Genomic DNA, 109,525 nt, shown 5'->3' on the forward strand with positions numbered 1-109,525 from the left:
CGCCAATAATCGTAGCGTTTTCGGCAAACCAGCAATTTTCGCCGAACTGAGGATGAATACCGCGAACAGATTTTAGTAAAGCCATAGCGCAAAGTTAACGTAAAGAATGAGTTGAAATAAGTCGATTGGGGCTTGTTAAGCGGATCGACGTATAGACACAAAAAAAGGTCTGGTTCAATGAACCAGACCCACTTAGTACGTTGATGGACGTACCACTTATTTCTTGTCGACCTTTTCCTTCAATTTATCCATGGCGTCTTCAATATCGTCGACCAGGCGATTGGTTTCCCGCTTCACTTTTTTGAAGTCGTCTTCACTAGACCGCTGCACTTTGTAGTACGAATCAGCGAGTTGCCGACGCTTGTCCTCCAAGTCTTTCACGCGGTCCTCGCGGGCTCTTTTGTCCTTACGACTTTCGTTTTTTACCTCTTGTTTTGCGTCGTCGATCTGTTCGTCGAGTTTGTCCATTTGCTCACCAATACGGTCGGTTAATTCCCGACGGTCGCGGTTGGCAGCCCGATCATTGTCCCGGTCGTTGTCTCTACGGCTGGTGCGGTCAGATCTGTCGCGATCGTTTCGGTCGCGGTCATCATCCCGACGACTATCTCGGTCGTCATACCGGTCCCGGCTATCCCGGTCCCGATCATCCCGACGATTGAACAGATTGCCTATGCCTCGTTGATCATCGCGATCCCGGTAACTATCGCGGTCGTCCCGGCGATTGTCACGGTCTCGATCATTGTAGCGATCCCGACTATCCCGATCGTCCCGATCCCGGTCGTCGTCCCGACGGTTATCACGGTCATCGTAGCGGCTACGGCGATCATCGTCCCGATCATCCCGTCGATACGAATACCGGTCGTTGTTGTAATCCGATCGATCGTCCCGGTTATTATACCGACGACTGTCGCGATCCCGATCGTCGTACCGATCATTGGAGGAGTATCGATCCTCGCTCATGCGGTCACGGTCGTACGAGTCCCGGTCCCTATAGCTGTTATACTCTGAGCGTCCGCTGTACGAATCCCGATCGTCGTAATCCTGGCGATTCCGATCGTTATATGAGTACCGATCCTCATAAGAATCTCCACCCGATAGGCGACTGGGCCGATTGTCCCGGTCGTCGTACCGATCACTGGAAGTTCCGTATGGATTCCGGTATGAATTAGAATTCCGGGAGTCGCTTCGAGACCGATCATTCTGGCTCATCCGATCATTGCCCCGACGACTGAACAAACCCCGTTCTTCCTGATCGTCATTGTCCCGACGATCCCGGCGGCTGTAGCGCTCGTCGCGGTCATTGTCGTTATTGGCTGTCCGGCTGCGCGAGTCCCGATCGCGTGATGTCCGGTCATACTGTACCATTTCCTGACGACTATTCCGGGAGTCGCCATAAAGCCATCCTTCAACAGTTGCGCAGGATGATAGTCCAATTGTAGCGGCCAGCATTGAAGCGACTACCCATGTGTTCCTTTTCATAACGTTGGATCATTTGTTGATAATGCCGAAAAACAAGGGTCAAATAACGTACCAAGGCATTTTAGCTAGTCAACACTAGAATCAAGGCAAATGTTGGGACTTCATTCTACAGGAATTGTGGAGTAAACGCCCATCGGAAATTTACTCCACAATTCTCCAACGATACTAAGGAAGGCATCAACGGATTACTACGGTTCCCGCTCCATTGTAGCTTCGATACTCCCCATTGTACATGGCGTCCGCGGAAACCGGTCCAACGACGAAGCGTCCTTTCGAAACGGCTCGGGCCAGGTAATAAAACGTTTGTTCAGTGCCCGTAGCGGTGGTGTAGAAATTGATCCGGTCGTCTCGTAGATCGAAGTGGTCGGGTGTGCTCGGCTTTTGCATCCAGGACATATCCCGTTGCTCAGTCAGGCGCGGATTCTCGACCTCTAAACCAGCCGGAAGTAAATCCGTAACCACGACGTTGTTGACGTTTAAACCGTTTGTGCTGGCCAACGTTAACTTCACCACTACCAAATCATTCTGTTTGATCTCGGTAACAACCTGACCGTCGCGCGTCAAATACTCCCGGCGTACGCGCAATCCATTATCTTCCTCGGTAACAGGCCCCGTTGCTGGAATCCCTTCACTTTGCACGAAGTAATAGACCGTACCCGAACCTTTGGTATTGAGCAGTAACGGCTGATTGGTCGGTACACGCTTGATATTCAGGAAAGGCGCGTTTAACGTACCGAGCGATTTACCGCCTGCTGTAAGCGTAGCTGTTGCGGTATTATTGGCATTCTGACGAGCCAGTTTACCCAGCGCCAGGAAAGCAAAAGCGGCTTCCTGCGTATTGAGGTACGATGACTGACGTAACGCGCTGGCTAGCTGCCGGGCCAGCGTTGGAACTTGCAGGTTGTCGCGATCCGTTTCGATAAGGGCATCAAGCGTTAAGGCCAGATTCCGGAGGGGAGATGCGTAACTGCCGCCGGTTTCCCGACCAGTGGTGTTGTCCGTAAATCGTTTGGGTAACAAAGCGGTATAACTTCTTGTATCACCCACCCGGAAGAACGCGGCCGCCAGCAGATACCGGCTATCGGGAGTGAGCAGACTACCATTCTGTTTGTAGTAGTTCATGGCCGACCGATTGGGCTTACCCGCTACCGCCAGCGTATACAGCGCATAGATTGCGGTTCGACTGGCGACGGGTCGTACGTTACGTCCACCGGCTTCGTCGTACGTAACCGAGTTTTCCGTTGCCGGATTATTGGTGAACGTCGTCAGATTGTCAATAGCGCCACTGACTACCGACGAGCGAACAGCAAATCCTGCTTCCTGAGCCTCCGTCAGGAAATGCACGGTATACGCGGTTACCCAGGGGTCAGTTTTGGCGCTTTCCATACCCGGCCACATCATAAACCCACCATTCGCTGCCTGCAAGCCTTCAACAGTTTGGACCGCCTGCCGAACGTTTGTGCTGGGGTTGAGGTCGCTATCAGCGGACCGAACGAAATACGTATTTGACCCCACTTGTTTGGCTAAATCGGCAAAGTAGAGTTGCGGAAACGCTTTGGAAATCGTTTGCTCGATACAGCCGTGCGGATAGCCCAATAAGTAAGACAGTTCCCGCCCGTATTGCGTTACCGGCGATCGACTCAGCATTACGCTGGCCCGAGCCGTGCCGGGTAAAAAATTACTGGCTAACCGTAAGGTCTGATTTTGACCGCTGGCCACCGCACCGGAGAGTGTAGTTTTCTGCAACGAAGCCGCCGGGCGTACCGTTACGTCTGTTTTTTCGGTAAATGTCTCGCCCAGACCTTTTACCGTTATGGTTACCGCTCCCAGGCCAATCGCCTGGCGAGCTGTCAAATGAAACATCGCCCGACTCTCACGACCCGGTTGAATCGTTACGTTCTGCGTGGTTACGCTGTCGGTGGCTAACGGACCCGATAAACTTAGCTTGGCCGTTACCATGGCTGGTTTCCTGGTCGTGTTACTCAGGTTAACCGGTAAGTCGAGCTGGTCGCCGGGGGTTAGAAAACGCGGCAGGCCGGTGCTGATCACGATCGGATCGGCCACCTTCATGTTGGTGTTAGCTGATCCAAACGCATTGTCTTTGTAAGCCACCGCCATAACCCGCAAGTCGCCCGAAAACTGGGGTATATCAATGGTGAACTCGGTCTCACCATCTAGTCCCGTATCCAGCAGGCCACTCCATAAAGCCACTAAGTGCACCCGCCCGTTGCTAAGCGGGTTAACACGTCGTTCCAGATCATAACCGTCTCCGCCAACGCTCGACGAACGTAACGACAACTCCGGATAAAGCAAGGCATACAGATCATGGCTGCCTACTTCAAGCGCTCGTTTTTGATAAAAGAATCCGTGCGGATCAGGCGTTTTAAAATTCTTGAGCTGAAGAATGCCTTCGTCCACAACAGCCACCGTAACCTGAGCGTTGCGGGCCGTTTTGATACGTATCGTTTGCTTCGTTTTTGATCGGGATTGGGTAACGGCCGAAATCGTGATCGGCAGTTTGGTGTCGGCGTTCTGAGCGGAGATTGGCGCAAAACCATGCGCTACTGTCAAGGGTAGGTTGGACGGTACGCCGTTGCCGCTGTCCATAGCTCGGATGAGTGTAGCCGTTACGTACACATTGGGCAGGTGTTCATCGCCAACGGCAAATGTCAATTCTGCCGATTTGTTGTCAGTCATCAGCCAGTGATGTTCCAGCACCTGATTGCGCTCAACCGTGACGAGCAGTTTGCCATCGAACGGTGCTTTGAAAAGTACTTTCGCTTTATCACCGGTTTCGTACACTGACTTATCGGCCGTAATCAGCACCTGCCCTTCCTGACTCACATCGAAGGATGAGGCCGACGTACTGCCGTAGCCATAGGCGTAGAAGCCGGTCGCTGCGTAATTGACCGCCGGGCCATCAGACCGATTCGGCCGATGAACCCGGATCTCGTACTCGCCCGAAACCGTCGGTACGTAGCGAAACGAAGACTTGCCCGCTTTAAACACCAGCGTGTTGGTATATACCGATTTTTCGCGCCGTTTGGTGGTGTATTTTATCTGCTCATTTTCCTTCTTTTCAATAACGGTTTGGTAATCATAGCGTACAACTTCCACCTGCGCCGAAGCCGAAGCGCGATGAATGCCAGTAGGGTCCAGCGCTACCAATTCAGTAGCGATAGGTGTGTTGGTGCTGACGTAACGATCGGGCAGGCGAATTCCGAAAAATGTATCCTGCGTAAGCACATCGAACCGCCGAAGTCGGTTAACGGGTCGGCCATTTTCGTCAAAAACGGTAATGAACAGCTTGGCTTCGAGCAAACCGATGTCTTGATACTGCGCTGGAATGGCAAAGCGCTCCGTAGCCTGACCATTCGCGTTCGTACGGCCCTGACGTAATTCCTTGGGAAAAGCTACCGAAGCGCCAGCCTGTTCTGCGGATATGCTAAAATCGTATTCCTCGAAGCCTTTGGGCGCAAACGCCTTTCGCTTTAGTTGCATCTCCATCTCATACGCCCGGTCCGACGCGGGTGGTCCAAACAAATTGAGTGCTGTCGCCGAAAGCGTAATCGTCTGGCCGGATTTATAACTGGTTCGGTCGGTTAATACGTCGACTTTGATGCGATCCGGAATAAACTCTTCCACACTGACCGCCTGGGACGTGAGCAGCACATTATTCGCGTTCAGAACCTCAATCGTGTAGCTGCCGGTTACAGCGGCTGGGTCAAGTGGGATATCCGTGACTACGGCACCCTGCGCATTGGTCGTTTTGCGGAAGGCGCGATACTCTCGCCCGTTTGGCATCAGTAACCGGATCAATACCGGAATCTCACCCACACTTTGCCAGGCCTGCGAGCGAATCACAGTATTGAAATGAATAGTTTCGCCGGGTCGGTAAATATCCCGGTCGCCGTACACGAAGGCGTCAAACCCTGATTCGTTGTCCCGTTTGCCATCGACCTCAAAGCGTGAGGTTTCTACCTGCGTATCGGGTAAAAACAAAAAGTTGAAGTCATCCCCCGGAGCCGCGGCTTTTGTGCCCAATCGGGCGGTAATCAGGGCGATTGTGAAACCGGGCGCTTTCTCGCTGATTTTTCCGAATTTGGCGAATCCAGCCCCATCGGTCTGTAGCGTATATACCGATTGATTATTACTACTGATCAGGCTTATCTCAACACCCTGGAGTGGTTCGGCCGTCTGAATCGAGTTGGCCCATACCAGTACTTCGTCTTTAGTTTGTCGCGCCACCAAGCCAATATCTGACACGGACACTAGTTGACTAGCCTGCAAATACGCTTCGTCTTTGGAGCCGACGGATACCAGATAAACACCCCGGAACGTATTGTTCTGATCGGGCAAGGCTATGTTAAGGGTCGAAACGCCCCGAACTTTAGGTAAATCAGTCGTTTCAACCGTTTTGTCAACCAGTAGGCTGCTAAGGTCGTTCGATTCATCGGCATCGTACGAGTAAACACCCGTAGGCTTCCAGTTGCCACTGGCATCTTCGCCATACTGTTCGTATCGATTGGAGCGCAGATACCCCAGCAGATTATTTTCATAGAGCTTGGCAATTTTCACCTGTACCTTAGGAATGTTTACGATCGATAAGCCAACGTTTCGGGCACCTTTCGAGGACAAGTACATCGCTTTCTGGTTTGCAAACCGAATACTGGCGGGCATCTTCCCGAAGAACAGATCGCGCGTGGCTGACTCGGCCAACGTAGCGCCCAGTACACCCTTAATCTGATCGGTAAGCGTTAATACGTAGGTGTCTGTTTCATTAAAGTTACCCCGGATCATGAAGCCGTTCTCCGTTAGCTCAGCCGTCGTTTCGACCTGCGGTTGTATGGTGTAATACGTGCTCAGATTACCCGCCTGAACTTCCTGAGTTGTAATGACGCGCACAACACCCTCGGGCTGACCAGTGCGGTTGCTTTCGAAGCTCGTCTGAACCTCCGTAATATCAATCTTGTATCGCGACGGAAGTGTACCCGTTTCTTCGATGGTTTCTTTACTGGTAAACGCCGTGTTTGGCACCTTAAGGCCTTTGTTCAATTTTACGGCAAGCGGCTGTTCATTCTTTTCGGCGGGGGCATTCACTAAGGCAACGGATACACTGCTTTGTGCTTCTTGCTGGCTAACCTGCGTGGTGAGAGGTTTGTCATTGCTGGTAATGGCCAGTTTGTTCGCTACGTCGGACGAATTGATCGGGTAGTTGAAATTCAGCCGGACTTTAGCCACGGGCTGACCTGTTTCGCGGGAGCGCGACCACCAGCTTTCTGAATTGGTTAGTTGCAGATAGGGCGTGTGGAAACTGATCACATCGCCAGATACCGTCAGTTCCTTCTGGTCCGTACGGGCCAGTAAGTCGTTCGTTAGCTCGGCGCGGTAATCAGTAGCCGGATCGAAGGCTACCGCCGGAGAGAAAATCAGTTCGTTCGGAGCCGTCCACTTGAATTTACCTCGTACGGCGGGCTTGAAGCGGACGTATTGCGTTGAATCCCATTGGTCGATCTGACTCGTTTGACCGATGTTTTTGTTAAACGTAAAGGTCAAATTCTGGGTTTGCTGCACTTCATCCTCGAAGTTGCGGCCCACCACCGAAAGCTCATTGAACGGGAGCCGGGAGCAATGAATAAGTAGTATGGATACTAAAGCACATACAAGCCCTATTGAAAAACGCGATTTCATGAGTGAAGCGGTGAGAATGGTCAGGGAAATGAAAAACCCACTCAAAGTAGATGAGTGGGCTGGCTTTTTAAAAACAGACTTAGCAAGCGGTCGTTAGCGAGTGGGCGTAAACTGAACATTCACAATTTTCCACGCATTGCCTTGTTTGGCACTGATTACTGAGAACGTTACGTTGGTATCAAAGGCTTGCCCCTGCACGTTGCCTTTGGCTTTCCAGTTGCCGGTCATTACGGCTGAATCGTTGTTGTATTGGCGGGTGCGGGCGTTCGATACGGTGGCGCTTTCGACCACTACGTATCCGCCATTCATGCCCTGCGCCAGCATATCACCTTCCACCGACTGTCCGTCGAAACTGATGATGCTGAAATCACTGGCCAGGAGCTTACCCATTGTGGTGCCATCTTCGTCGAGCATCGCTTTGAAAAAGGCATTGCCAAGAGCGGTTGGGTCCTGGGTTGGGTCGGTGGCTTGCTGGGCGTACGTCGCCGTTGTCAGCAGTACGGCGGTGAGTAAGGATAAACAGAATTTCATGGGAATAGGAAGTTTTTAGAGCGGAAAACTGTTCATAAAACTTGACAAAGCAAAACCAGTTCATTCCGCTTTAATGACGACCTGTATGTCACTGTGGCGACCCTTGTCGTCAGCGCAGGAAATTTTAAGCACACCCGGACGCGGCTTAAAGAAGACGGCCTCAGCCGCTTTCGCTTTTACATAAAGTTTGTCGTTCAGATACCAGTATACCATCTTGACGTCGTTGTCGGCCTGGCAACCTAACTGAAGATCAGCCGGATGTTTGGTGTTGATGAAGTATTCGCTGCCGTCGTTCAGGCTGGTGATCAGTGGTCCTTCGTCGCCGAAAACGCGTTCGCAGGCCGGGTTATGCGGAGGAGGTAGTTCGATGGGAATGTGATTTGCCTGGTAAAACGTTAAGACGTTAGGCGAAAGGTTGGGATAAGCTCGACGTACCACGGCCGAGTCAGGCCGACAGTGTGCGCAGTACGACAGAGTACCCGCACTGTTCGTGAAAACTGCCTTCCGGTGCTGGCAGCGATGGTTACGGGACACGCCGAGTATGCAGTAGTCTGTTACAGGATTCTGGCAAAATTCACCTGGAATATCGCCCGTTTCGGGGCAGATGAGCCGCATTGCCAGCCGAGAGGCCGCTCCATCGCGTGGGGCTTTGAACCAACCAACGGACGAATTGTAATCCACCGCATTGAAGAGCTGGAACAGCAGAGGTGTAGCCGTATTCGCCCCGCTTAACTCCGCTACACCCGTTCCTGAAAAGTTGCCCACCCATACACCGATGGTGTAGCGTCGGTTGTACCCGATACTCCAGGCGTCGCGTCGGCCGTAAGAGGTTCCCGTTTTCCAGGCGATTTTAGGTAGGTGATAACTGTTGTCGAAGTTATTCGGAAGGTCGGGGCGGGTAATCTGGGTAAGGGTATGGGTAACGAGGTAAGCGGCTTCCGGGCTCAAAACCTGATTTGTCCCAGAGGATGTAGTACGCGCTGATGAATTTCCGGAAAAATTACTGACGAAATGCAGAGGCTTGAGAACACCTTCGTTGGCCAGGCTGGTGTAAAGCCGGGTCATTTCTTCGAGCGTTACGCCACAGCCACCCAGAATCATCGATAGCCCCAAGTCGTTCGCCTGTTTTTTGATCGTGGAAAACCCCGCTTTCCGTAGCGTAGACACCAGAGCAGGCGTACCGAGTTCTTTCAACAAAGCTACTGCCGGAATATTCAGCGAGTTGGCCAAGGCAAACTCCGCCGTGACCAGACCGTTGAACCGGCGGTCGTAGTTATCGGGCTCATAGCCGCTAAAATTGGTTGGAACGTCAGCCAGTTTGGTTTTGGGCGTAATAAAACCAGCGTCGAAGGCCAGTCCGTACAGCAAGGGCTTCAGCGCGCTGCCCGGAGACCGGATTGCTCGTACCCCGTCGACTTGCCCCCCATCGGCCGGATTCGTAAAATCAGCCGAGCCGACATACGTCACTACGTCCTGCGTCTTGTTATCCACAATTAGCACAGCCGCATTCTGAATACCGGCAGCGCGCAGGCGGTTCGCGTAATTTTGCACGATACGTTCGGCGGTTTTCTGCATATCCGGTCGTAAGGCTGACCGAACAATCGGGAGATCTGGATACGTAGTGCGAAGGCGTTGGGCCAAATGTGGGGCGAGTTGCGGGGCTTGGTGGCGGTACGCATTAAGGGGTTCGTGCAGGGCATCCGTTATGGCGGCCGCATCGAAGAGTTGGGCTGTTTTAAAGCGGTTTAGCCAGCGGTTCCGCTCCTGAACAATAAACGGGTTCGCCTTGCCTAACCGCAGACTCGATGGACGGTTCGGGATGATGGTTAAGGTGGTCAATTCGGCCAGACTCAGCAGCGTCGGTAGCTTACCGAAGTACAGGAGCGAAGCCGATTTCAACCCTTCAATATTGCTGCCGTATGGAATCAGATTCAGATATAGCTGTAAAATCTCATCTTTTGAGTAGTGTAGCTCCAACTGCATGGCCCGAAACAACTCAACGAGCTTATTTTGGTACGTTCGCTCGCGCGGTTCGAGCAGCCGTACGGTTTGCATCGTGATTGTGGATGCGCCAGACGTTCGTTGACCGGTCAGAGTGTTTCGAACAGCGGCCCGGATCATGGCTACGGGGTTGAATCCGGGGTGGTAATAAAAATACTTGTCTTCCTTGAACAGTATGGCCTCCCGGAGTCGGGGCGTTATTTCGGAAAGCTCTGTATATAGTCGCCATTTGTCATCGCGGCTCAGAAACGCGTGAAGCACCGAACCATCCTGAGCCGTGATGAGCGTAGCGTAGGGGATCCGGGTATTGACGGGAAACAGGAAATCAAGGCTGAGGAAAAGAAGAACAACGAGTATAAACACCCGAACAACGCGTCGTTTGCCAAGCTGGATCAGGTGTCTTTTCGCGAACGCAACCATTTGATTTGATAACTCGGTGAATCTCTGTGTTTCTTTGTATAGCACTTGGCTTCTGTTGCTACGGTAGAAAAAGCAAAGAAGAAAGGCAAATTAATGCGTCGGGGTTGTTCCTATACTATTTTTGTCCATGACCATTCAATTTTTCGGGGCGGCCCGTACCGTTACGGGTAGCAAACACTTGCTCACGACGGCTTCGGGCACGCAAATTCTGCTGGACTGCGGTCTGTTTCAGGGAATCAATACCGACGAACTCAACCAGGAGTTTGGATTTGATCCGGCGGCAGTCGATTATATGGTTTTGTCGCATGCGCACATCGATCATACCGGTTTGATTCCTAGGCTCGTCCGGCAGGGCTTCCGCGGCCCAATCTACACGACCGCATCTACCGCCGATCTGTGCGAAGTCATGCTGATGGATAGCGCCCGGATTCAGGAGCGTGATCTCGACCGTGTCAATCAGCGCCGGAGTCGTCGCGGCCAGCCGGAACTGGAAGCACTGTACGACGAGGCCGATGTGGAGCAGGCGCTGAGTCTGATGCAGCCGGTTGCGTACAACAGCCCCTTTGTGATCTGCGACGAGGTAACCGGTTTATTGACCGATGCCGCGCACCTGCTGGGTAGCGCGTCCGTTAGCCTAACCATTCGCGAAAAAGGTAGAACCGGTGAATTGGAAGAAAAGCACTTGTTTTTTAGTGGTGACATCGGTCGTCCTGACGATAAAATACTACGTAAACCCGATCCTTTCCCGCAGGCCGATTACATCATTTGTGAATCGACCTACGGCAATCAGCTTCATGAAGCCGAACCTGATATGAAAGCCCACCTGCTACGTATTGTGAAACAGACATGCGTTGATGAGGGTGGTAAACTGATCATACCCGCCTTCGCCGTTGACCGGACGCAGGAATTGATTTATGCGTTGGATCAACTGTCCAGCGAAGGGCGCCTACCCAGACTTCCGGTTTACATTGACAGCCCTATGTCGGTAAAGGCTACTGAAGTCATGCGTCGGCACCAGGAAGATTACAATCCTGATATTTTGGCGTACATAAAAAAAGACGGCGATGCGTTTGATTTCCCCAATTTACACTACGTAGCCGACGTTAACGAATCGAAAGCCATCAATGACCGACCAGGGCCGTGTATTATCATTGCTCCGTCGGGTATGGCCGAAGCAGGACGTATTAAGCATCATATCAAAAATAACATCGAAGATAACCGAACCACGATTTTACTGGTCGGTTACGCATCACCCAACAGTTTGGGTGGTGCCTTGAAGCGGGGCGACAGAGAGGTGACGATTTTTGGCGAGCGCTATACCGTGAAAGCCAACGTTGAGGTCATGGATTCGTTCTCGGCCCACGGCGATTACCGGGAGATGCTTCAATTTCTGGCCTGTCAGGACCCGGCGCGGGTTAAAACCGTATTTCTGGTACACGGCGAATACGACGAACAGCTGGTCTGGAAAGAAAAATTACAGGCAGCCGGTTTCCGACGGGTAGTCATTCCCGATATGCGCGACAAAGCGGAGTTGTAGCCAACAAAAAGCCCCCAGCGTTTGAACTGGGGGCCGAGCAAACAATGAATAAATACGTAGTCAGGCAAATCTAGTCCGCGAGAAGCAACGGTTCAGTACAACACGATAGACCTTGCCGAACTGGGCGTAACACCAGCGTTTGAGTTGCTTTACTTCGTCTGGAATTAGCATTTGGATTGCTTTCGCCAGTTCTTTTTCGAATAGCCCTTTATCAAAACTCACCTTCTGAAGGATAGTCTTGATATACTCAAGCATGGAAAGCATGGTATCTTGTTTTTTGGTTAAAGAAGTTGATAAAAATGAAAGAAGTTGACATGTTGTTTAATGGTGTGTCACTCAGAAACGTAACGACTTGTTCGAGGAATTGTTGCCGCAAACTAAATAGAAATTTAGGATTATTATTAAATTTTTTTGCATTATTTTATTTAAGTTTTTCATTAAGTATTGCACAAAGCGTTGATAATGTTGTAACTATCGAATTAAGCCAGTCTGTTTTTCCGATTGAACGGCCCTTCACGATTTCGGTGATCATAGCTAATAGCGATTCGCGTCCGGCGATTGTCTTTCCCGATATTCCCGGTTTTTCAAAAAAAGGTACGTCAGCGAGCGTAACGACAAGTGAGGTTGGTGGGAAAACCATTACCAATCAGATCATTACTCAGAATTACCAGGCACGGGCCGCTGGACGGTTCAGGCTGGCTCCGTTCACCATTACTGCTAACGGCGAAGTAGCCACCTCCGATGGGGCTATCCTGACCGTACAGCCATCGGCCGCTACCGTAGCCGCTGCGCCCATTCTGCCGCCCTCCAACGATGCGGCTTTCCTGGCATTGAAGCCGTCAACGGAGTCTATCTATACGGGGGAGGCCGTGGCACTTACCTTATCTTTCTACGTGGCCGATAACTACCCGTACGTGCTCGACTTTAAGGCGTTGGATCAGCAGTTGCAAACGATAGCGCGTCAGATTCGGCCAACGAACGCTTGGGAAGAAAGCCTGAACATAACCGACCTGAAGCCGATCCAATTGATGATTCGGGGTAAAAAGTACCGCGAGTACCGGCTTTTTCAATCCATATTTTTTCCGCTTTCCAGCCAGCCGCTACGTATACCGTCGGTGTCGTTGTGGTTAACGCAGACCCGACCCGTTATTGGACCACCCGCACCCGAGACCAGCAAGGTTGTTTTCACCAGCCGACCTACCGTGGTGCAGGTTCGGGCGCTGCCTCCGCATCCCTTGCGGGGCCGGGTACCCGTTGGCAAGTTTCAACTCACGGAAGGGCTCGAACGGCAGCGGATCAGCATCGGTAAAAGCGTTAGATATACCTTTACCGTAAGCGGTGAAGGAAATATCGCTACGTTGCCCGCGCCTGCACTACGTAATGAGGGAGGAGACCTGGATATTTTTCCGCCGGAGGAGCGGCAGGTTGTTAACCGGTCAGCCAGTCAGGTGACCGGGCGAAAAACGTTTTCATATTTCATCGTGCCGCACGAAAACAAAACGATTTCATTGGCCGACCGACTTCAGTGGGTTTACTTCGATCCGCAACTCGCCCGGTACGACACCCTGCGACCGAATATGCGGCTGATTGTCGGCGGTAGTGGTTTGCAGGCAACGGGGAACGTAGCGGCCGTGGCGCAGGTTGCGAATGGAGACGAAAACGCGGCCCCGATCAACTCGTCGACAACTTCGCTGTTTGCCGGTATCGAGTCGATGGATAGCCGCCATCAGCCCGTTAGCGTGTCGGTATTGATCCGGTCAGTCGCCAATGTGCTGATAATCCTGATGCTGTTGGGAATGATCTTTGTATTTTTTAAAAATTAATACCTCGTCATATAAGCGGGGTGTAACTAAATCGCATGAGCAGTACGTACGGTACCTTATTTAAAATTTCTACGTTTGGTGAGTCGCATGGCCCAGGGATTGGCGTCGTTATTGACGGTTGCCCCGCTGGATTGTCTTTTGACGCTGATTTTATTCAACACGAACTGGACCGCCGAAAACCGGGGCAGTCGCGGATAACGACCCAACGGCGCGAGGCCGACGAATTCGAAGTCTTATCGGGCGTATTCGACGGAAAAACCCAGGGAACGCCCATTGCGCTGCTCATCCGGAATACGGACCAACGTAGTAAAGATTATGGCCATATCGCCGAACAGTTCAGGCCCTCTCATGCCGATTATACGTATCAGACCAAGTATGGTTCGCGCGACTACCGGGGCGGGGGCCGCTCGTCGGCGCGGGAGACGGCCGCGCGGGTCGCTGCGGGCGCAATTGCCAAGCTTCTGCTGGCGCAACAAGGCGTGCAGATTCAGGCGTACGTATCGCAGGTAGGAACGCTTAAGCTCGAAAAACCCTATCAGGCGCTAAACCTGGCCCTTGCCGAAGAAAATGCCGTTCGCTGCCCAGATCCCGATACGGCCGAACAGATGTTTCAGTACATCGACGAAACCCGCAAACGGGGCGACTCAATCGGCGGTGTTGTTGATTGTGTGATTACAGGAGTTCCGGTGGGTTGGGGTGAACCCGTCTTCGATAAACTCCATGCGGAGTTGGGGAAAGCTATGCTCAGCATTAACGCCGTAAAAGGCTTTGAATACGGCAGCGGTTTTGCCGGGGCCGAATTGTACGGTTCGGCACACAACGACGAATTCTATACCGACGAATCCGGACGCGTGCGTACCAAATCAAATCATTCGGGCGGCATTCAGGGCGGTATCAGCAACGGAGAAGACATTTTCTTCCGTACGGCGTTCAAACCGGTAGCTACCATCATGCAGGATCAGGACAGCGTAGATGTACACGGGCAGCCGGTAACGGTCTCGGGAAAAGGACGCCATGATCCCTGCGTGGTGCCACGGGCCGTACCCATTATTGAAGCGATGGCCGCACTGGTACTGGTTGATATGATGCTGCGGAACAAAGCGGCCCGGATCTAAGGCTTTTTTCTGAAAACGGCCTGCATGATCGCAAACCCCAGAAAGCCGAAACCCACAGCCTGGCTGGTTATGCCAATGCTTAATAATACGCCCGTGCCTTCCCACTGGTGGTTGTTACCGTAAGCGCCAAGCAGGGTTAGCACAATCCCGGTTAGCCAGAAACCAGCCGCCAGCAGGATGAATTTATTTTTTATCGTGACCATACTTACGTTATTCTGAAGTTGCCGTTTCGTTTGTTCCTATACCTGTTGACGTTGCTTTGCTGGCTGATGCCCTGCCCTAGTTCGGCTCAACCGCTTCAACGGTACAGTTTTCACCGTGGTCTGATGGGTACACAGTTCAATGTGATTCTGTACGCGCCCGACAGCCTGACCGCCCAACACGCCTATACGGCTGTTTCGGCCCGGATGGATACGCTGAATCAGATCATGAGCGATTATCTGGACGGCTCCGAAATCAATCGTCTGTCCGAAACAGCGGGTTCGGGCCGTTGGGTTCCGGTTTCGGCCGAGCTATTCGAGGTACTCCGGAAAGCAGACCAGATCGCTTCAGTGTCTAATGGACGTTTCGATCCGACCGTTGGGCCATTGTCGTTGCTTTGGCGCAGGGCAGTCAGACGGCATGAGTTCCCGAATGCCAAAAAACGTCGCGAGGCTCGACGGGCAGTTGGGTATAAAGGAATGGAGCTAGATTCTGTGACTCGTTCGGTGAAGCTTCGCCGGGCAGGTATGCGGTTAGACGTTGGCGGGATTGGACAAGGCTTTGCGGTAGATGAAGCGTTGCAGGTGCTGCACAGGTTTGGCTTACGATCCGTGCTGATTGATATAGGCGGTGATGTGCTGATCGGCGAAGCGCCCCCCAACCGCGAAGGCTGGCGGGTTACTATTAGCTCCCTCAAAAACGGTAAAATTGATACGTCGACGGTCGTGATTAAGCATGCAGCCATTACGACTTCGGGGGATACGTACCGGTACCTTGAACATTGGGGAAAACGCTACTCACACATTATGAATCCGAGGTCAGGGCTGGGGCTTTCCCATTTTGTGCAAACGACCGTGATGGCTCCGCAGGGCTACCGGGCTGATGCGCTGACGAAGGTGTTCAGCGTAGCGGGACTGCGAAAAAGCCGTCGGCTGGTAAAGCGGTTTCCGGGTGTGCAGGTGTATATGCTCGAAAACAAAAACGGCCGACTACGTAGCTGGCAATCTGCTACTTTTAATCGGTAAGGTTGTCCCCAAGCTTTCTCACTTATTTTTTGGCTGTGTTCTGGTAATAGCGCTGCACAAAACCAATCCAGTCGGTTTCGGTTGACGGAATGTTAACATCAGGAGCGAAGCCTACGTTGTCAATGCGAAATTGACGAACCCAGCCATTACGTCCCCAGGGCACAGCCAAATTAAATCTACCATCGCACAAATCGAAGTTCTGATCGCTTCCGTAGTCCATTACTCCATGTGTATTGGTGCCGAATAAGGTTACTTTCTTACTCTGCTTACCTTCAAACACAAAAAATTCGGTCGAGCTGGCGCAGCCTTTGTCGATTAGAAACGCAATACGCTGAGGTGCTGCTGTTGGGGAGACTTCTACCGTACGCGTCAGGTCCTCGCCTTCGCGTACCATACCCCCAGGTTTTGCTTTTAAATCACGTAATAGCTGCTTTGCCCGCTGGTAGAAAAAAGCGTTGGCAACGGTATCTTTCTGATAGCTTTCCAATTCTTTGGTTGCTGCCTTTATGCGCTCATCGCTCGAACGGTAGTCCCACGCTGGATAAACAATCGGATTTGTGTAAATCAGCTTGATCATCTCGTCGGAAGTGCTGGCATTACCCCCGCCGTTTCCGCGCAGATCAAAAATCAGGTTGGGCGTGTTGGCCAATAAACTAACATTGGCACGTAGCAGACTGTCTAATTTATCGACTTCACGCTGATTAAATACGGCCAACTTCACGTAGACGTATTCCTTGTTTAAGGGCTTCAACTCGACCAGGTCTGTCCGATCTTTGTATGCTTCTGCTGACGTAATGGGCTTAGCAGCCGATTCATTCCAGAGGATGAAAACATGGCTGTCTCTGAAGAAGGAAGTGTAACGTTTCAACACATCCCGGCATTCGCGCTGCGTTTTGGCTTGCTTCGCTTTTAGTCTGGCGGTTCGTAGTAGCTGTTCGTAAGAAGACCGTGTGGCAGTCGTTACCTTATCATCAAAACCTGCATAAATACGGCTGACCTTGTCAACCGTTTCTTCAAGGATAACCGGACACGAGCAAGTTGGAGCTAATGCTTGGTGCTGCGCTGTCGTGTTTTGAGCAACTAGTAAGATAGGGATGGCGTAAGAGAGAGCCGCAAATAGAACGAGTACGATACGTCTCATAATCAAGCTTGCATCGCAATGAAATCAACCGCTCTTAACAGATCAAGAGCGGTTGATTATCAAGCACATTATACCGTTACTGTTTTGCCTGGTACGGCAATCTGATACAGGCCGTTGGCATCGGGCTGACTTTTGGGCATGGCGTCCCAGGCCAGTTTGTCGGGGAAAAGATCAATTTGTGAGTTAAGCGCTTCTTCCCATTTCACCGTCTTGCCTGAATACGTCGCCATGCGGCCCATAATAGCGGTCATCGTGCTTTTAGCACCGTTCTCGGCATCCGCAAACTTATACTCGCCTTTGGCAACAGCGTCGAACAGTTCATCGTGCTCAATCTGGTAGGGACTAGCGTCACCTTTGCTCGTATACGTAAACAGGGGCTGACCGTTGTAGCCTAGCAGACTGGAGCTTTTTTTCTCCATCCCTTCAATCTTGCCTTTCGTGCCCAGGAACAGTTCATCTACCCGGCTGTACGTACCTTCGTAGTGGCGGCACTGGCTATTGATGGTGGTGCCATCGGCGTAGGTAAAGTCGACGATGTGGTGATCGAAAATCTCGCCGTCGTCCTTGCCATTGCGAACCTGGCGCCCACCGGTTCCCTGGCAGGAGACCGGATAGCCTTTCTTCACCCAGTTCGCTACGTCGATATTGTGAATATGCTGCTCGTTGATGTGATCGCCACAGAGCCAGTTGAAGTAATACCAGTTGCGCATCTGGTAATCCATTTCCGACTGATTCGGTTTGCGGGGTTTGTGCCATACACCACCGCTAACCCAGTACACCTGCCCGCCGACAATATCACCAATGGCTCCGTCGTGAATGCGCTTAACCATTTCGCGGTAGCTGGGCTGGTAATGGCGCTGTAAGCCGACAACCACGTTCAATTTTTTCTTTTTAGCTTCTTCGGCTGCGGCCAGCACTTTCCGAACTCCCGGCGCATCCGTCGCTACGGGCTTCTCCATGAATATCTGCTTGCTTTGCCGAACGGCTTCTTCAAAATGAGAAGGCCGGAAACCTGGAGGAGTGGCCAGAATGACAACATCGGCCAGCGCAATCGCCTGCTTGTAGGCATCAAAGCCAACAAACTTGTGGTCTTCCGGAACGTCGAGTTTCGAGGATCCGTCGGGTGCTTTCAGGTTTTTAGCCTTCAGAAAGTTGGTAATGTTCTGATACGAATCGTCCAGACGGTCGCGGAACGCGTCGGCCATGGCTACAACTTTTACATTCTGTTTGGTGCTTAGTGCCTGCTGAGCGGCACCCGTACCCCGTCCGCCACAACCTATGAGGGCTACCTTGATCGTATCGTTGGCCGAAAAATGGTATCCCACAGATTTGGCAACGCCAGCCTGGGCGGCAAAAGGCAAACTGCTTAGAATAGCTCCGCCGGTTAGCAGACCCGAAGTTTTCAAAAACTCACGACGGTCCTGGTTCGATTCGTTTGTCATGTACGTAAAAGTATCGGTTGAAAAGTAAGATGCTGACTACGTAAAGACCAGACATTCGCGGATTTACTTGAATCAAGCAGTTGGCGCAATGCCGTTCTCAAAACTCTTGGCAAGAGGGTCGGTGTAATTCACAACTAGGTAAAATGTCACCGTTGGTTGACTTGTTAATGACAAATTATCAAATTATAGCTTTGGAAAGCCTGTAATGGCCAAAAAAAATTAATTAATAGCAAGATTATTTTGTACAGAAGTCAGAGTTATCCGTAAGTTTAGCACCAGAGAGATAAACTCATTACCTACCACTTCTTACCAGATTAATTATGCGTAAACTATTTACGAATTCTCTACCCTACCTGTGGCTGTTCTGTCTTGTAAGTTTAAGTGCTTTCGCTCAGACACGCATTGAAGGGAAAGTGACCGATGATACTCAGAATCCTCTGGCCGGTATCAGCATTGCGGTGAAAGGAAAGGTTGTTGGTACCATAACCGATTCGAAGGGTAACTTTTCATTAACGACAAATACCGAAACGCCGTTTACGATTGCGGTATCGGGAGTTGGCTTCCAAACGCAGGAGTTTACAATCACGAGTAGCAACCGCAGCTTAAATGTTGCCCTGAAAGAGCAGGTTCTGGTTGGTCAGGAAGTGGTTGTGTCGGCCTCGCGCGTCGAAGAAAGCGTATTGAAATCGCCCGTTTCGGTTGAGAAGCTGGATCTACGGGCTATTCAGAACACGCCCGCGGCCAGCTTTTACGATGGACTGGCGAACGTCAAGGGTATCGACGTAGCTACGCAGGGGCTTCTGTTCAAATCCATCAATATGCGCGGCTTTGGCGCTACGGGTAACCCACGCACGGTACAGCTCATCGATGGGATGGACAACTCAGCGCCGGGCTTAAACTTCCCGATTGACAACATCGTGGGTATTCCTGAACAGGATGTAGAAAGCGTGGAAATTCTACCGGGGGCCGCTTCGGCGCTTTACGGCCCTAATGCCATTCAGGGGCTGATTCTGATGAATAGCAAAAGCCCATTCTTGTACCAAGGGTTAAGTGCAAATGTGAAAACAGGAGCTATGCACGCGGATAACCGTACGACGGCAACGACCGGCTTCTACGATGCGTCGGTCCGGTATGCGAAAGCGTTTAACAATAAGTTTGCCTTCAAGGTGAATTTGTCGTACATCAAAGCCCAGGACTGGCAGGCAACCAACTATACGGACTTAAACCATCCTGGTATTACTGCATCGAGACCGGTTTCTACTGATCCCAGCCGTGGTCCCGGAACGCCAATCAATTACGACGGGATGAACGTGTATGGCGACGAAAATCAGCAGAATATGCGTACCATCGGCCAGGCGCTCGTTGGTGCGGGCGCACTACCTGCTTCAGCACTCGGCATCCTGCCAAATGTAAACGTGAGCCGGACGGGCTTCCGCGAAGTGGATCTGGTTGATTACAACACCAAAAGCCTGAAACTGAACGGCGCTCTCCACTACCGACTGTCCGAAAAAGTGGAAGCGATCGCTCAGGTAAATTATGGTTTCGGTACAACGGTCTATACGGCCAGCGGCCGTTATTCCCTACGGGATTTCAGCCTTACGCAGGCGAAGCTCGAACTGCGGGGTGACAACTTTACGTTGCGTGCCTATACCACGCAGGAGCGGTCGGGTAAGTCCTACACATCCGGCTTAGTCGGTGTAGCTATGAACGAAGCCTGGAAGCCGAGCGCTACGTGGTTTGGTCAGTATGTAGGGGCCTATGCGCAGGCGCGGGGTGCCGGACAGGATGATAATGCCGCTCAGTTGACGGCGCGGGGTGTTGCCGATCAGGGTCGGCCTGTACCCGGAAGCGACGCGTACAATACGCTTTACGAACGCGTTCGTAACCTGCCAATTAATCAGGGCGGGGGCGCTTTCCAGGACAAGTCGAATCTGTACCACGTTGAAGGCGTTTATAACTTAAAAAACCAAATCAAGTTTGCCGACGTATTGGTTGGGGCGAACCTGCGCCAGTATCAATTGGGCTCAGAGGGGACTTTGTTTGCCGATCAGGTAGAGGGACGTAACGGCCGTATCGGCATCACCGAATACGGTGCGTTTGCGCAGATCAGCAAAACCCTGCTGAACAATCACCTGAAACTAACAGCGTCCACCCGTTACGACAAAAACCAGAACTTCGATGGGCAGTTTACCCCACGGGTATCGGCTGTTGCTACGTTCGGCGACCACAACTTCCGGGTTTCCTACCAGACCGGTTTCCGGATTCCAACGACGCAGAACCAGTACATCGATCTTCAAACACCGCTGGCCCGGCTCATTGGCGGCTTGCCCGAGTTCTATGATCGCTATCAGCTAGCAAATTCGTATTCACGGACGAACGTAACGGAAGTGGGTAACGCCATTCTGGCTACGGCGGCAAATCCGGCTACCCAACAGCAGGCTGTCGCGTTGATTACCCAACAGGTAACCGCTCAGGTAACTGCTCAGGTGCAGGCGGCTGTAGCGGCCGGTCAGATTCCTGCCGCGGCTGCGGCCACGGTCATTCAGCAGCAGGTAGCGGCCAATGCTCCAGCGGCAATTCAGGCAAATGCAGCGACTGTGGTTCAGGGATTAGCCATACTGGGCAACATTGGTAATCTAAAGCCATACCAACGTAAAGAATTTAAGCCGGAGCGCGTGGCGAACTACGAGATCGGCTACCGGGGGATTTTCGGTAAGAAGCTGTTTGTTGATGCCTACTATTATTACAGTGTCTACAATAATTTTATTGGAAGCGTTGTGCTGATTCAACCTACGGCACCCGCTGCCGCTGGATTGCCTGCTGCGTCGGGCGTACTGACGGGAAGCACCCGTCGGGTATTCTCGGTGCCGGTTAACAGCAGTGAGCAGATCACCGCTTCGGGTTGGGCGATTGGACTGAACTACGCCTTGCCGAAAGGATACGGGCTGTCGGGTAACATCGCGAACAATACGCTGAACAACTTCAAACCTTCGGATGAGTTGCAGACCTCCGGCTTTAATACGCCGAAGTATCGCTGGAATGTAGGCTTTAACAAACGGGCAATCGGCAACTCCAACATTGGGTTCGCGGTTACCTTCCGCCATCAGGATGAGTTTGTTTGGGAAGGGTTTGGGCAGCCAACTGAAGTAGGCGTACCGCTTTACGGGAACTCGATTGTACCCGCCATCAGTAACCTCGACGCGCAGGTGAATTACAAAGTGTCCAGCATCAAATCGATAGTGAAAATAGGTGGAACAAACCTATTCGGAAAACCTTACTTCCAGGCGTTTGGCAACCCGTACATCGGCTCTACGTATTACATCAGCCTGACGTTCGATCAATTGCTAAACTAAGCGGCTCTTGCTGCTGATGACAAAAAAGGCTTTCCCTGCGGAAAGCCTTTTTTGCTCAGGGAGCATTACGTCTACTGATTGCCGTTGCTGCCGCCCTGCGGGTAGCTGTTACCACCGGCCTTTTTACCCGATGCACTGCCCGAGGGCGTGCCTGCCTTGCCAGCTCCGGTTGGCTGAGGATATCCGGTACTTACATTTTTATCGCTTGTATTGGCTTCCTTCCGGGTAGCGGCCGTTGACGTGGGACGCTTGGAACCACCCGTTGAACCAGAGGTGGAGTTCTGATCTACTTTGGCTCCGTATTTAGGAGTGCCGTTGCTCGTCAAACCACCGTCACTAGCCGTACCGTTCTTGGTGCTTTTCGGCGCGTTGACCTGAGCGGCCTGCTTTGTGCGAGTTTCTTTGGCACCACCTGCCGATGGTACGCTCGCTGAACCCTGCGAAGTGCTGCCCTGCGTGTTGGTTGGCGACGTTGGCGACAGGTTGCTGTTACCGTTGCGGCTTACACCGGAGGCCATTTTGCCGCTGCCTTTCCGCTGCATTCCTTCTACCGAACTAGTATTGGCATCTGTGGTTTTACCTTGCTGCGAAACCACGCCATTGGTGCTGTTTTTAGCGGATTTACTCTGAGCACTGGCGCCCGTAATTAATCCGGTCACAAGCACTACACTGAGAAATACGGACTTTTTCATAACGTTATCGTGTAAGTTTATCGAATTACTAGTCTATCAACCCCTGGCCATAGCATTTGTTTGGAAATAACCGGCAAACGGCTCCGCGGCTCAGCAGACTGTAAAAAACGGGTGTATCGTCTGATTAAACGAACTTTTCGGCTGCGCTAAACCGTTGGCCAATAGTCCTGTCACTCATTTCTCCGGACTGCAATCTGGCACGCTTTTGATTGATTCTACCTCCTCCGAACAACTTCCTGATGCCTCGTCGGACCCTTCGGCTCTGCCCCGACGGCTGAATCTGCTGCAAGGCACCGCGCTGAACATGATCGACATGGTCGGTATTGGCCCGTTTGTCGTGATGCCGCTGGTGATCAAAACAATGGGTGGCCAGCAGTTTCTGTGGGCGTGGGTACTCGGAGCGTTTGTGTCGCTGATCGATGCGTTCGTCTGGGCTGAACTGGGCGCGGCCTTTCCGCAGGCGGGTGGAAGCTACAACTTTCTGAAAATTTCGTACGGCCCTCAGCGCTGGGGACGTCTGCTTTCGTTTCTGTACGTCTGGCAAACGCTCATACAAGCGCCGTTGGTGGTTGCATCGGGAGCCATTGGGTTTGCGCAATACGCGTCGTATCTGATGCCGCTCGACGAATGGCAGCGTAAGGCGGTATCGGGCGGGGCGGTGCTGATCATTATCATCCTGCTTTACCGAAAAATCGACTCGATTGGCAAGATTGGCCTGGTGATGTGGGGCGCTGTCCTGCTGACTTTAGGCTGGATCATCATCGGCGGACTAACTGGCGGCCATATTCCCCTGAGCGAAACCTTGTCTTCGGCCGGGTCGATCAGTGGCGGTTTGCTGGCCGCCGGAGTAGGGCAGGCTTCAGTAAAAACCATTTACTGTTACCTGGGCTATTATAACGTTTGCCACCTGGGCGGTGAAATTCAGCGGCCGGCGCGTAACATTCCGGCCAGTATGTTTATCTCAATCGTGGGTATTGCCGCACTTTATTTGTTGATGAACCTGAGTGTAGTTAGTGTCGTGCCCTGGCAACAGGCTCAGAACAGCGAGTTCATTGTCAGTACGTTTATCGAAACGCTGTATGGCCCCAGTGCGGCCCGGCTGGCAACCATTCTGGTGCTAATCGTTGCGTTCTCTTCGTTGTTTGCGGTGTTGCTGGGCTACTCCCGAGTGCCCTATGCGGCCGCGGTTGATGGACAGTTTTTCAAGATTTTTGCCCGGCTGCATCCCACCCGGCAGTTCCCCTACGTATCGCTGCTGTTTCTGGGGAGTCTGGGTTTTGTATTCAGTCTGTTGTTTCGGCTCGGCGACGTAATAACGGCTATTCTGGCCATGCGGATTGTCGTGCAGTTCATTGGTCAGGCCATTGGGTTGTTGTTGCTTCATAAACGCGCTGCGATCAATAAACAGGAAAACGAAGCGTCGAAATCAATACCGTTTCCGTTCCGAATGCCTCTGTATCCGCTACCGGTTCTGCTGGTGATCGGCGTATGGACATTTGTCTTTATCTCAACCGGGCTCACTTTTGCGCTTTCCGGACTAGCCGTCATTGGCTTGGGGACAATCGCGTTTCTGCTGGTAGCCACGCTACGTAAGCAATGGCCGTTTAGCCAATAAGCTCGTGATGAGTTCTCCTTATAGCGGCACGCGTAAATCGACCCAGGCAACATCGTCTTCACCATTCAGATTATTCGCCGTTGGGGTAGTAGCGCCCGGCACCGAGTCGGGATCAGACGCGCTTGCTGACCATATCTGAGCTGCGTTCCGGATAACGCCGGTCGTGGCTGGACTTGCCGTGAATACCAACTGCGCCGACTGCCCCGTGGCCAACGGAGCAATCGGACCTTCGAGGACGCTGTACCCGGCCGCCGTGCTTACGATGCTCATACCCGACGGTGTTGCTTGCAGCGTCATGCCTCGTAACGTATCACGTACGACTGCCGAAGCGCTTAAACCGCCTGTGTTGGTAACGATGAGGGTAAACGAAACCAGCTCATGCAGCGTAGCGACTCGTTTGCTGGCGACCATACTAAGTGAGAGGTCGGCTTTAGCGGGATCAGGTGGGGGCTGATTCGACGCAGCTAGCGGCAACGGAACCTGGTTAGGATTAGGTGATACAAGCAACGGTCCGCCACCGGTCTGCGTGCGGATATCAACTAAGGCGCTGTCATCCTCGCCATCGCCGGTACCAGAGTCAGGCCGAGAATCGGGGTCAGGCTGGTCGGTTGCTATAATCTGAGCTGCGTTGAGGTATGTACCCGGTTGCGTAGGCCGAAGCTGATACGAAAAGGTTATGGATTGACCCTTTGCCAGCGATAAACTGGAAGCCCCGGTTACGGCTGTAGCAGAGCTCATAATACCAGGGCCACCACCAACGAAGCTGAGGCCCGTTGGGAGCCGGTTCTGCCAGCGTATTCCCGTGGCCGTATTGGGGCCTTCGTTATAAACCGTTAGCGAATAACTGACGGGTTCGTGCAACGCCGGAAGCCGGTCACTGGTTCGCATGTACAGGCTTAGATCAGCCACAGACTTACTCACTACGTTCAGGACGTAATCTTCAGTTTCTCCGTATGAATACAACCCGCAGGGATCAGTTGGAATCTGGTTATAAGCCACGATGATGCGTATGGTCAGCGGACCCGCTGTCAGGTTAGCAGGCAGGGTTAGCTGACCCGAAACACTGCCCTTGACCGTCGCGGGCGTCTGGAACAACAGCTCATTCCGATCCGTCTCAAACAGCCCGTTGCGGTTTAAATCAACCCAGATGCTCATGCCTTCCTCATAAACTGAGCTGAGTAACGTAGCAGTAAACGAATACGGCTGACCTGCCGCAACGGTTGCCGACGTAGGGGTTGAATTGTATCCCTCAGGCGAGCAGCCTGACCGCTGACTGACAACCGTATTGTTGATTGCAAATCCATTCAGGCCATCGCTGTCCGTGCAGGCAATACTGCTGTAGTTTGGACGGCAGGGGGGCGTTTGGATCGTTACGACCGAACTGATGCCGCCTGTGGTGGCATTCGACGGTTTGACCCGGTAATAATAGACCGTGTAACTAGCTGCTTTAGAATCAATAAAAGACGTCGTGTTCGGTCCAACACCGCCGATCGGCACGAAACCTGACGTAGCGTTAAGCGATCGTTCAATAAAGTAACCCATTTCGTTGGTACCGTTGTCTCGCCAGGTCAGCGTAACGCGCCCGCTTACTATAGTGGCCGCCAGATTATCGGGTGCAGTAACGGCCGTTGGCGGACAGTCCAGTGTGTAGGATGTGTGGGTTTGACGTAGGGCCAGACCCGCCTGCATCCGACTGTATTGCCCCGGCGTAAACTCATGCGTACACGGAAAATAATACGACATGATGTTGCTCATGGACGGCATATACGGATTTCCCTGCGCGTCGACCGCGGTGCCGTTGTAGACCTCACAACCGTTTGAAATGGTGGTTGTCGCATTCGGCAGTCCATACGGGTCTGCGGGCGTATCACAAAGTTCATCGCCTTCGGTTGTGCAGTTCGCCCCGGCTCCTCGGGTAACCAGTTCTTTGTTGTTACTCGTGCTGGCGAACGTATGCAGTAAACCAAAGTTGTGGCCTAGTTCATGGGGTATGAGTCGGTTCCCTAAATCGGCTTCATCGCCGTTTAGAATAAACGAACGGGTTGATTGTCGGGTATCCGCACTCGGAAAATAACCGTAGCCGCCCAACGTATTGGTATCAAAGGCATTGACGTAATACTGATTCAGCGCGTTAGCGGCATCCCGACCGTTGATGCTGGCTTCGTTGAATGCTGGAAAGCCATTAAACAGTGCATCGTCATTGATATAATCGGGCGTCGTGCCGCAAAAGTAAAACTGGATTCCACTGCCATTTTGCTGGTAATAACTGTTCGCAATCGCGATGATTGTGTTTAGCTTATCCAGGGTCATGCCATCAGTCCCGTTACTTCGGCGAATGATATGCGGTCGAATGGGAACGTAGACAATCGCGGACTGCGCGCTAGTGGCTCGTTTGGCACGTAACGCAAAAGCCGCCTGACTGCTCATGCCACTACGTTCTGACTCGGGTAGGTCGGGGGTAGCGCAGACAAGCGGTTTGAAGCGCTGTGCAACGAGCGGCACCTGAATCAATACGCCAAGAAGTACAAACAGTAAACGTGATATGCGCATAACGTTGCCAGCAAGCTTTTATGTTACTTATATTTAAATAAAATAACTATTTGATAAACAATTTACTGAATTTGCTAACAAGAAGATTGAGTGATATACTTTATTTAGCCTGTAACCTTTAGCCTTGTCAAAAGCAGACGATTGATGGCGTGGGGCTTATACGTAAAATGTTGTAATTTTGACTATCTTCAAGACCATTGAAGGTCAATTCACTACGTAAGTAAAGTTGGTACAGGGCGACAGTTGTCCGCTCAGCACACATGAAACAGGTAATCGCGCTACTATTGACAGTGCTGGTATTTACCGGGAACTTGCTTCCGCGGATGAGTACTGAGCAGGTAGCACAACTGCCTGAGTTGATGGCGCATTATCACGAACATCAACGTGAAGAAGGTTGCGATCTGGCGTTTTGGGCGTTTCTGATCGAACATTACGTACTGGATTCGCACCACGACAAAGCGCCCAATCATAGCCACAGCCGCTTGCCCGCTACTGATAACCAATCGTCTACCTACGACTTCACACAGTTATTTCGGCTGGTTTATAAACCGTTTGTGACCGAGTTGCTGGCTGCTGCCGTTTTTCACATCCGCCCTATGACGGGCCAGCAGGTGTTCACGCCCTTATTTCAACCGCCCCGTCTGTAAATCTGCCTCCTTTCCTGTTGTCTTACGAATACAGCTTCTCAATGCGCTGTAACTTACTCATTGCGCTCGCCTGACTTAAGCGTCCGCCTTTGATCAGGCTCCCATAGTTGGTCATTTCAGCCGCTGGAGCGGCCTCTGTTTTTCTATATTCATGTTTGATGCCATTATTCGATTTAGCATTCGAAATAAATTAATCATTGGCGCTTTTGTGGTTGCCCTGATTGGTTGGGGCGGCTACTCGGCGTATAACCTGCCGGTAGATGCCGTACCCGACATAACCAACAATCAGGTCGTTATTCTCACCCAAACGCCTGCCCTGGCGGCCCAGGAAGCCGAACGCTTCATAACAACTCCGCTCGAACTGGCGATGGCCAACCTACAGAACGTCGAAGAGATACGTTCGGTCTCCAGGCTGGGTATATCGGTGATAACCGTCGTCTTTACCGAAGACACCGACATGCTGAAAGCGCGTCAACTGGTTTCGGAACAGCTGCAAACGGCCGTTCAGGACATTCCGACCGATTATGGTCGTCCTTTTTTAGCGCCCATTACGACGGGGTTAGGCGAGATCTATCAGTATACCCTGGTTCCGCAGCCTGGCTACGAAGACCGGTACTCATTAACGGAGTTGCGATCCATACAGGACTGGATTGTAAAACGTCAGCTGGCGGGTATTCCGGGCGTAATTGAAATCAGCAGCTTCGGGGGGTATCTGAAAGAGTACGAAGTGGCTGTTGACCCAGATCGGCTGCGATCGGCCGGGGTGACCCTGACCGAGCTGACCGATGCCATGGCCCGCAACAATGCCAATACGGGTGGTTCCTACATCGAACGGAACAACCAGGCCTATTTTATCCGGGGCGAGGGAGCGGTGGCGAACCTGAACGATATTGAAAATATAATCATTAAAGCCGACCACGGCCTGCCCATTCGCATCGGTAACGTAGCCACAGCCCGTTTTGGTCATGCAGTACGTTTCGGTGCTCTAACCCGTAATGGCGAACGTGAAGCCGTGGGCGGCATCGTTCTTATGCTGAAAGGTGCCGATTCCGAAACGACCATCGAAGGCGTTAAAGAACGGATCAGGCGCATTCAGTCGTCGCTGCCCGAGGGAATCCGGATTGAACCGTTCATCGACCGAACCAAGCTGATCGACCAGACCATCAGCACCGTCAAACGTAACCTGCTGGAGGGAGGGTTGATCGTTGTCACCGTCCTGCTGATCCTAATCGGCAGTTGGCGGGCAGGCCTGATTGTTGCGTCGGTGATACCGCTTGCCATGCTGTTTACGCTGGGCATGATGAAAACGCTGGGTTTATCAGCAAATCTGATGAGTTTGGGCGCCATCGACTTTGGTTTGATTGTCGATGGATCGATCATTATTGTCGAGGCTGTGCTGCATCACTTCGGTTCGAACAAACGTTACGTTGGCCGGACCCTCAGCGCGGCCGAAATGGATGATGCGGTATTCGATTCGGCTTCGTCGATCCGGAAGTCGGCGGCTTTTGGTGAGATCATCATTCTGATCGTTTACTTGCCTATTCTCTCCCTGACGGGCATTGAAGGAAAAATGTTTCGGCCGATGGCGCAAACGGTCGGGTTCGCGATTCTGGCCGCGCTGGTCTTGTCGTTGACATACGTACCCATGATGTCGGCGCTGCTACTGCCAAAAACCATTACCGACAAGCGAACCTTCTCCGACCGGCTGATGGACTGGCTGTACAGACAGTACGAGCCGTTGGTGAAGGTGGCGTTACGTTGGCGCAAAACAACGGTGCTGGTTGCGGTAGGTATGCTGGCTGGGGTCGCGCTGCTCTTCGGTCGGCTGGGCGGTGAGTTTATCCCGCAGCTCGACGAAGGGGATATGGCGATCGACTTCCGAATGCCGTCGGGTACGTCGCTGTCAGCCACAATTGATGCTACACTCAAAGCCCAAAAAGCGCTGCGTACGCACTTCCACGAGGTAAAGCAGATTGTAGGTCGCGTGGGCGCGTCCGAAATTCCGACCGATCCGATGCCCGTTGAAATGTGCGATCTGATGATCAACATGAAAGAGCGATCGGCCTGGACAAACGCCACCGATCGCGAAGACATGGGCGAAAAGATGGCGGCTGTGCTGGAGCGGGAAGTTCCCGGTGCGTCGGCAGAGTTGACACAGCCCATCCAGATGCGTTTCAACGAAATGATGACTGGGGTAAAATCCGATATTGTGGTGAAAATTTTTGGCGATGATCTTCAACTGCTGTTCGACCGGGCGAACGCCTGTGCCCAGCTGATTGAGAAGGTGCCGGGCGTAGCCGGGCTGCGCGTTGAACAAACGGTGGGGCTACCCCAGATTAACATACAATATAAGCGGGATAAACTGGCGCAGTATGGAATTGCCATTGCCGACGTAAACCGGCTCATTAAAGCAGGCTTTGCCGGTGAAGCTACGGGTCTGGTGTATGAAGGAGAGCGTCGGTACGATATGGTTATCCGGCTCGACAGCGCCCGTCGACGGGATATAAACGACTTAAACGGGCTATACGTGTCCCTGCCCGGTGGTGGTAGTATTCCTCTGAATGAGGTGGCAACGATCAACTACACGCAGGCACCGGCTCAGATAGCTCACGACGGCACCAAACGGCGGATCACCGTTGGCATCAGTATTCGGGGGCGCGACGTGGAAAGCGTGGTAGGCGATATTCGGCAACGGATCGAATCAAAAGTCAAGCTGCCCACTGGCTACTATTTTACGTACGGGGGGGCCTTCGAAAACCTTCAGCGGGCTAAAGACCGGCTTAGTATTGCTGTTCCGGTGGCGCTGTTTCTCATTTTTATGCTCTTGTTTGCCACCTTCGGCTCGCTTAAATACGCCGTGTTGATTTTTAGCTCAATCCCGCTGGCGGCCGTTGGGGGTATACTGGCGTTGTGGATACGTGATATGCCATTTAGTATCTCGGCGGGCGTAGGTTTTATTGCCTTATTTGGGGTGGCTGTGCTGAACGGCATCGTGTTAATCGGCTACCTCAATGAGCTGGAACGCGATGGCGAACAGGACATTTACGAACGCATCCTGCACGGCCTGCGGGTTCGCTTTCGACCCGTCATCATGACGGCGGCTGTGGCATCGCTAGGGTTTTTGCCGATGGCTTTGTCAAAATCGGCCGGAGCGGAGGTTCAGAAGCCATTGGCGACAGTCGTTATTGGCGGCTTGATTACGGCCACCCTTCTTACTCTTATTGTGCTGCCCGTTCTATACAGTATGGTAGCCGGGAAAACGAAACGCGATACGTCCAGGCCTTCCACGGCTGTACCGACAGCGTTAACAATCTTGCTGATTATTGGACTCCGCAGCAGCGGGTTTGGCCAAACGTCGTTACCGCAGGTGCTTGAACTCGCGAATCGGCAAAGTCTTTTGTTACGGAGTAGTGCATTGGAAGTAGAGAGCCAGCGGGCCCTGATTCGTTCGTCGTTCGATCCGGCAAAAACCGGAGTGGAAGTGCAGGTTGGTCAGACGCAGGCTCAACCCACCGACTACATTGTGGGGGTGACCCAGACTTTTGCGCTGCCTTCGTTTTACAGAGCCCAAAAGCAGTTGTACCAAAGTGCGGCTACCTCAGCCGAGCGTCGGTTGGCGCTTCGGCGTTTAGAATTGAACACGAACATCAAGCAGGCGTATTATCAGCTTTTGTTTGATTATCGGTTAGATAACTTGCTGCGTCGGCAGGATAGTTTATTCCAGAATGCGGCCAGGGCTGCGGCTGTTCGTTACAAAACCGGCGAAACAAACCGACTGGAGCAGGTATCGGCCGACACCCGGCTGCAAGGTGTTCGCCTGCGGCAGTTAACGTTACGGGCCGACATCGAAGCGCATACGCGCGGCCTGCAGCTACTGGTAAATGCGCCCGCTCCCGTTGTCATAGATACTACTGTAGCTCTCCGTCGCGATCTGCCGCTGACCGAGCGGGTGATTTCGGACAGTAATCCGGTGCTGGCGGCTATCCAGCAGGAACGTACCGTCAGCCGGAATCAAACGGATCTGGAGCGCCAGCGATTAAAGCCAGACGTATTGATTGGTTATTACAACCAGTCGATCCTGCGTGAACTTGGGTACAATGTCGTACAGGCGGGTGTATCACTGCCGCTGTTCAATCAGGCTACGAAGGCCCGTATTGCCGCAGCTCGTATCAATGAACAGATTGTCGATAACAATCTTGCCTATACGCAAACGCAATTGACCGGGCGGCTGGCTATGCTGCAACGCAATGCCGAAACGCTACGTGCTTCGCTTACGTATTTTGAGCAGTCGGCCTTACCACAAGCCCGTTTAATTCAGTCAACGGCGTTACGTAGCTACCGGGCGGGCGAAATCGATTACGTAGAATTTTTTCAGAATGCCCAGCAGGCATTCGTCATCGAAGAGCAGTATCTCGAAGCTGCCTTCAACTATACCAATGTTACCATTCAACTTGAGCAGCTGCTGGGTATCGACTAGTGTTGGTAACCACTGCTCATTCACGATCCGAATCATTTTTAGTATGCGATACGTACTAGCATTTTTTAGTCTGATTACCCTTCTGGCCTGTTCCGGAAAAAGCGAACCCACCGAAGAGGACACATCGGCTTCAGGCGAACAAGCGGCCGTTGAAGCCCCCCAGGCCGACCAGGTTACGGTAACCCCTGAGCAGGCGAAGACAATCGGCCTGGCGATTGGCTCGGCCACGCAAACGAGCGTCAGCGATGAGATCAAAACAACCGGCACCGTCGATGTACCTCCTCAGTACATGGCTTCGGTGAGTCCGCTGATCAACGGCGTCATCAAAAGTGTAGGCGTGTTGCCCGGCCAGCGCGTTGCCAAAGGGGGCACGCTCGCTACCCTGCAAAGCCTAGATTACATTCAGATGCAGCAGGATTATTTGCAGGCGGTTAGTCAACTCACGTATCAGGAGGAAGAACTTCAGCGGCAGAAAACGTTAAATGCCGAAGATGTTGGGGCTAAAAAACGGCTTCAGCAGGCCCAGGCCGACTACAGCAGCAACCAGGCGTTGGTGAGTTCGCTGGTGCTTAAGCTCCGCACGCTGGGAACCCCCATGGAAGCGCTCCGAAAAGGCGTCTTGTCACCGGTTATGCGGATCGTTTCGCCGGTGGCGGGCTATGTAACGGCCTCTAACGTGCACCTGGGGCAGCAGGTAGCTACGACGGATGTGTTATTTCAAATAATGGATCAGACGCACAAACACCTGGAACTGAATGTCTACGAAAACGACGCCTTTAAGGTGAAAAACGGCCAGACAATCCTGCTCAATGATGTCAAGCTTGGGTCGGAAACCGTTCGGGGTAAGGTTTATCTGATTGGCAAAGCGTTTGAAGGCGAGGCACGTACCATCACCATCCACGGGCACATCGACAACGAAGCGCAGGAAGCCCGACTCATTCCGGGTATGTTCTTGAACGCGCGTATTCTGACGGGTACCCGTCAGGCCACTACCTTACCAGAGGAAGCCGTTGTACGCAAAGGTCAGAATGGATTCGTCTACGTACCGACCGGTCAGGGGCAAACGTTTCGCCGAATACCGGTCAAGATCGGGCAAAGCGAACAGGGCCGAATCGAAGTTGTCCCACTCACAGCAACCAATTTATCGAAGGTAGTCGTCAAAGGCGCTTATACTTTAGAAGCGCAGTTCACTAAAGGAGAGGGTGAGGAAGAAGAGTAGGAGAATGGCAGTTATAAATAAGGTACTTAACAACGTGCTAAAAACCAGAATGCAAATCTTTTACTTTTTGTCATTCCGAGGAACGACAAAAAGTATTTATATCGAAATGTGTGTCATACGTAGCTTACGCCAATGCTTCAAATAGAATCTCAGCGGGGTGCTTGGCGTGACGAGCCGTACCATCTTTAATCTGATGACGGCAGGAAGTTCCGGGGGCAGCAATAATCACATCGTCGGGTTGCTGGCGAACGGTCGGGAACAGCACCAGCTCCCCAATTTTCATCGATACGTCATAATGCTCCGCTTCGTAGCCAAACGAACCCGCCATGCCACAGCAGCCGGACGGAATCAACTGCACCGTGTAATTTTTGGGCAGCGACAGCGATTTCTTACCGGGTACCAGCGACGAGACCGCCTTTTGCTGGCAGTGTCCGTGCAGTTTTATCAGCCGCTTCTCATCAGTAAACTGCTCCGGACGAATGCGGTTGGCATCAAGCTCGCGAGCAACAAATTCTTCAAATGTCAGGGCGTGCTCGGCAATACGTTTCGCATCGGCCACTAACGACTCATCGACCAGGTCCGGGTATTCATCGCGGAACGTAAGAATGGCCGATGGTTCTAAGCCGACCAAAGGCGTATCGGCCGTAATCACGTCTTTAAGAGTACGCACGTTATACTCAGCTAACTGTTTCGCGTATTTGAGCATACCTTTCGACAAGGCCGCCCGACCACTTTCGCCGTGTTTCGGAATACGAACCTGGTAGCCAAGCCGCTCGAACAGCTCAATGGCTTTCTGCCCGACCTCTACGTCGTTGTAGTTGGTGAATTCATCGCAGAAAAGGTAAATTAAAGGACCATCGGCCTGTTTTGACCGTCGGCCATCGGCCCACCGCTTAAGCGTCGTTTTCCCCATCAGAGGCATGGTGCGCTCGGGGTGGAAACCTACTACACGATTGGCAATACGCCGAAGGGCCGGTGTACCCAATACGCCATTCCAGGCCCAGGGAACCAGCGAAGCCAGTCCGGACAACCGGGCGAAATTGGCAATGAGCCGCGACCGGATCGGTACGCCATTCACGTCGTAATAATGCTGTAAGAACTCCGCCTTCAGTTTGGCAACGTCTACGTTTGACGGGCACTCGTTTTTGCAGCCTTTACACGACAGACAGAGGTCATATACGTCTTTTATTTCTTCGTGGTCGAACCGGTTTTCTTTGGGCGAGCGCGTCAGCATCTCCCGCAAAATGTTGGCTCGCCCCCGCGTCGTGTCTTTTTCGTTCCGGGTCGCCATGTAACTGGGGCACATGGTACCGCCCGAAAGCTGGGTTTTGCGGCAGTCGCCGGAGCCGTTGCACTGCTCGGCATGTTGCAGAACCGTCTGGTCGTGGTACCGGAAGTACGTCTGAAACTCCGGAGTCTGCTGGCCAGCTTCGTACCGCAGGAACGTATCCATTGGGGGCGTTTCAACAATCTTGCCCGGATTGAAAATGCCGTCGGGGTCCCAGGTGTGCTTGAGCTGCCGCATTAGCTCATAATTGTGCGGACCAACCATCTGCGGAATAAATTCACCCCGTAGCCGCCCGTCGCCGTGTTCACCGGATAACGAACCGTCGTACTTCTTGACCAGCGTAGCAATCTCCTCGGCAATCATCCGGTATTGCCGGTGCCCTTCTTCGGTTTTGAGATTAATGATTGGTCGCAGGTGTAACTCACCCGAACCCGCGTGGGCGTAGTGGACCGACGCCATGTTGTGTTTGCGCAGAATCTCGTTGAAATCGCGGATGTAATCGGGCAGATCCTGTACATCAACGGCGGTATCTTCAATCACCGCCACCGCTTTTTCATCACCCGGCAGGTTGCCTAACAGACCTAAGCCGGCTTTGCGGAGTGTCCAGATTTTCTTGGTGTCATCGCCAAACAACAATGGGAAGTGATAGCCCAAGCCTGCCGCGCGCAGTTCAGCTTCCAGCTCAGCCGCCAACTGCTCAATTTCAGCCCGCGTATCGCGCGACAAATCGACCACCAGGATAATCGGAAAATGGCCGGTAGGCGTTTTCTGAACAAAGAAGCTGTTTTTTCGCTGTTCGGGATTTGTGTCAGCCCGCTCCAGGATAATATCGTCGATCAGTTCAACAGCGTAGGGCTTGTATGGAAGAGCGACCAACGTAGCTCGCAGCGATTCGTCGATGGAATGGCAGTGAATGCAAACCAGGCCGTTCTCTTTGGGAGGCAGCGGAACCAGATTCAGCTTGATCTCGGTCAGAAAACAAAGCGTACCTTCCGATCCGGCAATCAGCTTTGTTAGGTTAAAGGGCTCCCCGCCCTGCGTAAACGGCTCCATGTCGAGCAGCACATCCAAGGCATAACCCGTATTCCGCCGTTCGATGGTTTTCTTTGGGAAGTTGCGCCGAATTTCTTCCTGATTCACGGGATCAGCCAGCAGGGCATTCGTTTTGAGCAGAATCTTATCGGCCAATGTTGCCGATCCGTTTCGGCGGCTGGCTTCGCTAACCTGTTTGGTGAATTCCCAGTTGGTAACCGGACCAAACTCTACTTCCGAGCCGTCGGCCAACAATGCTTTCACGGACAAGGTATGCTCGCGCGTAGCCCGGTACACGACGGAGTTCGAGCCGCAGGAGTTATTGCCAACCATACCACCAATCATCGCCCGGTTCGCCGTGGAGGTTTCGGGGCCAAAGTACAAGCCGTACGGTTTCAGAAACTGATTCAACTCATCGCGGACAACACCGGGCTGCACGCGTACCCAGCGCTCGTCAGGATTTACCTCTAGAATTTTGGTAAAATGCTTGGATACATCCACCACAATGCCATTCCCGACCACCTGCCCTGCCAGCGATGTACCCGCCGTCCGCGGAATTAACGACACAGGTTCACCCGCCTGTTTTTGCTGCCGGGCGAAGGCGATTAACGCCTTCAGATCGTCTGCTGTTTTTGGAATGGCAACGGCGGCTGGCATCTCCCGGTAAGCCGATGCATCCGTTGCATATAAAGTGCGGTACGTAGTGTCAGTGAAAAGGTCGCCGGTCAACTGATCGGCTAATGTCTGGAAGGCGTAAGCGTTCATTACAGGCGGTCTGTCAGGCTTATAAGTGAATCAAGCCATTTGATCAGCAAAAATAGCTGTAAATACTACAAAAATTTTGCCTTTAGCGTTCTTACGCCGTTCGTACACATAAACATGGTAAAATTTTATTTATTGATAGAGGTTATTAAGTTAACTAGTTGATAGATAAATTATAATAATAATTGCAAAAGAAAATAGTGCAATTATGCTGGCATTTGTTAACAAATTTTATGATACGATTTTAGCCTTGGTTAACCCCATTTTAACTTTGTGACATTTGTATTTTCGTAATGACATTTTGTAATTTGCTGACTGGTTCGGGTTAATATTCTACTTTTTCTAAACAAGTTCCAATGGCAGTAGGACGGACAAGTGCGTAATAAGCCTGTTAGTCTGATAGTTAAGGACTCTAGAACGGGGATTAACGGGTTAATCTAGGCCAGAAATAATACTCATTTATTTAAAATCTTTATTGTATACCTATGATGGACAATTCCTACCTTATTTACCGTTCTGGTGGTTACGTAGGCCAGGTTAGGACAACCCAACCCCAGTCATTTGGGCGGAAAGCACTGATGAGCTTTGCTACCATGTTGGCTTTGGTGCTACTGGGTAGTTTTACCGCTTGGGCGCAGGAACGTACTGTAACCGGCCGGGTTACTGACGGAGCTGGCTCGGCGTTGCCGGGCGTTAGTGTGCAGTTGAAAGGCACCCAGCGCGGAACAAATACCGATGCTGAGGGGAAATTCAGCTTAAGTAACGTACCCGACAATGCGACGCTGGTGATGAGCTTTATCGGCTACACATCGCAGGAAGTGGCGGTTGGTAACCGGTCATCGATCGATGTCAAACTCGTCGACGATACAAAGGCACTGGAAGAAGTGGTGGTCGTAGGCTATGGTACTTCCAAGCGGAAAGACCTAACCGGATCAGTAGCTCAGGTTACGTCGAAAGATTTTAACGCTGGGGTAAACCCAAACCCATTGCAGGCTATCCAGGGTAAAGTTGCCGGTCTGGTTATTACCGCTCCGTCGGGTGATCCTAACCAGCAGCCAACCGTTCGTTTGCGTGGTTACACCTCGCTAGCCGGTGGTTCGGATCCTCTTTACGTTGTAGATGGTATGATTGGTGTTCCTATCAACACCATCGCTCCTTCCGACATCGAGTCAATGGATGTATTGAAAGACGCTTCTGCAGCCGCCATTTATGGTTCGCGAGCGGCCAATGGCGTTATACTCATTACAACCAAGCGCGGTAAGTCGGGTAGAACAACGGTTTCTTTTAATAACTATGTAGGTGTATCTACCATTTCAAAGCGGTATGAAATGCTGGACGCACAAGGGTATCGGGATGCCGTTTCTCAGATCAAGGGAGCTGCTTCCTTAAACGATAAACAGCGTTTCCCGGATGGAAACTATAATACCGACTGGACGAAGGAAGTTACACAGAACGGAGCTGTCAACAACCATGATCTCGCTATTGCAGGTGGTTCACAAGCGTTCAGTTATCGGGGTTCGCTCAACTACATCAATCAGAACGGTATTATCAAAAATACGGGACTGGATCGTATAACGGGTCGTATTAACCTCGATCAGAAGTCGTTCGATAACCGGCTAAATATTCAGTATAACCTGTCATATTCGGAAACGAACAAAAAATACGATAGTGGCATCATCGGCCGTGCCGTTACGTTTCTACCGACATTGCCGGTACGCAACGCTGACGGCTCGTATTATGAGGTAGGGGGAAGCTTCGACCTCTTCAATCCGGTTGCCATGCTCGAAAACGTTATCAACAACGGCGTACAGCGATATTTGCAGGGAGGAATGAACCTGCGCTATGAGGTGTTAGACGGTTTGACACTTGGCGTTAATGGTCAGATACAGCGGGATAACACCGTTGATAACTTCTATACCAATCCAGCTATTAAAGCATTTGCCGCTAACAATGGTCGGGCAAGCCGTAATTTTAGAGAATCAAATACGAAATTGCTGGAGCTGACGGCTAACTACGCCAAAGGATTTGGCACTCAAAACAGCAACTACTCATTATTAGCGGGTTATTCGTACCAGAATTTTGATAACGACGGCTTTCAGGCAGCTAACTCGGGTTTCGTAACCAGCGATATCAATTACAGCAACCTTGGTTTGGGCTCAGGTACACTGGTGAACCCCGGTAACAACTACGCCACTTCTTACCGCAACAACTCGAAGCTGATCTCCTTCTTTGGGCGGGCTACGTTGAATTTGAACGATAAGTACAACGTCACTGCTACGGTGCGTCGGGATGGTAGTTCTAAATTCGGTGCCAACAACAAATGGGGCGTGTTCCCGTCGGTAGGTGCAGGCTGGACTCTTTCCAACGAGCCCTTCTTCCCCAAAGGAAACACACTTAACTTCCTGAAACTGCGTGCTGGATGGGGCCAAACGGGTAACTCGGAAGGTATTGCAGCTTACAACTCGATTCAGTTGTACGGCCAGAAAGGTACGTACTACGATGGTACGCTGGGAGACTTCCTGCCAGGGTATGGTATCTCGCAAAACGCGAATCCGAACCTGAAATGGGAGGTACTGACAACCTCGAACGTTGGTCTGGACTTCCAGTTGCTGGGTGGCCGTTTCTCGGGTACGCTTGAATATTATAACAAGCTGACCAAAGACATGCTCTATCCGTACTCGGTGCCTGCCGATGGTATTACGTACTTTACCAACACGATTCTGGCCAACGTAGGCTCGATGCGTAACAGCGGGTTTGAACTATCCTTCGGTGGCGATGTGATTCAGAAAGGGGACTTCTCCTGGAATTCACGGGTTGTAGGTGCCTACAACAAGAACACCATTGTTTCGCTGTCAAACGAGGAGTTTAGTAATGGTCAGGTTCGTTTTAACCCGTTCAACGGTCGTGGTCTGTCAGACGTATTTGCTTCCTATTTAACACCAGGTCAGCCGCTGGGCGAGTTCAACAACGTTCCTACGTTTACAGGAGTTTACGCTGCTGATGGCCAGCCCTTGCTAAAACCAGGTTCAGGGGATACACCGGTAACGGATGTATCGAAAGCGGATGCAGCGGCTGCTGTTGCAGCCGGTAACCCGCTCAGACAGGGTAATCCGCAGCCGTTCCTGAACGCTTCGTTTATCAACACATTCCGCTATAAAGGATTCGATTTGTACTTCCAGTTGCGCGGTACGTTTGGAAATACGATCCTGAATGCCATCCGGTCCAACCTGCTGATTCCGGGTTCTATTCTGGAAACGAACATGCTGAAAGGCGTAACGGACTACCCTAGCAATTACGGGGTGAACGTATTGTCGACAAACTGGCTGGAGAGCGGTTCATTTGTGCGTTTCGATAACTGGCAAATTGGCTATAATATCCCACTACCAGCCAGCAAATACATCTCGAACGCCCGGATTTATGCTGGTGGTAACAACTTGTTCATCATCACTAAATATAAAGGCGTTGATCCCGAGCTACAAGTAAAAGCTGATCTGCAGAATAATGGTCAACTTCAGCAGGCACCTAATGCCGTTGGTTTAGATGGAGGTGGCTACGGAAACGTCGTTTATCCCAAAACTCGTACGTTCCAGCTAGGCTTAAATCTGACGTTCTAATTAGTAATCTGTTCTTGACCAATCTATGATGAAATAAACAGATTGGTCAAGAACAACGGATTAAACACATTGTTAGTCCGTACAAATTGATTAAGAACTGTAACTAACTAAATTTCAAAAACTTACTATGAAATATTTCACGGTAAAAGTGCTTCTGGGTTGTTCGGCGCTGATGCTGGCAGGTCAGGCCTGTACAGATCTTACCGAAACCACGTACGACGTTATCCCAACCAGCGGTACGTTTGGTAGCACTCCTGCACAGGCCGCTGCCCTGATTGGCCCCCTCTATAACGGGTTAGGCGAATACTGGGGTAACAAAGTCAACATGAACGCCACGACGGACGAAATGATTGTTCCGACTCGCGGAGGTGACTGGAAAGACGGCGATAACTGGCTTCGTTTGTATACGCACACCTGGAACCCGGTCACTGACAATGGCCAGTTTAATGGGCCCTGGAACTGGTGCTATAATAATATTACGTCAATCAACCAGCAGCTTGGTACAATTAAAGATGAGGCTACTAAAGCGGAGTTGCGGGCTTTACGGGCGTTCTTCCATTATGAGGCCATGGATATGTTCGGTAACGTAATCATTGCCGACCAGGTCAGCAGCGGAACGCCTAAGCAAAGTACCCGCACCGAAGTGTTTAATTTCGTCGAGAAAGAGCTACTGGCCATTCGTCCGAACTTAAGCAGTACGGTTGGTGGAGCGTATTATGGGCGGATGAACAAGTACGTAGTCGATATGATTCTGGCTAAAATGTACTTGAATGCGCAGGTATATACCGGAACCCCTCGCTGGCAGGATGCGATTACTCGTTGCGATACGATTATCAATTCGGGTAAATTCAGATTGGCCAGTGATTTCTTCAGCAATTTCAGCATCCAGAACCAGGGCTCGCCTGAAATTATTCTGGCTACGCCTTTTGACAAGTCGAAGCGGGGCGGTTTCCACCCCCAGATGCAGACGCTTCACTACCTGAACCAATTGACGTACAACATCGGTACGGCTCCCTGGAATGGCTTTGCTGCAGTAACCGAATTCTACAACTCTTTCGACGACAAGGACGTCCGCAAGAAAATGTGGCTCGTCGGTCAGCAGTATAAAGCCGATGGCACACCGTTGCAAGATGATAACATACCGCTGGCTTACACACCAGAAGTTAAGTCATTTGTCTTGGCTGCGGGGGCTGAAGGACGGGTGCAAGGCGCACGTTACCAGAAATACGAAATTCAGAAGAACAACAGCTTCACCGAGCAGGATAATGACTTCGTTGTTTTCCGCTTAGGCGACGTGTATCTGATGCGGGGTGAAGCCAAGTTCCGCCTAGGGAACACGGCGGGAGCTTTGACCGACATGAACGTCATTCGGGCGCGGGCGGGTATGCCAGACTTTACGGCGCTGACGCTGCCAAATATTCTGGCCGAGCGGGGCCGCGAGCTGGCAGGCGAGTTGCACCGCCGTCAGGACCAAATTCGGTTCGATACGTATGCAGATGCAAAACGGTTCAAGGCCGTCGATCCGGATAAGCACTTCTACCTGTATCCGATTCCGAACGATCAGCTTTCGCTGAATCCAAACTTAAAGCAGAATCCGGGCTATTAACCCATTCCTGATTCAGTCAACAAAAAAGCAAGCTCAATCGGGCTTGCTTTTTTGGTATTCATCCCTGATTAAAAGCCAATTAATTATCGGAAACGGATAAATAGAACACTATTTTTAATAGATTTGTCTTCTATTCCAGAACTGTTCCTAGACCCTTCCTGCTCTTAGTCCGTAACTGATACATTTCTTATTAGGTGTTTGTGCTGATGCGCATTTGTTTCTTTTTCTTCAGTGTAGTCATACTGGCTGGTTGTCGGTCAGGTCAGCAGAGCCCTTCAGACCCGCTATTTCAAAAACTTTCTGCCGACGAAACACGGATCAATTTCGTCAATACGGTTACTGACGATAAAGATTTCAATATTTTCAACTACCGAAATTTCTACAACGGTGGTGGCGTCGCTATCGGGGACGTAAACGGCGATGGTTTGTCGGACTTGTTCCTGATTGCCAACATGGGCGACAGCAAACTGTATCTCAATCGCGGTAAGATGCAGTTCGACGACGTAACGCCTAAAGCCGGAGTAGCTGGTAAACGGGCCTGGAGTACGGGCGCTACGTTTGCGGATGTTAATGGAGACGGGCGACTGGACTTGTACGTATGTAATGCTGGCATCCGGAAAGGAGACGATCGGGCCAACGAATTATACATAAACACCGGAAACGATAAAAACGGCATCCCTACGTTTCAGGAGCAGGCGGCTGAATACGGGTTGAACGACCGGGGGTATTCGACCCACGCGGCTTTTTTTGACTACGACCGCGACGGTGACCTGGACATGTATCTGCTCAACAACAGTTTTATGCCGGTTGGGCGGTTAATGTACGCCAACATACGGGCCCAGCGGGATTCGCTCGGGGGGCATAAGCTGTTCAGGAACGATCAGGAAAAAGGCAAACACTTCGTTGACGTCAGCGAACAGGCGGGCATCTATGGCAGCCTGATTGGCTTTGGGCTGGGGATTACCATCGGCGACGTAAACGATGACAACTGGCCAGACATCTATATTTCTAACGACTTCTACGAGCGCGATTACCTGTACATCAACAAGCAGGATGGTACGTTCCGCGAAACCATTAAAGAGTCGATGCCGCATACCAGTCTATCGTCTATGGGCGCAGATGTGGCAGATATTAACAACGACGGCAAACTGGATATTTTCATTACCGACATGTTGCCCGGTGATGATCGGCGGCTGAAAAAGAATTCTACTTTCGAGAGCCACGAACTGGAGCAGATTAAGCTCAACCGCGATTTTCACTATCAGGTCATGCAGAATATGCTGCACGTGAACCAGGGCAATCAGCCAGGTAACGAAGGGCTGCCGACGTTCAGTGAAGTGGCCCGATTTGCCGGGGTTCACGCCACTGACTGGAGCTGGGGTGCCTTGATCTTCGACATGGATAACGATGGTCGTAAGGATCTATTTGTAGCGAATGGGATCGCCAAGGACGTAACGGATCAGGACTTCGTTAACTTCCTTGCCGATCGAGAAAATATTGCCCAGATTGCCCGCCAGCGTGCTTTTAATTTCAAAGAATTTCTCGACAAAGCCCCTTCAGAAGCTGTACCGAACTACGCGTTTCGGAACGAAGGGAATCTCCAGTTTACAAACAAGGCGTTTGAGTGGGGATTATCCGAACCGGACTTTTCGAATGGGGCCGCGTATGGAGACCTCGACAACGATGGGGACCTGGAACTGGTTGTCAACAACGTCAACTCGCCCGTAGCTATTTATCAGAATCTGTCCCAGGAGAAGTTGAAAACCAACTATCTAAAAGTAAAACTGGTAGGTGAAGGCAAAAACCTAAACGCGATTGGAGCACGAGTATTTGTTTACCAGGCGGGGCAGACGCAGGTGTTGCAGCAAATGCCAAACCGTGGCTTTCAATCCTCAGTCGATTTGAACATGGTGTTCGGTCTGGGAAACCAGCCGCAAATTGATTCCGTACAGGTGATCTGGCCTGATAATCGGATGCAGACGCTACGTCAACCCAAAGCGAACCAACTGCTGACGCTTCGCATAAAGGAGGCTAATCAGCTATGGAGGCCCGCTGCCAGTCGTACAGAAGGGGCTTTCGTTGATAATTCAGCCGCGTCGGGGTTAAACTACGTTCATGCCGAAAGCAACTTTGTTGATTATAATCGCGACGCTTTGCTCAAGCAGCAACTGTCTACCCAAGGGCCGGCGATGGCTACTGGGGATGTTAATGGCGACGGTTTAGAGGACATCTTCTTTGGGGGCGCCGACGGGCAAGGTCACCGGCTCTTTATCCAGCAACCGGGTGGTCGTTTCGTGGAGAAGACGTCGATTTCTCTACGTCAGGATACGGCCTGCGAAGCTGCGGACGCTGTTCTGTTTGATGCAGATGGAGACACTGACCTGGATCTTTACGTGGTTACGGGTAGTAACGAATACGATGCCAACGCCGAGGAGTTGCTGGATCGGTTTTACTTCAACGATGGGAAAGGTGTATTCACGCGTTCTGAAACGGCATTGCCCAATCTGAAAGCGAGTGGTTCCTGTGTAGCCGCTGCCGATTTCGATCAGGATGGCGACGTGGATGTGTTCGTCGGCTCTCGCTTGGTTCCGGGTCAGTATGGACACAATCCTCCGAGTTATCTACTAACCAACGACGGTACCGGTAATTTCAAGAACTACACCAAGCGGTCGTTACCAGACGCCGATCAACTAGGTATGGTAACCAGCGCCAGTTGGGCCGATCTCAACGGGGACAAGTTTCCCGAACTGATCATTGTGGGGGATTGGATGCCCATACGGGTGATGGAAAACAAACGGGGTAAGCTGAGTCAGAATCCAGCCATGACTATAACGGATGCAAAAGGGGAAGCGCTGAAAACCAATGGCTGGTGGAACTGCGTGAAAGCCGGTGATGCCGATGGCGACGGAGATCTTGATCTGGTAATCGGAAATCTGGGCCTGAACTCCCGAATCCGAGCTACGCAAACCACACCCGCCGAGCTTTACATCGGCGATTTTGACCAGAACGGAACAACGGAACAGATCATTAACTGCGCCGACGAAACCGGTGAATTATTCCCGATGGTGTTGAAGCAGGACTTGCAGAAACAGATGCCCAGCATCAAGAAAAAGTACATAAAATACACGGATTACGCCGGTAAGAAAATCACCGATATTTTAGACGAAAAGCAGCTCAGCGAAGCCATTGTGCAACGAGCCTATATGGGTGCCTCAGTGCTGCTCCTGAACGACGGCAAAGGAAAACTAACGGTACAGCCGCTTCCGGCCGAAGCGCAGTTTTCGCCAGTCTGTGGGATTCAGTTTCTCGATTACGACCACGATAACCGAACCGATCTGGTATTAGCCGGTAACTTCTTCGACGTATTACCCGAAGTAGGGCGTTACGATGCCAGTTATGGAGTCGTGCTACGTAATGCAGGTAAAGCCAAAGACGGGATGATACGTTATCAGGCTGTCAATCCCGCTCAGTCTGGCTTTTTTGTGCGGGGGCAGGTTCGGCGTATGGCCCGGCTGGCACAGGGACAGCTCGTGCTAGCTAAAAACAACGATCGGGCACAGCTCTTTGTGCTGAAAAAATAACAGACAACGAACGCTCCTTTACGCGTTGTCTTTATCATTCACTATTCGACAAATGAAACGGATTGCTTTCTTCTTCTTCGCCAGCGTAACCGCATTGGTGGGCTGTAACTCGTTTAATACCGAAAAACAACTTTTTCAGTCGCTCGACTCTACTCAGACGGGTGTGGGCTTCATTAACCACGTGGTACCGTCCCAAAAACTGAATATCCTGGACTATCTGTATTTCTATAACGGCGGGGGGGTATCGGCGGGTGACATTAACAATGATGGCCTGACGGATTTGTACTTTGTGTCGAACCAGGGCAAAAACAAGCTGTACCTGAACAAAGGAAACTTCAAATTCGAGGACATCACGGAAAAAGCCGGAGTGGAAGGCTTCTCCGACTGGCAGACCGGCTCAACGATGGCTGACATAAATGGCGACGGATTGCTCGACATCTACGTGTGTGCCGTGGGTAACTTTCGGGGGCTGGAAGGAGCTAACGAGTTATACATCAACAACGGTGACAATACGTTCACCGAGAAAGCTGCCGATTACGGACTCGACTTTACGGGTTTTTCAACGCAGGCTGCTTTCTTCGATTATGACCATGATGGAGATCTGGATTGCTACCTGTTAAATCACGCTGTGCACACCTCCCGCAGTTACGACCGTGTAACCGCCCGCAATCTTCGGAATAATGAGTCGGGCGATTACCTGTACCAGAACATGAGTGTTGAGCAGGGGCCCACAGGTCAAAAGACTCAGGGCGCAGAGGCCGCACCGAAGGGTCGTATAATCAAGTTCGTCAACGTGAGTGAAAAAGCCGGTATATACGGCGCAGCTATGGGCTACGGACTGGGTATATCGGTGGCGGATCTGAACAATGATGGTTGGGAGGATCTATATATCTCGAACGACTTTCACGAGGACGACTACTACTACATCAATAACCAGAATGGTACGTTTACAGAAAGCGTAAAGAAAGCGTTCCAGCATACGAGTCGCTTTTCGATGGGTAACGATGTGGCGGATGTGAACAACGACGGGTTCGCGGATGTCGTTACGCTCGATATGTATCCCGAAGACGAGACGGTCGAAAAGGCATCGTTAGGCGAAGACCCTCTGGATATCTATCTGTACAAACTGGCTTACGGATATATGAACCAGTATAGTCGAAATTGCCTGCAACTGAACCTGTCGGGTAAAAAGTTTATGGACATAGGCGTAATGGCCGGTGTAGCCGCTACTGACTGGAGCTGGTCGCCTTTGCTGGCGGATTACGATAACGACGGCATTAAGGATTTGTTCGTCTCGAATGGCATTGTTCGCCGTCCGAATAACCTGGAGTACGTAAAGTTTGCTTCCGACGACTCACTGCGGTATGCTATGGAAACCTCAAAATCGCTCGATGAGCGGGCGACCAAGCTCATGCCTGAGGGCAAAGTTCACAACTACCTGTACCGGGGAACGTCCAGCCTGCGATTTGATGATAAGTCGACAGCTTGGGGATTTAGTACGCCCACATTCTCAAACGGATCGGCTTATGCGGATCTGGATAACGATGGCGATCTGGACCTGATCACGAATAACATCGATGATCCGGCCGGGTTGTATCGCAATGATGCGAACACAATTTATCCGGACAACAAATACCTGACAGTTAAACTAAAAGGGCAGGGGCCCAACGTATTTGGGGTAGGGGCCAAAGTTATTCTAAAGTATAAAGATACCACCGCTGGCAATCAGGTGCAGGTACAGCAGTTAATGCCTACTCGTGGGTTTATGTCGTCAGTAGCGCCCGAACTGTTGTTTGGGCTAGGAAAGCGATCTGTAATTGACTCGGTGATTGTGATCTGGCCAAGTCAGCGGATGGAAGTCCGAACGAACGTCCAGACGAATCAGGTACTAACGGTCAGACAGGCCGACGCTACGCTAGATGCCACTACGTATCGCTACACTAGAGCAACCGGTCAGCCCCTGTTTACGGATGTTTCGGCAACGGACTCAATCCCTTATCGCCATCAAGAAAATAAAGAATACTTCGATTACGTACGTGAGCCGCTCATGCCGTTTCAGGTTTCTACTGAAGGACCTCACTTGGCGGTTGGGGATGTAAACGGTGATGGCCTGGAGGATATGTATGCCGGTGGGGCCAAATGGCGGGCTGGTAGCTTACTGATCCAACAGCCTACTGGCCAGTTTAAAGCTATGCCGCAGTCCGCCTTTGCCAAAGACTCGGTGTACGAAGACGTAGACGCGGTTTTTTTCGACGCCGATGGCGATAAAGACCTGGATTTATACGTAGTGTCGGGCGGCAATGAGTTCTACGACAAAATGCCGGAACAGTTCGACCGCCTTTACCTCAATGACGGAAAAGGTAACTTCAGCCGGTCAGCCAATGCATTACCAGCCATGTATGACAACAAAAGCTGCGTTCGGCCCTTCGACATTGACCACGACGGCGACCTGGATCTGTTCGTTGGTGGGCGTGTCGTCGGCTTTGGATACGGAAAGTCGCCTAACTCGTATCTGCTCATCAATGACGGGAAAGGCCGGTTTTCGGACCAGACGGATAAGCTGTCGACTGGCCTGCGCAAAGCGGGTATGATTACCGACGCGGTTTGGGCGGATTACGACGGCGATAAAGACGTAGACCTGATTCTGGCCGGTGACTGGATGCCGGTTCGTGTCTTCGCGAATAACAAGGGCAAGTTCACCGAGGTCAAAACCATTACAGCTGATAAAACGCCACTGAACGGATTCTTTCAACGTATCATCGCGGCTGATTTTGACCGGGATGGCGATCTGGACCTTATAGCCGGTAACCTAGGCACCAACACCAAACTACGTAAGGGTGATGACCCTCAGTTGCGGATGTGGGTTAAAGATGTTGACAATAACCAAAGCCTTGAGCAGATCATTGCCTATAAACGGGGCGATGACTGGTACCCGTTGGCATTCAAAGATGAACTGGGTAAGCAAATGCCGAGTGTAATCAATAAGAGATTCACGGATTACGTATCGTTTGCGGGTAAGCCCTTACAGGACGTATTGAACAAGGACGAACTGAAAGGCGCCGATGAGTACATGGTCAATCAATTTGCATCGGTGTACCTGGAGAATCAGGGCGGTACGTTCGTTGTCCATGAGTTGCCCATGCTCGCGCAAGTATCAAAGCTATTTGCGCTACATCCGATTGATATAGATCAGGATGGCGATCTGGATGTAGTAGGAGGAGGTAACTTCTACGGAGTCAGTACGTATCAGGGGCGCTACGATGCCAGTTATGGGTTGGTGTTACGTAACGACGGTACGGGGAAGTTCACCGCTCTATCACCGGTAGATACCGGCTTCTTACTGAATGGCGAAATACGGGACATTCGCCCTGTTAAGACCCCAGCAGGCACGCTGATTACCATCGCTAGAAATGGACAAGCTATGCAAGCTTTTAGATTGAAAACCAGCGCTTTAAATCGATAGAAAGTCTGTAAATATTACTAATGTTCTGGAATTTCTCGGGTATTAGTATTGTTAATTAGTAGAGTAGGCGAAAGCTACTCAAATCAGTTGACTAACCCACTAATTAACAAATAGATGAAACGAACACTTGCCCTGGTCACCGCCCTAATACTAGGTTGGTTTGGCCAACTTGCGATTGCACAAGTAAGTACTGATTACGATCGTTCGGTCGATTTCACCCGCTATCATTCGTACGCGTTTGCGAAGCCTAGTGTGAAAACGGGCAACAATCCGATCTATAATAGCCCGCTGTTGCTGGAAAACATTCAGGGAAATCTGGCGCGTGAATTGAAAGACCGAGGTTTGACTTATCAGAAATCAACTCCGGATCTGCTGGTAAAGGTACATACCTATACCGAGAACAAAACTCGCAACGTCCTGAACAGCTCGTACCCATACGCTGGAGGTTTTTTCCCGTATCGTTTTGGTTTTTGGCCGTATTGGGGTGGCTATTATGGTGGCCAAACCTATTGTCAGGAGAACTACACGCAGGGTACGCTGCTGGTTGATATGATTGATGCGCGCACGAACAAGCTCTTATGGCGGGGTGCCGTTCAGGGTGTGGTGGATAATCCCAAACGCCTGGAGCGCCAGGTCGCCCGTGGGGTCCGTAAAATTATGAAAGATTACCCCGTGAAAGCGTCTTAATTGAGTTATAAAGTTGATAGAGCCCCAACTACATCATGTAGCTGGGGCTTCGTTTTATATAATCAGGCAAATGATATTACTCATACCCAGCTTTTTAGTATGCCAATTAATTCCGTTATTTTTGTAGGTACTAGTCATTATACACGTATTGTTGGCTGGCTAACTTGTCTTTTCCTATGCGTTCCTTACTTCAATTCAGCTATCTGCTCGTCGTTGCACTGGTAGGGCTGGCTGGTTGTCAGAAATCGGCGACACCGGCCGAGTACAATGGTACTACGGCTAACCCTGAGTACTACAACAAAGCCTTAAACAAGCTAACGGAGGTCGTTATTCACGATATTTTTTCTCCGCCTGTAGCCAGTCGTATCTATGCCTACGCTAACCTGGCGGGTTACGAAGCTCTCGTACCGTTCGATCCGAATTATGAATCCCTGGGTGGTAAACTGAAGCGCTTTCAGTCGGGGCCTGCACCGGAAGCGGGTAAAGAGTATTGCTTTCCACTCGCGAGCAGCCGGGCCTTTTTAACAGTAGCTCGTGCGCTAACCTTTTCGGGTGAGTTCTACGATGAGTTCGAAAAAACATTCTACGAGCAATACAAAAAGGACGGCGTGCCTGATGAGGTCTATGAGCGCTCAATGGCTTATGGCGAAGCCGTCGCCAAGCACATTCTGGATTATGCGGCTAAGGATAGCTACAAACAGACCCGGGGTTTCAAACATACTGTTACGAATGTAGAAGGTACGTGGGTACCAACGCCCCCGGCCTACATGGATGCCGCCGAACCGCAATGGAACAAACTGCGCTGCTGGGCAATGGATACCTGTAACCAGTTTATGCCACCTCGTCCGTTCAAATATAGCCTCCAGAAGGGAAGCCCCTATGAGAAAGAGCTGATGGAGGTTTATGAAACTGGCAAAAACATGGATAAAGAGAAGCAGGATATTGCCTATTTCTGGGATGACAACGCCTTTGTGATGAATGTAGCAGGCCACGTCATGTACGCTTCGAAAAAAATGACGCCGGGCGGACACTGGCTGGGTATTGCTCAAACGGTTGCCCGCCAAAGAAAACTAAACCTCATACGGACGGTCGAAGCCTATACGTTGACCTCGTTTGCGGTAACAGACGGTTTCATTGCCTGCTGGGATGAGAAATACCGTAGTAACACGGTTCGGCCCGAGACGGTGATCAATAAGAACATCGACCCAAAGTGGACGCCTTTTCTGCAAACACCTCCCTTCCCAGAATACCCAAGCGGCCACAGCACCATTACGGCCGCAGCGGCTACAGTATTGACTAGTTTGATCGGCGACAATGTTGCGTTCGTCGATTCCACGGAATATCAGTATGGACACGGTGTTCGGTCGTTTGCTTCGTTTAAGGCAGCCGCTCGTGAAGCGTCGATCAGTCGGTTGTACGGTGGAATTCACTACCGATCTGCTTTGAATAACGGATCGGTCATAGGCGAACAGGTAGGGCAATTAGTATTGCAAAAGATTCGTACCCGTAAATCTGCCGTTGCTCAGCGGTAAACGGACATACCTCAAAACCAGAAAAGCCTGAACCGAGATCTTGGTTCAGGCTTTTCTGGTTTCAGAACGTATACTTAATGCTGTTAACCATTCCAGTGCTGTTGCGTTATGGAGTTGTTCTCGCCATTTACGTTATGAAACCGTTTATCATCACCCTGGCGCTACTGGCTTTGCTCAGTACGCTAACGCCATCCAGGACAAGCGCACAACAAACGTATTTTAATGTTCCTTCGTCCGACATCGTTGGTAAGCACGAGGTATCAGTGCAGCAGCAGGTTAATTTTGCCGAAACCTACCGGTCGAGTACTACTTTTAATTTTGGGCTTGGGAAAGAATGGGAGATTGGAGCGAACTTGTATAATGTTACGTATGAACCTTCAGAACGACGCTTCTCCCGCAACGATTCAACGACTCAGCAGCCATTTGGTCCTTTGTTACTGCTCAACACCCAGAAGGCGTTTGACCTGAATGAGCATCTGGAGGTGGCTATTGGAGCACAGGGAGGCATAAACCTAACGCCCACTCACAAATCCCAATTAGTGGGCTATTTGTACACGCATGTTGCGGGTTCGTTGTACGATGAGCATTACAACTGGTCATTTGGCGCTTACACCGCTAATCCTCGTTACTTGGGCGAAGGTCCTAAGGCCGGATTTCAGGCCGGTTTCGACGCCGGTATTTTTTACCAAAAATTTCACGTACTGGGCGACTGGATCTCGGGTTCGCACGAACAGGGTCAGCTGGTGTTAGGAGCAGAAGTGTATTTGGGAAAGCATTTCCCGCTGGCTGTTGGCTGGCAGCGGTCCAATAAAAACGGTGCTCAGGCTTTAGTTGTACAACTAACTTATAATCCGGAATGACAAAATGACTTCATTAACCTGAACATTGCTAATGAAGGTTAAACTACCAAAGTTGTTGCAGAGGCTAGCTACGTATCGTAGCGGGACAATAAAAAAGCAGGCGTTTAGTAAGAGCGAAACCCGCTACTCTGGGATCGTCTTTTCATAAACTGCCTGCTGCTTATTACCATTGAGCCATCGGCAAATTAGCCGACTGCAGCTCTAATTGCACGTCTTTAGACGTAATCGCCATCTTATTCAAAGCAATATAGATTGCCTTTACAGCATCTTCGATGCGTTTCCAGCCTTCTTCGCTACGTAGGTCGATACTGATCATAGTGCGATCGTTCTGAGCCATAATCGTCAGATACGTCATAGCACCCAAAACGACGGCGGATATAGCCTGCGTATCGGCACCTTTCACAAACGAAAGCTGACTAACAAGACGCGTCATTTCTTCGTCTTGCGCCTTAGCAGTTGTTTCGGCAATGGAGTCGTTCTCAATTACGCTTGCTTTCAAAATTTCACGAGCCGCTTTGAACGTACGGAAGTAGCGGTACGTCTGGATCACCTGACGATACCAGATTCGAGCTACGTCTGATTCATGGAGTGGACGGATTTGGTCCAGCACAGCAGGGTTAAAGACCGGAAATAACTTACCCATCTTTACATAATATTCAAGAAGCCCTTCCATACCGCCAAAGTATCGGTAAATCAATACTTTACTGACGTTTGCCTTTTCGGCCACCCGATTGACGCCAACCCCCTCAAGCCCACGTTCAGCAATGACTTCCTCCAACGCTTCGACGATCCGCTGTGTGGTTTTTGCACGGTTCCGCCTTACTTTCTCGTCTTTCTCCATATTGAATGCATTCGTTATTATTCATGTAGTTACCTTATTTGACTACAAATAGCGTTGAGAGTCACTTCAGTAAACCTTAATCTATCAATAGATTTTATCAGGCCCGGTATGTCATCGTAAACCAAATATCAAATTGTGTTAACCAAACGAAGGGAATAACGATGGTTGTGTAATCAAAGATCGTTTCTGATACAAAAAAAGGCCTTATGTCACCTTATGTAGCTATCTGGCAAAGGAACTGTTTTTTTAGATGGAGGCAAAAAAAATTGTAATTTTCTGATAGAAAGTACCTGTTAAAAACTATATAACGCTAGAATTGGAAGAAAAACATAAAAGCCGCCTGATAAAATCAAGCGGCTTCCTGTGTTGCCCGAGAAGGATTCGAACCTCCACAAACAGAACCAAAATCTGTCGTCCTACCCTTAGACGATCGGGCAATTGCGAGTGCAAAGATAACGGGCGCTGAACGTTAAAAGCAAGTATAGACTCAAAAAATAATCGATTTAACGCAGTCCTAAGCCCATAAGCCCTGATTTACAAGCACAAAAAATTTTACACACTCGCAATTATCGACCCTGAACTAATCTTTTTTACTAATCCCTGAAGGACTTTTCCGGGGCCGCATTCGTAAAATTCTGTAGCGCCGTCTGCCACCATCCGCTCAACAGACTGTGTCCAGCGAACGGGGGAAGTTAACTGAGCGATCAAATTAGCCTTAATCTGAACAGGGTCGGTGGTTGGCTGCGCATCAACATTCTGGTACACGGGACAGCGGGGAGCGTTGAAGGGCATCAGGTTAACCGCGTCGGCAAACTCGTCGCGAGCAGGCTCCATAAATGGGGAATGGAACGCGCCACCTACCGCCAACTGCACCACACGCTTGGCTCCCGCTGCCTTCAGACGTTCTTCGGCTAACTGAATGCCCGCTAGGCTACCAGATATAACGACCTGACCGGGGCAGTTGTAATTAGCCGGAACAACAATCTCTTCGGTTATCTCAGAACAGACCCGCTCAATCACCTCATCTGCCAGCCCAAGCACAGCCGCCATGGTGGATGAAACCAGTTCGCACGCCCGTTGCATAGCCGTGGCTCGGACCGAGGCCAGTCGTAATCCGTCTTCGAAGGAGAGTACGCCAGCAGCGGTCAACGCCGACAGTTCACCGAGCGAATGACCGGCAACCATATCCGGCGAAAACGATTCGCTTGTCAAGGCCAGCACTACCCCATGCAGAAAAACGGCGGGTTGGGTGTAAATTGTTTGTTTAAGGTCTTCGTCGCTTCCCTCAAACATGATAGCCGTCAAATTATAACCGAGTATGTCGTTAGCCTGATCGAACAATTGCCGGGCTGAGATACCCTGCGAGCGATTATCGTTCTGATAAAGGTCGAGCCCCATGCCTCTAAACTGAGAGCCCTGGCCGGGAAAAACGTATGCTTTCATACTATAAGTGTTGGCAGTTTAACCAATAGAGATGCAAAGTAAGCCGCATAAATGAGTTCTGTCAAAACAGATTTACAGTCCTTTATGGAAAACTATTGACTAACAGTATATTAAGCGGTATAGGCTGTGCTTTAGCTGAAATAAATAGTCAACAGTTACGCGCATGAAAACGGCCGGGAGTAATACAAATACAGAAAAACAAAAGCTCGGTACATACTGTTACGAAATCAGGGGATTTGTCTAATTTTTAGAGTCTATAAATTAGACGTTCACCGCCCTAAAAACAGGGCTAACCTTGTTTCCGTCGGGTTTGTGCTTTAGTTTTGGTGCGCCGTTTGAAACGGCTTTTTTTCAATAGTTTACCACTAAAAATTTCGTGTCGTTCACCATATGGCTTGGGTAACACAAACATTGTCCAGCTCCCTCGGCCGCAAGGTCATTATGTCGCTGACGGGACTGTTTTTGAGTTCGTTTTTGATCGTTCACATGGCTGGTAATTTACAGCTTTTTAAGGGCGACAACGGACGGGCGTTCAACGAGTATACGTACTTCATGACGCATAATCCGCTTATCATTACTATTTCGTACCTGCTCTACACATCTATTCTGGTTCACGCGCTTATGGCATGGGTTTTAACCCGCCACAACCAAGAGTCACGGCCTGTGAAGTATGCATTTGCCCGCCCGGATGCGAATAGCCCCTGGTCATCGCGAAACATGGGGATTTTAGGGACTGTAATCCTAGTCTTTATCGTTATCCACATGCGGACGTTCTGGTACGAAATGCACTTCGGAGCTGTGCCTATGGCCGAGTACGATGGCAAGCAGTACAAAGACCTGTATGCGGTTGTAAAGGAGGCTTTCTCGCAGTGGTGGTACGTGCTGCTGTACGTCCTGTCGATGGTGGCACTAGGGTATCACCTGGCGCACGGGTTTCAAAGCGGTTTTCAATCGTTAGGTATCCGGCATCCTAAATACACCCCCCTGATTGAGAATCTGGGCCGCTATTTCTTTGCCTTTCTGATTCCGGTTGCTTTTGCGGCTATGCCGATTTATGTGTTTTTGAAAGTTCACGGGATTATATAAATGAATGAGCAATTAGTGAATGAGCAGCTAACAAACGGCTTAAACATTTACTAATACAATCATTCACTAATTCGCAATTAAGAATTATGAAACTGGATTCAAAGACTCCCGAGGGGCCGTTAGCCGAGAAATGGTCACGGCATAAGTTCGGCTTGAAGCTGGTCAACCCGGCGAACAAGCGTAAGTATGATATAATTGTTGTTGGAACGGGCCTGGCGGGTGCTTCTGCGGCTGCCTCACTGGCTGAGCTGGGCTACAATGTAAAAGCCTTTACGTTCCATGATAGCCCCCGGCGCGCGCACTCCATTGCAGCGCAGGGTGGTATAAATGCGGCTAAAAACTACCAGAACGACGGCGACAGTATTTTCCGTCTATTCTACGATACCATCAAAGGGGGTGACTACCGCGCCCGTGAAGGTAATGTGTACCGCCTGGCTGAAGTTAGCGTAAACATCATTGACCAGTGCGTGGCGCAGGGTGTTCCGTTTGCCCGTGAGTACGGCGGCTTATTGGCAAACCGTTCATTCGGTGGCGCTCAGGTATCGCGTACGTTCTACGCACGGGGGCAGACAGGCCAGCAGTTGCTGCTGGGGGCTTATCATGCTTTAAGTCGTCAGGTGACGAATGGCAAGGTGAAGCTCATCACGCGTACCGAAATGCTCGACCTGGTCGTCGTTGATGGAAAGTGCCGGGGTATCATTACCCGAAATTTGATCACTGGTAAAATTGAATCGCATTCCGCCCACGCTGTACTGCTGTGCACGGGTGGTTACGGAAACGTCTTCTATCTGTCGACAAATGCGATGAACTCGAATGCTACGGCGGCCTGGCGGGCTCATAAGCGTGGCGCGTTGTTCAGTAATCCCTGTTACACGCAAATTCACCCTACCTGTATTCCGGTTAAGGGCGATTACCAGTCGAAGCTGACGCTGATGTCGGAGTCGCTACGTAACGACGGACGGGTATGGGTTCCGAAAACGAAAGAAGACGCTGAACTGATTCGTCAGGGCAAGAAACGGGCAAATGACATTGCCGAAGAAGATCGTGATTACTTCCTGGAGCGCCGGTACCCATCATTCGGGAACCTCGTACCTCGGGACGTGGCATCCCGTAACGCCAAGTACGTTTGTGACGAAGGTCGTGGCGTAGCGCCAACGGGTCTGGCTGTCTATCTCGACTTTGCGGATGCAATCAAGCGCGACGGCCGTAAAACGATTGAGGCTAAGTATGGTAACCTGTTCGAGATGTACGAAAAAATCGTCGACGATAACCCATACGAAACCCCAATGATGATCTACCCTGCGGTGCACTATACCATGGGCGGTCTCTGGGTTGACTACAACCTGATGACAACGGTCCCCGGTTTGTATGCAATGGGTGAAGCGAACTTCTCAGACCATGGTGCAAACCGCTTAGGTGCGTCGGCGCTGATGCAGGGACTGGCCGATGGCTATTTCGTGATTCCGTACACGGTAGGTGATTATCTGGCAACGATTGGTCCAGCCGATAAACTGCCCGTTGACCACCCTGCATTTAAGGAAGCCGAGAAGCATATTCAAGATATGAACAGCCGCTTCCTGTCGATCAAAGGCACCAAAACGGTGGATGAATTCCACAAGGAGTTGGGCCACATCATGTGGGATTACTGTGGTATGTCACGTAACGCCGAGGGCCTGAAGAAAGCCAAGAAAATGATTCAGGAGCTGCGGGCTGAGTTCTGGCAAAACGTCCGGGTGATGGGCGACGCTGAAGAAATGAACCAGTCGCTCGAACATGCCGGTCGCGTAGCCGACTTCCTTGAATTGGGTGAACTTATGGTGGATGATGCTCTGCACCGCGAGGAATCGTGTGGCGGTCACTTCCGTGAGGAGTATCAGACTGAAGAAGGGGAAGCCTTACGTAACGATGCCGACTTTGCCTACGTAGCGGCCTGGGAGTACACGGGCGATAATCAGCCTGAAGTGCTTCATAAAGAAGTGCTTGAGTTCGAGAATGTGAAGCTTACCCAGCGGAGTTATAAATAGGAGTTATAGAGTCATACGTAGTACCGTTTTAACGAACCATACTGCGTATGACGATACGACTTGACAACTTCTTGATACAATGAAAGTTACACTGAAAGTCTGGAGACAGAAAAATAATAGTACGCCGGGTAAACTGGTGGAATACCAACTGGATAATATCTCGCCGGACATGTCTTTTCTAGAAATGTTCGACGTATTGAATGGCGAATTGACCAAAAAAGGCGAAGAAATCATTGCGTTTGATCACGACTGCCGCGAAGGTATTTGTGGTTCCTGCGCTATGTTTATCAACGGCCGGGCGCACGGTCCACAAACGGGAGCTACTACGTGTCAGTTGCACATGCGCTCATTCAACGATGGTGATACCATTGTCGTTGAGCCTTGGCGCGCGCGGGCGTTCCCGGTCATTAAAGATTTGATGGTGGACCGTTCGGCATTCGACCGCGTAGCACAGGCGGGTGGTTATATTTCGGTGAACACCGGTTCGGCACCCGATGCCAACGAGATTCCGGTGCCACGTTACGTAGCCGACGAAGCCATGGATGCCGCTCAGTGCATTGCCTGTGGCGCTTGTGTAGCCGCTTGCAAAAACGCATCGGCTATGCTCTACGTAGCGGCTAAAGTGTCGCACTTTGCCGTGCTTCCTCAAGGGCAGGCTGAGCGGCAGCAGCGGGCAGAACGGATGGTGGCACAGATGGATGCCGAAGGCTTTGGTGCCTGTTCCTTTACGGGCGCTTGTTCCGTTGAGTGTCCAAAGTCGATTTCACTCGATCACATCGCCCGTATGAATCGTGAATACCTTGGAGCGAAATTAACCTCAGACAACGTTCAGGGTTAACGTAATACATCAAAAGAAAAAGCCTGTTACGTTCTCATGCAAGCCACGAGAACGTAACAGGCTTTTTCTTGCTTTAAAGCAGAGTGATCAGCAGGAAGTACTATATAATGCTAATATTCTGTTCAGAAAATAAAGAGCTAAGCAAGAGAAGATAGAGAAAGCTTAGCACTCAAGAGGGTTTAAAATTTGAATTAATATGCAGTAGTTATACCCAACATTGAGGTTATGTATAAATCTTCTCTTGTTTGACCGCTATATGAGTTGGTTTTAAAGTAATTAATTACATAAGTCATACTTAAGAACCGTGCGGCAAGTCTCATCTTATAAAACATCATATACTATGCGTTTATGGGTCTTGCTATTGGTTTCGGTAGCTTTACTAGGCGGACCAATAGCTTGTGTAGATTCCGAAGATTTGACGCTGAGGAGCAAATTAGATATACTTATAGTAGAAGGTACCGTTACTAATCTGGTGGAACCGATGAAAATTCGTCTTAACCGGTCCCGACCCGATCAAACGTTAGGACGATCCATCATATTTCCTGTTACTAAAGCAAAAATGTCCGTGGTGGTCGATTCGACAGAAACCATTACGTGTCACGAAACTGTAGATGGTACTTATCAGCTTCCGTCCGATTTTAAAGGACAAGTCGGCCACGCCTACCAACTTCAGTTTACGCTGAGCGACGGAACCCGATATGCTTCTACACAACAGATTATGCAGCCCGTGCCTCCTGTAGCAAGGGTAACGTCAGAGTTCAATACGGCTAGTGTTTTACCGGTAATTGATGAAAATTACACTGGCGGACATGATGTTTATGCTGATATACTTGACCCTGTCGATGTACGTAATTACTACCGTTGGGACTGGACGTTGTATGAACAGCAGGAGTGGTGCCGGTCGTGCGCTGGAGGTATATATGCTGTAAATGCAGTTGAGCTGCTAAGCAGTTCACTTTATCAATCTACCGATCGGCCATACGAGGATTGTTTCTACCCACCAGTTGGTTCACAGGCTCAAAATCAGCTCAGAAACTCTATTATTGATTACCCCTGCCGGACTAAATGTTGGGAAATTATACAGAGTCACGACGATATAAATATATTTAATGATCAGTACAGCAATGGCGGTTTAATCGTTCGTCGGCCAGTAGCCCATATTCCCTACTATCAAAATAAACCGTGTATAGTGCATATACGGCAGGGATCACTTACGAAGGACGCTTATCAGTACTTCAATCTCTTAGCGCAGCAAACCCAAAAAACGGGTGGATTGGCCGATACGCCCCCAGCTATACCAGCGGGAAACATACACAACGTAGCTAATAGTAACGAAGCTGTCGTTGGCTATTTTACGGCCTCGGCGGTATTTATTAAACCACACTATATCGATCGTAGAGATACTCAGGGTGTACCACCTGGCTTATTCTATGCCTTATATGGACGGCTGCCCAAAGCCGAAATGCCACCCCCGTTAGGTCCAGATTTTATTCGGAATGGACCTCCCCGTCCTCCAACCGCCATCTGTGCGCCCGCTGAACAAAGGACATCTTTCAAACCAGCGGGCTGGCCTGATTAATTTTGAATGTGCACGTTGGCAGATAAAAGATAAATGCCTGTTTGTCTGTATTTAATCTTGATTGTACAGAGCTACAGTCAACGCTTTCCATAGTTAATTTTAAAACACAAAAAATCCTAACACGCGCCATACGTATTAGGATTTGTCTATCTGCCAGCAAAAGTACCTAAGCCGTTGCGCCTTCTTTTAGGCGTTCGGCGTTTTCGGCGATGCGGAGTTGTTCGATAAATTCGCCGATGTCGCCGTCCATCACGGCGGGTAGGTTGTATACTGTCAGGCCGATGCGATGATCGGTTACGCGGCTTTGCGGATAGTTATACGTCCGGATCTTGTCGGAGCGGTCGCCACTTCCTACCATCGTCTTCCGTTGCGAGGCAATCGCGTCGTTGTGCTTCTGCAACTCGATTTCGTACAAACGCGAACGTAACACGGTCAGCGCTTTATCAAAGTTTTTCAACTGCGATCGCTCATCCTGACATTGCACCACCAAACCAGTTGGGATGTGCGTCAACCGAACTGCCGAATACGTCGTGTTAACAGACTGGCCACCCGCCCCAGATGAACAGAACGTATCTTTGCGGATGTCGTTCATATTCAGTTCAACGTCCACCTCTTCGGCTTCGGGCAGCACGGCTACGCTGGCGGCCGAGGTGTGAATACGGCCCTGCGTTTCGGTAGCTGGTACGCGTTGTACGCGGTGTACGCCCGATTCAAACTTCAATTTGCCGTATACATCTTCGCCTTCGATCTCGGTGATAATTTCTTTGTACCCGCCCGACGTACCTTCTGTGTAATCGACGAGCGTCATGCGCCAGCCCATTTTCTCGCAGAACCGCTGGTACATCCGGAAAATATCACCCGCAAAAATGGCTGCTTCGTCGCCACCCGTACCACCACGAATTTCAAGAATAACGTTTTTACTATCGTTGGGGTCTTTCGGAATCAGCATCTCCTTGAGCGTTTCTTCCAGCGATTCCCGGCGCGGCAGCAGTTCGTCTAACTCGCCTTTTGCCATCTCCCGAAAGTCTTCATCTTTCTCAGTGGCAATGATTTGCTTGGCATTGTCGATCTCCAGCAGCAGTTGCTGATAGGCGAGGTATTGATCAACAATCTTTTCCAGATCTTTATATTCTTTGCTCAGCTTCATGAACCGCTTCTGGTCGGAAACCACCTCTGGCTGCACAATCTGCTGGGCGACTTCGTTAAAGCGTTCCCGAATGGCTTCTAATTGTTCGAGCATAACTGTTTCTCTAGTATCGTACTACAAAAATACAACATTTCGGCCGGACAACCGCCCATCCGCTACCTTTGCAACCCGCAGCTTGTGCGCAACGTTACATACGTACTGGCCACTATGATTCTCCGGTTCAATGAAAACGCATTCTCTTATCCTTACGTTTGCTCTGCTCACGCTGGCGCTTAGTTCCTGTGATCCCGAACGGGTAAAATATACCAACGAGTTAAAGCAGCAGATGGCTGATATGAAGATCAAACGCATTACCAACGCCGATATGGTTGAAACGGTGAATACGTTTGGTGACCGCATTAGCCGTACGGTTCAAAATGAACTGGCCGAAAAACTCCAGGCTGCCACCGATCCGGCCGAACAGGCAAAACTTTGCCAATTGCAGACACTGCCCCGCACGAAGGCCATCGGCGAGAAATATGGCGTGGATATTCGTTTACTGGGCGCAGCCGATGTGCAGAATAAGACCTTGAACCAAAAAGAGCGCGAGATACTCGACGCATACCTGTACAATGCCGAGCAGAAGAAATCGCAGATCTCGAACATCCAGAAGATAAATGATACGCTGTTTATCTACAACGCGGTCGTACCAACCGAAAACAGAATCTGTGAGGTCTGTTTCGGTAAGCAGAAAACACCGCTGGCTGTCTGGAGGATCGCCTTTCCCAAGCGTGAAGTGATTCGGCGAACAAAACCATCCGCCAAATAGCGGTACGTATTACGCCCTATTCTAGGAAGTGGTATCTCCGGCCACCGACAGTCACTGTAGCTCTCGCAGATACATCTGAATGGTGTTTTCCAGGCCGAAATAAAGGGCGTCGGAAATTAGCGCGTGGCCGATCGATACTTCCAGCAGGCTGGGAATGTGCTGGGCAAAATACCGAATGTTCTCCAGGCTTAGATCATGCCCCGCGTTGAGACCTAGCCCAAGCTCATTGGCCACCGTTGCCGCCCGGTAGAACGGAGCGATCGCGGCTTCAGGGCTCGTAGGGAAATGGGTTGCGTAGGGTTCGGTATACAGTTCGATCCGGTCGGTGCCGGTGGCTTTAGCGCCTTCGACCATGCGCTCGTCGGCATCCACAAAAATTGATACCCGGATACCATCCTGTTTAAACGTATCGACTAGTCGGCGTAGCTTATCCCGATGTGTAAGGGTATCCCAGCCTGCGTTCGACGTGATGGCATCCGGCGCGTCGGGCACCAGTGTTACCTGAGCGGGTTTGACACGCTTAACCAACTCAATGAATCGCTCGTCGGGGTTGCCTTCAATATTGAACTCGGTCGTAACAACGTCCGCCAGATCAAGTACGTCCTGATACCGAATGTGCCGTTCGTCAGGGCGAGGGTGCACCGTAATGCCTTCGGCTCCGAAGCGTTCAGCGTCCAGAGCGACCCGAACCACATTAGGATTGCTGCCTCCCCGCGAGTTTCGGAGCGTGGCAATTTTATTGATGTTAACGCTTAAACGAGTCATAGTGTAACGTGTAAAAGTCGGCAAAGACTGCAGAACCAGGCAGCCTTTTATTGCAAAGCAACTTCAATGGTTTTGTTTTGGTTCTGCCTGTCCGCGCTAACGAGCGTGTCTTTGTTACGTATTGAAGTTGGGCTAATCGTTGCTGCCTGGTTTGAAGGCAGCTAGAAAGGCCGGTGCTGAACAGAGCAACGTAACAGCGATAGGCAGTTATGCTATTGTGAGTTATTTGTAAAGATATGGCTGAGGCACAGCTATTTATTCATAATCTGGCCGAAGCCTGTACGCATCTGAACCCAGTCTTTTGCCGGTTCGATCAGCAAAATAGGCAGTTCATTCGCTCATCGATTGGTTCAGGGACATCGATCGGCCAACTTTGTAACATCAAGAACAGGACGACACAGTAGACGACAACATACAACACAAAATGAACACAACCCGTAAGGAGCCGCTGCCTAAGGGAGCCTTAAGGATATCAGAAAATTAGGGTGTCTGGTAGCGTAGGTCGAAACCGCAGCAGTGAACCCGTACCGCTACCATATAAAGTCATTAGGGAATTCATCATAGAAGTTAGGTTAGGGAAGCAGACTGCCCGGCGATGGTATTGCCGGGCAGTTTTATGTACAGTTCATCCCGGCTTTTTGTCAATTCAACCGACGTATTGTGCACTTGATGCGATTGTGGTACGGTACTTGGTGAGCATCCCGTTATTTTCGGATATTCGCCGATATGACGCTGCCCCTAAAATGGCCTGAGGTTATCCGTCCTCGTTTTTTCTCGAAGATAGAGTGGATATATCACCTGCTGATGATGCCTGTACTATTCCCGTTGGGGAATTACTACTTCATCGGCCCGCGCTATTTTCAGGATCTGATAACGTTCCTGATGGGAACCGCCGTTGTGTTCGGTTTATACTGGCTGTCGATTATTGCGTTAACCTTTGCCGTTCGCTGGGTAACCAGCCGATTTCCCGATCAGCGTCAGGCCGTAACGCGCACGCTGGTAATGCTGGTTCTGGTCGGTGGGCTGACGGTGTTGCTGGCTAGTTTTGACGTGTGGATTTACAGCGTAACGCCTTTTTTGCAGGTACAATTCAGTTGGGACGCGGTTCGGCCGATCTGGATATTAGGGTTCATTTTTGATATTTTCTTATGCATTGCACTCAACTTGTTCTACGCCTATTCGCAGTGGCAGGAAAATCAGACCGAGAATGAACAATTGAAACGGGCCGCGCTGCAACACCAGTTCGACGCGCTGAAAGGACAGCTCAATCCGCATTTTTTGTTCAACAGTCTAAATTCGCTTTCCTCGCTCATCAGCGAAGATCCCGATCGGGCCGAACGATTTGTGGATGAATTGTCGAAAGTGTATCGGTACTTATTGCAGGCTGGCAACCGCGATCTGGTGTCCCTGCAGGAAGAGATTACGTTTATCCGCGTTTACATAAACTTACTTCAAACCCGCTACGGCTCCAGCCTGCGGGTTGAGCTTGACATCGTCCGTGATTACCTGAACCGCATGTTGCCACCACTGAGCTTGCAGACCCTGATTGATAATGCGGTAAAGCATAACGTAATGCTGCATGACAAACCGCTGACGATAACCATCAGAACAACCCCACTGGGTTTGCAGGTGAACAACAACTTACAACGGAAGAAAATCACCGTAGAAACCCAGCGGTCCGGGCTGGCTAATCTGGCCGCTAAGTATCGACTGTTCGGTGAAGAGCCGGTACAAATTCGCGAAACAGAATCCGATTTTCGCGTTACGTTGCCTTTGTTGCAGATTCCAACCAGCTATACGCCATGACGCCCTGTTGCGAAACCCGCCTGCGTATGGTCGGCCCCTTTGTGCTGTATCTGTTCGGCACCTTGTTTTTCCGGCTAAGCGCCGTGGTCAATGCCGCTGATCTGGACGAGGCACTTCGGTATGAGTGGATCGCCATACTGGCAGGCTACCTGTGCTGGAATCTGACCCGGTGGGTCGTCATAACCATCCAGCGGCATTGCCCGGGTCTGGGTCAAACCAAAAAACGATTAATCTGGCTGGCTATCGGGTTTCCGTTGCTGGTCAGTTTCGGTGTAATCGTGCGGGTGGAAAGCCATTCGCTGGTGCTGGGCAACTGGTTCGATACGTCCGTTCAGTTCGACTACGCCACTACGACGGGTGTACAACTGTTCTATCATTCGGTGTACATCGCTCTATACGAAGGTATCTACCTGTATCGCCAATGGCAGCAGACCAACGCTGAGAAAGAAGTGTTGCTGAAGGCGCAATGGCAGGGCCAGTTCGAGAGCCTGAAAAATCAGGTCAATCCGCACTTTCTGTTCAATAGCTTAAACTCTCTCTCCTCGCTCATTGCTGACGAACCCGTTAAGGCCGAGCGCTTTGTGGATGAAATGGCTAAGGTGTATCGGTATCTGCTGCGTACGAACGAAGGCGAATTAACGACCCTGGAAACTGAGTTGGGCTTTATCAATTCATACGCTCATTTACTCAAAACACGCTATGGGAAAGGCATCTCAGTAACGGTTGATGTTGATATTGAACAGAATACGTGTTACTTGCCCCCGCTGACGCTGCAAATGCTGGTCGAGAACGCCGTGAAACACAATACCATCCTAAGCCATAAACCGTTGACAATCGAGATCAAGGCTACCGCCAACGGACCCGAGCGGGCAGGGCGGCTGATGGTACGTAATAATTTGCAGAAACGGACCGTCCGGATTCCGTCTAATCAGGTTGGCTTATCGAACATTGCGGCTAAATACCGGATGCTGAGCAGACAGGATATTTTCGTGCGCGACGATGGCCAGTATTTTACGGTAGTGCTTCCGTTGTTAGCTGATTTGCAACCGGTCAACGCTTCATGACGACCTCTGTGCATCATCTGCTCTACCGGCTGCCTGCTGTTCGCCCGCAAACGAAATGGCAGTTGCTGCTGCTATTGCCGTGGTTTATTCCCCTGCTGACGTACTGGTTGTTGGGTGATCGATACGTATCGGACGTATCCACTTTCATTCTGGCCACAATGCTCAATTTAAGTATTGGCGTTACGTGTCTGTTTACGCTCGATCAACTGATACAACAGGTCGTTCGGCGGTACCCAAACATTGGGCAGACGTGGTCACGAATCTGGCGCTTGCTAACTGTTTTTATGATCGTAACGCCCTTGTTCATACTGGGTGGCATGTATTGTTACGATCACTTTCACTGGTTCGGCTATAGTCATGATTCGGAAATAACCGGGCGAATCCTGTTTATGAACATAGGCGCTAACATCTTATCGGTAGGTATCGATGAAACGGCTTATTCGCTGACAAAATGGCGAGAAAACGCGCTTGAGAAAGAGCAGTTGAAAAAAATAAACCTGCAAAGTCAGTTTGAGAGCCTTAAGAACCAGGTTAATCCACACTTTCTGTTCAACAGCCTAAACTCACTATCCTCGCTTATTGCTGAGGAGCCTCAGCAGGCTGAACAGTTCGTCGACGAGATGTCAAAAGTGTACCGATATCTGCTACAAACCAATGAAGGAGAGCTAACCACTCTGGCGAATGAATTGAAGTTTATCGACTCGTATTACCACTTACTGAAAACCAGGTATCAGGCCGGCATTTGTCTGAATGTCGATGTACCCAATCAGTACTTATCTTATCTACTGCCGCCATTGACGTTGCAGATGCTGGTCGAAAATGCTGTAAAGCATAACATTATTCAGGCTAATAAACCCTTACTGCTCGAACTGACCATTTCGGAGGGCCAGTTAATCGTGCGCAACAACTTACAACGCAAAACCCTTCGGGTTGTCTCCAGCCAGGTTGGGCTGACCAATATTGCGGCCAAGTATCGCCTGTTGGCGCAAACTGAGCCGATTGTCAGCGACAGTAATGGTTATTTCACTGTAGTTTTACCCCTCTTATCACCTTTGATCGTATGAATGTATTGATTGTTGAAGACGAAGACCTGGCTGTTCGAAAACTCCAGAAGTTAGTGCAGGAGGTAGACCCTTCCCTGTCGATAACTGGTGTTACGGCCAGCATTGAAGATACCGTGGAATGGATGCAGAACAATCCATCTCCCGATCTGATCTTTATGGATATTGAGCTGGCCGACGGGCAGAGTTTTGAAATTTTTGAGCGGACAGAGGTACGTAGTACCGTGATCTTCACAACCTCGTACGACGAGTATGCGCTGCAGGCGTTTAAAGTCAACAGCATCGATTACTTGCTGAAACCGATTCAGAAAGAAGATTTACAGCGGAGCCTGAAGAAATTTCATGATTTGCACCGCACGGCGCAACCCGACGGCCAGGCCAGCAATTCGCAGCCGTTTAATCTGGACAAACTGCTGCGGGAACTACAACTTCAGCAGCAACCCAAAGACTACCGGAAGCGCTTTCTGGTCCGTCAGGGGCAGCGGCTATTGTCGGTCGAAACGAGCGAAATTGCTTATTTCTATACCGATGAGCGGTTCAGTTTCTTCCGTACGTACACGAACCAAAAGTTCTTAGTCGATTATACACTCGACGAGCTGGCTGATGCCTTAGACCCCGCGCATTTTTACCGGATCAACCGGGGCGTTATAGTTACCCACCGCTCGGTGTCGCAGATGCAGCCGTATTTCGGTAACCGCCTGGCCCTAACCATGCAACCCGCTTTCGACAAGGAAGCAATTGTCAGCCGGGAAAAAGTGAGTGAGTTTAAGAAGTGGATGGGGAAATAAACTCAATAGCCAGCGGCCTGGCCATCTTTGCGCATTTCGGTAGCACCCCAGTAAACCCGGTTGGTGGCATCGAACCGAATGGCCTGGTAGCCGCCGAAGAAGTCGGTTTCGGCCAGACGGTGCCCGCGTCGTTCGAGTTCGGCGCGTACATCTTTGGAAATACCACTTTCCAGTGCCAGCCGCCCCCCGTCGGTCATCAACGTACCGATGGGTTCGCTGCTGCCGGAGTGACTGAATCGGGCGGCATCACCGGCTTCCTGTACGTTCATGCCAAAGTCGATGATGTTGCACAAAACCTGAAGATGACCCTGGGGCTGCATGGCCCCGCCCATAACGCCGAAGCTTAGAAAGGGTTCTCCGTTTTTGAGCACAAAACCAGGGATGATTGTCGAGAACGGGCGTTTGCCGGGCGCATATACGTTGGCATGATCGGGCTGCATAGTAAAGCTGGTGCCTCGGTTATGAAAAACGAAGCCCAGACCGTCGGGTACCATGCCGCTACCAAACTCGAGCATATTGCTCTGAATGAGCGAGACCATGTTTCCCTGGTCATCGGCTACGGTTAAGTAAACGGTGTCACCAGCCCGGAGCGCCGGAATACCCGCATCGATACGTTCTGCAGCCTTGTTCATATTAATCAGCTTCCGGCGCTGATCGGCATACGCCTTGGTTAGCAGCCAATCGGTCGAAGCCTTGCCAAATTCTGGGTCGACGTAGTACCGGGCGCGATCTTCGAAGGCTAATTTTTTTGCTTCAACCAGTAGATGCAGATAATCGGCGCTGTTATGCCCCATACTCTTCAGGTCGTAGCCTTCCAGAATATTGAGCATTTGTAAAACGGCGATTCCCTGTCCGTTGGGTGGTAGTTCATAAACATCATAGCCCCGGTATTTCACCGATACGGGGTCAATCCAATTGCTTTGATGGGCGGCCAGGTCCGTTTTACGTAACGGCATACCCACTCGTCGGGCATATTGGTCAATCGCATCGGCAATAGGACCTTTATAAAACGCATCCCGGCCGCTCTGCGCTATTTTTTCGTAGGTAGCTGCTAAATCAGTATTCTTGAATAACTGGCCTTCGACGGGTGCTTTGCCGTTGATCAAGTACGTTTTACGGAAATTATCAAACTCGGAAATATCGGCCTGATTAGCCGATAACCGATTAGCCGCCACCTGCCACGAATAGGCGATCACTTGCGGAACGGGTACACCTTCGCGCGCGTAGCGAATGCTGGGGGCAAGAATGTTACGTACGGAAAGTTTGCCAAATCGCTTGTGTAGCTCGAACCAGCCATCCACACAACCTGGAACCGAAACGGCCAGGGGGCCATACAGCGGGATTTGCGTCTGCTTGCCCAGTCGGGTACGTAACGCATCATACGTCAAGCCTTTGGGGGATCGCCCGCTGGCATTCAGGCCGTAGAGCTTACGGTCTTTCGCCGACCAGACAATCGCGAACAAGTCACCACCAATGCCGCCGTTGTTCGGTTCGATAACACCCAACGCAGCGTTTGCCGCAATGGCCGCATCAACGGCTGAACCACCCTGTTTTAAAATGTCCAGACCAATCTGCGTCGCAAGTGCGTGACTGGTTGCGACCATGCCATGCGTTCCCAGAGTGGGGCTGCGCGTGACGAAGTTCGGTCCCGTGATGCGGTCGCCTTTACCCGTCTGCTGGCCATACAGGGTGGGCGTACTGAATACGAGCAGGCTTACGATAAAACCCAGGATTGTGCGGTTCATTGGCTGTTTACCAGCTGTCGATGTCAAACAGCTACTTACGTTAAAAGTCACTCTACTGAACCGCTTACTTAACCCGGAAGCTCATAAACGGTCAAAACATTACGTTATAGACTGTAAATCCGTTGTCTTCATTGGTTTAGAATGCTGGCAACGCAAAATTCTCTAGTCCCTTTACAACCTCAACGAAGGGATTAGGGTCTGATTGGTTAGTACAGCTAGTATAATTTATGACAACTATGAAGATTAGTTATTTAGCCGCGGTTCTGCTTAGTGGATTAGCAGCCGTCGGATGTCAACAAACTACTCAGAACGCTGCTCAGCCATCGGAGTCTGTAGTGGTAGGAATTAAGCAGTCGGCACGTATAGGGCAGAGTGTGACCGTGCAGGTCGATACGATTCAGGATAGCCGCTGCCCGGCCAATGCCATCTGCATTCGGGCCGGAAACGCCGATGTTTCGTTTACGCTCACCGACGGCACAAACCGTCAGTCGGGAAGCTTGTGCCTTGGCGAGTGCAAGCCAGGTCCCAAAGACAAAGACTCGACAACGATTCAGTTAGGTAACGATCGGTATCTGGTGCTGCTAAGCGAGGTTCGGCCTTATCCGGGTACTGATCCCGCCAACACAAAGCAGGAAGCAGTGATTAAGGTTAAAAAGCAATAGCTATAAACGCACCTGGCAACAAAAGCAACGCGGCCCGTTCCTACCAGAATGGGCCGCGTTGCTTTTGTTATAAACAGCGGTGCCGGTCAGCCTTTCCTCAAATTAGAGGTTACCACAAAAGTGAGCCACGCCCTGACTTGAAACAATATGGCGGCCATTTCCTTATTTCTTAACAAGCCTTTGCAAACATAATCTAGTTAAAAAGTAGTTAAAACCGTAGTTACAAGAATATGTGAGGCCAAATCGATCAGATATAATTTGTCAGGGTTAAGGCATGACAAGCTATATGCTTGATTCATAGAGTTTTTAACGTTATGGTTGACGAAATACATGTAAACAAACGATCGCTTGGGATTACGTTTGTTGCCGAAGATGAAGCAGAGATTCTGGTGTGGGCGCCAAAGGCTAAGCACGTAGCCATCAAGTTGTACGGTAATGCTGCAGCTATCCCGCTGAAGACAGACAGATTCGGCTACTGGTGCGCTAAAACGCATCAGATTAGCCCCGGTGATTTGTATGAATTTGTTCTGGATGGCGAACTAAGGCGTTCCGATCCGGCATCACTTTGCCAGCCGCAGGGTGTTCATGGACCTTCTCAGGTCGTAAACCTTACCGACTTTCAATGGAATGATCAGGCCTGGGAGAACCTGCCCCTAGAAGAGTACATTATTTATGAACTGCATACGGGTACGTTTACGCCCGAGGGTACGTTTGACGCCATCGAAGAAAAGCTGGATTATCTCAAAGCGTTAGGCGTCAACGCGATTGAACTTATGCCGATTGCGCAGTTTCCCGATTCACGCAACTGGGGTTACGATGGCGTGTTTCCGTACGCCATTCAGAACAGCTACGGGGGAGCCAGCCAACTACAGCACCTCGTTGATACCTGCCACGCGAAAGGAATAGCGGTCTTGCTCGACGTAGTGTATAATCACTTTGGTCCAGAGGGCAACTACTTCAGAGATTTCGGGCCTTACTTCACCAACAAGTACTATACACCCTGGGGCGAGGCCATCAACTTTGACGATGCCTGGTGCGATGGCGTTCGGCGTTACTTTATTGAAAATGCGCTCATGTGGTTCCGGGATTTCCACATCGACGCGTTACGTCTCGACGCAGTTCATGCCATAAAGGATTTTAGCACAACCCACATTCTGCGCGAGATCAAGCAGTACGTCGATCAGCTGATGGAAGCAACTGGTCGTCGGCATTATCTGATTGTGGAAAACGATCTGAACGATCCGAAATTCATCAACCCCTTATCTGAAGAGGGATTTGGCATGGATGCCCAATGGATGGATGAGTTTCATCATGCTTTACGGGTTACGGTCGGCCAAGAACGTAACGGCTATTACTCTGACTTCACGGGTATAAGCCACCTGGCCAAATCCTATCGGGATGCTTACGTATACGATGGCCAGTTTTCGGAGGAGCGGCACCGCTTCTTTGGGAAAAAGGCCGAAAACAATCCGGGTCAACAGTTTGTCGTATTCTCGCAGAATCACGATCACATCGGTAATCGCAAGCTGGGCGAACGGTCCAGCCAGCTCTATAGTTTCGATACGTTAAAAGTGATGGCAGGGGCGGTTATGGTCAGCCCGTATCTACCCCTGTTGTTTATGGGAGAGGAGTGGGCCGAAACGAACCCGTTCCTATACTTCGTCAGCCATACTGATCCGGAGTTAGTAGAAGCCGTGCGGCAGGGACGTCAGCAGGAGTTCGCTTCCTTCTATGCCAGCGATGAGGTTACCGTGCCCGACCCGATGTCTGAATATATTTTCCAACAATCGAAGTTGCAATGGGAATTGTTAGATCAGGAGCCGCATAAAACATTGTTGCGGTACTATCAGACGCTTATTGCGCTCCGTAAGGAACACCCGGCCTTACGCCATTTAGATCGAAAAAATCTAGACGTCAGCGAGAGTGAGGAGCAGAAAACGCTGATCCTGCACCGCTGGCACGACGATCAGCACGTGCTTTGTCTAATGAACTTTGCCAAAGAGCCAAGAGAGGTGAACATACCAGCTTTGGACTTGTCCTGGGAGAAAGCACTTGATTCGGCCGATTCGCAGTGGCAAGATCAAACAAAAGAGGAAGCTGATCGACCAGCCGCCAGTCAGGCCCCACAAACTACCTCAGATGGAGAGACTATTACGCTCCAGGCCGAATCATTCGTCATCTACACACAACGCTATGAATAATCCGGTTGCTACGTACCGATTGCAATTTCATAAAGAGTTTACTTTCAGTGATTTTGAGCGTGTTATTCCCTATTTACACCAGCTTGGCGTAAGTACCATATATGCATCTCCGATCTTTGAAGCCGTACCGGGCAGTACGCACGGTTACGACTCCGTTAATCCGCAGCGTATTAACCCTGAAATTGGCACAGAGGAGCAGCTAAGAGCCATCAGTAAGCAACTCCATGAATTGGGTATTCACTGGGTGCAGGACATTGTACCGAATCACATGGCGTTCCACCCCAACAATACCTGGCTGATGGACGTCTTGGAAAAAGGGCAGCGATCACTCTACGCCCGTTTCTTCGATATAAACTGGACAAGCCCGGTTCATGGGGGGCGGCTTATGGTGCCGTTCCTGGGTTCACCGCTGGAAAAGATTGTTGAGAATGGGGAGTTGAAAATCGATTACCAGGACCAACGGTTCGTGCTGGCGTATTACGATTCGCCTTATCCGATTGGTCTCGATTCATACGCTGCGATTCTACAAGCCGGTTCGGAGGAACCATCAAAGGCGATTCGTGAGCTACTGAATCAGTTGGCCAAGCTGGCAGAAACGGAGGACACCGAGACTTATGCGTTACAGACAACCGAATTTCAGACGAAGCTGGCGAATCTGCTTGACGAGCCTAGTGGTAAAGCGTATCTGAAAAACTGTTTGAAAGCGGTTAATGAAGATGCCACGCGTATTCAGCAGATCGCCGATGAACAGGCATATCGGTTATGCTACCATGCCGAAACCGATACGGAAATTAATTACCGGCGGTTCTTCACGGTCAATGGCCTGATCTGTCTGAATATTCAGGATGAGGTCGTCTTTGAACACGTTCATAAACACATTAAAGCGCTAGTAGAGGCTGATGTGTTTCAGGGGCTACGCGTCGACCATATTGACGGGCTATATGACCCAACTCAGTACTTAGAGCGACTACGGGAGTTGGCCGGACCTAAAGCCTACATCGTTGTTGAAAAAATCCTGGAAACGGGCGAAGAGCTGCCGAGGAACTGGCCAATTCAGGGGGAGACGGGCTACGCGTATCTGTCGCTGGTCAACAATGTACTCACGCGAACCCGGAGCAGCGCCAACTTCACCCGCTTCTACCACAAGTTGCTGGGCGAAAAGGTCAAGATTCATGAGGAGCTTTACGACAAGAAAGCCTACATCCTTAATGAGCACATGCAGGGTGAGCGGGAGAATTTATACCACCTGTTGCTCGACCTGCAACTGATTGACGAGCGCCTAGCAGGGCCACTGACGCCGGACGTAATGAAGGCCGGAATTGGTGAGTTTCTGATTCAATGCCCGGTTTACCGCTATTATGGTAACCAGTTTCCACTAACTGCGGAGGAAGCCCAGGCCGTACAGGACATCATCAGCCGGATTCGGCAACGTAAGCGCGAGTTAAGTCCGGCAATGGACGTACTGGAAGATGCCTGGCTGGTGAAGCCACAAGCGGGCGATGAAGCTTATAATAGCCGCGCGCTACGTTTTTATCAGCGCTGCATGCAGTTTACCGGGCCGCTCATGGCAAAAGGTGTTGAGGATACGCTCATGTATACTTACACGCGTTTCCTGGGACACGATGAAGTCGGCGATTCCCCCGACTTTTTCGGCCTTACGGTCGATGAATTTCACCAGAAAATGCTGGACCGGCAGGAAGGTTGGCCGCTGTCCATCAACGCTACGTCGACGCACGACACCAAACGGGGTGAAGACGTTCGTAGCCGCCTGAATGTACTGACCGACTTAACCGACGAATGGATTGATGCAGTCGAAGAATGGCAGGAGCTGAACAAGGACTTAAAGCAAAATGATGCGCCCGACGCCAACGATGAGTATTTCATTTACCAAACACTGATCGGTGCTCATCCCATGCCGGGGCATGACGAAGATAATTTCCCAACTCGTCTGGCCGAGTATCTTGAAAAGTCCCTGCGTGAGGCTAAGCGACATTCGAGTTGGAACGAACCGAACGAAGTCTACGAAGAAGCAACGAAGAATTTTGCGTTGAAGCTACTTGACCACAAACGACCTTTCTGGAAACGCTTCGGACAATTTCACCGGAGAGTAGCCGATTTTGGCGTAGCTAACTCACTGGCGCAGGTTATGCTGAAGTTCACCACCCCGGGGTTACCAGATGTGTATCAGGGCTGCGAAGGATGGGATCTGAGTATGGTTGACCCCGACAACCGGCGGTCTGTTGATTTCAACCAGCGTCAGCAGTGGCTCGATGAACTGTCATCAAAAGAATCAGAGAGCATTTGGGCTGATTTGTGGAAGAACCGGTTCGATGCCAGCGTAAAACTTTGGCTGGTACACACCCTGCTTAATGAACGTAAACAATACCCCGACCTTTTTGCCAAAGGACATTACGTTCCCTTGCAGGTAGCTGGTCGACATAAACAGCACGTACTGGCCTTTGCCCGTCGGTATGAGCAGACCTGGTACGTAGTCGCAATTCCGCTTGGCCTGGCTCAGTTAGCTAATCAGGATGAGCTAGAGGCTATTGACTGGGCTGATACCCGCATTGTCTTGCCCGACTACGTACCGCAGGAGTGGGCGCATCGGCTTGTACGGGCCAGTGGTAAAGTTGAGAAGGGGAGCCTTGCAATCCAGGACCTCTTTAAAGATATACCGCTGGCAATAGTCAAGCTCCAGAAAGCACCCACTGAACGTAGCGCAGGCATCCTGTTACCCGTTACGTCCTTGCCATCGCCTTATGGCGTCGGTGATTTCGGACCGGAGGCAAAGGCGTTCGCTGATTTTCTGAGCCGGAGCCATCAGACGTACTGGCAGTTGCTACCAATCAATCCGGTTGAATCGGGGCAGGGCCATTCGCCTTATAGTTCGAATTCGAGTATGGCGGGTAGCCCACTCTTGATAAGCTTAGATGTACTAGCCCAAGAAGGTTTGCTGGATCAGGAAACCGTATTAGCCCATCAGTTACCCATTCAGGATAAAGCCGATTTCAAAGCGGCAAAGGGTTCGAAGGAAGAGTTGTTTGAGATAGCGTATCGGAATTTTAAGGCGCACCGATCAGCCGCTCTTCAACTGGAGTTTGAGCAGTTTTGTGAACAAGAAGCATACTGGCTTGATGATTACGCATTGTATTCGGCCTTAAAAATACACCATAAGGATGCGCCCTGGTTTGAATGGTCAAAGGGATATCGACTTCGTCAACCGGAGCCGCTGCAAGCCTTTGCCAGAGATAACGAAGAGGTGATGGACAAGGTGAAGTGGCTCCAGTTCGTGTTCACAAGCCAGTGGAAAGATCTGAAAGCGTACTGCAATGCCCTCGGCATACAACTGTTCGGTGACTTACCTTTTTACGTGAGTTATGATTCCGTTGATGTGTGGGCGAACCCAGATCTGTTCAGTATCGACAATGATGGAAAGATGACGGGTGTAGCTGGTGTGCCGCCCGACTATTTTAACGACGATGGCCAACTTTGGGGGATGCCTGTATTCCGGTGGGATGTCTTAAAGGAGCAGGGCTACTCGTGGTGGATACAGCGCCTGCGCAAAAACATGGAGTTGTATGATTTGTTACGTCTCGACCATTTTCGGGCCTTTGCTGATTATTGGGAAGTGCCCGCCAGCGAAAAGACGGCTGTGAATGGTACGTGGAAACCCGGACCCGGTGCCGACTTTTTCAATGTCGTTCGGCAGGAGTTGGGCGAGCTGCCGTTTGTGGCCGAAGACCTGGGCGATATCAACGAAGCAGTTTATGAGCTTCGGGATGCGTTCAAGATGCCAGGTATGAAAGTCGTGCAGTTTGCCTTCGGCGATGACATGCCCCAAACGGTAAACATTCCGCACAATCATACCATCAATTCGATTGCCTATACCGGCACGCACGATAACAACACCAGCCGGGGCTGGTACCGGCAGAATGCGGATAAAGAAGACCAGATGCGGCTGGCGAAATACGTGGGATATCCGGTTACGGAGAACGATGTGCATGTCGTGTTGGGCCGGATGACATACGGTTCTGTTGCTAAGCTTGCCGTTCTACCCATGCAGGATGTAATTGGCTTAGACGAAAAAGCCCGGTTGAATACACCGGCTTCGGGCAGTGGCAACTGGGAATGGCGACTGTTGCCCGGACAGATTTCGGAGGAGATTGAAGCGCAGTTGAGAGAGTGGGTAAAGGTATATAATCGCTAATCAAGTCTGTCAAAACAATGCTTAAACTAGGCTATCACGCATCGCACGAGCAATTTAAACCCAGCACGTTATTGACCCTGATGCAACGGGCTGAACAAGCTGGATTTACGGCCGGAACATCGTCGGATCACTTTCATCCCTGGAGTAACCGGCAAGGCGAAAGTGGTTTTGCGTGGTCGTGGTTAGGGGCTGCTTTACAGGCTACGTCGCTATCGTTTGGGGTTGTAAACGCGCCCGGCCAGCGCTATCATCCGGCCATTATTGCCCAGGCAGCGGCTACATTGGCCGACATGTTTCCCGAACGATTCTGGATGGCTGTTGGAACGGGGCAATACCTGAACGAGCACATCACGGGTGATAAGTGGCCAACCAAAGCCGATCGGAACGCGCGGCTCAAGGAGTGTGTGGATATTATTCGGGCGTTGTGGAACGGCGAAACGGTGACGCACCACGGTCTGGTGACGGTAGAAGATGCCATTTTGTACTCAAAACCGGCGATAAAGCCGTTGATCTTTGGCGCGGCCGTAACGAGCAAAACGGCCGAGTGGGTTGGGAGCTGGGCCGATGGATTACTGACCATTTCTCAACCGATTGAACAACTAAAAGAAGTGGTGGACGCGTTTCGGCGGGGCGGTGGCGAAGGAAAACCTATGTACTTAAAAGTGCAGCTATCGTACGCAGAAACGAAAGAAGCCGCTCAGCAAGGCGCTTACGATCAGTGGAGATCAAACATCTTCCCGAACGGCATGCTGACTGAACTGCGTCTACCCGAGCAGTTCGACATGGCCGGTGATCTGGTTAATGTCAGCGAGGTCGATAAGATGGTGAATATCTCGGCTGATCCGAGTCAGCATGTTGCCTGGCTACAGCAGTACGCTGACCTCGGTTTCGAGCAGTTATCGCTCCATAACGTCAATTTAGAGCAGGAGCGCTTCATTGACGATTTTGGTCAGAATGTGCTGCCGGCTTTGCTCAAGTAGGTTCATTACATTGTAGTGTCAGGTTTGAGAATCTGACACTACACTACATACCATCTTACATTTTCCACTACACGGACTTACTTGAAGTGATATCGGATTTTGAGAATCTGATGCAATACCTCCTTGAAACATTAAGTTGCTGGCGTTTAGAAACGACTTGGAAGCCGTAGAGCGGTAGTTGTAATACTCCCTAGCTTATTAATTACAGTTCAGCTCTCCTTCTGAACGCTTAGAAATACAATACCCTTGCTCAATTTGTCGGGCGCTTATTCGAGCAGATAGACAAACTACGAGAGATAGGCGGCTTACTGCATTAAAGAACCGCAGAAATTACCGCATTCCCCGTAATTCTTACCGCTATCGGTACATCAACTCTTTCCAACTTTGTCTTGGTTAATCGGCGGGCTTTACCCCTCCCGAAAGTCAATAAACACTAAATACCAAAGACTATGCCTACGCTAAAAGTTAAAGACGGTACCGAGATTTATTACAAAGATTGGGGAACTGGTCAACCTATTGTGTTTCACCACGGTTGGCCGTTATCGGCTGATGACTGGGATGCCCAGATGATGTTTTTTCTAACGCGTGGGTATCGGGTTATTGCCGCTGATCGACGGGGACATGGACGCTCTACTCAATCACCCGACGGACACGACATTGACAGCTATGCCGCTGACATCGCCGAACTGGTCGAATTGCTCGACCTGAACGATGCCATTCACATCGGGCATTCCACGGGCGGTGGAGTTGTAGCTCGGTACGTAGCCAAACACGGACAGGGACGGGTTGATAAAGCGGTTCTCATTAGTGCCGTGACGCCGTTAATGGTACAAACCGAAGCCAATCCGGATGGGGTGCCCATGTCTGTGTTTGATGATATTCGGGAAAACACAGCGACCCGGCGGCAGCAATATTATAACGAGTTCACCCTACCTTTTTACGGCTATAACCGGTCTGGTGTTACGCCGTTGCAGGGCGTACGGGACAATTGGTGGCGGCAGGGTATGATGGGTGGTATCAATGCGCATTACTATGGTATAAAAGCATTCTCGGAAACCAATTTTACAGAAGATCTCAAGAGTATTGACGTACCGGTTCTAGTTCTGCACGGAGAAGACGATCAGATCGTACCTATCGATGTTACGGCCCGTAAAGCTGTCAAACTTCTAAAGAATGGCCGTCTGATTACGTATCCGGGCTTTCCGCATGGAATGCCGACAACGGAAGCCGCCACGATCAACGCTGACTTGCTCGCGTTTATACAATCGGAAGCATAATTGCCTTCCGGAAAGAACACAAACGCGCAGGATTCCAATTCAGGTTCTATGGATTTGGTTGATGGTGTATGTGCTATAAACAAGCCTGTCACCATCAACCAACTCCATAGGATCAAGTTACCCTTTCCTTACCATGAACGATTCAATTTTAGGTCTTCATCATATAACCGCCATTGCCAACAACGCCCAGCGTAACTATGATTTTTACACGCACGTGTTGGGACTGCGTATGGTTAAGAAGACGGTTAATTTCGATGATCCCACTACGTACCATTTTTATTACGGCAACGAAGAAGGGACGCCCGGAACCATCCTAACGTTCTTTCCCTGGGAAGGCATCGGCCCTGGTCGGAACGGCATCGGGATGGCAACCGAAATTGGCTATTCGGTTCCATCAGATAGCTTGGATAACTGGGCCGGGAGGTTTCGGGAAGCGGGTGTTTCGATGGGAGAGCAGGCCGAGCGATTCGGTGAACGGTATCTGCCGTTTACGGACCCCGATGGACTAGCCTCTACCCTGATTATTCCTCAACAGCCCGACAGCCGCCCTGCTTGGGAAACCGAAGAGATTAAGCAGGATACGGCCACTCGGGGTTTTCATAGCATCACGCTGACGCTGCAAAAGATAGACGCTACAGCGAAGGTATTAACCGATATTTTCGGGTATCGACTAGAGGGACAGGAAGGTAACCGCTATCGGTTTCGAACCGAGGCCGTATCCGAAGCTGCTATTGTAGACTTACTCGAAGAACCAAAAGGGGCGATAGGTCGCAATGCCGCCGGGACAAATCACCACGTAGCCTTTCGGGTGGCCAACGATACCGTTCAGATGGCGTTTCGGGAAAAGATTCTGAGCAGTGGCTTACAGATCACCCCGAAAATTGACCGTGATTATTTCTTTTCGCTCTACTTCCGCGAACCTGGGGGCGTTTTGTTCGAGATTGCCACCGACAATCCAGGCTTTACCGTCGATGAGCCGCTGGCTGAGCTGGGTAATCATCTTAAACTGCCCAAACAGTACGCAGCTTCTAGAGAGCGAATCGAAAAGGCGCTACCAATCTTGCGGGTTAACTGACCGTATGCCGCCTGGTACGATAACGAATGAGGACTTTCGAACCGGCTGGCCGAAGTAGGCACTTTCCTGGCCGTCCGCGTGGACTACTAGACCCGGCTTTTTTCTTAACTATTTACCTACCCCACATTCATAATATGAATACAAGTATTGGTATTTCTCCCGAGAATCGCGAAGTAGTAGCGTACGAACTGGCTAAACTACTGGCCGATGAGTTTGTCCTATATACTAAAACGCTTAACGCGCACTGGAATCTGGAAGGCATGGATTTCCATTCCGTGCATGTATATTTTGAAGAGCTGTACAATCAATCCGCCGAACTCGTTGACGGTATCGCTGAGCGCATCCGCCAGTTAGGCCACTATGCGCCGGCAACCTTGAAAAACTTCCTGCAGCTAACTCATCTGACGGAACAGGATGCGGGCGTAAACGACAGCCGTAGCCTGATGACCCAGCTACTACGCGACCACGAGAGCATCATTGAATTCATTCGAGGGACGATTCGTGAGTTTCAGGATGCGCACCACGATGCAGGTACAAGCGATTACGTGACAGGCGTAATGGAAACACACGAAAAAATTGCCTGGATGCTTCGGGCGCACTTGAAGTAAAGCCCACTTCAACGAGACAGACGTAACCTGCTAGGCATGGTGAATATCTGCGCAGATTCCACAGGCTTAGCAGGTTCGTTGTGAAAACTAATTAGTCGCAATTGTATGGCGTCAGGTATTCCGATTAACACCCATAGTGCTGTTACTACCATTATTGTCCAGCGGCCGTACCGAAAGAACGTTCAGGCGTATGAAAGCTGGTTAAACAAGATCATTCCGCTGGCTCAAACCGTACCCGGACACCGGGGGATAAACATAATTCGGCCGCACGGCCAAAGCGACGAATATACCATTGTGCTGCATTTTGAGTCGGAGGCCTACCTTCGCGACTGGTTGGCCTCCGACACGCGCAAACGACTCATTGACGAGGTGCGTCCGTTGTTGAACGAAGACGAACGAATTGATATTAAAACCGGACTCGAATTTTGGTTTACCCCACCCAGCCATAAAGTGGCTCCGGCATATAAGCAGTTTCTGATAACCTTATCCGCCATCTTCCCCTTATCGTTTCTGATTCCGCAGTTTCTCGCCCCAGTTCTAACGGCCTTTCCCATCCTTGCCGTCCCGTTAGTTCGGGCATTCATTACCAGCTTGCTTATTGTCGGCCTGATGACGTTTGTAATTATGCCGCGTTACGTTCGGCTGGTGGCTCATTGGCTGTATAAACCCTGATGGAGACAGGTACGCCATGGTTCGTATCAGCGTATATTTGCGGGGTAGTGGCTTGATTAGCAGGCAAGCTAACCTAGTCTGATAACTGAAGCGCCTGCGTAACCCCCAACCCTATGCAGCCTGGTGCGGCCAAACACGCTGATCATCTACCAGCCATATTTTTTTTTTTCTATTCGGCTACAGGCGCATCGCTATGCTGTTTGTCCTGTTGCTGTCTGGTCTGATATCGAGTGGGCAAAACATAAACCGGCAGCGCGTGAACAATCTGCTTGCCAAGTTACAGAAAAGCCCGCCTAGCGATAAACGGATTGCCACCCTGCTCGAATTGGGCAAGTTTCACATCTACAAACCCGGAGAGTCGAAGGTCGATCTAGACAGCAGCCGGATGTATCTCGTTCAGGCCAAACAGTTGAGTGATTCGCTCCACCTGCTAACCCGGCAGCATGACGCTGAAAGTTTGTTGATTGTAGTTGACCTGGAAGGGGGCAATACAACCAGCGGACGGTCTCGTTTTACAAGACTCATTGCAACGTGCCAGCGTTTAGGCGACGTAGAAGGGGAAGCTATTGCGCGAACCCGATTGGCTATCTGGCTGCGAAACTACGCCCCGGACTCAATACAGGTGGTTAGTAACTTTCGCCGGGCCGCTGCTATTTACCAATCTATTAAGAAGCCGATAGAGGAGATTCATGCCTTAAAGGAAATTGCGGTTACCCATTTTTATGAAGGTAAGCTAGCCCTGGCCGAAGCGGAATTACTCAACGTTCTGAAGCGGTATAAAGCCATCGGCTACTCTAACTTACACTACACCTACAACCTACTGTCGTCCATCAGTCGCGTCAAAGGAGATCTGAACCGCGGGTTGAAGTATGCGCTGCTGTGCATTGACAGCATGAATAAAACAGCGGATACAGCTTCTGCAGCGGCTTTTTATGGCGATCTGGCTCAGGTTTACCAAGAAATCGGAAACCACCAGCAGCATATGGAATGGGTCAAAAAATCGCTTACGGCCTGGCGGCAGGAGCGTCTTCCCAATTTTGCGCTTTTCAATGCCGCTGGAATCGTTGCCAAAGACTTAATTGCTCAAGGCAAACCAGCAGAAGCCCTCCGGTTTATTCAACAACTGGTCAAGGAGATTCCAACGAATACGATCATCCAGAAAGGCTGCGTGGCGCAGAACCTAGCCTATTGTTACGAGGCTTTGAACGACCCCCGACGGGCTGAGCAATATTATCTGGAAGCACTATACTGGTATGAGAAAAACAAACTCGATTTTGAAGGGTCATTACGTGTCAGGCAGGAGTTGGGCGATTTCTATCTCAGGCAGCACCGCTATAAAGAGGCTAATGAGTATCTGACAAAAGCCTTAACTACGCTGCCTCAGAAAGAGGCTCTGTCGTCGTTGAGGGACATTCATCGAATGCTGTTTAAGGTCGATTCGGCGCAGGGAAGCTATCTGTCAGCAATCAATCATTTTCGTTTATACAAAACCCTGAATGATTCCCTATTCAACGAAGCGAAAAGTAAACAGCTTGCGCAGCTACAGATCCAATATGATACGCGGGATAAGGAGCAGAATATTGCATTGCTGACTAAGCAGAGCGAACTTCAGCAGTCGGCGTTGAAACGGGCTAGAATAACGCAAATAGCTATGATGATTGGGGCTATTCTGCTGGCGGGCCTACTGGGTGTGAGCTATAACCGATACCGGCTCAAACAACGGAGCAACCAACTACTGGAAGCGAAACAACAGGAGATCGATCAGAAAAACCAGTCGCTCGAACAGATGATCACCGATAAGGAAGCGCTACTGGTTGAAAAAGAATGGATGCTTAAAGAGATTCACCATCGAGTGAAGAATAATTTACAGGTTATCAGCAGCTTGCTAAACTCACAGTCCGATTACTTGCAGGACTCCGTAGCCTTAGCCGCTATTCGGGAGAGTCAGAGCCGGGTTCAGGCAATGGCGCTGATTCATCAACGTTTGTATGAATCCGATCATCTCTCGAAGGTAGACATGGCTGGGTACATCGGCGAAGTCGTTGACTATTTGCTGGAATCTTTCAGCATTCAGTCCACCGTCCGGGCCGAACTGGATGTGGCGCCTGTCCAGCTCGATGTGAATCTAGCAACGCCCGTTGGGCTTATCATCAACGAGATTGTTACCAATTCACTCAAGTACGCGTTTCCGGTTTATTCGAACGGAACCCAGCGGTTAGGGGTGATTCGAGTAAGCCTTCAGCCACTGTCCGAACAAACGTACCGGCTCGTTGTAGAAGATGATGGGGTGGGCTTGCCTGCTAGATTCGACCCCGCTCACAGCAATACACTGGGCCTAACAATGGTTCAGGGCCTAAGCCGCCAGATCAAAGGTGAATTACAGATTCATCAAGCATCCGGTGTTCGTATGCAACTGGACTTTAGCCCCACAAAAAAATAGCTCGGCTCAGCTACTGGTTTATTTAGGAATACTGATGTGCAGTTTTTTCATCCGTGCCTCCAGCGTTGTCGGTTTAAGGTGTAGCAGTTCGGCAGCTCCGCCTTGCCCCCGGATTCGTCCGCCCGATTTGGCTAGAGCCGCCAGGATGGCCGCCCGCATAGTAACTTGGATGGGCTGTATGGGCTCACTTCGCGACTCGTTCAAGGCTAATTCACTGGATACGGGCGTTGGACGCAGTGGTTCGGCCAGCTCCAGTGTGGTTGACCGCGACAGGATGGCGGCCCGCTCCAGCACGTGTTCTAGCTCCCGGATGTTGCCTGGCCAGGGGTAGGCTAGAATCTGTTGAAGGGCGTCGTTAGAAATGCCGGTCAGAGGCTTGCCTAGCTTCTTGCTGATGCGTCGCAGAAAATGCAATGCCAGCGGTTGAATATCATCCGTTCGGTCCCGCAACGGCGGTACCACAATTGGGAACACGTTCAACCGGTAGTAAAGGTCCGACCGGAATTGTCCCTTAGCCACCTCTTCCTGCAAATTCCGGTTGGTAGCCGCAATGACACGGACGTCGATACGAATAGGACCTTTGCCGCCGATACGTTCAATTTCCTTCTCTTGTATAGCCCGCAAAAGTTTGGACTGTAGTTCAAGTGGCAGCTCACCAATTTCATCCAGAAACAGCGTACCGCCGTTCGCTAGCTCAAACTTACCGATTCGCTTCTCCGTAGCTCCTGTAAAACTGCCCCGTTCGTGTCCAAATAACTCCGATTCAATCAGTTGGCCAGGTAGTGCGGCACAGTTAATCTTGACGATGGGGCGACCCTTGCGCGGTGAGAGTGTATGCACAGCGCGGGCTACAAGCTCCTTACCCGTTCCGGTTTCGCCCATAATTAGAACCGTAGCATCGGTTGGCGCTACTTGGCCAATGTAGGAAAATACAGCCTGCATGGCCTGGCTTTGCCCGATGATCTCCCCGAAATTGTGGCTGGTCTTTATTTCTTCGGCCAGATAGGTTTTTTCCAGTTCTAGTCGCTCACTCAATTGGTTTATGCGCTCAAAAGCAAGCACATTGTCGAGAGCAAGCGCCAGTTGAACGCTAATATCCTGCACGGTGTGTAGATCTCTATACGTGAAGGCGTAGGGCGCTTTGCTGGCTAGTATAAGCGAGGCTGCAGGCTGTTCGCTAATAAAAACAGGAACGTACATGATCGATTGCAGCTCTAGCGCCTTTCGGAGAATGTCCCCGATTGCGTCGCCGGGTGCCTCATTAGTAAACTGGAAACCTACGCTCAATGTAGGCTTTGCCAGACACGTTTGCATTGAAGCTAAGGCAGTAGCCCAGGCCATCGAGCTGATCGTGCTATAAATGGGTAACGACTGAACCTCTAGAGGCTCAAACCGGCTATTAACTTTCTGTACTATATTGAGTGCGCTGGTCCGGGAGGGAGGCTGGTCACCTGCCTGATAAAGTGCCAGCACATCAACAGGCAGCAGCTCGTTAACTGAGCCGGCTACCTGCGTCAACATGGCATCCAGGCTCAGGCCGCTGCGAAACGCATTGGCAATGGCTAATTCAATGGCTTTGACCTGCCGGCGCGTATCCAGTTCCTCGTAAGCGAGCAGATTATCCAGGGTCAAGGCAATTTGCGGGCAGATCAGACTAACAGTCTGGTAGTCTCGTTCTGTAAACCCATCCGCCAAGGTACTCGACAGCATGATCGTGGTTGCAGAATTGCGCTTTAGCGGAATCGGAAATAAGGCCATCGACCGAACCCTGAACCGATCCCGACTGGCCCGTGCGGTAAGGTACTGTTCACAGAGCCGCTCAAAGGCAGCGCCATTAAATACGCCGGTTTGTTCACCCAGCCTATCTGGTGCTTCCTTATCTAAATGTTCTAACAGCGACGCATTAGCTACATTCTGCAATAAGGTCGTTAGGCTAACCCGCTGGAACGAGTTGTCGCCCGTTTTTTCTAGCATGAGCCAGTAAAACGACGACTCGTCGGGCAAGCCAATCTGAAAGGTGAGGAAGGAGAACGGTACGAATTGATTAATCTGTTCGGCAATGGCCAGGCAGAACTGCTCGCGGTTCTGAATGCTAATACTGGCGTTATTAACGGCAATCTGAATGCTTTGCTGCTGACGTAGTTTGGTCTCCTCGCTGTGCGCATGGCGGTAGCGGGCAATTTCCAGCGTTGTCAGTACGTCTTTTTCCCGGAAGGGTTTGGTCAGAAACCCAAAGGGTTGCGTCACTTTAGCGGCTTCAAGCAGGCTATCCGTTAAATTGGCGGACAAAAAAACGAATGGAATCGACTGTCGATTCAGCCAGTGGGCTAGGTCGATTCCCGTTTCGGAGCCATCCAGGAAGATATCCAGCAGCACAATATCAGTTTGCTGATCACTAATTAGTTGTTTGGCTTCTATGACAGACCCGGCAATTCCTTCTACCCGGTAGCCTGCCTTAGCCAGAATACGCCGTAGATCATTGGCGATCAGAAATTCATCTTCTACAATGAGCAGAGAAGGCATGACTGGTGGCTCGTTGACTGGCAGCATGTTGGATAGGTAACGTTGACGAGCTGTAAAGATATACCTCTAAAATAACTCCATCCAATTCCTCCAATATTTTGGAGTCTCCAACATGTTGGAGGAATAGTTATTTAAATTTATATTGTCCAAGTTGTTGATTGTTAATCAATTGGTAGTGGAACGGCTTGATATGGCTGAAGTGGCACTATGTTCGTTAAGGTATGTGCTGTTGGTAACTGTTCCTCTTATACCAAGCTTATGCAACACACCTCTCATCTAGAGTCTTTGTTCATCGAACACGTTGAACAGGGCCAGTGGACTCCGCCAAAGCGATGGCCAGATTGTTATGAACTGATCCTAATTCAGGCAGGTGAAGGCTATTATCTAATCAATGGAAATCAGGTTGCTTATCGTCCGGGTGATGTTTTCTTTCTCGGTACTCAGGACAAGTACAGTTTTTCGATGACGCAACGAAGCAGCTTCTACCGGCTCGCGTTTTCTAGGTTCTTTGTCGACAGCTTACCAGCGAGGGGAAGCTATTCGTGGGAGTGCCTCAGTCAGTCAACTGCTTTCCATTTAGGATCAATTGCAGCCGACGTTGCCGATCAGGACAAGCTGCGGACGCTGGCGGTCATGTTGCTGGCCGAGAAGCAGAGCATCCGATCAGACAATTTCATTATTGAATCGTTGATGACGGTCATTTTAAGCTTAGTCAGTCGCTTACTCGATCAACAAGGTCTATCCTCTGCGCTTCAACTATCTCTCTCGTCGGATCTCACCCGGCGAGTGATCGCCTACATCAATCAGCACATAGGCGAACCCCACCGATTGCGAATGGAGGTGATCGCGGATGTCTTTCATTACTCACCGAGTCATTTGAGTGCCCTATTTAAGCAACAGGTTGGTGATTCCATTCAGCAGTTTATCATCCGACACAAGCTCAAGTTGGTTGCCAGGAGACTGCGGTACACCTCGCTGACGATTTCTCAGGTTGCCGACGAATTCGGCTTTTCTGATGTATGCCACCTTAACAAATTGTTTAAGCGCCACTACAATCATACGCCGACTACGTATCGGCAAGGCCTGTTTGCTTAACGTTGTTTGTCTACCTTAATCGTCTCCACACAATCCCTTCTTTTTTCAATCAGGGGTTTGGGCGAAAGTACCCCTCTCAGAACGCCGACCGAATTCCCCCGGCCAATACGAATGACCACACACCTATTGTCATGCACAAAGTTGATTAAAACGTGGTGTCGGGTTCTCGAACCTGACACCACAACGTAATAATCTAATTACTTGATTTGATACCAGTTGTAGCCATATTTGCCGAGCGAGATGAGGTACTTGCCGTTACCGTTCGCTTTTTGCTGGCTTTTGTCAAATAGGCTGGATAAGGTGCTGGCTGGCTTCTCATGTAGCCCTACCTGGAATTGCTGTGCGCTCTCGCCGAAGTTGTGCACCATCAGTGAGGAACGGCCCTGCCAATCATACTGGATGGCCAACACGTTAGGGGAATCCGTTTTTAGCAACCGCCAGTCGCCCCAGCCGATTTCAGGATGTTCCTTTCGAATTTTGATCATTCGGGTTAGCCAGTTGAGTAAGGAAGTAGAGTCCTGGCTTTCGGTGGCTACGTTCACGCGCTGGTACCCGTACGGTCCCTGACTAATTACTGGGCGAACGGTTTTGGACGAGGTTGAAAACCCCGCGTTGGGCTCGGTTGACCATTGCATAGGGGTACGTACTGACAAGCGCTCTTTCAGCCGCAGATCATCGCCCATGCCCAGTTCTTCGCCGTACCGGATGGCTGGTGCTCCAGGCATAGACAGCAGGACGCTATAGGCTAATTCAATCTGTTGACGGTTACCCAGCATAGTTGCCAGTCGGCGACGGATACCGCGGTCATACAACTGCATGGACGTATCCGGGCCAAACTTCTCGTACACTTTGTTACGTTGCTTTTCGGTAAGCCGACCTAGATCAATCTCGTCGTGGTTACGCAGAAAGTAAGCCCATTGTGCAGTTGGCGGAATGCCTTTAGTATCTTCCAGGGCTTTGGTAAACGGTTCCAGTTCACCCGTGGCCAGTGCATAAAACAAATGTTGGTTGGCAAAGAAGTTAAACATCATCTGCATGCCCGAGCCCTGTTCGCCGAAATAAGGCTTCTGATCTTTCGGATCTACATTAGCTTCGCCCAGAACCATGGCATCACCCCTGCGCCATTGTATGAACTGGTGCATTTGCGTAATAAGCTCAAACTGGTGCTCCGGATTGTCAGGATCGCCATCTGCATCCATTTTCTCAATAAAAAAAGGAACAGCGTCTAGCCGAAAGCCGGACATGCCGGTTTTTAGCCAGTAACCAATAATTTTTCGGACCTCTACCTGCACCGCTGGATTCTGGGCATTTAAATCGGGTTGAAAGTTGTAGAAGCGGTGGTAGTAATATTCATTGGCTTGCTTGTCATAGGTCCAGGTTTCCTTCTGTACACCCGGAAACACCATGCCTTTGTCCCAGTTCTTCGGCTGATTTTTCGACCAGACGTACCAAGAACGATAAGGAGATTTCTTGTCCCGTTGGGCTTGTTTGAACCAGGGGTGTTGATCGGAGGTGTGGTTAATGACCAGATCCATAATCACGCGAATATTGCGGGCTTTTGCCTGCTGCATAAACTCGTCAAAGTCGGCGCGGGTACCGATGCGTTTGTCTATCCCGTAGAAATCAGTAATGTCATAACCATCGTCACCGTCCGGCGAGGGTTGAAACGGCGAGAGCCAGATTACGTCGACTCCCAGCTTTTTCAGGTAATCCAGTTCCTGAGTTAATCCTTTAAAATCACCGAATCCGTTGCCGTCCGTATCCTTAAAGACCTTGACGTCAAGGTTATAAATCAGGCCGTTTTTGTACCATAGTTCTTTGATGAAATCGGGCGGAACCGGTGTTGTGGGAATGTCTTGAGGGTCTTTGCGCTGGCACTGAAGCAGTGCGCTGGCGCATAAAATCAGGAAAAGCTTTTTCATGAACGGTCGAAGCGATTATCTGAACAACCACTCAAAACAAAAATTGCTTTATATCCTGATTGTCTGGCCTCCGACTTAACGGATTTATGAATTCGTAGATTTAGGCGGACCATTTACTTATTCTTTTTCGCCCAAGCAATAAATCGATTTAAAAGCCAATCATTTCTATAGAACAGCAGGTTAACAAGCGCAGTTAACAAGTAAGGTGATGAAGAAAGAGGAGATACGATTAGACGATTGGGAGCGGATTTTGTTTGGCTTGGCACCGCCCGAATTCTTGATAGAAACACTTGTTCGAGCCATCCTGATTTACTTAATTCTGCTGGTGGTTGTTCGGCTCCTGGGCAAACGCATGAGCGGGCAATTAACCATAACAGAAATGTCGGTAATGGTGACGGTGGGGGCCATTATTTCACCTTCGTTAGAAGCGCCCGACCGGGGTATCTTGCTGGCTGTTGTGGCAATGCTGTGCATGATGATATTTCAGCGGGGGCTGACATTGCTGGAGTTTAAGTTTAAGAAGTTCGAGAACGTTTCGCAGGGCGAAACAACCATACTGATCAAAGATGGTACCCTGCAGCTAGACAATCTGGCCGACACCCGAATTACCCGGCAGCAGATTCTTGCGCAGCTAAGAGCTAAGGAAATTTACAATCTCGGCGAAGTGAAGCGCCTGTACATTGAAGCCTGCGGAGCGTTCAGCATCTATAAGCACAAAGAAGCAAAACCAGGGTTGTCAACGCTGCCTCCCGACGATACGTCGATCCAGGAAATTCAATCCTGTGCAGACGATACGGTGGCCTGCACGAACTGCGCTAACACCGTGCCTGCTGATGAGCAAGGTAAGCCCTGTCCGGTATGTAGTCAGCAGGTATGGACAAAGGCCGTTCAGCCGGTTAGCGAACCCGCTTAATTAGCAACGAGTATGAAACCAGAAGATATTCATATAACTGATTGGATGCGTATACTCATGGGCGAGGTGCCGGGTGAGTATTTGATTGAAATTGTGATCCGGATCACGTTTGTTTACTTACTGCTGATGGTGTCTATGCGTTTGATGGGCAAACGCATGGCTGCCCAGTTAAGCCGGAATGAACTGGCCGCTCAGGTGTCGCTGGCAGCCGCTATCGGTATGCCTATTTTGGCGCCCGACCGGGGTCTGTTACCTGCTGTTGTTGTGGCCCTGGTAATTGTGGCTATTCAGCACCTTGTTTCTACCTTGGCTTACAAAAACCAGAAGTTTGAAGCGATTACGCAGGATAATATTAGTGTACTGGTCGAAAATTCGGTGATGCACCTGGAGAGTATGCAGAAGGTACGTATTACGCGGGAACGGCTCATGGAACAGCTTCGTTCGGCCGGCATGGAACATTTAGGCCAGGTGAAACGCCTGTATATAGAAGCAAGTGGGAGCTTTACGCTCATCGCGAATGAGGAGCCCCGGCCGGGACTGTCTATCATCCCTGAAATTGATCCTGATTTTCGAGACGCGCAGAAAAAAGCGCCGGACTTGTTCGTGTGCCATACCTGTGGTACGTCCAGACAGACTGTTACGCAACCCAACGAACTATGCGAAAATTGCGAGGACAACAACTGGGTTCGGGCGGTAGACGCTTAGCATGCGCGACCGATACGTAATGGCATCTAAACAGCCGAAGGCCTTAACAACTGACGTCAGTTGTTAAGGCCTTCGGCTGTTTAAGCTTATAGTCACTAGAATTTAACCACCTCCCAATATGCTTTCTTAGGTTTGAAATTAGTGTCTAAGAGTAAAGGGTAATCTTTGCGGTTAGGAACCGGAAAATTGTCGAGCCAGGTCGATTTGTCGGATACGTTCCAGAACGTAATACCGGTGATTGCGTCTTTGTGTTTGCGGAATACGTCGAATAGCATCTTGTAATGAGCGGCTTGCTTGGCGTCCATTTCTGGCGTAAACTCGCTCTTGTCCGTATCTTTCTTTGCCCGGCGCTCGTGCTCTTTCGGGTACACCGATACGTCTAGTTCCGTGACTTGCACCTTCAGTCCCAAGCTGGCGAACTTGGTAATTGACTCTTCTAACTCCTGCGCTGTCGGTTCGTAGATCGACCAGTGCCCTTGCAGGCCTACGCCCTGGACGGGTACACCTTTGGCCTTTAACTTCTTCAGCAACTGATATATTTTCTCCCGCTTTGCTGCGCTCTCGGTATTGTAATCGTTGTAAAACAGCACCGCGCTAGGGTCGACTTCGTGCGCGTACTGAAAGGCTTTTTCGATGTATTCTTCCCCAGCGATCTCATAAAACTTGGACTTACGATACATACCGGTTCCTGTATCCGGAACCGCTTCGTTCACAACGTCCCAAGCGTAAATTTTGCCCTTGTACCGCCCCATTACGTCACTAATGTGCTGTTTCATCCGGGCAAAGAGCACGTCTTTGCTGATTTGCTGGCCCGACGCATCCGTGAAAAACCAACGGGGCGTTTGATTATGCCAGCAGAGCGTATGCCCGCGAACTTTCATTCCGTTCTGCTGGGCAAAGTCAACAATAGCGTCGGCATCTTTCCAGTTATACCGGTTTTCTTCGGGGTGGATAGGGCCCATTTTCATAGCGTTCTCCGGCGTTATGCTATTGAACTGCTGGCGAATCAGGTCGGCATCTGGGGCTGTCAGGTTTCGCGGAGCTACGGCCACGCCGATAGGGAAATAGTTCCTATAATAATCCTTCAATCCCTTCTGGTCCTGAGCCAGACTAGTGTTCCACACGAGCAGAGCGAGTGGAATAAATGTTAGTCTATGTTTCATTGCTTTTTATAGGTTCATCGGGTCTTCTATTGGCGAATGCCGGGCAAGCGAGCAGAGCTAGTTTTAAACAGACAAGGCAACAGGTTTAAAAGCCAATGGAATTCCCGCCGTCGACGGGCAGCGACGCCCCCGTGATGTAGCGGGCGGCATCGGAAGCCAGGAATACAGCCGCCCAGCCGATGTCTTCAGGTTTGCCGAATTTACCCATAGGCGTCCGACGCATGGCGCGGGCAAATCGATCCGGATCACCACTCATGGCCGTCTTGCTCATGGCGGTTTCGATGAAGCCCGGCGCAATCGAATTCACGCGGACTCCCTTCCCCGACCATTCCGACGCCAGTACTTTCACCATGCCCTCGACCGCTGATTTAGACGCGGCATAAGCCGCCACCCGATCGATACCGTAATAAGCCGCCATTGACGAAATCATGATGATTGTGCCACTTTGGCGTTCAACCATTCGCTGTGCGCAGGCGCGGGTCAGGCTAAAAACGGAGTTAAGGTTGGTGTGAATAATGCTGTCAAAATCCTCGTCACTAACCTCCAAGGCGGGTTTTTTCATGTTAATCCCGGCGTTATTAACCAGTACGTCAATAGGGCCATACGTCGCTTCGATTGATTCGACGAGTCCGTCCAGTGACTCGCGAACCGTTACGTCGTTGACCATGTAATGTGCCCGTTCACCTAAGGTTTTGGTAGCATCCTGAAGGGGTTGTTCCCGACGACCGGTTATAACGACAGTAGCGCCTGACTGTACCATGCAGCGGGCAATATCAAAGCCAATGCCGCTGCCGCCACCGGTGATTAGCGCGAGCTTGCCTTCGAGCGAGAATATAGTGGCGTGGGTGGGCTGCTGTGACGGTTGCACGTTTGCCTGAGTAGCTGATAACTGTTCCATTACTAGTTAGATAAGCGGGTACTAATTTTACTGAATAGGTGTATCTCTCGAATCGGCGTACGCTTTGCTGAAATCGATCTTTTTCACTTGTCCGGCAACGTAGCGGAGACCCTGAAAAATATGCTGGGTGAACGTAGCGTCTTCGTAGTCATTTTTGTGATGGCCGAGGGTTGTGCACCAGGTATACCCACCATCAAAGTTGTAGTACCAGGCCGATGGATATAATTTCGTGTACGACCCGCCGAACATCTTGACCTTTTCGGGTTCCCGACCGTCAAGGGATGTCAGGTCGTTGGCCATAATGACCGTCGGGCCCGGCGACATGTCTTTTGTGAAATAAAATTCGTCTTCTTTCTCCCACACCTTAGGTAAGCCCTGCATAGATGGGTGTTTCGTGTCGAGGATATTAATCCGAATCTTTTGATAAGGCGGGTGCCAGGCGAAGGTCCCCCCGATCATGCGTTTGAACCAGTCCCAGTTCCGTTCGGTACCCATCACCGAGTGAATACCCACAAAGCCGCCACCGGCCTCGATATAGCGCCGAAAGGCCAGCCGCTGGGCATCCGTATCGAAAACGTCGTTGTTCGTACTGGGAAAAATCAGCGCTGTGTATTGCTTCAGATTATCTTCTGTAAATACGGTCGGTTGATCCGATACGTCTACCTTGAAGCCGTGCTGCTGCCCCAATCGCTGGATACACTGAACGGCGTTGGGAATGTTGTCGTGAACGTAACCTTTGCCGTTTTTGGTGTACACCAGCACCTTCACCTTTTTCCAGTTAACCGCATCGGTTGACCAGCCCGCATTGGGTGTGACCAGCCACAGAAGTAACGCCCAAAACGCTCCCGAAGTGAATCGACTCATGCGTAAGTTACACCTTGAGGTTTAGAGGTTGAGCCTGTTTCTGAGCCCGCAGCGCTAATTCAGTCGCCAAAAAGCAGTGCTCCTGCGACATCGCCGTTTCGGTGCGGTTCAGAACGTCGTTGACGAGCTGTTCACCATACGGTAAGGGCTCTTTGCTGCAATCGACGTAACGCGTCTCTTTGTGATCGGTGATGAACAAGTGATTGCCACCATCCCGTCCGCCGGGGTCGATGTTCTTACGTATCTCAATGAACCCATCTGTACCTAAGATTGTCAGACGTCCGTCACCCCACGACTTTAATCCATCGGGGGTGAACCAGTCGACGCGGATATAACCTGTACCGCCGTTACCTCGCAGCATCACATCGCCAAAGTCTTCAAATTTGGGGTATTGCGGATAGTGGACGTTACCGACCTGTGAGGCAACGATTTCCGCCTTAGTAGAACCCGTAAAGAACAAAAACTGATCGAACTGGTGCGAAGCGATATCGCAGATGATACCGCCAAATCGTTTCTTGTCAAAGAACCAGTCGGGTCGCGATTTAGGCGTCATCCGGTGTGGTCCCAAGCCGATGGTCTGAATCACTTTGCCAATGGCACCGGACTTCACCAACTCGCCAGCCTTAACCGTTGCGCGATTTTCCAGTCGTTCACTGTACATGATCGAATAGATACGCTTCGTTTCCTTTTGCACTTTGCGTACATCGGCAAGTTGCTCAAGCGTCGTAATGCCAGGCTTGTCAACCATGTAATCTTTACCTGCTTTCATCACCCGAATACCTAGCGGAGCACGCTCGTCAGGAATGATTGAGCTAAGTACCAGCTGAATTGATTTATCGTCCAGAATTTCCTGTTCGCTCTTCGCCCGTTTTGCCTGCGGATGCCGTTTGGCAAACTCGGCTGCCAGATCCGGTTCTTTAGCGTAAAAGGAAACCAGTTCGCCACCCCCCCGAATCACCGCACCCACTTGCCCATAGATATGGCCGTGGTTCATACCAATCACAGAGAAGCGAATGCGGGCGGCTGCCGGTTTACTCCCGTGTATGGCCGGACTTTCGATTATTGAAGCTGGCGAAGCCAAAATCTCGTTAGACAAGGTAGGAGCAACGACCAAACCAGCCGCTGTCTTGATAAACTTCCGTCGATTTGCGTGTGACATGTTGTTTCAATGAGTGAAAGAGTGAATGAGCGAAAGAGTGAATGGCCGGTCCCTGTACCGTGAAAGTTTAATTCTATGTGTATAAAGAGAATTCACTCTTTCACTCTTTCATTCCGCTTCGGCGGTCCGATTCGCTCTTTGATGATTTGGCCATTTCCAATGCCTGCGTCGTGGTGTAATACTTGGCAATCATGTTTGGGACCTCCCATTCGGGTAGTTTTCCCACTTTCAGATACTTCAGATAGTTCTCCGTAACCCGGCCGAAGTGGGCTTCGTGTCCTTCCTTGTACTTTTCCGGAATGGTTATCTCCCAGCCGGTCTTCAGCTTTTTCAGTTCGATACCGGGGTATTTCTGCTGAATGGTTTTCAGTGAAGCTGACAGACTATTGGCGTAAGCCGCGTTGTCGGTAATCGGCTCAATGTACAAAGTTGGTTTGTACTGTTGCTCAGCTCCTTGACGGATGATCAGATTCGCTTTCGTGCCGCGCATGATGGAGTAATGCGTATCGCCGGCGCCCTCAGGAGCTTTGTAGGCCCAGGTAACGGATACTTTGGCGTGTACGCCACGTAGCTGATAGTTTATTTCTCCGTTGCTGTACACCTTCAGCAGGGTGTCGTCGACTACGGCTTTTTTCAGATAGTCTGGAAAGCTCGGCTGGTTGGTAATCGTCTGAAATTGACTGCGCGACATATCCGTTGTCCACCGGCGAGCGGTGTTCAGGCGAATATCTTTCTTGTAGTCAATCGTCTGATTCGGAAAGCACTCCCACTGCACCAGATCAACCAGGTGCGTCGTTACGTCGACAATGCCTTCGCCCTGCTGCGCTACGTCCATGAACCAGCCCGGCCGTTGCAGCACACTACCCGATACGTATTTATAGAAGTGATGTACGCTTTCCTTCGTAACCGCCGGATTTTCGGGCGTGCCTTTCTCCAACGTACCAAAGACGGCGGGCAGCATTGAGAATTCACGCTGCAACAACGTAGTGATCTCAAATCGCTCAGTCATGATGTCGTACAGCAAGACGTTCTTTTTAGCCGCCGAGGTGAACGCATCTTTCAGCTGATTGAAGTTGCGGGCGTCGATCACCATCGGTTTGTCGGCCAGTACGTTGAAACCAGCATCGACTGCCTTTTGGATGTACTCCGTCTTTGTTCGGTTGTTGCCCGCAATCACCACCACATTCCCGCTCTTATCGGCGAGCATTTTCTGGAAATAATCAGTTCCGGTGTACACCTCTTCCTGCCAGCGGGTTGGATTTTCTGATCGTTGGTTATACGACTTGATCCGATCCAGATGCAGTTGCACGTCAGGGCCTTTCGGCGCATATACGTGCACAACGGGGCTAACATCCGGATACATACTCTTCTGGACCAGAGCCGCGTGAAAATGCCCCGGATCCAAGGTGACCAGTTTATAAGTGGCCTCCTTCTGAGCGAAAGCAGAGGTAGCCGCGCTAACAAGCATGATCAGAACGTGGCGGTTAATAGCAGGAAAAACATTCATCGTCATCAGGTTAATCTTTAAGCACACTTTATGCGAGCCGAAAGCCCCGTTAAGGGTGTGCTGTCCATAGAAACATATCCCGTCTTTCTACTTATAGCGCCGTAGGTGCGACCTAATGTGGCGATGTAAAGCAAACCGCACCTACGGCGCTGTAACCAAGAGCTGAGAGCGCATCCTAGTAACAGGTCGGGCCTACAGCCCTTTAAATTACACTTGATTGTTCTGCATCAACGCGTTTTATTGCTGGCCAACATTTTAATAGCGTATTCTTTGCGTTGCGGGCGAGACAAAAACTTGTTGGCTTCCGGGTCGTTTTTGAACTGTTCTTTCTTGGGGTCCCAATACAGTTTCCGGGGTAGCTTCATGGCTACCTGATGAAGCAGACAAGCTGTGCAGGAGCGGTGCCCGATCTCGGCCGGAGCAATCGGTTCTTTCCGGCTAACAATGCTTTCCAGCCAGTTGCCGTGGTGTTCTTTGCTGACGGTCAGATGCGTTTCGTTCGGGCCAATCACCGACGTAAGCAGTTTCGGGTCGCTGGCGTCCAGTTTTTTGGCCGCGTTCTGTTTGGCGATTGGATCGCTGGCCGTAACAGAAGCATCACCGCGCGATACGAAAATCCAGCCGTCGGTGCCTTCGAACTTGATGCCATTGGAAATTTCATTGCTCACGATCATGTGAACGCCGTTCTCATACATGGCCTCCGTCCGGAAAATACCGTGTACGTTCCAAAGCCCGCTTTTGGGAAAATCAGCTTTTCCCCAGATTTCAACTGGTCCCGTATGCTCGGTATTCATCGCCCAGTGCGCGCAGTCGATGTGGTGCGAACCCCAGCCGGTGATCATACCCGCGCCAAACTGCTCGCAGCGTAACCAGCCCGGCCGGTCGTAGTTAGCCTGTGGATGAACCCGCTTTTCGGTATAGTACACTTCGGGCGTAGTACCGAGCCACATGTCGTAGTTCAGGTTTTTCGGAACGGGCATTTCTGGCTCTTCGTCCCCCGCCGGATCGCCAGGTAAGCCGACGTACACCGTTTTCAACTGGCCAATACGTCCGTTACGTACCAGTTCAGCCGCGTATCGAAACTGCTCCGACGACCGTTGCTGGCTACCGACCTGCACGATCTGGCCCGACTGCTTCACGGCATCGGCCATCATCCGCCCTTCCGAAATGGTTAGTGAAGCGGGTTTCTGCATATACACGTCTTTCTTAGCCCGCACCGCGTCGATCACGATAGGGGCGTGCCAGTGGTCGGGCGTACTGACGAGGACGGCATCAACATCTTTGTTATTCAGGAGTTCGCGGTAATCTGTATATACGCGTACGCCATCGTACTCTTTACCGGTTTTTTTTGTGTAATAGCCGTTGACCAGCTTTTTCGCATCATCGGCGCGTTTGCTGTCCAAATCGCAGACGGCCATGATCAGGGCATTGTCGTATTGCCAGACGCCAGGTAGGTCGTGACCGCGAGAAATGCGTCCAGTGCCAATAGCGCCGATGTTAATTCGGTTACTCGGCGCGTTTTTGCCGAATACCGATGCGGGTACAATGGTCGGGAAACCGCTGACGACAGCCGTAGTCAGGGCGCTTGTCTTCAGAAAGTCTCTTCTTGACAGAGCAGGGGTTTCTTCATTCTTCATGGCCTTGATGCTTGGGGTTATCTGTAAAAGTTGTCAACGTACTATACTTACCTACTTCCACTGAACGTGATACGTCTGCTAGCGCATCATATACACGTCGACCAGGTTCTTTACGTCCCTCAGCGTACGTTCCGGTTTTTTGAACGGAGCGGGTATCGGTTGTTTCGCGTAGTCCTGTAAATACAATACCCAGGCATCTCGCCACCAGATCGCTTCTTTATGCTGCGTGGCTAACCGGCCCGTTACATCTGTGTAAATCTCCGGGTCGACCGACGGCTTTACCTGCACCCATTGTTGCTGCATCCAGGATACGGAGTCGGCTCCGGTGTAAAAGCGCGTACATAGCTCATCCCACAGCGTCCGGCCGGTGCTCAACTTCTTGGTCCAGGGAACATGGTGGAACCAGAGCAGGTAGGGTAGGGGACAGGTTTCTGCGTTATTCCATTGCTGCTGTACTTCAGGCTTATACTGAGCGAGCGCATTACTGCCTTTGGCTGTTCGATCGAAACCAACGCCCAGTGAATCGGCTCGGTGGTAGTAAACGGCTGTCCAGTCGGGGCGGGGGCTCTTGTTCTGCCAGGGTTCAGGCGCAAAGTGTACACCAGTCCAGGGCCGAGAAAGACCTAAGGGCGTATTATAATTGACATAAATCTCCCGCGACTTAAGCATCAGATCAGTGATCCGTTTCACGGTCTGCGGTTCATTCGTTAGCGTCATCTTTACCCACTCATTCGCAATCGCTTCCGACGACAAGGTATGATCCCAGGCTAAGCGTCCGAAGGCGTACCAGTTCGACTGCGCCATCGGGTGCCCCGTCCAGTTGCGATCAGCCCCGGTATTGGCTACCCCCGCCATAGCTGTTAGTGGATAGCCATGCAGACTCCCATCGACCACCTTAGCTACTGAAGAACCCTTACCTTTCACGTACGTATCCGATTCCAGGCACTCTTTGAAGATAGGCGCTTCGTAGACCCAGTGCGTAGCGAAACCTAAGTACTCCTGCGTAATCTGAAACTCCATGCCCAACGGCGTCTGCGGCATATTGCCGAACAGCGGAGAGAAGGGCTCGCGGGGCTGAAAATCGATCGGACCGTTCTTTACCTGCACAATGACCTTCTTGTCGAATTTGCCATCCAAAGGCGCAAATTCCTCGTAGGCCGCTTTGAACCGGTCGGCTTTGGGATCGGCTTTGTAGACGAAAGCTCGCCAGATCACAACGCCATCGTAAGGTTTCATGGCTTCGGCAAGCATGTTGGCCCCGTCGGCGTGGGTGCGGTTATAATCCTGCGGACCGGGTTCACCTTCCGAGTTGGCTTTGACCAACAGGCCTCCAAAATCAGGAATCGCCTGGTAAATCTCTTTCACTTTATCGGTCCACCACTTATGTACCTCCGGATCGAGAGGGTCAGCCGTTTTGAGACCGCCCACCGTTTTAGGGGCTGCCCAGTAAACCGATAAATAAACCCGAATGCCATAGGGCCGGAACACCTTGGCCAGAGCTGCTACCTTTTGCAGATATTCGTTGGTCATAAACCGGGCACTGGCGTTGACGTTGTTTACGACCGTTCCGTTAATGCCCAATGATGCGTTGGCACGGGCGTAATCTTTGTACCGGGGGCTGATTGTCTCGGGCAGTTCATACCATTTCCAGAGTGACTCACCGGCATAGCCCCGCTCAATGGTTCCGTTTACGTTATCCCAGTGATTGAGCATCCGGTATTTCACCTTCGGGCTGCTGGTTACCGAGATAGCATCAATCGGCTGTAGCGTTTGCAGATGACGTAACAAGGCGAATGCGCCGTATAACGCCCCGGCATCTGATTTACTCGTGATGACGATATTGTTTTGCCGTTTGCCGATCTGATACCCTTCGTTGTTTAGCGACTGGATGTCTGCGGCATTGGTTACCGATAAAACGATACCGCCAGTTTTTCCACTGGCATTGGTGATGACAGGGACCGACTTACCCAGTAAGCCTTGTAAACCCGTTTGCAGCTCCTCAGCGGCTGACTTTAGAATCGGACTGTTACCATTGACGGCGATAAACTGTGCTGAGCGGGCGTAGCTGTCCCGCCGGGCCGCGTCTTTTATCAGATCATACTTCAGCCAAAGCCGATAGCCATCGTCGGCCCGGCTGCTGGTTGCGATACACAGCAAGGAAATTAACCAGATACTAACTTGTTTATAACTCATTTACGTTCTTCCGCTAGTTCAACTATTTCATTCTCTGCCAACGACCGCTCAATACCAAATTCCAGCCCCCGCAGCTCCGCTAAACCGCGCAGGCGACCAATGGCCGAATAGCCGGGATACGTTTTTTTGTGCAGATCGTCGAGCATCTGGTGGCCGTGATCGGGGCGCATCGGTATGGACGTAACGCCAACACCCGATTGGGTCCGTCGTTGCTGTTCCAGGACAATTGCCTTGATCACGGCGTACATATCGACATCACCCGCTAAATGGTCGGCTTCGTAAAAATTATGGGGACGGTCGGGCGTGCCGCCTTCTTCCCGCTTCGTTGTGCGTAGATGAATGAAGTGAATACGCTCGCCGAATCGTTGGATCATGCCCGGCAAGTCATTGTCAGCGCGTACGCCCAGCGAACCTGTACAGAACGTAATGCCGTTGGCCGTTACGTCGCAAGCTGCCATCAGTTGTGCTAAATCGGCTTCGGTACTGACAACGCGGGGTAAGCCCAATAGCGGAAATGGTGGATCGTCGGGGTGAATACATAGATTAACGCCGACCTCCTGCGCAACGGGAGCCACTTGTTGGATGAAATAGTATAGATTAGTACGTAGCTCGGCATCGCCAATCTGCGCATACTCATCCAGCAACCCCTGAAACGTTTCGAGCGTAAAGCTTTCTTCTGAACCGGGCAGACCAAGTAACACAATGGCCGACAGTTCTTCAATCCGGGCCGGACTCATCTGGGTAAACTTCTCGTAGGCAGCTGCTGCAATCTCCGGTTTGTAGTCGGTTTCAGCGCCTGGCCGCTTCAGAATGCACAGATCAAATACGGCAAAATCTTCCCACACGAATTTTAGCGCCCGAGAGCCGTCGGGCATCTCGTAGTTCAGGTTTGTACGTGACCAGTCGAGGACAGGCATGAAATTGTAACATACCGTTTGGATGCCGCAGGCGGCCAGGTTTCGAATCGACTGTTTGTAGTTTTCGATATAGGTCGCGCGGCTCGGCCGACCTTTCTTAATGTCTTCGTGAACCGGCAGACTTTCAACGACAGCCCAATGTAAGGGAGCGTAACGACCATTATCGGCCTGAACGACCCGTTTCCGCTCTTCAATTTCCGCGACAGACCACACTTCGCCTACCGGGATCTGGTGCAGTGCGGTTACGACACCTGCGCAACCCGCCTGCCGAATATCCATCAATGAAACCGGGTCGTTCGGCCCGAACCAACGCATGGTTTGTAGCATCCCCATTCAGACTCTATTTTTTATTTTGCGCTAATGACGCCTTAAATTGTTGATTCGCAAATTCGATAAATACAGGCCAGTCAAGCGAGTCAACATGGCCACCTTCGTGATTTCTGAACGCTACTTCTCCACTGACCAACGATACGTCGGGAGCGGGTGTCTCGGTTGTCCCTATACCCTCTTTACCAAGTAAGGTATACACCGGACTAGCTGCTACGCAGGCCAGAAATTCGCCTTTCGGATTAGGGCTGGTTGCTTTAAGTTGAACGCCTGCATCGTCTTTTCCCAATCTGCCTGACTGGCCACCCGCATTTTTTCCATATACGCCTTTCGCTCGTCGGGCGTCATCTTCTGGAAGTCGACGCTTTGAGCCTTCACACCAGACGCTAAAGTCAGACTTACCGAAATACCGAGAATGATGCTACGTATATAGATAGACGAAGTGGCGGTTCTCATGGCTTATACGGTCACAGTAGCTTTTCGGCGGAAAACGAATGCATACAGCAATCCCCAGGCGACCAGATACGCTAGGCCGGCGATGTAAAAAATGACGTAGTAGCCTTCGGACAATTGGCCTAACCCTTTGTAATGGTCAAGAATTCGGCCGACTAATAAGGGAAACAAGGCACCGCCCAACGTACCGGCCATGGTACCAAACCCAACGACGCGGCTCAGTACGTGCTTCGGAAATTGGTCGGCGGCTACGGTGAAAATGTTTGCCGACCAGGCCTGGTGAGCCGCGACCGCCAGCGACAGAATGGCAATCACCGGCCACATGCTGCCCATCTGGCTGATCACCATAACTGGTGTGACGCATAAGGCAAACAGCGCCATGGCAAACTGGCGCGCCCGTGTTGGGTTCCAGCCTTTCTGAATCAGCGTAGACGACAGCCAGCCGCCCCCAACACTACCGATGGTTGCAGCCAGGTAAATGATAATTAACGGAGCGCCCAGCTTTTTCAGATCAAGGTTATAGATGTTGGCCAGGTAAGACGGCAGCCAGAACAGGAAAAACCACCAGATCGGATCGGTCAGGAGTTTGCCGCCCATAAAGCCCCAAATGGCCCTATTCTTAAAGATGGGATATGACGTTTTCGCGTCGGGGCTGAGTAGATCGGTTGCGGCTGCATCACCAATTGCGGCCGGTTCAACCGGTGGCTCTTCGGTGATATAAGCTAGTTCGGCCGCGTTGACGCGCTTATGGCGGGCGGGAACTTCGTAATAGAACCACCAGGCGACAATCCAGATAAAGCCCAAAGCTCCCGTAACGATGAACGCCATCTGCCAACCGGCAACAAGGGCTAGCCAGGGGACAACGGCTGGCGCAGCCACCGCGCCGATGTTCGCGCCTGAGTTGAAAATACCAACTGCCAGCGCCCGTTCTTTCTGCGGAAACCATTCCGCCACGGTCTTGATTGAAGCGGGAAAGTTACCGGCCTCACCAATGCCGAGGAATGCCCGAGCGACCATAAATCCGAACGTACCACCCGCTAAGGCGTGACCCATTGCGGCCAGACTCCACACCAGAATGGCGCCGATATAACCTAGTTTAGTCCCAATCTTATCGATCAGATAACCAGCAAGTAACGTACTGGTGCCGTAGAAAAACGTGAACACGGTTACGATGTTGGCATAGTCCGATTCGCTCCAGCTAAATTCTTTTTCGAGAATGGGTTTCAACAGGCTGATAACCTGTCGGTCCAGGTAGTTGATTGTTGTCGCAAAAAACAGCAGTGCCACGATGGCCCACCGGTAATTGCTCCGTCCATTCAGTGGCCCGATCCCAGAAGCCTGGCTTCTGCTTTCAGTCATGCCCAGTGGTGTATTACCAGTAGACGAGGAGTTAGTTTTCCCAATCAAAGTAGTTTATGACATTATGGTAAGCGATGTTGGCTGCCAGTTGCCCCAGCCAATTGAGGTCTTTAGGTAAAAGACCTTTTTCGATATCCTTACCGATGAGGTTGCATAAAATTCGTCGGAAATACTCGTGCCGGGAGAACGACAGGAAGCTGCGCGAGTCGGTAACCATGCCAATAAACCGGCTCAGCAGGCCCATATTGGACAAAATGTTGAGCTGGTTCTCCATGCCATCTTTCTGATCGAGAAACCACCAAGCCGATCCCCATTGAATTTTGCCAGGCATACTACCGGCCTGAAAGTTGCCGGTCATGGTGGCAAATACGTCGTTATCGGCTGGGTTCAGATTATACAGCACCGTCTTCGCAAGCTGGTCGGTTTTGTCCAGCGCGTCCAAAAATTCCGCCAGTCGATTGGCCTGACGTAAATCGCCCATCGAATCGACCCCGACGTTTATACCGAGTCGACTGGTCAATCGACTATTGACCTGACGTAACGCACCGATGTGAAACTGCTGTACCCATCCGCGCTGGTGATACATCCGACACAATTCCAGCAGAACGTAGCCGGTTAGCTGATCAAGCTGGGCTGGGTCCGAAACCGGTTGACCATCCAGCAATCGTTTGAACGTACTATCGTGTTCAACGGTACGTTCGACCACGGCTGGCATCTGTGACAGGCCATGATCGGCCGCCCGGCAACCGGTTTCGTGAAAGAACTGAACCCGCTGTTGTAAAGCTTCCACAAACGAATCTAAATCGGTAACAGCTACTCCACTGACAGCAACCAGCTGCTCAACTCGCCCTCGCCACTGCGACGTGGCGGCCGGGAATAAGGCATCGGGTCGGAAGGTCGGTAACATGCGGAGCGCCGTCCCCTCGGCGGTAAACTGCTGATGATACCGCAGATCGTCCGTTGGGTCATCGGTGGTGCAGACAACCTGTACGTTGTGGTATTGGAGCAGCGTTCGGGCCGTCCATTGGGTTTGCAGCTGTTCGTTGCATTGGTTATAGATCGACTGGCTGCTGGTTTCGTTCAGCAGTTGCGTTATGCCGAACGGGCGCTTCAGCTCCATGTGTGTCCAGTGATACAAGGGGTTCCGCATGGTGTAGGGAACGGTCTGCGCCCAGGCGTCGAACTTCTCCCGATTGGTGGCATCCCCCGTAATCAGCCGCTCCGGAATGCCATTTGCCCGCAAGGCCCGCCATTTGTAATGATCACCTTTCAGCCACAATTCGGTCATGTCCGCGTAGCGCTTGTCCTGAGCTACCTCGTCGGGCGGTAAATGGTTATGGTAGTCGACGATCGGCAGCTTCTCAACAAACTCGAAGTACAGGTACCGCGCCGTTTCGTTTTCCAGTACGAAATTTTCGTCCAGGAAACTGCCCGTTGCCGATGGGCTATAATCAATGTTCAAAGCGTGCATGTTCACTACGTTTAGGTGTTTGTTTACTGCCCCCGCTGTTTGGCCGTCGTTCCTTTCGCACGCATGTATCGATCCGCAAACTGAAGAAACGTAGGCCAGTTGGGGCCGGTGGTGTGCCCGCCACTGTGCTGGCGAAAGGCGATGTCGCCGGTAACAAGTCCTGTTTCGAGGGGCGGAAACTCGGTTGTGCCAAGTCCTTTTTTGCCGAGCAGTTCATACACCGGCCCGGCGTACGCGCCACCCAGGAACATGCCTTTTGCATCAACCCACTGCCCTTCAACGGTAGGCGATCCTGAGCTAATGAAAACCGGACGGGGTGCGCAGAGTGCGACCAGTTCGTGCGCATCAACCGGTAGGTCGTTGGGGGTTAGTGGACCGGCATATTTAATGAAATTACCCGCCATCCAGTGGTACTCGGCCGAAGACGCTACGTTCTCGACCTGTTCGCCAAACGTGCGCCGATGGATTTTTACGCCCCCTTCGCCTGAGGAACCGATGAACCCAATCGCGAAGCGGGGCTCATACGCCATCGTGACAACGGCGGCTTTCCCGTAGCGCGACAAGCCTTCAATACCGACTTGTTTGGCGTCAACGGCTTTGTCAGTTTCGAAGTAATCTAAGGAGCGGCTGGCTCCCCACGCCCAGGCACGTAACGCACCCCAGTCGTCGGGTTTACGCGGCTGCCCTTTGTTAACCAACCCGATAATACCTTCTGTCAACCCCGCGCCGTTATCGGCCTGATAACTGGTTGGGTAAATAATGGCGTATCCCCAGCCCTTGGCCAGCAATTGCTGCTGCCAGCTAGGAGGGGCCGGAGCCGTAGTCGACGTTGGCGGTTGTGGGGGACGAAAACCGGCCGGGAAGCGAAACCCGTAGCTCATCATAACTGGTACCGGACCGGAGGCATTAATGGGCGTGGCTAAGGTCAGCTCAATGTTCACTGTAATGGCCGGATACGCCGAATTGTTCACTCGACCGACCAACTGCTTTAGTCTAACCGGATAGCTGCCATCGACAGTATCTTTCGTGCTCACTACCTCCCAGGATACTTTGGGCGTATTAGCGGGCATACGTCCGTATACTTCCCGATCGAAATCTTCGACAATTTCGGGTCGTCGTTTCTGCCACCACTCTTTAGCCGTTGTGACTTTTTTGCCGTTTTTTAGCGTCAGCGGATCGGGCAGCGAGGTGTAGGTCGTGGCTTTACTTTCGTCCACATTAGCCGCGTTAGGAGCCTTTGGATTTCCCGATGGTCCCGGCCGCAGTTCGTTGATGTTCAGAGCGGCCATCATCGCGCGATGGTCGGCCTGGGTTTTGCGCTGTTGCCGGGCAATCAGACTGTCCTGTTCAGGCGTACGCGGACCAAACTGAGCCAGACCCACAAGCGGTGCGACCAGTAGCAAACTATATAAGATTCCAGTTTTACGCATCGTAGTTAAGGTATTGACTTTGGTTGCAGCCAGCGGTACGGCTTAGACGACAGCTAATTGCCCGACATCGGTTTACGGTTTTGAAACGAGAAAGCGGGTTTTATACAAAGAATGGTACGTCCTTGGGCGCGTACTTGCGCATGCCTTCTTCGTTGATTTCGACGCCAATACCAGGTTTTTCGGACAGCGGAATAAAGCCGTCTTTGACCATCGGGCCGTCGAAGGTGACAATCTCTTTGAACATAGGTTCCTCGTGGAAGTAAATCTGCCACTCCAGAATGAGGAAGTTGGGCACCGACGCACAAACATGGCTCGACGCCATAGCGCCCAGATACGATGCTACCATGTGCGGAGCGAAGGGGACGTAATACAGATTCGACAGATTGGCAATCCGTTGCCCCTCGCCTAAACCACCTGCTTTTTGCAAATCAGGCATAATAATGTCAACCGCCCCAATTTCAAGCAGCTTCCGGAACCCATGCGCCATGTAGTGGTTTTCTCCGGCGCAGATCGGCGTATTCGACGCTTCCCGAATCTGCTTATAGGCTTCCGGGTTTTCGGCGGGAATGGGTTCTTCCAGAAACAGCAGATTCAGCGGCTCCATCATCTTGGCCACCCGCCGACCTGTTGTTACGTCGTAGCGCCCGTGCATGTCTACGCAGATGTCGACCTTTGGGCCAACCGCTTTACGAACACCGGCAATCTGGTTGTACATCCGCTCCAGCTCGCCCTGGCTGGCCGTCCAGTTGTAGGCATCAAATTTGTTCGGATCGTTACGTTCGTCGATGTCGTATTTGACCGCTGTAAAGCCCATATCGATCGCCCGTTTGGCACTTTTGCCGAACGATTCGGGCGTCGTGTCTTTCTCGCGGTATGCACCCGTGTCGCAGTAAACGCGGACTTTATCCCGGAACTTACCGCCCAGCAACTGATACACCGGCATACCTAAGGCCTTGCCGACAAGATCCCACAGGGCTGTCTCGATGGCGGATAGCACGGAAATATAAATACCGGCCTGAGCCCCTTCAAAGAATCCTGATTTGCGAACATCTTCGAATAAGCGGTTGACGTTCAGGGGACTTCTGCCCTTAATACGTTCGCCCATCATTTTCACCAAATGATACGTTCCGACGGAGGCATCAACGGCTTCGCCACAACCCCAGATTCCCTGATTGGTGTGTACTTTCACGAACAGGCTGTGTCCGTTGCGGGTGTAGCCGCACTTGATGTCAGTGATTTTTAGATCGGAGGGGGCCGACGATTGTGGAGCCCGGTGAACGGCGGTTTCCAGCCCTTCGCCAAACGTAGAGATAGAGGTTGCCGCAAAGGCACTGGCTATGGCGCTTTTGGTCAAGAATGAACGCCGGGATGATGTAAAGCTCATGGTCGTAAAAAAGGGTTAAGCGGTCAGGTTACCAGGTACGGGTTTTGAGAAGTTCCTGGATTTGCTCTTTCGGAACGGGGAGTTCGTTGATGTGAGCGTTAAGCCACTGCGAAAAATCTTTCTCGATTTCGGCCGACCAGCGCGTGTCGATCTGCCCTGAGGTGTATTTCTGCTCGCGCAACCGCTGGTGACTGAACATGTCGCGCAACCGGACGATCTCAGACGTTTTAACAACCTTCTCGGCCAGGTGGGGGGGAATAAAGATAACTCCGCCGTCACGGCCCAGCACGACGTCGCCCGGCATAACCATGACCCGGCCAATACGGGTTGGGTGATTCATGCTCACCAGGGTCGTGTTCAGCGCCCCATTCGCATCGTTTAGGTGGTGCGAGGGGTGATACGAGCGGAAAAACGACGTAAAGCCACCTAATTCTTTGAGGCCATTTATATCCCGGACGGCTCCTTCGTACACAATTCCGTTACCGGTTCGGGTGTAAATATCATTGCCCAGGTTGTCGCCAATGGTTGGGCCGTCTTCGTGCATACCAAACTGATCGACTACGTACACATCGCCTTTCGTCAGCAATTCGATAGGCCAAGTATTTTGCGGCTTTACTTTACCGGTTCGCTCCTGACCTCGTTTATCTGTAATCCGCTGCACATCCGGCCGACCGGGCATAAACGTAGCCGTAACGGCCCGGCCTACCAGCACACTGTCGGGGTTGATGACCTGCCAGCCATCGGCGTATTGGTGTTTGTAGTTCTCATTGCGCAGAACGGCCCAGGCTTCTTCCTGCGTGACCAGCTTCATGCGTTTCAGAATGGCGTCGGAGACTTTAGGGCGCCCATCGGGATAGCGTTCGCCTTTCCACTCTGGGGTTAAAAAGATCAGTTCCTCTTTAGAAATCTGTTGCCCAAATGATGCTACTGCCTGGCTAAAGAGGCAGAGTACCGTGGCTGAAATAATTGTCAGCTTCATGAAAATTCAGGAAAGGGTTATGAGTTTGACATACATCGTCTATAAGGAGTTAGGTACGCCGGTTCTACCCAATGCAACCGATTGAATTATTGCCTGATCATACATATGGAGCGAAAAGCATGTTAAAAACACATCCCACCAAGCTGGCAGGATGTGTATGTACTACCCATGATGAATCTTAAATACGATCTGAACAGACTAGCTCCAATCTGGAAGAACTGGCTGCTGGTCTTTAAGCCCCTTTATCAACCCGGCGTAGGTAGGTTTTTTCCAATAGTTCTAGTCCCACAACGTCGGGAAATCGGTCCGTCCCTGTGAGGTTATAATCCAGCTGTCTTTATCTGTTACATTCCATACTGTAATGCCGTACGGCACCGACGCTGCACAATGGAATCGCGACAACTCATTGACCGTACCCCGCAACGGGCGCATGTTAGGCGTACCATCGGGTAGGTAAGCCGAAGTCAGTCGCAAGGCTTTATACATTAGATTCGCGCCTTTGCTTCGTATGCAGTAAATGCTGCTCAGGTTGGTTAAGCCACTTTGATGCGGCTACCAGTATTCGTGTCGATCGAGGTACGTAGCGAAAACCGCTAGAACGATCTGTACAAGATCAGTACAAAGTATTTGTGAAAAAATAAAACTTGCAACCGATTTCAGAAATTTTTGTAAATGAATGTCATTGTCGGCGTATGTTTTTTTATTTTTATAGGGTTTACCCTAGTATGTATTGCACATTGGTCAGCCAAAGGCGGTAGTTTTACCCGACAAAGCAAGTGATAAGCTAAGGTAGTCTAGTAAGGCCCTATTTTACTTACATAGCTATTGCGCAATGGATTGCATAGATTGCCACTATTCTGATCCCGTCTGTTAACTTGTTCCGATAATCCTCATTACGCGATACTACCCACTGTATGGAGAAAGAAATAACGATATATGATATAGCCAAGCGGTTGAATTACTCGCCTGCTACCATCAGCCGTGCCTTAAATGATCACCCCGCTATTCGCGAAGACACTAAAGATTTGATTACCACGACGGCCAGGCAAATGGGATACCGATCGAACACCTTTGCCAGCAATCTTCGCCGTCAGCGGACCAACACAATCGGGGTCATCGTGCCGCGCCTAAATAGTAATTTTATGTCTACGGCTCTGGCTGGCATGGAGAGGGTCGCCAACGAAGCCACATATAACCTGATTATCAGTCAATCACTGGAATCGGTCAAGAAAGAAGTAGCTAACGCTAAAACCATGTTTAACAGCCGGGTCGACGGCCTACTGGTTTCGGTAGCGTATGACACTGAGCAAACCGATCACTTCGAGGCATTCATTAATAAAGGCATTCCGTTGTTATTTTTCGATCGGGTAATCAACCATGAGCAATGCACCAATATTGTGATCGACAATACGCAGGCCGGTTACGATGCTACGTGTCACTTAATTGAGCAGGGGTGTAAACGGATTGTCCACGTAACCGGTAGTTTACAGAGAAACGTATATGCTGACCGGTTAAAAGGGTATCGGATGGCACTATTGGAGTCCGAATTGCCTTATGACGAATCGCTGGTGATGGTAGGCGACTTAAGCCAGGAAGCGGGAGTCGAAGCTGCCAGACGCATTCAGGCGATGCCCGATCGGCCGGATGGGGTTTTTGTTGCCAATGACTTCTGCGCCGTAAGCTGCATCCGCGTACTGAAACAGGCTGGCCTTTCTATTCCAAACGACATTGCTGTTGTAGGATTCAATAATGATCCGGTTTCTCAGGTGATCGAACCAAACCTGACTACGATTCATTACCCCGGCGAAAAAATGGGTGAAATTGCCGCGCAGAGCTTGATTAATCACTTAAATGGCTCCATGAACATTCAGGTAACCAACCGGATTGTCTTACACTCGGGGCTGGTTATTAGAGACTCATCGCTCAAAAAACAGTAAGCTGTGCTTACGTAACAATCTGTCTGTTACGTAAGCACAGCTTAGTAAAATCGGGCAATCTTAAATATACTGATTGATAATCATCTCAAATAGCTCCTGCTTGCCGCTGATCTGCTTGGGCTCCCCCTGCTCCAGGGCATACGACCGCAGGTCCTCCAGCGTTAGCTCACCCTGCTCGAAACGAGCAC

73 protein-coding genes and 1 tRNA gene (1 of these 74 cut by a window edge) are annotated in these 109,525 nt (G+C 50.9%); 38 read left to right on the forward strand and 36 right to left on the reverse strand.

Annotated elements, in window-relative coordinates; genetic code table 11:
* The 5 genes from ACYVIY_RS14985 to pbpC form a co-directional block, all read right to left on the reverse strand.
* Positions 1–85: the beginning of a gamma carbonic anhydrase family protein gene (locus ACYVIY_RS14985; RefSeq protein WP_460977177.1), read on the reverse strand. 428 nt of this gene lie to the left of the window's left edge; 85 of the gene's 513 nt are visible here — the first part of the coding sequence; it begins with the start codon at positions 83–85; its stop codon lies off the left edge, out of view.
* A gap of 131 nt (positions 86–216) precedes the next feature.
* The gene (locus ACYVIY_RS14990) at positions 217–1,479 is read right to left on the reverse strand and encodes a hypothetical protein (protein WP_460977178.1); all 1,263 of its coding nucleotides are present in this window, start codon (positions 1,477–1,479) and stop codon (positions 217–219) included.
* Between the two features lie 177 nt (positions 1,480–1,656).
* Positions 1,657–7,170 carry an alpha-2-macroglobulin family protein gene (locus ACYVIY_RS14995; protein WP_460977179.1) on the reverse strand — a complete coding sequence of 1,838 codons (5,514 nt, stop codon included), beginning with the start codon at positions 7,168–7,170 and terminating at the stop codon, positions 1,657–1,659.
* A 93-nt stretch (positions 7,171–7,263) separates the two neighbouring features.
* Positions 7,264–7,701: a nuclear transport factor 2 family protein gene (locus ACYVIY_RS15000; protein WP_460977180.1), complete on the reverse strand. Its 438-nt coding sequence runs from the start codon at positions 7,699–7,701 to the stop codon at positions 7,264–7,266.
* Positions 7,702–7,761: 60 nt separating this feature from the next.
* Positions 7,762–10,122 (reverse strand): penicillin-binding protein 1C, encoded by a 2,361-nt coding sequence (gene pbpC, locus ACYVIY_RS15005; RefSeq protein WP_460977181.1) that lies wholly within the window; start codon positions 10,120–10,122, stop codon positions 7,762–7,764.
* A 127-nt stretch (positions 10,123–10,249) separates the two neighbouring features.
* Here pbpC and ACYVIY_RS15010 point away from each other — a divergent pair, with 127 nt between their 5' ends.
* Complete coding sequence (locus tag ACYVIY_RS15010; RefSeq protein ID WP_460977182.1) at positions 10,250–11,659, forward strand: MBL fold metallo-hydrolase RNA specificity domain-containing protein; 1,410 nt, start codon at positions 10,250–10,252, stop codon at positions 11,657–11,659.
* A gap of 60 nt (positions 11,660–11,719) precedes the next feature.
* Here the strand turns inward: ACYVIY_RS15010 and ACYVIY_RS15015 are convergent, their stop codons facing one another.
* Complete coding sequence (locus tag ACYVIY_RS15015) at positions 11,720–11,923, reverse strand: hypothetical protein (protein WP_460977183.1); 204 nt, start codon at positions 11,921–11,923, stop codon at positions 11,720–11,722.
* Between the two features lie 65 nt (positions 11,924–11,988).
* On the opposite strand from ACYVIY_RS15015, the gene ACYVIY_RS15020 reads away from it, so the two are divergent.
* Positions 11,989–13,482 (forward strand): BatD family protein, encoded by a 1,494-nt coding sequence (locus ACYVIY_RS15020; RefSeq protein WP_460977252.1) that lies wholly within the window; start codon positions 11,989–11,991, stop codon positions 13,480–13,482.
* Positions 13,483–13,517: 35 nt separating this feature from the next.
* Positions 13,518–14,597, forward strand: a complete 1,080-nt coding sequence (gene aroC / locus ACYVIY_RS15025) for a chorismate synthase (RefSeq protein ID WP_460977184.1) — start codon at positions 13,518–13,520, stop codon at positions 14,595–14,597.
* On the opposite strand, the gene ACYVIY_RS15030 is transcribed toward aroC, so the two are convergent.
* A complete protein-coding gene (locus ACYVIY_RS15030) occupies positions 14,594–14,800 on the reverse strand; it encodes a hypothetical protein (protein ID WP_460977185.1) in 207 nt (68 codons plus the stop codon). The two genes, aroC and ACYVIY_RS15030, sit on opposite strands and share 4 nt — an antisense overlap.
* A gap of 123 nt (positions 14,801–14,923) precedes the next feature.
* Here ACYVIY_RS15030 and ACYVIY_RS15035 point away from each other — a divergent pair, with 123 nt between their 5' ends.
* Positions 14,924–15,823: an FAD:protein FMN transferase gene (locus ACYVIY_RS15035; RefSeq protein ID WP_460977186.1), complete on the forward strand. Its 900-nt coding sequence runs from the start codon at positions 14,924–14,926 to the stop codon at positions 15,821–15,823.
* Positions 15,824–15,845: 22 nt separating this feature from the next.
* On the opposite strand, the gene ACYVIY_RS15040 is transcribed toward ACYVIY_RS15035, so the two are convergent.
* Positions 15,846–16,964, reverse strand: coding sequence for a S41 family peptidase (locus ACYVIY_RS15040; protein WP_460977187.1), 1,119 nt, complete (start codon positions 16,962–16,964; stop codon positions 15,846–15,848).
* 68 nt (positions 16,965–17,032) lie between these two features.
* Positions 17,033–18,406: a Gfo/Idh/MocA family protein gene (locus tag ACYVIY_RS15045; RefSeq protein ID WP_460977188.1), complete on the reverse strand. Its 1,374-nt coding sequence runs from the start codon at positions 18,404–18,406 to the stop codon at positions 17,033–17,035.
* A gap of 320 nt (positions 18,407–18,726) precedes the next feature.
* Between ACYVIY_RS15045 and ACYVIY_RS15050 the strand changes: the two genes are divergently transcribed.
* On the forward strand, positions 18,727–21,759 hold the full coding sequence (locus tag ACYVIY_RS15050; protein WP_460977189.1) for a carboxypeptidase-like regulatory domain-containing protein: 3,033 nt from the start codon (positions 18,727–18,729) through the stop codon (positions 21,757–21,759).
* Between the two features lie 71 nt (positions 21,760–21,830).
* On the opposite strand, the gene ACYVIY_RS15055 is transcribed toward ACYVIY_RS15050, so the two are convergent.
* Positions 21,831–22,451, reverse strand: a complete 621-nt coding sequence (locus ACYVIY_RS15055) for a hypothetical protein (protein WP_460977190.1) — start codon at positions 22,449–22,451, stop codon at positions 21,831–21,833.
* A 205-nt stretch (positions 22,452–22,656) separates the two neighbouring features.
* On the opposite strand from ACYVIY_RS15055, the gene ACYVIY_RS15060 reads away from it, so the two are divergent.
* Positions 22,657–24,066: an APC family permease gene (locus ACYVIY_RS15060; protein WP_460977191.1), complete on the forward strand. Its 1,410-nt coding sequence runs from the start codon at positions 22,657–22,659 to the stop codon at positions 24,064–24,066.
* 18 nt (positions 24,067–24,084) lie between these two features.
* Here ACYVIY_RS15060 and ACYVIY_RS15065 read toward each other — a convergent pair whose 3' ends face one another.
* Positions 24,085–26,616, reverse strand: a complete 2,532-nt coding sequence (locus tag ACYVIY_RS15065) for a GEVED domain-containing protein (protein WP_460977192.1) — start codon at positions 26,614–26,616, stop codon at positions 24,085–24,087.
* A 260-nt stretch (positions 26,617–26,876) separates the two neighbouring features.
* Between ACYVIY_RS15065 and ACYVIY_RS15070 the strand changes: the two genes are divergently transcribed.
* From ACYVIY_RS15070 to ACYVIY_RS15080, 3 genes are all read left to right on the forward strand, one after another.
* Positions 26,877–27,263 carry a hypothetical protein gene (locus tag ACYVIY_RS15070; protein WP_460977193.1) on the forward strand — a complete coding sequence of 129 codons (387 nt, stop codon included), beginning with the start codon at positions 26,877–26,879 and terminating at the stop codon, positions 27,261–27,263.
* A 151-nt stretch (positions 27,264–27,414) separates the two neighbouring features.
* The gene (locus ACYVIY_RS15075) at positions 27,415–31,740 is read left to right on the forward strand and encodes a CusA/CzcA family heavy metal efflux RND transporter (RefSeq protein WP_460977194.1); all 4,326 of its coding nucleotides are present in this window, start codon (positions 27,415–27,417) and stop codon (positions 31,738–31,740) included.
* Between the two features lie 43 nt (positions 31,741–31,783).
* Positions 31,784–32,959, forward strand: a complete 1,176-nt coding sequence (locus tag ACYVIY_RS15080; RefSeq protein WP_460977195.1) for an efflux RND transporter periplasmic adaptor subunit — start codon at positions 31,784–31,786, stop codon at positions 32,957–32,959.
* 124 nt (positions 32,960–33,083) lie between these two features.
* Here the strand turns inward: ACYVIY_RS15080 and ACYVIY_RS15085 are convergent, their stop codons facing one another.
* A complete protein-coding gene (locus tag ACYVIY_RS15085; protein ID WP_460977196.1) occupies positions 33,084–36,044 on the reverse strand; it encodes an FAD-binding and (Fe-S)-binding domain-containing protein in 2,961 nt (986 codons plus the stop codon).
* 482 nt (positions 36,045–36,526) lie between these two features.
* Here ACYVIY_RS15085 and ACYVIY_RS15090 point away from each other — a divergent pair, with 482 nt between their 5' ends.
* From ACYVIY_RS15090 to ACYVIY_RS15120, 7 genes are all read left to right on the forward strand, one after another.
* Positions 36,527–39,655 (forward strand): SusC/RagA family TonB-linked outer membrane protein, encoded by a 3,129-nt coding sequence (locus tag ACYVIY_RS15090; protein ID WP_460977197.1) that lies wholly within the window; start codon positions 36,527–36,529, stop codon positions 39,653–39,655.
* A gap of 127 nt (positions 39,656–39,782) precedes the next feature.
* Positions 39,783–41,261, forward strand: coding sequence for a RagB/SusD family nutrient uptake outer membrane protein (locus ACYVIY_RS15095; protein WP_460977198.1), 1,479 nt, complete (start codon positions 39,783–39,785; stop codon positions 41,259–41,261).
* A 206-nt stretch (positions 41,262–41,467) separates the two neighbouring features.
* A complete protein-coding gene (locus ACYVIY_RS15100) occupies positions 41,468–44,842 on the forward strand; it encodes a VCBS repeat-containing protein (protein WP_460977199.1) in 3,375 nt (1,124 codons plus the stop codon).
* A gap of 52 nt (positions 44,843–44,894) precedes the next feature.
* Complete coding sequence (locus tag ACYVIY_RS15105) at positions 44,895–48,305, forward strand: VCBS repeat-containing protein (protein WP_460977200.1); 3,411 nt, start codon at positions 44,895–44,897, stop codon at positions 48,303–48,305.
* A 114-nt stretch (positions 48,306–48,419) separates the two neighbouring features.
* Entirely contained in the window at positions 48,420–48,992 is a 573-nt protein-coding gene (locus ACYVIY_RS15110; RefSeq protein WP_460977201.1) for a DUF4136 domain-containing protein, read from the forward strand.
* Between the two features lie 176 nt (positions 48,993–49,168).
* Positions 49,169–50,524: a vanadium-dependent haloperoxidase gene (locus ACYVIY_RS15115; RefSeq protein WP_460977202.1), complete on the forward strand. Its 1,356-nt coding sequence runs from the start codon at positions 49,169–49,171 to the stop codon at positions 50,522–50,524.
* A gap of 134 nt (positions 50,525–50,658) precedes the next feature.
* Positions 50,659–51,384 (forward strand): hypothetical protein, encoded by a 726-nt coding sequence (locus ACYVIY_RS15120; RefSeq protein WP_460977203.1) that lies wholly within the window; start codon positions 50,659–50,661, stop codon positions 51,382–51,384.
* Positions 51,385–51,547: 163 nt separating this feature from the next.
* Here the strand turns inward: ACYVIY_RS15120 and ACYVIY_RS15125 are convergent, their stop codons facing one another.
* The 3 genes from ACYVIY_RS15125 to fabD form a co-directional block, all read right to left on the reverse strand.
* On the reverse strand, positions 51,548–52,225 hold the full coding sequence (locus ACYVIY_RS15125) for a TetR/AcrR family transcriptional regulator (RefSeq protein WP_460977204.1): 678 nt from the start codon (positions 52,223–52,225) through the stop codon (positions 51,548–51,550).
* Positions 52,226–52,591: 366 nt separating this feature from the next.
* Positions 52,592–52,662, reverse strand: a tRNA-Gln gene (locus ACYVIY_RS15130).
* Positions 52,663–52,777: 115 nt separating this feature from the next.
* Positions 52,778–53,668, reverse strand: coding sequence for an ACP S-malonyltransferase (gene fabD, locus ACYVIY_RS15135; protein WP_460977205.1), 891 nt, complete (start codon positions 53,666–53,668; stop codon positions 52,778–52,780).
* A gap of 390 nt (positions 53,669–54,058) precedes the next feature.
* On the opposite strand from fabD, the gene ACYVIY_RS15140 reads away from it, so the two are divergent.
* The 4 genes from ACYVIY_RS15140 to ACYVIY_RS15155 all read left to right on the forward strand — a co-directional run bounded on the left by ACYVIY_RS15140 (position 54,059) and on the right by ACYVIY_RS15155 (position 59,195).
* Entirely contained in the window at positions 54,059–54,754 is a 696-nt protein-coding gene (locus ACYVIY_RS15140; protein WP_460977206.1) for a succinate dehydrogenase cytochrome b subunit, read from the forward strand.
* 86 nt (positions 54,755–54,840) lie between these two features.
* A complete protein-coding gene (locus tag ACYVIY_RS15145) occupies positions 54,841–56,778 on the forward strand; it encodes a fumarate reductase/succinate dehydrogenase flavoprotein subunit (RefSeq protein WP_460977207.1) in 1,938 nt (645 codons plus the stop codon).
* A 79-nt stretch (positions 56,779–56,857) separates the two neighbouring features.
* Entirely contained in the window at positions 56,858–57,616 is a 759-nt protein-coding gene (locus tag ACYVIY_RS15150; RefSeq protein WP_460977208.1) for a succinate dehydrogenase/fumarate reductase iron-sulfur subunit, read from the forward strand.
* Between the two features lie 340 nt (positions 57,617–57,956).
* On the forward strand, positions 57,957–59,195 hold the full coding sequence (locus ACYVIY_RS15155; RefSeq protein WP_460977209.1) for a DUF4249 domain-containing protein: 1,239 nt from the start codon (positions 57,957–57,959) through the stop codon (positions 59,193–59,195).
* 166 nt (positions 59,196–59,361) lie between these two features.
* On the opposite strand, the gene prfA is transcribed toward ACYVIY_RS15155, so the two are convergent.
* Complete coding sequence (gene prfA, locus ACYVIY_RS15160; RefSeq protein ID WP_460977210.1) at positions 59,362–60,435, reverse strand: peptide chain release factor 1; 1,074 nt, start codon at positions 60,433–60,435, stop codon at positions 59,362–59,364.
* 130 nt (positions 60,436–60,565) lie between these two features.
* On the opposite strand from prfA, the gene ACYVIY_RS15165 reads away from it, so the two are divergent.
* On the forward strand, positions 60,566–61,150 hold the full coding sequence (locus ACYVIY_RS15165; RefSeq protein ID WP_460977211.1) for a hypothetical protein: 585 nt from the start codon (positions 60,566–60,568) through the stop codon (positions 61,148–61,150).
* Between the two features lie 51 nt (positions 61,151–61,201).
* Here ACYVIY_RS15165 and ACYVIY_RS15170 read toward each other — a convergent pair whose 3' ends face one another.
* The gene (locus tag ACYVIY_RS15170; protein WP_460977212.1) at positions 61,202–61,915 is read right to left on the reverse strand and encodes a pyridoxine 5'-phosphate synthase; all 714 of its coding nucleotides are present in this window, start codon (positions 61,913–61,915) and stop codon (positions 61,202–61,204) included.
* Positions 61,916–62,641: 726 nt separating this feature from the next.
* Here ACYVIY_RS15170 and ACYVIY_RS15175 point away from each other — a divergent pair.
* Genes ACYVIY_RS15175 through ACYVIY_RS15190 form a run of 4 tightly spaced genes read left to right on the forward strand, consistent with a single transcriptional unit; the run spans position 62,642 to position 66,634 of the window.
* The gene (locus ACYVIY_RS15175; protein ID WP_460977213.1) at positions 62,642–63,721 is read left to right on the forward strand and encodes a sensor histidine kinase; all 1,080 of its coding nucleotides are present in this window, start codon (positions 62,642–62,644) and stop codon (positions 63,719–63,721) included.
* Positions 63,718–64,785, forward strand: a complete 1,068-nt coding sequence (locus tag ACYVIY_RS15180) for a sensor histidine kinase (protein WP_460977214.1) — start codon at positions 63,718–63,720, stop codon at positions 64,783–64,785. The genes ACYVIY_RS15175 and ACYVIY_RS15180 overlap by 4 nt, the downstream gene beginning before the upstream one ends.
* Entirely contained in the window at positions 64,782–65,849 is a 1,068-nt protein-coding gene (locus ACYVIY_RS15185; protein WP_460977215.1) for a sensor histidine kinase, read from the forward strand. The genes ACYVIY_RS15180 and ACYVIY_RS15185 overlap by 4 nt, the downstream gene beginning before the upstream one ends.
* Entirely contained in the window at positions 65,846–66,634 is a 789-nt protein-coding gene (locus ACYVIY_RS15190; RefSeq protein ID WP_460977216.1) for a LytR/AlgR family response regulator transcription factor, read from the forward strand. Before ACYVIY_RS15185 ends, ACYVIY_RS15190 begins: the two co-directional genes overlap by 4 nt.
* Positions 66,635–66,636: 2 nt before the next feature.
* Here ACYVIY_RS15190 and ggt read toward each other — a convergent pair whose 3' ends face one another.
* On the reverse strand, positions 66,637–68,379 hold the full coding sequence (gene ggt / locus ACYVIY_RS15195) for a gamma-glutamyltransferase (protein ID WP_460977217.1): 1,743 nt from the start codon (positions 68,377–68,379) through the stop codon (positions 66,637–66,639).
* Between the two features lie 236 nt (positions 68,380–68,615).
* On the opposite strand from ggt, the gene ACYVIY_RS15200 reads away from it, so the two are divergent.
* The 9 genes from ACYVIY_RS15200 (at position 68,616) to ACYVIY_RS15240 (ending at position 82,501) form a co-directional block, all read left to right on the forward strand.
* Positions 68,616–69,041: a hypothetical protein gene (locus ACYVIY_RS15200; RefSeq protein ID WP_460977218.1), complete on the forward strand. Its 426-nt coding sequence runs from the start codon at positions 68,616–68,618 to the stop codon at positions 69,039–69,041.
* A gap of 314 nt (positions 69,042–69,355) precedes the next feature.
* Positions 69,356–71,242, forward strand: coding sequence for a malto-oligosyltrehalose trehalohydrolase (gene treZ / locus ACYVIY_RS15205; RefSeq protein ID WP_460977219.1), 1,887 nt, complete (start codon positions 69,356–69,358; stop codon positions 71,240–71,242).
* Complete coding sequence (treY, locus tag ACYVIY_RS15210) at positions 71,235–75,449, forward strand: malto-oligosyltrehalose synthase (RefSeq protein WP_460977220.1); 4,215 nt, start codon at positions 71,235–71,237, stop codon at positions 75,447–75,449. The genes treZ and treY overlap by 8 nt, the downstream gene beginning before the upstream one ends.
* A 17-nt stretch (positions 75,450–75,466) precedes the next feature.
* Positions 75,467–76,429 (forward strand): TIGR03885 family FMN-dependent LLM class oxidoreductase, encoded by a 963-nt coding sequence (locus tag ACYVIY_RS15215; protein WP_460977221.1) that lies wholly within the window; start codon positions 75,467–75,469, stop codon positions 76,427–76,429.
* A gap of 449 nt (positions 76,430–76,878) precedes the next feature.
* Positions 76,879–77,706 (forward strand): alpha/beta fold hydrolase, encoded by an 828-nt coding sequence (locus tag ACYVIY_RS15220; protein WP_460977222.1) that lies wholly within the window; start codon positions 76,879–76,881, stop codon positions 77,704–77,706.
* 133 nt (positions 77,707–77,839) lie between these two features.
* Positions 77,840–78,781 carry a ring-cleaving dioxygenase gene (locus ACYVIY_RS15225; protein ID WP_460977223.1) on the forward strand — a complete coding sequence of 314 codons (942 nt, stop codon included), beginning with the start codon at positions 77,840–77,842 and terminating at the stop codon, positions 78,779–78,781.
* Positions 78,782–78,915: 134 nt separating this feature from the next.
* The gene (locus ACYVIY_RS15230; RefSeq protein ID WP_460977224.1) at positions 78,916–79,389 is read left to right on the forward strand and encodes a Dps family protein; all 474 of its coding nucleotides are present in this window, start codon (positions 78,916–78,918) and stop codon (positions 79,387–79,389) included.
* A gap of 105 nt (positions 79,390–79,494) precedes the next feature.
* Positions 79,495–80,061, forward strand: coding sequence for an antibiotic biosynthesis monooxygenase (locus tag ACYVIY_RS15235; protein ID WP_460977225.1), 567 nt, complete (start codon positions 79,495–79,497; stop codon positions 80,059–80,061).
* A 193-nt stretch (positions 80,062–80,254) separates the two neighbouring features.
* Positions 80,255–82,501 carry a histidine kinase dimerization/phosphoacceptor domain -containing protein gene (locus tag ACYVIY_RS15240; RefSeq protein WP_460977226.1) on the forward strand — a complete coding sequence of 749 codons (2,247 nt, stop codon included), beginning with the start codon at positions 80,255–80,257 and terminating at the stop codon, positions 82,499–82,501.
* An 18-nt stretch (positions 82,502–82,519) separates the two neighbouring features.
* On the opposite strand, the gene ACYVIY_RS15245 is transcribed toward ACYVIY_RS15240, so the two are convergent.
* Complete coding sequence (locus ACYVIY_RS15245) at positions 82,520–85,051, reverse strand: sigma 54-interacting transcriptional regulator (protein ID WP_460977227.1); 2,532 nt, start codon at positions 85,049–85,051, stop codon at positions 82,520–82,522.
* A gap of 231 nt (positions 85,052–85,282) precedes the next feature.
* Here ACYVIY_RS15245 and ACYVIY_RS15250 point away from each other — a divergent pair, with 231 nt between their 5' ends.
* On the forward strand, positions 85,283–86,119 hold the full coding sequence (locus tag ACYVIY_RS15250; protein ID WP_460977228.1) for a helix-turn-helix domain-containing protein: 837 nt from the start codon (positions 85,283–85,285) through the stop codon (positions 86,117–86,119).
* Between the two features lie 197 nt (positions 86,120–86,316).
* Here ACYVIY_RS15250 and ACYVIY_RS15255 read toward each other — a convergent pair whose 3' ends face one another.
* Positions 86,317–88,041, reverse strand: coding sequence for an alpha-amylase family protein (locus ACYVIY_RS15255; RefSeq protein WP_460977229.1), 1,725 nt, complete (start codon positions 88,039–88,041; stop codon positions 86,317–86,319).
* Between the two features lie 208 nt (positions 88,042–88,249).
* Between ACYVIY_RS15255 and ACYVIY_RS15260 the strand changes: the two genes are divergently transcribed.
* Together ACYVIY_RS15260 and ACYVIY_RS15265 are read left to right on the forward strand one after the other, a co-directional pair.
* Positions 88,250–88,954: a DUF421 domain-containing protein gene (locus ACYVIY_RS15260; protein WP_460977230.1), complete on the forward strand. Its 705-nt coding sequence runs from the start codon at positions 88,250–88,252 to the stop codon at positions 88,952–88,954.
* A gap of 12 nt (positions 88,955–88,966) precedes the next feature.
* Entirely contained in the window at positions 88,967–89,659 is a 693-nt protein-coding gene (locus ACYVIY_RS15265; RefSeq protein WP_460977231.1) for a DUF421 domain-containing protein, read from the forward strand.
* Between the two features lie 95 nt (positions 89,660–89,754).
* On the opposite strand, the gene ACYVIY_RS15270 is transcribed toward ACYVIY_RS15265, so the two are convergent.
* The 16 genes from ACYVIY_RS15270 to ACYVIY_RS15345 all read right to left on the reverse strand — a co-directional run bounded on the left by ACYVIY_RS15270 (position 89,755) and on the right by ACYVIY_RS15345 (position 107,886).
* A complete protein-coding gene (locus tag ACYVIY_RS15270; protein ID WP_460977232.1) occupies positions 89,755–90,822 on the reverse strand; it encodes an endo-1,4-beta-xylanase in 1,068 nt (355 codons plus the stop codon).
* 85 nt (positions 90,823–90,907) lie between these two features.
* Positions 90,908–91,720 (reverse strand): SDR family NAD(P)-dependent oxidoreductase, encoded by an 813-nt coding sequence (locus tag ACYVIY_RS15275; RefSeq protein ID WP_460977233.1) that lies wholly within the window; start codon positions 91,718–91,720, stop codon positions 90,908–90,910.
* A 27-nt stretch (positions 91,721–91,747) separates the two neighbouring features.
* Positions 91,748–92,584 (reverse strand): ThuA domain-containing protein, encoded by an 837-nt coding sequence (locus ACYVIY_RS15280; RefSeq protein WP_460977234.1) that lies wholly within the window; start codon positions 92,582–92,584, stop codon positions 91,748–91,750.
* A 7-nt stretch (positions 92,585–92,591) separates the two neighbouring features.
* Positions 92,592–93,743 (reverse strand): Gfo/Idh/MocA family protein, encoded by a 1,152-nt coding sequence (locus ACYVIY_RS15285; RefSeq protein WP_460977235.1) that lies wholly within the window; start codon positions 93,741–93,743, stop codon positions 92,592–92,594.
* A 100-nt stretch (positions 93,744–93,843) separates the two neighbouring features.
* Positions 93,844–95,250 (reverse strand): putative oxidoreductase C-terminal domain-containing protein, encoded by a 1,407-nt coding sequence (locus ACYVIY_RS15290; RefSeq protein ID WP_460977236.1) that lies wholly within the window; start codon positions 95,248–95,250, stop codon positions 93,844–93,846.
* Between the two features lie 227 nt (positions 95,251–95,477).
* Positions 95,478–96,887 (reverse strand): Gfo/Idh/MocA family oxidoreductase, encoded by a 1,410-nt coding sequence (locus ACYVIY_RS15295; RefSeq protein ID WP_460977237.1) that lies wholly within the window; start codon positions 96,885–96,887, stop codon positions 95,478–95,480.
* Positions 96,888–96,965: 78 nt separating this feature from the next.
* Positions 96,966–99,080, reverse strand: coding sequence for an alpha-glucuronidase family glycosyl hydrolase (locus tag ACYVIY_RS15300; protein ID WP_460977238.1), 2,115 nt, complete (start codon positions 99,078–99,080; stop codon positions 96,966–96,968).
* Positions 99,077–100,312 (reverse strand): mannonate dehydratase, encoded by a 1,236-nt coding sequence (uxuA, locus tag ACYVIY_RS15305; protein ID WP_460977239.1) that lies wholly within the window; start codon positions 100,310–100,312, stop codon positions 99,077–99,079. The genes ACYVIY_RS15300 and uxuA overlap by 4 nt, the downstream gene beginning before the upstream one ends.
* A 25-nt stretch (positions 100,313–100,337) precedes the next feature.
* Positions 100,338–100,526, reverse strand: coding sequence for a hypothetical protein (locus ACYVIY_RS15310; protein WP_460977240.1), 189 nt, complete (start codon positions 100,524–100,526; stop codon positions 100,338–100,340).
* Positions 100,527–100,537: 11 nt separating this feature from the next.
* Positions 100,538–100,780, reverse strand: a complete 243-nt coding sequence (locus tag ACYVIY_RS15315) for a hypothetical protein (RefSeq protein WP_460977241.1) — start codon at positions 100,778–100,780, stop codon at positions 100,538–100,540.
* Between the two features lie 3 nt (positions 100,781–100,783).
* Positions 100,784–102,136 (reverse strand): MFS transporter, encoded by a 1,353-nt coding sequence (locus tag ACYVIY_RS15320; protein WP_460977242.1) that lies wholly within the window; start codon positions 102,134–102,136, stop codon positions 100,784–100,786.
* Between the two features lie 31 nt (positions 102,137–102,167).
* Positions 102,168–103,607, reverse strand: coding sequence for a glucuronate isomerase (uxaC, locus tag ACYVIY_RS15325; RefSeq protein WP_460977243.1), 1,440 nt, complete (start codon positions 103,605–103,607; stop codon positions 102,168–102,170).
* 23 nt (positions 103,608–103,630) lie between these two features.
* Positions 103,631–105,037, reverse strand: coding sequence for a glucuronyl esterase domain-containing protein (locus ACYVIY_RS15330; RefSeq protein WP_460977244.1), 1,407 nt, complete (start codon positions 105,035–105,037; stop codon positions 103,631–103,633).
* Positions 105,038–105,137: 100 nt separating this feature from the next.
* On the reverse strand, positions 105,138–106,421 hold the full coding sequence (locus tag ACYVIY_RS15335; RefSeq protein ID WP_460977245.1) for a mandelate racemase/muconate lactonizing enzyme family protein: 1,284 nt from the start codon (positions 106,419–106,421) through the stop codon (positions 105,138–105,140).
* A 28-nt stretch (positions 106,422–106,449) separates the two neighbouring features.
* A complete protein-coding gene (locus ACYVIY_RS15340) occupies positions 106,450–107,400 on the reverse strand; it encodes an RraA family protein (protein ID WP_460977246.1) in 951 nt (316 codons plus the stop codon).
* A gap of 279 nt (positions 107,401–107,679) precedes the next feature.
* The gene (locus ACYVIY_RS15345) at positions 107,680–107,886 is read right to left on the reverse strand and encodes a hypothetical protein (protein ID WP_460977247.1); all 207 of its coding nucleotides are present in this window, start codon (positions 107,884–107,886) and stop codon (positions 107,680–107,682) included.
* Between the two features lie 428 nt (positions 107,887–108,314).
* Between ACYVIY_RS15345 and ACYVIY_RS15350 the strand changes: the two genes are divergently transcribed.
* Positions 108,315–109,337 (forward strand): LacI family DNA-binding transcriptional regulator, encoded by a 1,023-nt coding sequence (locus tag ACYVIY_RS15350; RefSeq protein WP_460977248.1) that lies wholly within the window; start codon positions 108,315–108,317, stop codon positions 109,335–109,337.
* Positions 109,338–109,525: the final 188 nt, after the last annotated feature.

The sequence above is a fragment of the Spirosoma knui genome (assembly GCF_054780635.1).

Coding starts and splice junctions, on each gene's coding strand:
- ACYVIY_RS15240 (WP_460977226.1), top strand. CDS start 80,255: ATGCTGTTTGTCCTGTTGCTGTCTGGTCTGATATCGAGTGGGCAAAAC.
- ACYVIY_RS15340 (WP_460977246.1), bottom strand. CDS start 107,400: ATGAAGCTGACAATTATTTCAGCCACGGTACTCTGCCTCTTTAGCCAG.
- ACYVIY_RS15330 (WP_460977244.1), bottom strand. CDS start 105,037: ATGCGTAAAACTGGAATCTTATATAGTTTGCTACTGGTCGCACCGCTT.
- ACYVIY_RS15285 (WP_460977235.1), bottom strand. CDS start 93,743: ATGTCACACGCAAATCGACGGAAGTTTATCAAGACAGCGGCTGGTTTG.
- ACYVIY_RS15095 (WP_460977198.1), top strand. CDS start 39,783: ATGAAATATTTCACGGTAAAAGTGCTTCTGGGTTGTTCGGCGCTGATG.
- ACYVIY_RS15055 (WP_460977190.1), bottom strand. CDS start 22,451: ATGAAAAAGTCCGTATTTCTCAGTGTAGTGCTTGTGACCGGATTAATT.
- treZ (WP_460977219.1), top strand. CDS start 69,356: ATGGTTGACGAAATACATGTAAACAAACGATCGCTTGGGATTACGTTT.
- ACYVIY_RS15015 (WP_460977183.1), bottom strand. CDS start 11,923: ATGCTTTCCATGCTTGAGTATATCAAGACTATCCTTCAGAAGGTGAGT.
- ACYVIY_RS15070 (WP_460977193.1), top strand. CDS start 26,877: ATGAAACAGGTAATCGCGCTACTATTGACAGTGCTGGTATTTACCGGG.
- ACYVIY_RS15065 (WP_460977192.1), bottom strand. CDS start 26,616: ATGCGCATATCACGTTTACTGTTTGTACTTCTTGGCGTATTGATTCAG.
- ACYVIY_RS15220 (WP_460977222.1), top strand. CDS start 76,879: ATGCCTACGCTAAAAGTTAAAGACGGTACCGAGATTTATTACAAAGAT.
- ACYVIY_RS15115 (WP_460977202.1), top strand. CDS start 49,169: ATGCGTTCCTTACTTCAATTCAGCTATCTGCTCGTCGTTGCACTGGTA.
- ACYVIY_RS15255 (WP_460977229.1), bottom strand. CDS start 88,041: ATGAAAAAGCTTTTCCTGATTTTATGCGCCAGCGCACTGCTTCAGTGC.
- ACYVIY_RS15350 (WP_460977248.1), top strand. CDS start 108,315: ATGGAGAAAGAAATAACGATATATGATATAGCCAAGCGGTTGAATTAC.
- ACYVIY_RS15080 (WP_460977195.1), top strand. CDS start 31,784: ATGCGATACGTACTAGCATTTTTTAGTCTGATTACCCTTCTGGCCTGT.
- ACYVIY_RS15315 (WP_460977241.1), bottom strand. CDS start 100,780: ATGAGAACCGCCACTTCGTCTATCTATATACGTAGCATCATTCTCGGT.
- ACYVIY_RS15190 (WP_460977216.1), top strand. CDS start 65,846: ATGAATGTATTGATTGTTGAAGACGAAGACCTGGCTGTTCGAAAACTC.
- ACYVIY_RS15120 (WP_460977203.1), top strand. CDS start 50,659: ATGAAACCGTTTATCATCACCCTGGCGCTACTGGCTTTGCTCAGTACG.
- pbpC (WP_460977181.1), bottom strand. CDS start 10,122: ATGGTTGCGTTCGCGAAAAGACACCTGATCCAGCTTGGCAAACGACGC.
- fabD (WP_460977205.1), bottom strand. CDS start 53,668: ATGAAAGCATACGTTTTTCCCGGCCAGGGCTCTCAGTTTAGAGGCATG.
- aroC (WP_460977184.1), top strand. CDS start 13,518: ATGAGCAGTACGTACGGTACCTTATTTAAAATTTCTACGTTTGGTGAG.
- ACYVIY_RS15170 (WP_460977212.1), bottom strand. CDS start 61,915: ATGACTCGTTTAAGCGTTAACATCAATAAAATTGCCACGCTCCGAAAC.
- ACYVIY_RS15185 (WP_460977215.1), top strand. CDS start 64,782: ATGACGACCTCTGTGCATCATCTGCTCTACCGGCTGCCTGCTGTTCGC.
- ACYVIY_RS15105 (WP_460977200.1), top strand. CDS start 44,895: ATGAAACGGATTGCTTTCTTCTTCTTCGCCAGCGTAACCGCATTGGTG.
- ACYVIY_RS15245 (WP_460977227.1), bottom strand. CDS start 85,051: ATGCTGCCAGTCAACGAGCCACCAGTCATGCCTTCTCTGCTCATTGTA.
- ACYVIY_RS15225 (WP_460977223.1), top strand. CDS start 77,840: ATGAACGATTCAATTTTAGGTCTTCATCATATAACCGCCATTGCCAAC.
- ACYVIY_RS15155 (WP_460977209.1), top strand. CDS start 57,957: ATGCGTTTATGGGTCTTGCTATTGGTTTCGGTAGCTTTACTAGGCGGA.
- uxaC (WP_460977243.1), bottom strand. CDS start 103,607: ATGCACGCTTTGAACATTGATTATAGCCCATCGGCAACGGGCAGTTTC.
- ACYVIY_RS15010 (WP_460977182.1), top strand. CDS start 10,250: ATGACCATTCAATTTTTCGGGGCGGCCCGTACCGTTACGGGTAGCAAA.
- ACYVIY_RS15230 (WP_460977224.1), top strand. CDS start 78,916: ATGAATACAAGTATTGGTATTTCTCCCGAGAATCGCGAAGTAGTAGCG.
- ACYVIY_RS15145 (WP_460977207.1), top strand. CDS start 54,841: ATGAAACTGGATTCAAAGACTCCCGAGGGGCCGTTAGCCGAGAAATGG.
- ACYVIY_RS15150 (WP_460977208.1), top strand. CDS start 56,858: ATGAAAGTTACACTGAAAGTCTGGAGACAGAAAAATAATAGTACGCCG.
- ACYVIY_RS15275 (WP_460977233.1), bottom strand. CDS start 91,720: ATGGAACAGTTATCAGCTACTCAGGCAAACGTGCAACCGTCACAGCAG.
- ACYVIY_RS15165 (WP_460977211.1), top strand. CDS start 60,566: ATGAAAACGCATTCTCTTATCCTTACGTTTGCTCTGCTCACGCTGGCG.
- ACYVIY_RS14990 (WP_460977178.1), bottom strand. CDS start 1,479: ATGAAAAGGAACACATGGGTAGTCGCTTCAATGCTGGCCGCTACAATT.
- ACYVIY_RS15290 (WP_460977236.1), bottom strand. CDS start 95,250: ATGAATGTTTTTCCTGCTATTAACCGCCACGTTCTGATCATGCTTGTT.
- ACYVIY_RS15045 (WP_460977188.1), bottom strand. CDS start 18,406: ATGACAAACGAATCGAACCAGGACCGTCGTGAGTTTTTGAAAACTTCG.
- ACYVIY_RS15050 (WP_460977189.1), top strand. CDS start 18,727: ATGCGTAAACTATTTACGAATTCTCTACCCTACCTGTGGCTGTTCTGT.
- ACYVIY_RS15250 (WP_460977228.1), top strand. CDS start 85,283: ATGCAACACACCTCTCATCTAGAGTCTTTGTTCATCGAACACGTTGAA.
- ACYVIY_RS15215 (WP_460977221.1), top strand. CDS start 75,467: ATGCTTAAACTAGGCTATCACGCATCGCACGAGCAATTTAAACCCAGC.
- ACYVIY_RS15040 (WP_460977187.1), bottom strand. CDS start 16,964: ATGAGACGTATCGTACTCGTTCTATTTGCGGCTCTCTCTTACGCCATC.
- ACYVIY_RS15265 (WP_460977231.1), top strand. CDS start 88,967: ATGAAACCAGAAGATATTCATATAACTGATTGGATGCGTATACTCATG.
- ACYVIY_RS15280 (WP_460977234.1), bottom strand. CDS start 92,584: ATGAGTCGATTCACTTCGGGAGCGTTTTGGGCGTTACTTCTGTGGCTG.
- ACYVIY_RS15000 (WP_460977180.1), bottom strand. CDS start 7,701: ATGAAATTCTGTTTATCCTTACTCACCGCCGTACTGCTGACAACGGCG.
- ACYVIY_RS15090 (WP_460977197.1), top strand. CDS start 36,527: ATGATGGACAATTCCTACCTTATTTACCGTTCTGGTGGTTACGTAGGC.
- ACYVIY_RS15030 (WP_460977185.1), bottom strand. CDS start 14,800: ATGGTCACGATAAAAAATAAATTCATCCTGCTGGCGGCTGGTTTCTGG.
- ACYVIY_RS15260 (WP_460977230.1), top strand. CDS start 88,250: ATGAAGAAAGAGGAGATACGATTAGACGATTGGGAGCGGATTTTGTTT.
- ACYVIY_RS15295 (WP_460977237.1), bottom strand. CDS start 96,887: ATGAAGAATGAAGAAACCCCTGCTCTGTCAAGAAGAGACTTTCTGAAG.
- ACYVIY_RS15100 (WP_460977199.1), top strand. CDS start 41,468: ATGCGCATTTGTTTCTTTTTCTTCAGTGTAGTCATACTGGCTGGTTGT.
- uxuA (WP_460977239.1), bottom strand. CDS start 100,312: ATGCGTTGGTTCGGGCCGAACGACCCGGTTTCATTGATGGATATTCGG.
- ACYVIY_RS15345 (WP_460977247.1), bottom strand. CDS start 107,886: ATGTATAAAGCCTTGCGACTGACTTCGGCTTACCTACCCGATGGTACG.
- ACYVIY_RS14995 (WP_460977179.1), bottom strand. CDS start 7,170: ATGAAATCGCGTTTTTCAATAGGGCTTGTATGTGCTTTAGTATCCATA.
- ACYVIY_RS15320 (WP_460977242.1), bottom strand. CDS start 102,136: ATGACTGAAAGCAGAAGCCAGGCTTCTGGGATCGGGCCACTGAATGGA.
- ACYVIY_RS15085 (WP_460977196.1), bottom strand. CDS start 36,044: ATGAACGCTTACGCCTTCCAGACATTAGCCGATCAGTTGACCGGCGAC.
- ACYVIY_RS15335 (WP_460977245.1), bottom strand. CDS start 106,421: ATGAGCTTTACATCATCCCGGCGTTCATTCTTGACCAAAAGCGCCATA.
- treY (WP_460977220.1), top strand. CDS start 71,235: ATGAATAATCCGGTTGCTACGTACCGATTGCAATTTCATAAAGAGTTT.
- ACYVIY_RS15035 (WP_460977186.1), top strand. CDS start 14,924: ATGGGTACACAGTTCAATGTGATTCTGTACGCGCCCGACAGCCTGACC.
- prfA (WP_460977210.1), bottom strand. CDS start 60,435: ATGCTCGAACAATTAGAAGCCATTCGGGAACGCTTTAACGAAGTCGCC.
- ACYVIY_RS15075 (WP_460977194.1), top strand. CDS start 27,415: ATGTTTGATGCCATTATTCGATTTAGCATTCGAAATAAATTAATCATT.
- ACYVIY_RS15125 (WP_460977204.1), bottom strand. CDS start 52,225: ATGGAGAAAGACGAGAAAGTAAGGCGGAACCGTGCAAAAACCACACAG.
- ACYVIY_RS15110 (WP_460977201.1), top strand. CDS start 48,420: ATGAAACGAACACTTGCCCTGGTCACCGCCCTAATACTAGGTTGGTTT.
- ACYVIY_RS15235 (WP_460977225.1), top strand. CDS start 79,495: ATGGCGTCAGGTATTCCGATTAACACCCATAGTGCTGTTACTACCATT.
- ACYVIY_RS15200 (WP_460977218.1), top strand. CDS start 68,616: ATGAAGATTAGTTATTTAGCCGCGGTTCTGCTTAGTGGATTAGCAGCC.
- ggt (WP_460977217.1), bottom strand. CDS start 68,379: ATGAACCGCACAATCCTGGGTTTTATCGTAAGCCTGCTCGTATTCAGT.
- ACYVIY_RS15140 (WP_460977206.1), top strand. CDS start 54,059: ATGGCTTGGGTAACACAAACATTGTCCAGCTCCCTCGGCCGCAAGGTC.
- ACYVIY_RS15180 (WP_460977214.1), top strand. CDS start 63,718: ATGACGCCCTGTTGCGAAACCCGCCTGCGTATGGTCGGCCCCTTTGTG.
- ACYVIY_RS15270 (WP_460977232.1), bottom strand. CDS start 90,822: ATGAAACATAGACTAACATTTATTCCACTCGCTCTGCTCGTGTGGAAC.
- ACYVIY_RS15175 (WP_460977213.1), top strand. CDS start 62,642: ATGACGCTGCCCCTAAAATGGCCTGAGGTTATCCGTCCTCGTTTTTTC.
- ACYVIY_RS15300 (WP_460977238.1), bottom strand. CDS start 99,080: ATGAGTTATAAACAAGTTAGTATCTGGTTAATTTCCTTGCTGTGTATC.